The sequence below is a fragment of the Sphingobacterium sp. UBA865 genome (assembly GCF_002295765.1).
Taxonomy (GTDB): Bacteria; Bacteroidota; Bacteroidia; order Sphingobacteriales; family Sphingobacteriaceae; genus Sphingobacterium; species Sphingobacterium multivorum.
In genome coordinates, this window is the sequence record NZ_DBGB01000009.1 from 57,672 (window position 1) to 173,014 (window position 115,343).

The window sequence follows — 115,343 nt, forward strand, 5'->3', positions numbered from 1 at the left end:
GTGGAAATATATTGCAAAGATAGGCTTTTTTATGCACCTATAACACTTTGAAGATAGACTATTGAATTTTTCCAAATTAACTTTCTATTTTCAAGGTCTTCTTCTTTAGCATAATCTGTTATCTTAAGAGCAACATCATTCGTTAGCTCGTCTTGATCGATCTCCAGATCGAAATAATAGGGATCATCATCTAGCCATTTAAAGCGTACAGATTTATTTTCTTTTGATGCTACAATTTTTGCTCGGTGAGGTTCATCATCCCAAATGAAAGTATAAACGGTGTCTTTATAGTTTACATCATCTGCAAACCATTGCGCCAATTCGTTTGGTTCTTGCAAATACGGAAATAAAATTCTAGGTGAAGAGTTGATGATATATTCTAGTTGGAATTTTATTTTATCTGCCATAAAAATGTTTTTTTAAATTTTAGTTTGTTTAAATCAAAAATAAGCTATATTTGCATTCCCAAAAATGGCGGGGTAGCTCAGATGGTTAGAGCGTTGGATTCATAACCCAAAGGTCGGCAGTTCGATTCTGCTCCCCGCTACAAATCTCTTCCAAAATTGCTTTTTATTGCATCAACTTATTATTTGTAATAATACATATTTATTTTGTTATTGCAAGTTTTTTTGTAAAAAGTTGCTCCCGTTTTTTAATAAACATGTTGTTTTTTGGGCTGTCAATTTTTTTAAGTTCATTTTCTATTTTTCAATGCTAAATTTATTGAGTTAAAAATGAGTTTGTTGTGTTTAATACAAGTTTTAAATAGGCCAGAATCAGTAAAAAAATAAAAAAATCTTTTGAATTGACATACGAAGTGGTATATTTGCATACCGAAACGGCGGGGTAGCTCAGATGGTTAGAGCGTTGGATTCATAACCCAAAGGTCGGCAGTTCGATTCTGCTCCCCGCTACTAAAAGCATCAATCTTAACAAGATTGATGCTTTTTTTATGATTGCATGTATTTCCTTTTTATCGCATTTCCTTTTTTTCGCTGCTGGCAAGATTACATCTATCTTTGTATTGTTTTATGGATAATATTTAAATAATGAATATAAGACCTATACTAACCCTATTTTGCTTTTTTATCTGCCATCATGTTTTTGCACAACAAGGCACAAAAAGCCACGTCGTTACACATCAACGGAAAACCATTCTATGTGATGCACAGAAAGGCGAGAATTCTTACCCGGCTTGGGGAGTATTTCCAAAAGAAAATTATCCTATACGAAAGGTTACTATGTTTGTTACGCTGGGGAGCCCGGATAGTTTGCGCACGGCGCATTGGGACTATTTGGATCACATCGTATTACGTCGTAAAGGAGGGAAAAATGGACCAGCACTAAATTATGAATTAGGAAGAATGCTTACGCCATATGGTAGTATTTACAATAAGGGATGGAGTTGGAAGTGGCAGGTCGATGTAACTGATTTTGCTCCTTTCTTAAGGGATAGCGTGGAAATTGTCTATACTCATTCTGGTTTTGAGGACAAGACTGTGGGATGGGCACTTACCGTAGATTTTGAAATTTTATCAGGTCCACCAGTTGTTACCCCATTGGGAATAACAACGCTGTGGAATAAAGCCTATAAATATGGGGATGTCAACGAAAAGATAGCAGAAAATCTACTGCCAATAACATATACCTCGAGTGCGGGAGCAGCATTGAGCCGAATACGCATTCAGCATACAGGGCATGGTATGGATAAACCACGTGGCTGTAGCGAATTCTGTAGCCGGTGGCGCGAACTAACCTTCGATGGAAAGACTGTGGACAAACGTGATATGTGGAAGAAATGTGGGGGTAATCCACTTTATCCACAAGGCGGGACCTGGGTACATGACCGCGCATATTGGTGTCCTGGAGATTTACAGCAGCCTGATTTTATTGATGTATTTACTAAAGTTGGTACCCATCAAATTGCCTTACAGATGGAACATTATACAGCGACTGATAATGTGCAGGCTGTCGAAAATATATCCGCTTACTTGTTTCAATATTCTGCCCCTAAGCAAAAAGTTGATGTTGCCGTTGAGTCAATAATGGTTCCAAGTGATGAACAGCGTTTTTCTCGATTAAATCCGGCGAGTGTTGGCCCAAGGATCTCTTTCAGAAATTTAGGTGCTGAGCCGATTCGTACCCTAGAAATTGTTTATGGCACGAAGGGATTCCCTGCCAGAACTTTTCATTGGAAAGGTAATCTTTCTTTTAATCAGGTTGCAGAAGTTATACTGCCTGGAGAAATACAAGAAAGAGATCAGGAGAATGTATTTACGGTATCACTTCTAAAACCGAATGGCAAGTCGGATGCGTGGCCTATAGACAATAAGGCGGAAAGCGTCTTTACCGCGCTGCAGCTATTTCCCACTGATTTTGTTTTGGAGTTTATGACCAATAATAAACCGGCGGATAATCGTATATTTCTAATTAATGCAAAGCAGGATACGGTCTTTCGCAAAAATGGCGCCCAACTGGCTGCGGCAACGATGTATAGAGATACTTTACACCTTAATGATGGAAACCACTCACTCTCTTTGGCCGATACCGCAGGTAACGGACTGCAGTTTTGGGCACAACCTGAAAATGGTGATGGCCATTTACGAATCTTCGATTTGAAAGGAAACCTTATTCATGCTTTTGAAAGCGATTGTGGAAATGGCGAAATGTTTAGTTTCCATGCTAAACGTGGATTTGAGACGGGTCTAAGTTCAACGCAATATGCCTTCTCGCTTTATCCAAGGTCGGTTGTGGATAAGACTCAACTAAGCGTAGTCTCCAATGAACCGAGTGAGATGACTGTGCTTTTTATGGTTGATGGCGTTTTGTGGCAAAAACACGAATACAAATCCATTCAACAGGCTGTGCTGAATTATGATGTGAGTCATTTACCATCAGGAAGAATAATCGTAGAAGTTTTGATGGATGGTATTAGCCAGTTTAAAGGACGAATAAATAAAAGATAACCGGATAAAGAAAAGCGTGAAGATATTTTGTGCTTAGATTTTGAAGAATTTGATAAAAAAAGCTCCATTATGGAGCTTTTTTTCATCTGTTTAATCAATTGTCGTCGTAAGCTAAGCCTTTCCAGTCTTCTCGCTGTAAGTACTTCAGCATTAAAAAGAAGATGAACCATGCAAGTCCAGCTAAGATCCAAATTAGTGTTTCATAGTGGAAAATGGTTTTATGTAAGTATCCCAAAATACCCAATAGACCTAATATCAGTAGATTAGTTATTGCTTTTGAATTGGATTGACTAGCCTTCGAAAACGGATAGCTTTTGACAATAAAAAGCATAATCAGAATACTTTCGATACCGCCAATAGCGGAAGATAATAGCAGATCATTAATAGAACTGAGACCAAATAGTGGTACACAGATAGAAAGAAACAGAATGTTGAACGGTAAAACATATTTGATAAGACATGCTTTAAGAACTCCAGTCATCAGTTGTCCTGGTTTTTGTATGGGAGTCACATGGTAGACCCAGGCCGCTTTATATTTATTACTTTGCGTAATAAGCTGGAAAACGGTTAGTATGGTTAATAACGAAAGATAAAACATAATTATATACAAGCCTGAATCACGAAGCTTCGCTATTTTGCCAGCTATTGGGAGATCATCTCCTGTACGTAGAAATAAAAAAACGAAATAAATAGGTAGATAAGCCAACGAAGGGTATAGCTGTTGCTTAAATTCTCTCGTTTTAGAACTTATCAGCCATACAATGCTAAATCCTGCCTCTTCAACCGGGGATGAGCAAACCTTCGAGGAAATTCTTTTATATAAAGGTAATTGGGATGGATTATTTCGAGTTAATTGTGAAGCTTCATCAGGAAGGCTATCGGCGGTTGCAAGTGCAGCTATTTTCGCATTAAATCCACGTGAAAATAGCTTAGTACAAGCGTAAATACCAGCAAGAGGAGTTAGTATTCCTAATGTTGATAAGACGACCATATGTACACTGTGGCTGCCAAAGAGTAATGGTTGAAATGATGCAATCCAGGTACTTGGGAATATCCAAAGAAATCTGAGCTGTTCCATCGTTAAATGAGATTCTACAATAGATTGAATCAAATTAGGGCCAACATAATAGGATAGGAAAAGAACTAGCGAGAGACCGATCTGTATATAAGTAATTACATCTTTAAACTTTTGTATGGGGAGATATTTGATGCTAATCAGATAAAATCCGTTGACAAATATCAGCGCGATCAATGTGCTTAGTATAAGCTGCAGACATAGAAGAAGGACGGAGACGATATCCCAATTGAAAGATACATAAATAAGCACAGGTAAGGTTAACGCAATTACTTGATTAAAAAGCTTGATTGCAATAAAAGTTATTCGGGAAATAGCTAAAGTCTTATCATTAACTGGTCTGGGCATAATGATATACTGATCCCGAGTATCTAATAGTATGGGCGAAAAATCGGACACCAGTGTAATACTTAACATGCTAATGAAACTGAGTAGCATGATCGAAATGGCTAAGTACCTATCTGGAATCGACAAAATAATGACCATGAATATCAGGCCAAAGATGAGATACAATAAGAATTGTAAAATCGATGACGACGAAGATGATTTTCCCGAGCTACGTTTGCGAAAGCTAATAGGCTTTCGATTATCTAGGATTATTTTGGTTTCTAAGATGATTTTAAACTGTTCATAATTGATACCTAAGCCTTTCCAAACCCCACGAAAAAGAAGGATAAATTTTAAGATAAATTTTTCCATGTTATTGAATTGCTGTAATGATATTGGAAGCGTCCAATGCGCTGCTGCCCGTATTGGTTAATTTAGCAAATATATGCTCCAATGATTCGTTAGGATCTGTTTTTAGTTCCTCAATCGTACCATCCGCAATGATGCTCCCCTGGTTTATCAGTAAGATCCGATCAGATACTTTTTCAACAACGTCCATCATATGTGAACAATAGAAAATTGTTTTCCCTTCTTTTGCAAGTAATGAGATAAGTTCTTTAACAAAGATAACAGCATTAGCATCGAGTCCAGATAATGGTTCATCCAGCACGATAATTTGTGGGTTATGAATAATTCCTGAAATTAAAAGTACTTTTTGACGCATTCCTTTGGAGAAGGTATCCATCCTATTATTTACATTAGATTCAAGGCCAAACGCCGCTAACAGTTTTAAGGAACGTTCCTGAATGACCTTATCTTCCATTCCATAGAGTTTACCTACAAAATCCAGGTATTCCATGGGAGTCAGTACATCATATAATTCTGCGTTTTCGGGAACATATCCCAATAATGCTTTTACTGCAAGTGGATCTTTTTGAATATTGATGCCATTAATTTCTACAGTGCCTGTGAAGTCCTCGATAAGTCCTGTTAATATTTTAACAGTTGTGGATTTGCCGGCACCATTTGGGCCAATATATCCGATAACTTGACCTGGGAATATGTCGAGGTTGATTCCTTTCAATATTTCTTTTTCTCCGTATGACTTTTTTAGGTCAACAATCCGGATGAGAGGTAATATACTTTCCATATCATTATAATCTTCAAAGTAAACTTACATAAAAAATTGGAGTTATAGTTTCCAATTGAAAAGTATATGATACCTAATTTTGAGAAGAAAGTCTTTATTTTAATCAATGGAAAAGGGACCTTCCGGTCCCTTCAAAAATTATGTTATTTTCGGAAAAACTACCTATCGTTTTTAGGATATCCCTCTTCATCGAGATCATCTCTCAAATCTTCTTCGTTCTCGGCTAATTTCTTGTCCAAAGGGGATAAACGTTCATGATCAAAAGTCTCGATTCGCATGTTAGCATTATCTAGATCTTCCTCTTTGAGTTCATCTTGTGTTGCATACTCATCTCCGACAAAAGGATTAGAGTCATCGTATGTTGAATCATCATCAATTGCACCTTCAGCTACTGTATCGTAGTCAGCCGGGTGATCGTAGTCTGGATCGTTGTCATCGACATCCATTTCATAACTGTCAAGTTCTTCATTAAAAGCAAGGTCCTGCTCTTTATCTGGATAATCTTCTTCGACTTTCCCATTTTTACTTTCTTTTTTCGACATAATCCTGCTAATTTTTATTTATCTGTAAAACAGTTCCCGTAAAAAAAAGTTTTTGATTTATCTGTGAAAGCGAATGTTCCAGTGCCACTAGGAGGTCAGGAATGTGAAGATTCTTTTGGAAAGATAAAATCCAAAAAATGGTTAAAGCAGTAAAACAATATAATTATATGTTTGTTTTATTCTAAAATAGGAATTATGATCTTCAAGCGTTTAAATTATCAGACTTTACAGAGTTTACGCCTACAAGGCTACAATATTTTATTGACCATTGGTCGGGCTGAAGATGAGAACCCAATTTATTTCCCAATGAAATTGGAATCTTTTAATTCCAGTAGCTCAAATTTTGACAGTCATGATGCAGCGACCTTTCAAGGAAAGAAGATTCTTATTTTGGATGAAGCCATTCAACGCTCTTTAAATCACGATCTTAATGGTGTAATCCAACTCGATAACTAAGCACTATTTTTAGCTCTTTTATAAGAGCTGGGTGTAATATTTCTTTTCTTCTTATAGAAATTGGTTAGGTGACTTTCATCATTAAATCCGAGTTCTTCTACAATTTGTTTCATCGTGTATCTATTGGATGCTAGTCGCTCCTCAATTAGTTTAATACGAATATCGTCTATATACACTTTGTAGCTTTTTGAATATCTTTTTTTAAAAAAGGCCCCAAAATAATTTGCTGAAATTTGGAACTGATCTGCAATCGACTTGATTTGTAATTTATCCGGGAAATAGATATTTTGCTGTATGTATTGCTCGATCTCTTGAGACAATTCATAAGACTCGTTAATAGGTAGCTCCAGATCTTTCAATATATTTTCTACTAAAGCGAAAAGGGACATTGTCTGGTGGAATATAAAAATTGATGCCGCTTCATGTTCACTCTCATATTGTTGAATTAGCGAAATTACCCGCTCGATCAGTTTTTTATTTTCCTTTTTAAGGGATAGGCTCTTATTTAACAATGTCTTCGAGTTAAAGATATCAACCGGGTTGTGAGTAAGTCTAAAATTTTGTTGTATAAAGTGCAGATCTTTAAAGTAGGAGTTGGAGAAATAGAGTACAAATGCAGTTGTATCTTTTTTTGTCTCAAGTGTTTCGAAATCTTTATTCAAAAAAAGTAAATTCTCTTTGGAAAATTTTAAATTATTCCCTTTCGATACGAGTGTGCCTTCGGTTATATAAACTAACGCAAAATCAAAACCCGTTTTATTGAGTTCTAATTTTTCTTTATGCTTGATTTTTTGAGATTCGAAAGATAAATTCATCATATGTACAGAGTCTATTGGAATAATCGCTACAAACCTAAGAAAAATGGATTAAAGACCTTGCTATTTCCTCTTTTAAACCGGCATGTAATACAGTTGCGTATTCACCATAAAATAAATCATTCGTTATTTTAAACGATTATCAGGTGCTTTTTGCATTTCTGGTCATCTGTTCAATAGCATCCCATTGATCTTCAGGAATAATATCCAATCCATTGAACTCACCTGCTCCCTTAAGCCACTCGCCGCCATCTATCGTGATAACATCACCGTTGATATAACTGGCGTAATCGGATACCAGATAGGCCGCGAGGTTGGCCAATTCCTCCAGTTTGCCCAAGCGGCCCAAGGGGATACGTTTGGTAGGCGAGAGAAGTTCGCCTAATTCACCTGGAAGTAGCCGTTCCATGGCACCTGAAGTTTGGAATGGACCCGGAGCTATAGCATTGAGTCTTATCCCTTTTTTTCCCCATTCAACGGCTAACGATCGAGTTAATGCAAGAACTCCGGCTTTAGCTGTTGCAGAAGGAACAACGTAGCCAGAACCCGTCCAAGCATAGGTTGTGACGATACTTAGTATAGCTTTATTATGTTCGTTGGCCTCAATCCAACGCTTGCCCAGTGCTAGGGTATAGTTTATACTACCTTGGAGAACGATACCAATAACAGATTCGAAGGCGCGGTGGCTTAAACGTTCGGTAGGGGAGATAAAATTTCCGGCAGCATTGTTTATGAGTATATCTATCCCGCCAAAATGTTCATATCCACAGGAAACGACGCGCTCGACATCCTCATAATTTCGGACATCTCCAGCTACTGCAAGACATTTCGCCTGATATTTTTCCGACAATTCGTTCGCTGTAAGCTGTATAACATCATCTTTACGGCTCGTGATCAGGCAAGAGGCGCCAAGCTCGAGAAAGTAATCTGTCATGGCTTTTCCGAGGCCTGTACCACCACCCGTAATCAAAATTCGTTTTCCTTTTAACGCGTTTTCCTTTAAAATACCCATATGCTGTCCAGTTTTTATGTATCCTTAAGTTACACAAATTTGAGATAAAATAAAAGTCAAGGCCAGCGGTGAAAAGTAGTTCGGGAATAAATGAAGGAAGAGATATAAACAAAAACAGGAGCCATTCGAAGAATAGCTCCTGTTTTAAAAATTTCCAATTCTGGTAATAGAATGGATTATGCTTATGCGCCCAATTGTACGCGTTTGAAAGCAGTTACAGTTAATCCTTTGGAAACTGAATCCAAGAATTGAGCGATGTTTTTAGAAGAATCTTTTACGAATTCTTGGTTTAACAAAGTTGTGTCTTTGAAGAATTTATTCAATTTACCTTGAGCGATTTTCTCAGCCATTTCAGCAGGTTTACCTTCAGCAATGATTTGCTCTTTAGCAATAGCGATTTCACGCTCGATTGTGTTTTGATCAACACCATCTTTGTCAATTGCGATAGGGTTCATTGCGGCAATTTGCATTGCTACATCTTTACCTGCTTCTTCAGCACCAGCAGCATCAGCAGAAAGACCTACTAATACACCTAAACGGTAGTTACCGTGAATATAAGCGATAACCTTTTCAGCAGTGATAGTTTCGTATTTAGAAACGTCAATTTTCTCGCCAATTACACCAGTTTGCTCGATTAATAAATCAGCGATGTTTTTGCCATCAAGTTCCAAACCTTTTAATTCTTCCAAAGAAGCAGGTTTACTGTTTAATGCAACGTCTGCAATTTTTTCAGCGAAAGCAACGAAGTCTGCGTTTTTAGCTACGAAGTCAGTTTCACAATTAACTTCAACTACGATACCTGATTTACCATCAGCAGTAGCTTTAGCGATGATAACACCTTCGTTAGAGTCGCGATCTTGACGGCTAGCAGCTACTTTAGCGCCTTTTTTACGCAAGTAATCTACAGCAGCTTCAAAGTCACCATTAGACTCAACTAAAGCTTTTTTACAATCCATCATACCAGCGCCAGTTTGTTGACGCAATTTGTTCACATCTGATGCAGAAATTTGTACTGACATGTTTATTTCTTTTTATTATTATTTACGACTGAAATTTGTACAATATTAACTTAAAACATGTTAAGCTAATATGAAGTTTAACATTTCTTGATAAACGAGTATTGTTAAACCAAAAAACCGGACAGAGAGGCTAGTTCAAGAAAAGTAAACTTTTCCAGAAACTAACGCTACGCCATCCGGTTTGGAATAAAAATATTATTCTCCGTCTTTCGCTTTGCGAGGACGTTTAGCTTCTGAAGCATCACTATTATCAACTTTTGCTTTAGCAGCAGCAGCATCTTTTTCAGCTTCTTCTTCTTTGTCGCGTTTGCGCTCGTCCAAACCTTCTTGGATTGCTTGACCAATGATACCGGCGATTAAACTAATAGATTTACTAGCGTCATCATTTGCTGGGATTGGGAAATCAATGTTTGAAGGATCAGAGTTTGTATCTACCATTGCAAAAGTAGGGATGTTCAATTTCATTGCTTCAGAAACAGCGATGTGTTCTTTTTTCACATCGATGATGAATAAAGCAGCTGGTAAACGGTTCAAATCAGCGATACCTCCTAAAAGGTTTTCTAATTTGATACGCTCACGTTGAATCATCAACTTCTCTTTTTTAGACAATACATCATATGTACCATCTTTTTGCATTTTGTCAATGTTAGACATTTTTTTGATAGACTTACGAACTGTAGCGAAGTTTGTAAGCATACCACCTAACCAACGCTCAGTTACAAAAGGCATATTAACCTCTTTTGCTTGTTGTGCGATGATCTCTTTTGCTTGTTTTTTCGTAGCGACGAATAAAACTTTGCGACCTGATTTTACGATTTGTTTGATAGCTGAAGCAGCTTCTTCTAATTTCGTAAGAGTTTTGTTCAAGTCAATGATGTGGATACCGTTGCGTTCCATGAAAATGTACTTAGCCATTTTCGGATCCCATTTACGTGTAAGGTGACCAAAGTGCACACCTGCATCCAATAAATCTTGATAAGTAGTTCTTGCCATTTTTTGATCCTCCTTTGATTAACGTTTACTGAATTGGAATCTTCTACGAGCTTTACGACGTCCTGGTTTCTTACGTTCAACCATGCGGTCATCACGTGTTACTAAACCTTTAGCGCGTAATGCAGGTTTAACTTCTGGGTTAAGCTCAACCAAAGCTTTTGCGATCGCTAAGCGAACAGCTTCTGCTTGACCTTTAACACCACCTCCGTTAACGTTTACTTTTACATCAAAGTTTGCTAATTCACCAGCTACGTTCAATGACTGTGTAGCGATGTATTGCAAAGGTAATGTTGGGAAATACTCTTTGTAGTCTTTACCGTTTATGATAATGTTTCCGCTACCAGCAGTTAAGTAAATGCGGGCAACAGCAGTTTTTCTTCTTCCTGAAGTGTTAGTTGTTGACATGACGATTCTCCTTAAAATTTAACTGGTTTTGGATTTTGTGCTTCATGCTTGTGCTCAGTACCAGCATAAACGTAAAGGTTTTTAAACAATTGACGACCTAAACGGTTTTTAGGAAGCATACCACGAACAGCTTTTTCAATAATGCGTTCAGGAAATTTAGCCATTAACTCTTTAGGAGAAACGAAACGTTGACCACCTGGGTATCCAGTGTAGCGTACGTAAACTTTGTCGCCTAATTTGTTTCCTGTCAATTTAATTTTGTCTGCATTGATAACAATCACGTTATCTCCACAGTCTACGTGTGGGGTGAATGTAGGCTTATGCTTACCACGAATTACTTTCGCGATGTTGCTCGCCAAACGCCCCAAAATCTCTCCTTCAGCGTCAACAACGATCCACTCTTTGTTAACGGTGTTCTTGTTGGCAGAGACAGTTTTGTAACTTAACGTATTCACTTGCTTTTGTTTAAATAATTTATTAAAAAATTTTTCTTCCCCTTATCTCAAGGGTCTGCAAAGGTACATCTATTATTCTATATTTTAAAATCTATTTTGCTTATTTTGTTGAAAACGAGTTGAATTTCAAGCGAGCCCCACTAATCTCAATATTTTTACAACTTCCTCGAATGAATATTGTTACATTAGTTAGTATATTGCAGGAAGAATTTTTAAATTATTATAGCGGAAGTAGATGAGATTGAATTTTTTAGATAAGCGATTTTTTTTAAGTTTTATTGGTTTACTCCTAGTAGCACTGGGCTCATTAAAGGCACAATCTCCGGATAATAAGCCTAAACCTTACGATGCACGACTCAAAAACGTACAGGAAATATTGAAGCAAGGAAAAATTGGCCCGGGGATGGATTCTTTGGATGCTATAATCGCAGATTACCCACAAGCCGATGACATCTATTTTACAAAGGCAATTCTTCTTGCGCAGATGAGAAATCAAGATGGAGCGATCGAAGCTATAAAAGAAGCGCTGAATATTCAGTCGAAGCCGGAATATCTAAGTTTTGCTGTAGATGCATTTAAAAGTAAAAACGACGCGGATAGTGCTTTAATCTATCTCGATAAGTTGATAGATCGAGATGACAATAATACTGCCTCACTAAAACGGGAGCGTATCATGCTCCTTTTCAATGGTGGGTACAAGGATGTGGCTTTGGAGTATTTCTATAAAACCAAAGAGATCGCTGTCGCTTCTGATACATTGGACATGGTTGGCAGTGTGTTGTTAAATGATGCCGGTAATTATAAAGCTGTCATTGATCTTTTGAAGCCCTGGGCAGACAAAGGGACTTCGCTGGCTCAAGTGTATGGACAATTAGCGCAAGCCTATAATCTTTCCAAAAATTCGAAGCTTGCATTGGACTACATTAATAAAGGAATTCAGACCACAAAAGAGGATTTTCTTTATTTCGATTTGGCTGATCTCTATCGATTTGATAAAAAGCTGAAATTATCTTTTGATGCACTTAAGCAAGGATTTCAATCTAAGAAAGTTGATTTTGCAGATAAGAATCGGATTATAATGACCTTGTTGAATCCGAAAGGTCCCTATACAAAAGACCAACTTTTGGAATTGGTGAATATCTTGGTTGAAGTTCATCCACGTATTGCCGAAAGCCATATGGCAAAGGGACAAGTGTTATGGTTGAGAGACGATAAGTCCGCTGCTCAAAGTTCACTAGCGGTAGCCGTGAGTATGAACCCCTACCAGATCGATGCTTGGCGGATGCTGATGAGTTTGGATATGGACAAAGGTGAATTTGATCAAGCCATTGCACATGGTGGGGAAGCGCTGCACTATGTGTCCAATAATGCGACCATACTCTATTTTACGAGTATGGCCTATTTGATGAAAAAAGACATGGAAAATAGCCGAAAGTTTATGGAGGCTGCACTTAATAATGCACAGGATGAATCGCCTTTTCTACAAGCAAATATTTATGGGGGATTAGGTGATATTTATAATTCACTTCAGATGTATAAAGCCTCTGACGCGGCTTATATCGAAGCTATTCGATTGGATAGTACAAATGTGACGGCGATGAACAATTTAGCATACTATTTGTCGTTAAGAAAAGAACGACTTGATGAAGCTATAAAGTATGCCGCAATGGCGACGAAATTGCAGCCCAATAATGGAACTTTTGAAGATACCTATGCTTGGGTACTTTTTGCAAATGGAAAATATGATGACGCACTAGTATGGATTCAAAAAGCGTTAAAAAATACAAATCCGCAAACGGCGGTATTACTGGAACATTATGGCGACATTTTGATTAAGTTAGGGAAAACAACGGATGCCGTTAAGCAGTGGAACCTCGCTTTAGAAAAGGGAGCTGATACGGAGGAGGGTAAGCTGAAATTGAAAAAGAAGATTGAGACTAAGAGCTATGTGGAATAAAATTGTTTGGGTTAGTGCTGTTGTGTTGCTGCTTTCTTCTTGTAGTTCTAAGAAGAAACTACTAAAAGGTGCTGACCTTAAAGCTGAAAACGAGTTGACCATAAAAGATAATACAAGGGAGGCGAAAAAGAATAGCTTACGTGATCTTTTTTTGACCAATTTGAATTATTCTACTTTTTCTGGAAAAGCGAAGATGCGTCTCGATCTTGGGAAGGACAATTATGATGTCACTTCTACTATTCGAATAGAGAAAGATAAAAGGATCTGGATTTCCATTTCTGCTACACTGGGTATAGAGGTTGCCCGGGTATTGATCACTCCAGACAGTGTACAAATTTTAAATAAGTTTCAGAGCGAATATATGGTTAAGCCATTTGACTACCTATATCGTTTTGCCAGTCCGGATTTAACTTTCGGAAATCTACAGGATTTGTTGCTAGCCAATCTTTCGGTGAATCTATTGTCCGATATTGATCAGGTTAATTTTAAACAGGACTCGATGTCTGTCCAGTTGGATGGCAAACTGAATGAACTAGATTTTTTATATAAGTTAAATAATAACAATAGGCCTTATCAGTTTAGATTAGCGCAACTTTCAAAAAAACAATTGCTGGAGGCCAATTACGGTGAATATGCCATGGCCTCTGGACAAGAATTTCCGATGCTTTTAAAAATGATCATTTCTGATGGTCGTCAAGAGATAAAAACAGAGATAAATTTTAACAAAGTGACTTTTAATGAACCAGTCGAAATGCCTTTTTCAGTATCGTCACGTTACAAAGTAATCCGATGAGAAGCTGTCTATTTCCTTTAGATTTATTACTTTCGCAATTAGTTTGCTAAAGTATGGGGTGAATTAATAGGATAGAAAGATGGCAAACACAAAAAAATAGTACTGTAAATGAACTTTAAAAAGACAATACTTGGTATAGCTGCTTTCCTATTCATGATTGGGATTTCATCGGCGCAGACTAGGGCTGAACTTGAAAAACAGCGTGAGAAACTCAATCGTGAAATTGCTGAATTACAGAATACGGTCAAAGAGATTGCAAAGGAAAAATCACTTACTCAACAACAAGTGACAGCATTGAGTAAGCAGATTAATTTGCGCGAGCAGAAGATAAATACCATTACTTCGGAAGTAGCTGTAATTAACAAACATATCAATGCCAATACCGCTGCCGTAAATAAGTTAAAGGCCGAATTGGAGAAGATGAAACGTGACTATGAGAAGATGGTGATGTTTGCGTTCAGAAACCGGAATGCCTATAATAAATTGATGTTTATTTTTGCATCCAAGGATTTTAATCAGGGGTTCCGACGGGTTAAGTACTTACAACAGTTTAACGATTCTAGAAAGCTGAAAGCTGCCGATATCGAAAATACCAAGAAACAGATTGAACAAAAAATTGCTCAATTGCAGGCGGACCGAAACAAACAGGTTGCCTTGATGAAAGAGCAGGAAAATGAGAAAAAAACCATATCTCAACAGCGATCTGTTTATTCTGGACAATTGAGTGAATTGATTGTTACAGAGCGCGGCGTGAAGAAAGATATTACCCAAAAGCAAAAAGAGGAGCGTCGTATTAATGCGGCCATCAAGGAGATCATTAGAAGAGAAATTGAGGCTGAACGTCGACGAGCTGAGGCGGCGCGTCGTGCTGCGGAAGCTGCTGCTGAACGGAATCGCAAAGCGAATGAGTCCACATCAAATACAAAGGGTAAAAATAATACAAGTTCGAAAGGCAGTAATACTGCGCGAAAATCAGATTCTGAAGTCTTACGTAGTACTCCGGAAGCAGTCAAACTTTCAAATGACTTCAGATCGAACCGAGGTAGTTTGCCTTGGCCTGTTTCTAATGCGAAGATTATGCAAGAGTTTGGTTCAGAAAGTGTCGGTAGAAATGTCAATTGGGATCATGAAACTGTCAAAATACAAACATCAAGCGGTTCGGCCGTGAAAGCAGTATTTAATGGAGAAGTTTTGAGTATAGTATCGATGATGGGGCAGCGTATTGTCATGATTAAACATGGTGAATACTTTACTGTTTATATGAATTTGGCTGGTGTAAGTGTTTCAAAAGGACAAAAAGTAAGTACGGGACAGACGATAGGGACGGCCGATGTAGATTCCGATACGGGAGTTCCGATGGTAGAATTTTCTGTACTACAAGGAACAACACCACTGAATCCGATGTCATGGTTGGCGAGATAAGAAATAATTACTATATTTAATAATTATCATTACATTTGTAAATAGAGAGAGAAGTTTTAGTTTAAAAGAATTGAAAAACAAGAAATTATAGTTATGTCAACATCATTATTAATCATGGGAATCGGGGGGCAAGAGTTAATTGTCATTGTAGTAATATTGTTACTATTATTTGGTGGCAAGAAGATTCCTGAATTGATGCGCGGATTGGGTAAAGGAGTAAAGGAATTTAAAGAAGGCCAAAAAGATGAGTCTTCACCTGAAAAAAAATCTGAAGTAGAAGATAACAAATAAGGGAGGTTTTGATCCCATATAGCATGGATACGATTTTGTGATGAACAAAATCGTATTTTGTTTTATACGCGACCTATAGCGAAATAGGACGAAAACCATTTTATACTAAAATCCATTTCTAATCGTTTAGATTATTGTTGATTTTTCAGCAGATGAATCAAACTCGGATTTAACAGTAAATTTATGATCGGAAAACAGACGTTAATTTCAATACTAGGAGGGGTATGCTATGTACTACCACTCATGGCCCAAGAAAGCGCTGTAGAAGGTATGAAAGAAGCTGCCCATACCTTCTTTCAAAAAAGCATCGAAAAAGAAAAACAAGACATTTACCAGTACCTGGACAGTATAAAATCTTCCGGAAGTAACCGACAGCATGATGCTGAAATTACAGATGAAGATATACAGCTTGTACGGAAATTAAAGGCAATAGAACGTGAGGTTCCATTAGACTACTCACCACGAGTGAAAGATCTGATTGCCAAATACACGTCGGATAATTATAATCCCTATATGTGTAGGATGATGGGACTAGGACAATACTATTTCCCATTGTTTGATAAAATCATGGATGAAGTAGGAGTGCCGCGGGAACTCAAATATCTAAGTGTAGTCGAATCATCATTAAATCCACGTGATATCTCTAGTGCCGGAGCAACAGGCTTATGGCAATTGATGTATTATGAAGCCAAAACTTATCATCTTACGGTGGACAGTTATACCGACCAACGTATGGATCCGATCGCTTCGAGCTATGCTATTGCAAAAATCCTAAAAGAAGCTTATGATGAATATGGCGATTGGTTGTTAGCGATAGCATCCTATAATGGCGGTAAAGGAGCGGTTAGCCGTGCGATCCAACGTTCGGGAAAGGAGAATGCTACTTTTTGGGATATCGCTCCATATCTAACGCAACAGACCCAAAACTATATCCCTAAGTTCATCGCAATGACCTATGCGATGAAATATGCGGACGAAAATGATATCAATGCTGCGGATACCGAACTTTCACTGAGAACTCAAGCATTAGATATCAATAAGCGTATTTCATTGAACCAAATAGCGGATGCTTTACAGGTGTCAAAAGAGACATTACGTGCATTGAATCCTAGTTTTAAAAAAAATGTATTAAATGGCACTGAAGGGTCCCCATTGCGATTAGTTTTACCTGTATTGGATAAAAAGATTGCCGCAGAGGAATTGTATGCAGCGCTCAATACGCCAATATCTTCGGTAAATCCTAGTCAGACAGAAAATCCAAGCGAGCCTTTACAGAATGGGAAATATAAAGTGAAAGTTGGTGAGACATTCGCTTCCATTGCTGACAAGTTTGAAGTAACCGTACAGGATATAAAATCTTGGAATAACCTGCGTGGAAATCAGATTGTCCCTGGACAAAACTTACTGATAAAAAAGGAGGATGATTTCGTCAATGCGAAATTAGCTCGTAACACAGAAAGGTCTTCAAAGAAAAACCAACAACGTGCCGCTAGCGCCACGCGTACAGCTTACTATGTCGTTAAGAAAGGTGATACATTATCTGAGATCGCAGATAAAAATGGCACATCAGTCGGTCGACTTAAAAGTGAAAATGATTTAAATGGAAGCCGGATAAAACCGGGGATGAAATTGAAAGTCTCAAAAAAATAACAGCATGGTTTAAATTAACCATGCTGCATCTTCTTCTTTGTCAAATTCTTCAAGAGTAACGGTAACATGTTCTCTTAATATCGTTGAAAGCTTCGTACCATAGTAGTCACTAAATATAGGGAACTTATGGTGGCTTCTATCAATTAATACAGCCGTTCTCATTTTCTTCAATGGAACGTTTAAGAATACACCCAGTCCATAGGCTAAGGCTCTACCACTATTCAGTACATCATCGACTAAGATGATGGTCTTATCTTTTGCAATATCAACAGGTATGTCTGTGCTTGCACTCAACGATCTACTCGTTTTCTTCATAGTAACTTTAATCAGCAGGATTTCCTTCGTTGAAATCTCCTGTAAAATCGCCTGAAGGCGTTGTGCAAATACATAACCCCGGTCAGCAATTCCTACCAATACAAGTGTTTCATCTTCAAAATTGTCTTCCAAAATTTGATAGGCAATCCGAATAGATTTTTGTTTTATTTGTTCTTTATTTAAGATGAGCGTTTTCTTTGAAGACATAATAGTATTCCAATGATTATGGGGTAAAAATAGGATATTATATTGTATAAAAAAAGTCCAAAACGAGTTAAACGCTTTGGACTTTTCGAGACTGAATCAATCTTATTAATTCAATTTATTATCTTTTTCCGCTTTTAATATTTCTGCTGTAAGCGATCTATTATCTTCTGGTAAACGACCACCATTGTAATAATAACGTCGCCAGTATGGCTCATCTAAATTGCTAATCATAACTCCTTTACTGGACGAGGCATGTGCAAACTTATTATCGCCGATATAAACACCTACATGGGTAATACTTTTACTTCTAATTTTGAAGAATACCAAATCACCTGCTTTTAGCTCATTTTTTTCGACAGTTTTGACTTGAGAATATTGATTTCTGCTATTATATCCTAACGAAGTGTTAAATACTTTGTCGTATAATTCATAAGAAAATTTAGAACAATCAATGCCTCTTTTTGAATCTCCTCCTAAGCGGTATGGAGTTCCCAACCATTCGTAAACAAATTGATAAAGTTTGGTATTTGTTGTTGCTGAGACTGCAACTCCCATGATTTGTGAAAAGTATTCTTTCGCTAGATTATCAGGATCTGATTCTGGTTTGGAGTTTCTGTTGGTTTGTGCCTGCGACACTAGACATAAGCCGATAAATAGCATTGACGCTATAAATTTCTTTGTTTTCATTAAATCGCTTTTTTGTACAACATTTAACTTTTAAAAATTTAACACTGTCATCTATTTTGGACAGCACTGTTGCGAATATAATACAATATCAGTTTAGGGTCAAATTTATTTTAAGGTATTTAACGAAATTTTAACAATTTTAACATCTTCATAACGCCCATTTGGGCATATTGTACTTTAATAATTCTGTCAACGATCAACGACAGTGCCTCGACTACCTGTTCGAGTAAAAAACGCTCCCCTAATGTCAGAATGCCACTTGATTATATGTCTCATTGTGAATCTTAAAAAAAATATTAATTTTCTTTGGTAAAGTGATAATATTTGTTCTATATTTACAAAACATAAGCAAAAGCAATGAACACAAATACAATTATTACATCGATTATTATTACCACCGGGATAAAACTCAGGAGGAAGTAGTTTCGTTGTATATAATTGTAGACACAATATTTAGAAGCGCTTTCCTCGACAAAGGAAAGCGCTTCTTTTTTTAGCATAAAAATCATCAATCTAAACAAACAGTATAAAACAGTATGAAAGTTTTAAAATTTGGAGGCACATCGGTCGGGACGGTAGAAAGTCTAAAGGCGGTCTTAAGCATTGTAAAAAAATCTTACGATGCAAAGGAAAAACCATTGGTTGTGTTGTCAGCTATGTCAGGTGTAACAAACTTACTTACCCAACTGGCGGAGGACGCTGCCGAAGGAAAGTCCTTTTCGGATGGTCTAAAGTCCTTGGAAGATAAGCATTTTACGGTTGTCAAAGAGCTCTTGGCTGTGAAATATCAAAATCCTGTATTTACAAAGCTAAAGTTGTTTTTTAATGAGATAGAAGATCTCCTGCAAGGAATTTCTGCACTAAAGGAGCTGAGTAATCAAAGTAAAGATTTGATCCTTAGCTACGGTGAGCGTTGCTCAAATTATATGGTATCTAAGGTGATGGAACAATATATTCCCGAGTCTCTATTTGTAGATGCATCCCATTATGTGAAAACTGATTCAAATTTTGGTAATGCACATTTAAATGAAATGCTAACGGAGCAATTGGTGAAATCATTGTATATCACGCATGGTGATAAACTACTGTTTGTCACCGGTTTTATCGGAAGTAATGAAAATGGACGTATTACCACCTTGGGAAGAGGTGGATCAGATTATACCGCAGCGATCTTCGGGTCGATACTGGACGCAACAGCCATTGAAATTTGGACAGATGTGAATGGGATGTTAACTGCCGATCCACGTATTGTGAAGAAAGCGTTTTCCTTGCCTGTATTATCATACACAGAGGCAATGGAGTTATCTTACTTCGGTGCTAAGGTGATTTATCCTCCAACGATGATTCCGGCTTTCTTAAAGAAAATACCGATAGTTATTCGAAATACTTTTGAGCCTGATTTTTCAGGGACAGTGATTCAGTTTGATAGTGGAAAAACTGCGCTGCCAATCAAGGGGATTTCTTCGATCTCGGATATTTCTGTCATCAACCTGAGTGGATCAGGGATGATCGGTAAATCGGGTTTTAGCGGGCGGCTTTTTACGCTATTGGCTCGAGAGCAGATCAATGTTGTGCTAATCACGCAATCATCTTCCGAACACAGCATCACATTTGCTGTCAATCCATCGGATGCCAAACGCGCTATACAATTGATCGAAGTGGAGTTTGAGCTTGAAATCCAGGCAAATAAACTGGTCGTTCCTGCGATCGAAGAAAACCTGTCGGTCTTAGCTATCGTTGGTGAAAATATGAAAAAAACTCCCGGCATGGCCGGTCGGTTATTTGCAGCATTAGGACGCAACGGTATCAACGTCCGTGCTATTGCACAGGGATCATCCGAATACAATATATCTGTAATTATTGGTAAAGAAGATTTAGCGAAGGCACTTAATGCCGTACATGATGCGTTTTTTGCAGAGCTAAAGAAAACGCTGCATGTATTTAATATCGGTACCGGTAACATTGGTGCAACTTTATTTAAACAATTGGAAAATCAGCATGACTTCCTATTGGATAAAAATGATATTGAAATTAAAGTTGTTGGAATTTCCAATAGCCGTAAAATGCTTTTCAATACCGAAGGTGTTGATTTAAATAATTGGTCGGATGAACTTGCTAAAAATGGAACTGAATCAGACCTGGCATTGTTTATAGATCGAATGAAAGCGCTGAATTTGCCGAACTGTGTATTTATCGATAATACTGCAAGCAAATTACCTGCAACCTACTACGAAGATATCTTTAAATCCAATATTTCAATCGTCACCTGCAATAAAATTGCGAATTCAGGTAAATTCGAGCAATATAAAACATTACGCGATACTGCTCATCGACACGGTGTAGATTTCTTTTATGAAACAAATGTAGGTGCAGGATTGCCTATCGTCAGGGTGCTCAAAGACTTGATGCTGAGCGGTGACCGTATTCTGAAGATAGAGGCTATTCTTTCAGGGACAATCTCGTATATTTTCAACAATTTTAAAGCAGATGCTTCTTTTTATGATATCGTCAAACAGGCTCAGGAGCTGGGATACACCGAGCCAGATCCAAGGGATGATTTAGGTGGTGTAGATTTTATGCGTAAAATGCTCATCCTGGCGAGAGATGCGGGGTATGCTGTTGAGGCCGAAGATGTAGACCTCGGTGCAATATTACCTCCAGCATGTTTGAAAGCAGATACAGTAGATTCTTTTTATACAGAATTGCAACAGGAAAATGAATATTTCGAAGCAATGAAGAAGAAAGCAGCCAATGAAAATAAAGTAATCCGCTACATCGGGAAATTGGAAAATGGAAAGGTATCCATTGCGATTCAGTTTGTTGATGAAAATCATCCTTTTTATGCTTTATCAGGCAGCGATAACATTATATCGTTTACAACAGAGCGTTATAAAGAACGTCCCCTTGTCGTAAAAGGTCCTGGTGCGGGAGCTGAGGTGACAGCTGCCGGTGTATTTGCAGATTTGGTAAATGTCGGAGCATAAAAACTATTCAAGGAAAATAAAAATTACGTGATGGCCAATAATTTAAATGTGGAGTATCTGAAAGATAAGGTGATAAATTTAGACAGCATGCTGTCGGAAGTTCGTGTTTTTGCACCTGCAACTGTCGCAAATATGATCTGCGGTTTTGATATATTGGGTTTTGCTGTTGAGCAACCCGGTGATGAGGTGGTGATGCGACGTACGCAACAACCTGGAGTAACGATTCGGGAAATAACTGGTGACGATGGAAGACTACCACTCGACCCTGGCAAGAATACCGTATCTGCCTGTGTGCAATATCTATTACAAGCCCTGAATATCTCATCAAAGGTAGGCGTCGAAATCGAATTGCATAAACATATGCCAATTGGATCTGGACTAGGTTCCAGTGCAGCAAGCACCGTAGCTGGGCTTTTTGCCATCAATACCATGCTCGGAAACCCTTTGACAAAAGAAGAATTATTACCATTTTGTGTTGAAGGTGAGCGTTTGGCTTGCGGTACAGGCCACGCTGATAATGTTGCCCCAGCGCTTTATGGAGGCATCACATTAATCCGGGGAAATGAACCTTTGGATGTTATTTCCATCCCTTCGCCAAAAGAACTCGTAGCAGCAGTGGTTTTTCCACAGGTCGATGTTCCCACACGTGACGCAAGACAACTCATAAAGGATAAAGTGCTGTTGAAAGACGCCGTGACACAATGGGGAAATATCGCGGGATTGGTCGCTGCATTGTTCAAAGAAGATTACGATCTCATTGCACGAAGCATGAAAGATATCCTCATTGAACCAACACGTGCAATTTTAATTCCCCAGTTTTATGAAATGAAGGAGATTGCTTTGAAAAATGGTGCCTTGAGTTTTGGTATTTCTGGCTCAGGCCCCTCTGTCGTTGCAATAACACGGGACGAAAAAATAGCAAAGGATATCGCCGACAAAATTCAAACTCATCTCAAAGAAAATGAAATTGACAGTTTTGGCTATGTTTCCCGTGTCAATGTCGAAGGACCCAGGGTTTTAGATTAAAAATTATTTACGGACAGAAACGAGGTTTATAAATCTCAGGTCAATTGATAATTGGCTCAGAAAAGATAATAAAATGAAATATCCGCATTCTAAAGTGAATACGAATCAAAATAACAGGATATTTTATATGGCCTTGACAAAATTATTTACATATGAAATTTTATAGTACAAATAATAAAACATTAGAAGTCTCCTTTAAAGATGCGGTCTTCAATTCTCTCCCTGCAGACAAAGGATTGTATATGCCTGAAGAGATTCCACAATTGGACCCGCTATTCATTAAGAATATTCAACAGTATTCCTTGCAGGAGATTGCTTTCGAAGTAGCTTCTACCCTATTGGGAAAAGATATTCCCAAAGGCGATTTAAAACAGATTGTGAACGATGCCATCAATTTTGATGCTCCTGTAAGATTCTTGACCGACAGCACGGCTGTGCTCGAACTATTTCATGGGCCGTCTTATGCTTTTAAAGATTTCGGAGCTCGGTTTATGAGCAGGGTTATGGGCTATTTTTCAAAGACTGACGATAAATTACTGGACGTGCTTGTTGCGACGTCAGGCGATACAGGAGGAGCTGTTGCATTGGGCTTTTTGGGCGTAGAAGGAACACGTGTGACGATCTTATATCCTAAAGGTAAAGTCTCGGAAGTTCAGGAACTACAATTGACCACCAATGGACAAAATATTCGTGCTATTGAAGTTGAAGGAACTTTTGACGATTGTCAGGCATTAGTAAAGCAAGCTTTTAGTGATGCAGAACTCAATGCTGTATTGCGTTTGACCTCCGCTAATTCAATCAATATAGCACGGCTGATCCCACAGACATTTTATTATTTTTATGCGTATGCACAATTGAAGTCACAAGGAATCAATGAGGTCGTGTTTACAGTGCCGAGTGGTAATTTTGGTAATATCGGGGCTGGTTTATTGGCCTATAAAATGGGACTTCCAGTGAAGCATTTTGTAGCTGCAACAAACGTCAATGATACCGTTCCTCGATTCCTTTCTTCCGGCAAATATGAACCATTGCCTTCTGTTCAAACCTTAAGCAATGCCATGGATGTTGGGAATCCCAGCAACTGGGTGCGTATACAGGATCTTTTTGGCGGAAATGTGGAGGAATTAAAAAATATGCTCTCTTCTTATACATTTACAGATGAAGAAACAAAAGAAGGAATGCAAAAATTATATGAAGAATCGAACTATATCGCCTGTCCGCATACAGCAATCGCCTGGCTTGGCGCTCGTGCTTATGCAAAGGAGCATCCAGGTCATTACGCTTCGGTTTTCTTATCGACAGCACATCCCTGCAAATTCCCCGACGCAATAGCAGCAGATGTATTTGGAAAAATAGTGTTGCCTGCCGGTGCAGAAACATTGCAAGGAAAAGAAAAATTAGCGGAACTTTTAAAAGTTGATTTCGAAGCCTTCAAAAAATATTTAATCAACCATAACTAAACGTTGAGGGCTCCTTTAGGAGCCCTTTTTTATACCAAGATAAGTATCAATATAATTCTTTAATTCAAGTTTTTTATCCTTATCTAAGATTAAGTCATAGATGGGGATAGGTTGCTCTCGCCCAAATCTTATGAAATCTCCATTTTCTTCCGTCAATGAACTTAACCATGCACTGACATCAATGGTATTTTTTATCGGGTGCATATCAAATAATCGGAGATTGGCACCTGAAACAAACGCTACAATTTTCCAATCTTTTATGACTTTGTCATCAAGCACAGTTTTTTTGTCCAGGTATTTTATAAGATTTACGGACGCCCCCTTGGTGCAACTCAAAATGAGATGTGTGCCATACTTTTTTACAATAAGTTCTGGACTGTTGTTCTGAACAAAATTAATGAAGTCTTGATTTTGAAATTTCGGATCTTTTACTGCAAAGAAAAGCATGCTGTATTGAAATCCTTCAGAATAATAGTTGGTTAGTTGCATTTTCTGGTCCGAGGGAATGCGTGCCAATGCATCTGTTTCCGTTGTAACGAGTTGCTCCCCGTAATGATCAAATTGTATTCTCAGACTTCTCAATAGTCCCTCCTTATTAATATCTTCGCTAAATGCACCACCACTTGAAAAGCCCGTTGTTCTAGAAATATAGGAAGACTCCTTTAATTTTTCGGTATCAATGATTTTTGCACGTAGCCCCTTATTGACAAAAAGTAGGTTTTCTTTTGCATCATATCCATAGCCTACCATAAAATATGGTTCAGCTTTAATTGCTTGGCTGACTTTCATTTCTGTTTTTTCAAATCTAGACAACTCGACAAGCTCAAGATCCTCCTCATTTTTAATTGTGAGTTCAGAATCTGATTTTTTACACGAAAAAAGCGAACAAATAAATGTTGTGGTTAATAATAAGTGTTTTAAATTCATTTTGTAAATATACAAGAATAATTGTTTCATTTATTTTTTGACAAATAAAGAAGCAGGGTTTTACAATTAATACGTTAATTTTGCAACAATGAAATCAGTTTATTTGAATAAGGGTAAGGATAAAGCTGCCTGGCAATTGCATCCTTGGGTATTTTCTGGAGCAATTAAATCATTGTCCGATAAGATTGAAGATGGCGAAGTTGTTGGCGTTTACAATGCTGAACGTGAATTTATTGCCTATGGTCTATTTCACAATAGCTCGCGTGTAGCCATTCGTTTATTGGAATGGAACCCTCAAGCACAGATTGATGCAGATTGGTGGCGTGCACGCGTTCAGAAGGCTGTAGCAGCAAGACAGCATCTGTTGCAAGAAGGTGTCACCAATACGGTTCGTTTAATCTTTGCTGAAGCAGATTTTCTTCCTGGACTTATTGCAGACAAATACGCGGATTTTATATCCATTCAGGTTCATTCAGTTGGGGTGGAAAAAGTCAAATCAGTTATTATCGATGAATTGAATGCTTTGCTGCAACCCAAAGGAATTTATGAGCGTAGTGATCTGAAATCTCGCGAACATGAAGGTTTACCTGATACCAATGGGCTTTTGTTTGGAGAACTTCCATCTGAATTTGTCGACGTTATCGAAAATGGCATTCATTATAAGGTGAACATTATTGATGGACAAAAATCGGGATTTTATTGCGACCAACGTGAAAATCGCCAGCTGACGGCCAATTACGTTTCAAATAAACGCGTCCTAGATTGTTTTTGCTATTCCGGTGGTTTTACGTTAAATAGCTTGAAAAGTGGGGCGGCAGAAGTTATATCTGTAGATAGTTCTGCACTGGCTATTGAAACCCTGGAAAAGAATATTATTGAAAATGGTTTTGAACTTAGTCGACATAGCGCAATATTGTCTGATGTAAACAAGCAATTGCGTAAATTCATTGATGAAGGGGAAAAATTTGATCTTATTGTCTTGGATCCACCGAAATATGCGCCCTCTCGATCTGCATTGGAAAGAGCATCAAGGGCGTATAAAGACCTCAATCGCCGCGGATTGATGTTGTTAAATAGTGGTGGTTTATTAGCGACATTTTCTTGCTCAGGTGCGATGGACATGGATACCTTCAAACAGGTGCTCGCTTGGGCTGCACTGGATGCCGGTAAGGAAATTCAGTTTATCAGACAATTTCATCAGCCTGAAGATCATCCTGTCCGGGCTTCGTTCCCAGAAGGCGAGTATCTGAAAGGATTGTTGGTGCGCGTATTGTAATTATTATATGAAGATAGTTTAGGTTGATTTTAACAAATCAACCTTTTTAATTTTTGAACAACGTCATGATACAAGAGAAGACGAGTAGACCTATTTTTTCTATTTTGTTTGCCGTGAGCATGGTGCATCTTTTGAACGATATGATTCAGGGAGTGATACCGGCGACCTATCCCTTGCTCAAAGAAGAGCATCATCTAAGCTTTTCTCAGGTTGGGATGATTACAATGGTTTATCAGATAGCAGCTTCAATATTCCAGCCCGTTGTAGGCTCATTTACGGACAAACATCCTGTACCATACTCTCAGATCATTGGGATGTCTTTTTCCCTTCTCGGTATGCTTTTGTTTTCGAAAGCACATAGTTATGAATGGATCTTATTTTCTGTTTTTCTGGTCGGGATTGGTTCTTCAATCTTTCACCCTGAATCTTCTCGTGTAGCTTATATGGCATCGGGAGGGAGAAGAAGTATGGCACAATCTATTTTTCAGATTGGAGGAAATGGAGGGACCGCAATGGCCCCAATCATTGTCGCTTTTTTGGTATTACCGAGAGGGCAGCAGGCGATCGCCTGGATGTGCTTATTTACGATTCTTGGCCAATTTATATCTTATTATATTGGTAGTTGGTATAAAAAGAGACTTCAAAGCTTTGCCAAATCAACGAAGAAAACAATACGCGTGCCTGATCTACCCAATAGCCGAATCGTCGTGACCGTTGTTATACTCCTCTTACTGATTGTTTCAAAATACTTCTATATAGCAAGTATTACAAACTATTTCCAGTTTTATACCATCAAGAAATTTGGGATTAATGAAGTGGAAGCACAAGTCTATCTATTTTATTTTCTGATAGCTGTTGCGGTGGGAACATTACTGGGCGGAGTATTCGGGGACCGATTTGGTCGCAAATATGTCATTTGGTTCTCCGTCTTGGGCGTTGCACCATTTGCATTAGCATTACCCTATGTCGGACTTACGATGACGGGAATACTAATCGTGATTATTGGATTGATTTTATCATCAGCTTTTCCAGCAATTATTGTTTATGCACAAGAACTATTGCCTAAGAAGTTGGGCATGGTTTCAGGTTTATTTTACGGCTTTGCATTTGGAATGGGAGGGATTGGATCCGCTGTACTTGGCTGGCAGGCAGATCATACGTCCATCGAGTTTATTTATCACCTATGTTCCTACCTGCCATTGATGGGTATTGTGGCTTATTTTCTTCCCAATCTACAAAAAACACCTTACAAAGAAATCTAGATTTGGCATATAGGCGCATGTTAAACACGAAAGAGCGGATTTCAATAAAATATCCGCTCTTTTTTGTTATTATTTGATGCAGTCCATCCAGGCTGAGGCCATCATCTGTGCGCCGGCAAGGGTAGGGTGTACACCATCTGCTGCCCAGTAGGCACCAGGAGCATTCTTTTGGGCATTGTCGAATATTTTTTGATAGGGAATTAGAATTGCGCCAAATTCTTTGGCGACCTCACGAGCGGATTCTTGGTAGGCCAAAAATTTTGGATACCACGCTTCAGTAATGTGACCTACGCCCTTTACTGCAAAAGGTTCTCCAATGATCAATTTGACGTTTGGAAGCTTTTGTAATGTCTCCTGTAGTAACTGTTGGTATTGGGATTTATACTCCTCAACCGTTGTCTGTGCTCCGCGGTCGATTGTTCGCCAGAAATCGTTCACACCGATCAAAATACTCAATACAGTGGGTTTTATTTCCAGTGTATCCTCCTGCCAGCGCTTTTGAAGATCGGGCACACGATTTCCACTAATACCTGTATTATATACCTTTAGTTTTTTTGCCGAATATTTATTTAAGAGCTGGCTGGCAGCCAATAGAGCATAACCATGTCCAAGTGCTGCGGTATCATTGGCATTTCTATTGTTTCTATCTCGGCCCACATCCGTAATGGAATCGCCCTGAAATAAAATGATGTCGTCGTTATTTAAACTGATTTTTGAGGAACTGGCGGTGGATTCGTGAGCGAATACATCGTTTCCCAGTATATTGGCACCAGTCAATAGACCGGAACCAATAATGCTTTTTTTGATAAATGATCTGCGGTTTGTGTTCATTATTAGGTTTTTGTTATGTTTAAAGTTACATACTTTAAGCATACTTTTCCAAACCTTTTATAATGATGTTACACGCTTTTTCAATTTCCAGATCTGTAATAGTCAATGGAGGAGCGACACGCAGTGCTGTTTCACAATGCAGATACCAATCGATCATAACCCCGTTTTCAGCACAATACTTACTCACGTTGTAAACCTGATCAAAGGAATCCAATTGCAGACACATCATAAGACCTAATCCTCGAATTTCTTTAATTGCAGGGTGTCGGAGTTTTTCTTTAAATAAAAGCGATTTTCGCTCGACCTGTTCTACCAATTTTTCTTCCTTGATAACAGCCAGTGAAGCCCGTGCTGCGGCACAACTTACGGGGTGGCCCCCAAAAGTCGTGATATGTCCAAGCATGGGATTATCCTTAATAACATCCATCACTTCTTTGGCTGCAACAAATGCGCCTAGGGGCATGCCACCACCGATTCCTTTGGCAAGCATCAGGACATCTGGGACGATAGCAAAATGCTCAAAAGCAAAGAGACGGCCTGTGCGGCCAAAACCAGTTTGGATTTCATCAAAGATCAGTAGGGTACCTGTTTCATTACAGCGTTTTCTGACGGCTTGCATGTAAGCGATATCCGGGACTCGGACACCCGCTTCCCCCTGAATAGCTTCGAGGATGACAGCAGCAGTTTGTTCCGTAATCTTTGTTAGATCGTCCAGATCATTAAACTTGATAAAATCTATTTCGGGAAGGAGGGGGGCATACGCTTTACGGTACGCATCGTTTCCGATAAGACTGAGCGCGCCTTGTGTACTGCCGTGGTACGCCTTTTTTGCAGCGATAATCTGCCTGCGACCGGTATATTTCTTTGCTATTTTCATTGATCCCTCTACGGCTTCCGTTCCACTGTTGGTGAGGTAAACCGATTGAAAATTAGGAGGAAGTTCTGCTAATAATTCTGTAGCAAATTGCACCTGTGGGGCCTGCACAAATTCACCATAAACGGTGACATGTAGGTACTGGTCCAATTGTGATTTTATAGCTTCCAAAACCTTCGGGTGACGATGGCCTATATTGCTGACATTGAAGCCAGAGACCAAATCCATGTATTCTTCTCCATTTGGGCCATAAAGGTAGACACCTTCAGCCTTAACTACTTCAACCAATCTAGGTGAGCTAGATGTTTGAGCGGTATTCATTAAAAATAATTCTCTGTTGCTTAACATGATCTTACAAATGTCCGAAAATAAAAAAGAAGTCTTCAAGACTTCTTTTTTATTTTCGAGATTATTTTCTTCTATTCTGCAGGGATTTGTATAGATGTTCCCTGAATTCCTGTTCTACTTCAAAAAATTGCGATGCTCGCGCATTGCCAATAACTTTGGCAAATTTGGCCCGATATTCTTTTTTGATCTCCACTTCCTTAGCATCATACTGTAAGACGTCTCTGGAGCCACCTCTAAAACTATTTTTTGGAGCACCATTCAATTTTTCTTTCCTGATATCCCAAAGCGTTTGGCTGTATTCATTATAGAGCGGGAAGAATTGCTGAGCCTCTCTCGGAGTTAAATCCAGTTCTTTAGTAATGTAAGCTATTTTTTCATTTTCTATAGCTTGAAATCGATTTTTGTCTTGCGCAAAGCCCAAGGCAATAGAAAATATACTAAAGAACAATGTTATCCATATGTATTTTTTATTGAACATCATTATAAGGTATAATTTAGATAATCTTCTATTTCTTGTTTAGATATATTACTTCCAAATCCCTTAGTAGGGAGATTTGCTTCGTCAGTATACTGGGCCATATAGATCATATCGTCACCAGAAGCCGACTCCGCAAGGTAATTAATGATTTCCTGCTTAGGAATTTCTGACAAATGCTGGCTTAACTGCTCTTCTGCAACAGCTTCTACAGGAGTCGTATTTTGCTGTTGATATTGATAACCCCAATATCCGCCTATACTCAACATAGCCGCAAAGGATGCCGCAACCGCATAACGAGCGTACCATTTTTTAGGTTTCCCAATCTGACGGATCGGTGTATTATCCTTTTCAAGCATTTGAACACGATCAATGATGCTGTCCGAAAGAATCTCAAAATAATGTTGTGGTACATCAAAACCTGCAGTCACAATCGTTTCTTTTAGTTTTTCTTCAGCAATACGAGCAAAAATTGTCGATTCAACTATTTCTTCGTAGCCAACAGGAGCTGTAAAACCATCTGTCGGAACTGTTTCCTTCAATTTCTCCGCCGCTAAACGGGCGAAGATGGAGTCTTCAAGGGTTTGATTATAAGCAGAAGGCATGGTAAAGCCATCCGATGCAATCGTTTCTTTTAATTTGTCTTCTAAAATTCGGTTGAAGATAGTTGAAGATAGTTCAGAAGCATAATTTTCAGGAATTTCAAAGCCGTCTGTAGTAACCTGCTTTTTTAAACTATCTTCCGCAACCTTACACATTATGGCGTCAGATAAGCTATTAAAATATCCTTCTGGAACCTCAAAGATGGATTCTTCCTTGCATTCAACCAATTTGACTTGCGTAATTATTTTTGATTCTAAATCACTGAAATAATTTTCAGGTAAGCCAAATGGATTTTCACGCAACGATGCTGGAAGATTTGTAGGCTCCAGCCCATCATGATATGTGCCATTTTCCTTCATAGTATCTGTTAGAACCTAATTTCGCTAAAAGGTTTAATCGTTGTTGTTAAAAAATGCCTCTATTTTTTTGACAGCTAAATGATAAGAGGCTTTAAGCGCTCCGACACTTGTTCCGAGTACTTCTGAAATTTCTTCGTATTTCATATCTTCAAAATATTTCATATTGAAGACCAATTTTTGCTTTTCTGGCAAAGTCAACAAAGCCTGTTGTAATTTCATTTGAGCTTTATCACCGTTAAAATAATTGCCATCAGCAAGCGTTTTTGCCAAATAAGCAGTCGTGTCGTCATCCAACGACACGTTCTGCTTTTGCTTTTTCTTATTTAAGAAGGTAATACATTCATTTGTTGCGATACGATAAAGCCAAGTGTATAATTGTGAGTCTTCACGGAAATTCCCAAGGTTTTTCCATACTTTGACAAAGATATCTTGAACAACATCGTCCGCATCGTCATGATCGATGACCATTCTTCGCACATGCCAATAAATCTTCTGTTGATATTTCTTCAACAATAAACGGAAAGCTTCTTCTCGCGTACTCTCTTCGGCGAATTTTGCTATAATTAAAGCGTCATCCATATATTGACTTGCGTAGTTTTGTTATTTTCTTTTGATTACTTTTTGAACCGCAGCCACAATAGCCGCAGCATTCAAACCGTATTTTTCCATCAATTGAGCAGGAGTACCTGATTCTCCAAAACTATCATTTACGGCAACGTACTCTTGTGGAGTAGGTAACTCTCTTGTTAACACTTGAGCAACGCTATCACCCAAACCGCCAAGACGATTATGCTCTTCTGCCGTTACGACACATTTGGTTTTCGCAACAGATTTTAAAATAGCTTCTTCATCCAAAGGTTTGATGGTATGGATATTGATAATCTCAGCGTTGATACCCAACTCAGCTAATTTCTCGCCAGCTTGGATAGCTTCCCATACTAAATGACCTGTAGCAATGATCGTAACATCCGTTCCTTCATTTAATAATACCGCCTTACCAATCACAAATTCTTGATCAGCAGGAGTGAAGTTAGGAACTACGGGACGGCCAAAACGCAAATAAACTGGTCCCTCATATTTTGCTGCTGCAATCGTAGCGGCTTTTGTTTGATTGAAATCACAAGGATTGATCACTGTCATTCCTGGCAACATTTTCATCAAGCCGATATCTTCTAAGATTTGGTGAGTTGCACCATCTTCACCTAAGGTTAGGCCGGCATGCGACGCTGCAATTTTTACATTTTTGTCCGAGTATGCAATCGATTGGCGAATCTGATCATAAACACGTCCTGTTGAGAAATTTGCGAATGTACCAGTGAATGGTATTTTACCACCGATCGTAAGTCCGGCAGCAATTCCCATCATATTAGCTTCCGCGATACCGATTTGGAAAAAACGTTCTGGAAATTCTTTGATAAAATCGTTCATTTTTAACGAACCAATTAAATCAGCACATAATGCAACTACATTCTCATCTTGCTTTCCTGCTTCTAGTAATCCCGCACCAAATCCTGAACGTGTATCTTTTGACTCTGTATAAGTATATTTTTTCATTCTAGTAATCTCCTAAAGTTTCTGTAAGCTGATTCAATGCCGACGCCAATTGTTCGTCATTTGGAGCAACACCATGCCATTTATGAGAACCCATCATAAAATCAACACCGTTACCCATTTCAGTATGCATCAGAATAATGACTGGTTTACCTTTTCCTGTGCGTGACTTAGCTTCTGCTAAACCTGCAACAACAGCATTCATATCATTGCCTTTAGCAATTTCCATCACATCCCAGCCAAATGCTTCCCATTTTGCACGAAGATCCCCAAGAGATAATACTTGATCTGTAGATCCGTCAATTTGTGCTTTGTTATAGTCAACAGTAGCAATTAAATTGTCAATCTTGTTGTGTGGCGCGTACATTGCAGCTTCCCAAACTTGGCCCTCCTGCAATTCTCCATCACCCATTAATACATAAACTAGATTATTGTCTTTATTCAATTTTTTTGCCTGTGCGGCTCCAATTGCAACAGATAATCCTTGTCCCAATGATCCCGAAGCAATACGAATACCTGGAAGGCCTTCGTGTGTTGTTGGGTGACCTTGAAGTCTGGAATTGATTTTTCTGAACGTTGCTAATTCGCTCACTTCAAAATATCCCGCACGTGCCAATGTACTGTAAAATACAGGAGAGATATGTCCGTTTGACAGGAAGAATAAATCTTCTCCTTTTCCATCCATGTCAAAGGAAGGATTGCGTTTCATTGCATTGAAATAAAGCGCCACAAAGTAATCTGTACAACCTAACGAACCACCTGGGTGTCCTGATTGACAAGCGTGTACCATACGTACGATATCACGTCTTACCTGTGATGCAATTTGTTCTAGTTTGTTAATATCTGCACTCATTTTTTTTGTTGGTTTCACAATTGGTCGTAAAGTTAACTATTTTTAAGCTAGATGCTTGTTAAAAAATGAATTTATATTGACTTATTCCAGACTGACAATGTATTTGGCCTGCAGATTTTTATTTTTTTTGTACCTTGCTTCACTTTATAAAACCAACAATTTTCAGCATAATGCTTAATCAACTCAAAAGCTGCGTTTTTTTTCAGCGCTCTCAGTCCTATATTTGCATTCTTCTGCCCAGCACAGCAACATTTATCATAAGGATTGGATCGATTTTAACAAAAATGGAAAAAAGGATATTTATGAAGACCCCAATCAGAAAATAGCCAGTCGCGTGGAAGATTTGTTGCGCCAAATGACTGTTCAAGAAAAGGCCAATCAGACTGTCACACTTTACGGTTATGGGCGGGTTTTGAAGGATGAACAGCCCACTGCCGCTTGGGACAAAGAGATTTGGAAATACGGCTTGGCCAATATTGACGAAATGTTGAATAGCTTAGCTTATAATAAGTCGGCAAAAAGTTCATTTTCGTATCCCTTCAGCCGCCACGCTCAAGCCTTAAATAATGTTCAACGATGGTTTGTGGAAAATACACGACTTGGTATTCCGGTTGATTTTACCAATGAAGGAATTCATGGACTCAACCATGATCGGGCTACCTCCTTGCCGGCACCAATCAATATTGGAAGTACATGGAATACTGCGCTGGTACGTAAAGCTGGTGATATAATTGGTAGGGAAGCCAAGTATCTTGGCTATACAAATGTTTATACGCCTATTCTTGACGTTTCTAGAGATCCACGATGGGGAAGAGTGGTTGAAACCTATGGAGAAGATCCGTTTCATATTGCCGAAATGGGAAAACAAGTTGTTTTGGGGATTCAAAAAAATGGCGTCGCATCCACATTGAAACATTATGCGGTCTATTCTGTGCCCAAAGGGGGGAGAGATGGCAATGCATGAACGGATCCGCATGTTGGCTTTCGTGAGATGCATTCGCTTCACCTCTATCCATTTAAAAGGGTCATAAAGGAAGCCAAACCTTTAGGAGTCATGAGTAGTTATAATGATTATGATGGCGTGCCGGTATCTGCCAGTAGTTATTTTTTGCAGGACTTACTCCGCAAAGAATATGGGTTTGAAGGATATGTAGTTTCTGATAGCGAGGCCCTAGAGTTTATTTACAACAAACACCATGTTGCTGCAAACTATAAAGAGGCTATTAAACAGGCATTGGAGGCGGGTTTGAATGTGCGGACAAATTTTGATCCACCGAGTACCTATCTAACACCGTTAATGGAACTAATAGAGGAAGGGGGGCTGGATACCAAAATATTGGATCAGCGGGTTCGCGAAGTCCTGACGGTGAAATTTAAATTGGGATTATTTGATCATCCATTGAGAGAAGATATAGCGATAGCCGATAAAAAGGTGCATACCCCCGCAGATGAAGAAGTATCACTTCAAATGAATAAGGAGTCTATTGTTCTGTTGAAAAATGAACAGAATCTTCTTCCAATAGACGTGAATAAATACAAACGAATTTTGGTTACGGGACCAATGGCAGAAGCAACAAATTATACGACAAGTCGATACGGGCCATCCAATAACCCAATCACAACCATCAAAGATGGGATTATAAACTATGGAAAAACAAAGGCACTTCGGGTTGATTATGCAAAAGGGGTAGATGTCGTGGATAAAAACTGGCCTGAGAGTGAGATTATTCCAACAGACTTGTCAAGTGAGGAGCTGGAAAAGATGGCCGAAGGTGTCCGTCTCGGTAAAGAATCAGACCTAATCATAGCAGTAATGGGCGAGTCGGAACGGGAAGTCGGTGAAAGTCGATCGAGGTCAGATCTAAATTTGCCAGGCAAGCAACGCGACTATTTAATGAAATTGAAAGAAACAGGTAAACCTATTGTGCTGGTACTTGTCAATGGTCGTCCACTTACTGTCAATTGGGAAAATAAGTATCTACCTGCAATTGTGGAGAGTTGGTTTCTTAGTAATCAGTCGGGAAATGTTCTTGCCGAAATGCTGTTTGGAGGGTATAGCCCTAGTGGAAAATTGCCCATTTCATTTCCAAAGTCTGTAGGACAGGTTGAGATGAATTTTCCGACCAAGCCCGCTGCACAGGCGGGGCAACCCGGGGTCGGACCCAATGGGTGGGGAAATAGTCGGGTTGTTGGCTTTTTATACCCTTTTGGATATGGATTAAGCTACACAGATTTTAGTTTTTCAAATTTACAACTCACGAAGAAACAGATCAGACCAACGGATTCCCTTACAGTTACGGTTGATATTGAAAACATAGGGAAGAGGAAAGGCGCCGAAGTTGTTCAGCTTTATATCAAAGATGTGCTGTCTTCGGTAACGACATATGAGATGGATTTGCGTGGGTTTGAAAAAATTGAACTTAATCCAGGAGAGAAAAGGACCATACGGTTTACAATACTACCTGCCCACCTGGAACTTTTGGATCAGCACAATAACTGGACAGTTGAACCTGGCAAATTTGAACTATTTATCGGTAATTCTTCTGTTAATCTTCCGCTTAAGGATTCATTTGAAGTGGTCAATTAGGTTTAAAATTGCCAGACCAAATAGATGACGGATGGCAATCATTCCTTAGGACTTAGGGGATAAAAAAAAGGATTCAGCAAAATTAACTACTGAATCCTTTTTTTATTGTATCGAATAGCTGTGATTACATGGCCTCTGCCACTACTTCAGTCACTTCTGGAACCATGCGTTTCAACAATCCCTCAATTCCTGCTTTTAATGTGATTGTCGAGGATGGACAACCACTGCAAGAACCTTTTAGTTCAACTGTCACAATACCTTCGTTGAAGGATTTATAATGGATTGCTCCACCATCTTGTTCAACAGCAGGTCTCACATAATCATGTAATACTTGTTGTATCTTCACTTCAGTTTCAGTACCTTCAAAATTAACCTCTGTATCGTGGTGTACCGTTTTTACAGCAAGTTCAGACTCTACAGCACCTTTTACAAAGTCTTTTAGCAAAGCTTCAATGTCTTCCCATTCCGCATCTTCAGTTTTGGTAATGGTCACGAAGTTACTTGCAAAAAATACCCCATTGACAAAGTTAAATTTGAATAATTCAAGTGCAAACGGTGAATCTTGTGCTGCTTCTTTATTTGGATAATCTACACTACCGTTGATCAACAATTTGTTGACCAAGAACTTCATTGTAGAAGGATTGGGTGTAGACTCTGTATATACGTTAATCGTAGCCATGTATTATCTATTTTTATTCCAAGCAAATATAGGTCAAAAGAAGCTTTCTTAAGGTCATCTATAAGTAAAAGCTTATAAAGTAATACCTGTGTAGTTCGAAGGACTGATTGCTTTTAGTTCCGCCTTAACTTCCGCTGACACATTTAGATTATCAACAAATGTCGCTATCGTTTCTTTCGTAACATGTGTGTTGGTACGTGTTAGGTCTTTTAAAGCTTCATACGGCTTAGGATAACCTTCCCTTCTTAGTATAGTTTGTAGTGCCTCCGCAACAACAGCCCAATTATTTTCAAGATCATTGGCTAATGCCTGTTCGTTTAAGATCAATTTGCGTAACCCTCTCAAAGTTGATTTAATAGCAATTAGGGTATGTGCAAATGGAACACCAATATTACGTAATACCGTAGAATCTGTTAAATCCCGTTGAAGACGGGAAACAGGTAACTTCGCTGCAAGGTGCTCGAAAATTGCATTTGCAATACCTAAATTTCCTTCTGCATTTTCAAAGTCTATCGGGTTGACTTTATGTGGCATAGCCGAAGAACCGATTTGACCGGCAGTAATTTTTTGTTTAAAATATTCCATCGAAATATATGTCCAAATGTCACGGCATAAATCGATGACAATATTGTTGATCCGTTTTAAGGCGTCACAACTTGCCGCAAAGTTATCGTAGTGCTCAATTTGCGTGGTCGTTTGTGAACGGTCTAAACCCAAGATATTGTTGACGAAATTATTTCCAAAATCGATCCAATTTGTCGCTGGATATGCAACGTGATGCGCATTAAAATTACCAGTCGCTCCACCAAATTTAGCTGAATACGGTACTTGATGTAATAGTTGCAATTGACGTTCAATACGTTCAATGAAAACATAGAACTCTTTGCCCAAACGAGTTGGAGATGCTGGCTGTCCATGGGTACGTGCCAACATCGGGATCTCTGACCACGAAGTTGCCAAAGATTTCAATTCATGAAGCAATTCTTCGATTGCAGGTGTATAGCTCTCTTTAATTGCTTCTTTCCAGGAAAGTGGAATGGCTGTGTTATTGATATCTTGTGAAGTCAAACCAAAATGAATAAATTCAAGGTAGTCCTGTAATCCTAATTTTTCAAATTGATCTTTTAGAAAATACTCAACAGCTTTAACATCATGGTTCGTAACTTTCTCCGTGTTTTTGATCCAAATGGCATCTTCTTCAGAAAAATTCCTATAGATATCCCTTAATTTTTCATTTAGTGTTTTGTCAAACTGTTGCAATTGAGCGATACCAGACTCGCTTAATGCAATAAAATATTCGACTTCTACGCGTACACGATATTTTATTAAGGCAAATTCGGAAAAAAATGCTGAAAGTTCATTAGTATTATTGTAATAGCGTCCGTCAATAGGCGTAACTGCTGTTAAAGATGATAAAGCCATAGATTGAATGATTTTTGGCAAAGGTAAAAAAATGCTTGGAGCTTAGCAATTTAATTGGTGTAGATATAAAAAAAGCCTCCTTGCTGAAGGAAGCTTTCTATACGGTGTAAATTCTTTTCAGAGAATTAGTGAGCAGCTTTAGTTGAATCAACTTTAGCAGCAGCTGAATCTACAGCAGATTTTGCTGAATCCAATTGAGTGTTAGCTGAATCTAAAGCAACGTTAGCTGAATCAGTAGCAGCGTCAGTTTTTTTAGCAGTTTCACCACATGATGCGAAAGCCAATGTTAAAGCTAAACCTAAGAAACCGAATTTGAATGCGTTTTTCATTTTATTAAAATTAAAATATTTTTAAATCTTGTTATTTAGGAGTTAATACCATTAAACAAAAAAGGTAACCCCTGTATTTCTTTTTTTGAAAAAAAAAGAAAGGCCTTTCGTAAAAAAGGCCTTCCAAAAGCTCTATTCAGTCCTAAATTATTTTTTAGTAGCAGCTGAATCAACTTTAGCAGCAGCCGAATCAACTTTAGCAGCAGCTGAATCAACTTTAGTAGCAGCTGAATCTAATGTGTTAGCAGCTGAATCAACTAAAGCAGAAGCTGAATCTGCAGCACCTTCAGCTTTTTTCTCTGAATTGTTACAAGATGCGAAAGCTACAGTTAAAGCTAAACCTAAGAAACCGAATTTTAATGCGTTTTTCATTTTCTAATTTTCTAATTTAAATTGAAATAATTTTCTTTTTCATCTCTTAATACACGTAACCAAAAAAGGTAACCCAAAAAATATGTTTTTTTTAAAATAATATATAAATGACTGAATTTAAGTTGTTTAATTTGTTTAGAATAAGATGGTATCCCACAAGTCTCGGCTTGTGTCATCCTTTAGCTTAACAAGGGCTAAGGAAGGGTGATCGTTGTGTCGTTCTTGTGTGTTTGTTGTGCTGAGCTTGTGTGAATGTATTTTAGCCAATCTGGGGATAAGATGGTACTGATAACAAACAATTTTCGATTATTTTTCTTATTTTAAAAAGTAAACACTTAAAAAGAAATTGCAATTATGTTTGATAAAGTAAAGAATATAATGGATTTGGCAAAATCAATAGACTTTGGCAAATTGGAAGAAATATCGAAGAAAGTGGACTTGGGAGCAGTAATGGATGCCGTATCAAAAATGGATGATAAGCAGCTTCATGGCTTAATGAAAATGCTGAGTGCAGGAAAAGAAAAAAAGGAATTACCTCCTATCAATGGTGATTTCTATGCTATGGATAGCAAATTAAACGATTCAGATCGTGCATTGCAATTGAAGGTGCGGGAATTTATGGAGACTGAAGTCAAGCCAATTGTCAATAAATATTGGTTAAGAGATGAATTTCCTTTTGAAATTATACCGAAACTAGCCGCTTTAAATATTTGTGGCTATACCTACGATGGGTATGGCTGTATGGGGGGGAGTTCTTTAATGGAAGGGATCATAGCAGCTGAGATAGCACGTGTTGATGCTTCTGTAGCGACTTTTTTTGGCGTACAGAGTGGTTTGGCTATGGGATCAATCTATATATGCGGATCCGAAGAACAAAAACAGGAGTGGTTGCCTAGAATGCAGAAAATGCAAGTGATTGGTGCTTTTGGTCTAACCGAGCCCGAAGTAGGGTCGGGAGCAGCGGGCGGATTGACAACAACCTGTAAGAAGACCGCCGAAGGTTGGGTGTTAAATGGTCAGAAAAAATGGATCGGGAACTCCACCTTTTCGGATATAACCATTGTTTGGGCTAGGGATCTTGATGATGATGAAGTTAAAGGTTTTATCGTACGAAAAGATAACCCAGGTTTTTCAGTTGAGAAAATTAAAGATAAGATGGCTTTGCGTATTGTACAGAATGGTCTTATTACTTTAGCGAATTGCATCGTTCCAGAAAGTGATCGCCTGCAAAATGCAAATTCCTTTAAAGATACAGGAAAGGTTCTTCAGATGACGCGAGCAGGTGTTGCTTGGATGGCCGTTGGATGTGCGAGAGGTGCCTATGAAAATGCCTTGGATTATACACGTAAAAGGAAGCAATTTGGTAAACCAATCGCCTCTTTTCAGCTTATTCAAAATCACCTGGTCGAAATGTTGTCCAATTTAACGGCCATGCAAACGCTTGTCTTCAGATTATCTGAATTACAGGATAAGGGTGAGCTAAGAGATGAACATGCCTCGCTGGCCAAAGTCTTCTGTTCTTTACGTACGAGGGATATTGTTTCCAAGGCTCGAGAGGTCATGGGCGGAAACGGTATTCTGTTGGAATATAATGTCGCACGCTTTTTGGCCGATGCTGAAGCCATTTATTCCTATGAGGGGACAAAAGAAATCAATTCACTTATTGTTGGTAGAAGTATAACTGGATTTAGTGCCTTTGTTTAGGGATTATCAGGCTGGTCTTTGGCATTCTGTTGCCAAATATCGCTTAATATATAAAACTGGCGTTGTTCCGTAACAACGCCAGTTTTACTTCATTTGGAGCAAAAATCTAATTTTCTATTTCCGTTTGAATCGCATAATAGCAATATCTCCCATGATAAATGTCAATGTATTCTCGCTTATGCTAAAGGTATTTACCTTTTCTAAGGTCGAAAAGAAGGTTGCTTCACCATTACCTTCACAGGCCATTTTTGTCGACATAATGGGGCCAAAATTGATGGTGTTTCCATTCGTTTTAAAAGTCATATTGTAGTTATTGCAGCTGCTATTTCCGTTTACTTTACCACTGGAAGCATCAAAGATCATGGTTGGTTTACGATTGGGATATAGGCCGTCGAAAGCAATCCGTGGGCCGGATATATAATCAAGTTCCCAAGTTCCACTAAGTTGTTGCTTATTGTCCTGAATCAGTTTAAATTTTGCCAGGGGAGCCATTTTCGCTTTGTTTAAGCTAAGAATACCATCCTTAACCGTATAATTATCTGCAGCAATAAGGTTTTTGGATAAGGCTTGTTCAATAGACATATCCGGACAGGCCATCATCGTAGACATACCCTGAGCAAATTTAACCTTTCCATTCTTTGATAAAGTCAATTCTCCACCGATGCCATTACATCCCCCACTTGCACTGTAACTTTTTTCGTCCAGCTGGAGGTAAGGCATTTTGCCGTTGATCTGAGCCGCTACTGGCTGTCCATTGATTTCAATCAATTGCCATTTTTTTCCAATTACTGACGACAGGCTACTGTCTGTGTTCTGCTCATTCGCGTTTTTCTTGATCACAGAGCAACTTCCAAGACTAACGATTAAGATGGCCAGTATGGCGATGTTTTTAAAGTTCATATTCTAAATTTTAACCTATTAACACCCTTTTTAACGTTTGGTTTGACAAAATGCTACAAAAGTTCACAAACAAAAAAAGGCTTCCAATTAGAAGCCTTCTTTATCAGTAGGATAAATCTTACGATTTGTTTTTATTTTGTTGTGCCTGTTGTTGTGCACGCATCATTTCTTCCATTTTCGTTTGGAAGCTCGATTTTTTATCTGCTTTTGGATTCTTTTTATTTTCCTCCAATTTAGCTAAGATTTTCTCATCATTCACCATAGTGCGAATAACCAACTGCGTTAAGAACGTAAATAATGCACTTAAGAAATAGTAGTAATTCAAACCCGCTGGGAAGCTATTCAAAACAAAGAAGAAAATCAACGGCATGATATAGCCCATGTATTTCATTTGTCCTGTAGCACCAGATGTAGCGTTGTTATACCAGGTCGTTAACAGTGTTGTCAATGTCATCAAGATACACATCAAAGAGATGTGATTGAATGATCCAAAAATAGGTGCAAATGTGAATAGCGTATCATAAGTTGACATGTCCTTCATAAACAAGAAGCTTTGTCCTCTCAATTCAAATAAATTTGGAAAGAAGTAGAAGAACGCAATGGTAAATGGCATTTGTAAGACAAGAGGAAGACATCCGCCAAGTGGATTCACACCAACCTGTTTGTACAATTTCATTTGCTCCTGCTGCATCAACATTTGATTGTCTTCACCCACTTTTGCTTTGATCTCATCCAGCTGCGGTTTTAAAACACGCATTTTGGCCATAGAGACATAAGACTTGTAGGTCATTGGGGAAAGAATCAACTTCAACATCAATGTCAATAAAAGGATAACGATACCGTAGCTCATATGGAAACCATCCAGGAAGTTGAATACAGGTACTGTAATCCATTGGTTGATCCAACGCATAGGGCCCCAACCCATATTGATAATCGATTGATAATCATTTCCTTCAGCCTTCAATACATTGTATTGATTTGGCCCAAAGAAGAAGTTTAAGGAATAGTTGTTGTCTTTGTGGTTATCAAATGCTAATTCCGCGTTTGTGTTGTAGAATTTAACGATATCGGTTTCTGACGCATGTTTTACATCCACTTTTGCGTTGACAAAGCCATCTTTAGTGCTGAGGATACTAGAGAAGTAATGCTGCTTGAATGCAATCCATTGTACTTTTTTCTCCAATGCTTCATCAGCATCTTTTGATTCGGAAAGGTGATCTACTTTATTATCTTCTTTATAATACAGGGTAGATTTCTGTCTTTCCGATTCTATGTTTTGCTCTTTCTGTCTCAACGTGGTGTTCCAGTTCAGGGTCAACGTTTTTTGACTCTGCGGAATTAAATTCTGTATCCCTTTTGTGTTAATGTCCAGTCCTACATTATAACCTTTGCCAGCAATCGAGTATACATATTCAATATATTGATCGGCACTGTAATTTAGTCGGAATTTCACAGATTGTTTACCTTCAGCAGAAACTTGGATATCCGAAGACTCTGTACTGAAGTATAAATCATTTGTTGACACATTTTGACCAGCTGCGTTAAATTGAAAACCAAACTTGTTGTCGTCGCCATCAAAAAGCATCAACGGTTTTCCATTGAAATTCTTTTCGCCTTTTAGTTCTACGGATTTAACCTTACCACCTTTTGTACTGATTTTGGCAATGATTTTCTCGTTTTCAATCGTAATGACTTTCTCCGTTCCAAATTTTGTCGCGCCAAAAGGTTTTTTCAATTCCGCCGAATCAGCAATCACTGCTGTTTGTGCTGCTTTGGCTTTAGCGGTAGAGTCACTTTCGGCAGGCAGTCCTTTTTCTGTACGCGCTTTAGCCTCTTGTCTCGCTTGTTCTTGTTTGATTTCTGATTCTGAAGGCTTCATCAGGTAAAATGAACCAGTGATGATAGCAAACATCAGGACCAAACCAATTAGGGTATTTCTATCCATTTTTAATAATTAAACTTAATTAATTGTATCCTTCTATTACTACTTTGATTTTTTGTTGGCCAAAGCAGCGGCTACAAAGCTAACAAAAAGTGGGTGAGGATTTGCAACAGTTGACTTTAATTCTGGATGAAATTGTCCGGCAACGAAAAATGGATGGTTTTTCAATTCGACAATTTCAACTAATCCAGTCTCCGGGTTGAATCCTGAAGCAATCATTCCAGCTGCTTCATATTGTTTTAAATAGTCATTGTTAAATTCATAACGGTGACGGTGTCTTTCAGAAATTTTTGTTTTACCATAGATGGCAAAGGCTTTAGTTCCTTTTTTAATTTCGCAGTCGTAAGCACCTAAACGCATTGTACCGCCCATATTGGTGATATTCTTCTGTTCTTCCATCAAATTGATGACCGGATTGCTGGTGTTGGCATCCATTTCAAAACTGTTGGCATCTTTTAACCCCAACACGTTTCTTCCGAATTCGATAACCGAACATTGCATACCTAAACAGATACCAAAGAACGGAATATTATTTTCACGAACATACTGAATAGCATTTAGCTTGCCGTCCAAACCGCGTTCGCCGAATCCTGGAGCAACCAAAACTCCATCCATACCTTTTAGCTTTTCAGCAACATTTTCTTTTGTAACACTTTCAGCAGCAATATAGCTTACTTTTACTTTACATTCGTTTGTTGCTCCTGCATGGATAAATCCTTCGATAATGGACTTGTAAGCATCTGGAAGTTCTACATATTTTCCAACCAAAGCAATATTCACTTCACTAGTTGGGTTTTTGAGTTTGCCAAGGAAGTTCTTCCAATTTTCTAAATCAGGCTCATTTTTGTTGGAAAGTTTTAGCTTTGTTAATGCTGTTTTATCAAGATTCTCCTTTAGCATCAGTAATGGAACGTCATAAATCGTCGACGCATCGATAGATTCTACGACGGCGTTGATGTTGACATTACAGAATTGCGCTAATTTTTTACGGATTTCTTGTGATAATTTATGTTCAGTACGACACACTAGAATATCTGGTTGTACACCATATTCCAATAATGTTTTTACTGAATGTTGCGTAGGTTTAGTTTTAAGCTCACCTGCAGCAGCTAGGTAAGGGACTAAAGTCAAATGGATAACCAGCGAATTATTGGCTCCTAATTCCCAGCGAAGTTGTCTTACGGCCTCCACAAAAGGTAAGGACTCAATATCGCCCACGGTTCCGCCCAATTCAGTGATGATAATGTCATATTCACCAGACTCACCCAACAGTTGCATTCTGCGTTTTATCTCATCTGTGATATGGGGAATCACTTGAACAGTTTTTCCTAAATATGCACCTTCACGTTCTTGTTGGATAACGTGTTGATAGATGCGGCCTGTCGTGACGTTATTTGCTTGTGAAGTAGGGACGTTCAGGAAGCGCTCGTAATGACCTAAGTCAAGGTCTGTTTCAGCACCATCTTCCGTAACATAGCATTCTCCATGCTCATATGGATTTAATGTTCCTGGGTCGATGTTAATGTAAGGGTCGAATTTTTGAATGGTAACTTTATAGCCACGCGCCTGGAGAAGTTTAGCAAGGGAGGCAGCAATAATACCTTTCCCCAACGACGAAGTAACGCCGCCCGTAACAAAAATATATTTAGTCATAACAATTAAAGGATTTTCAATTTTATGTGGTCAAAATGACCAATAATAGTTGCTTTATGTACGGGATACAAAGATAGCAATTTTTATTCAAAATCAGAATTGAAGATCGCTCGAATAATTAAATTAAAAATAGATGTTACCTTGGCTATCGATTGTCGTCTTTAATGTAGGCTGTGCTTTTGACTTGATTTCAATGCGATAGAAATTAATACTGTTTGAAAATACAATCTCATAATTTTTTTGCTCATTTATAATTTCAGGATATAATTTGCTTAACTCCTGAATTGACGTTGCATAACGTTTTTTATCGTTTCTATAGATCTGTTGCAGGTAAAAGATATTCCAGGTAACTTTTTCGAGCGCGAGGAATTGCTGGTCGATAGGTTGATGGTTTGCATCATCAACAAATTTTATATGTCCCCATCGCTCGGGGTAATGCATATTAACGAGGCCGATTGGAGACCATACCCAGTTCTCTTCAGCGAGCGTCTTACCCGTATTGTCTTTTCTCTTGCTGTAGGTGGTTTCGGTGTTGTCATAATGCCACTGAACGCGTGAGAAGTTTATCTTCCAGGTTTCATTTACTTTGATCTGATTTCCTTCGCCAAAGTATTTTAGACTTTTTACAGGTATTTTCATTTCCACAGTCCAAAATTCATCCTTGTCTTGTGGATTGTTGATGGACCCGGCATGATAGACTGCAGTTTCAATATCTTTTGTGTCCCAATTTAGATTAGCCCTACCGCCAAAGCGATAAGGTTTAGTCATCAAAAGATCCATAACTGTATTTAATGCATTTATTTCAATCTCTATATATTCCGGAGAGAATAGATTTGGCTTGAGAAAGATCTCAAAATCATTGTCATGATAGATGATTGTATCTTTCTGTCTTAAATATCCTTTGATATGAGGTTCTTGAAGCTTGGCAAAAAGATAAAGGTTTTCTTTATCCCAAAGCATCTTGACTTGCGTCTTAAAAGTAGGAACAGGCTTATTTAATCCCTCAATATCCTTAAAAGAGTCTGTCCATGGCGCTTTTGACCAGGAAGCCTCATCGTCCTTTCCGTCAATCGTGATTGCATCTGTTGCTGGGTGTACATAATAGGTTTCAGGGCGCGACTGTAACTGAAGAAATTCATTCAGATTCCGTTGTGCAAAAGTAAAGGTCGGATAGCTTATAAAAGCAAGGATAAAAGCTATAATTCTCATCAAGATACAGTTTGATTTTTAACGGCAGCAAAGTGAAGATGGAACAAAATTAGGATGTTTTTAACTATTGTGATCATCTACGATTCTACCTTTCAGATACGAAGCTAAAAGTAAGTAAAATGTTTTAGCGCGGCAAAGAGGAGGGTGTGATTTTAGGAAACAATATATAATTGTCCTAAATTTATTACAGAAGCAGTGGTTTGTATGACCTGCGTTTTGGAAGCTACGGGTGGTAGGGTATAAAAAAAGGCTTTGAATGATTTCAAAGCCTTTTTTTATGCCGTGGTAGTCGTAATTAGATTCTTTTCGATTTAATACGAGCAGCTTTACCAGTAAGGCCGCGTAAATAGAATAATTTCGCGCGACGAACTTTACCGTAGCTGTTTACTTCAATTTTTTCAATGTTTGGTGAGTTTACAGGGAAAATACGTTCAACACCTACACCGTTTGAGATTTTACGAACGGTAAAAGTAGCGTTAGCACCTTCGCTGTTTAATTGAATTACTACACCTTGGTACACCTGTACACGCTCCTTATTTCCTTCGCGAATTTTATAATGAACGCTGATGGTATCTCCAGCTTTGAAAGCGGGAATTTCATTCTTTACTACCGCTTGTTCTTCTACAAATTTTACTAAATCCATGATTTCGAGTAATTATTAACGATTTATATCCTGTAAAAATCGGAATGCAATATTACGACTTATTTTCTGAATATAAAAATACTTTTTTAAAAAACTATTGACTGATATTCAAATCGGATGCAAAGATATGAAAATGAAATGGATAATCTAAAGATATTTTGAATATTCCTTTGTAGGCTATATGGAAAGGGTTTTTGATTGCTAAATTCAATAGAATATATTCTTTTGATAAAAATATTATGCAATCAATCAGCTGTTTAGTGATTAATTTTCTATAGGGTGTTGACAAAGTCAAAAAATGATTCGATATTTGTGCCACACAAAACAANNTTCGAATCCTGCCACCCCGACTTAAAAGCTCTAACGAAAGTTAGAGCTTTTTTTGTATCCTCTTTTTATTCGTCCCGTAAGCTGTTTATAGGATTAGCTATGGCTGTTCGGATAGCCTGCCAACTTACTGTAATTAATGCGATGCCTATTGTTACTAGTCCCGCCAGCACAAACATCCACCATTGGATCTCGATGCGGTAAGCAAAGTCTTCCAGCCATTTGTTCATGGTTAGCCAGGCGATCGGCGAGGCGATTATCAAGGCAATTAATACGGGTTTTATAAAATCTCTGGACAGTAATGTAGTGACACCCGATACCGAAGCGCCAAGCACCTTGCGAATTCCGATCTCTTTGTTTCGTTTGGCAGCCGTAAATGAGGCTAAACCATAGAGGCCTAGGCACGCGATAAATATGGCCAATCCAGAAAAAAGACTGAGTATACGTTGTTGCCTAAGATCAGTTTTGTACAGCATATCGAATTTCTGGTCCAAAAAACTGTATTCAAACGGATATAATGGGGCTACTTTCCCAAATGCGGTTCTAATAGTTTTTAGGGCTGCAGGGAAATCTTTTGTGTTTAAGCGGATAAGGGCTACCCTTAGATCATCAGAAGGGGCAACAACTAATGCATCCATGTTTTCTTTTAGGGATAGGAAGTTAAAATCATCAATTACACCAATGATTGTCCGGGGGGATTGATCGCGGATCGTATTTTTTATCCATTTGCCAATGGCCTGTTCGGGAGTAAATCCAAGCATCGATGCTGCAGTACGATTGACTAATACAGCCCTAGTGGAGTCGGTCGGGTGTTGTATTGAAAAGTTTCGGCCTGCTATTATTTTGAGTTTCAACGTACTTACATAGTCAAAATCAGTGAACTCTGTCCTTGACTTCCACTTCTCACCGTTCTTTCCTTCGACCTCGAATGTGTGGCTATCGAAGAAGCCGCCCGGTTCACCGGACATAAAGGAGACCGATGCAATATCACTGCTCACAGATAATTCGTTTTTGAATGTACGAAGGTTGTTGTACAGTTCTTCATTGTCTATTGGAATAACCACAGTCTGTTGGTTGTCGTAGCCGAGCCCTAGTTCTTTTACATATTTCATCTGCTTGGAGATAATCAGTGTACCGATGATAAGTAAAATGGATATGCTGAATTGGAATACAACCAGCGTATGTCGGAACAGTGTGCCGCCCTTGCCGAAGCGCAATTTGCCTTTTAATGCCTGTATAGGGGAGAAGGTCGAAAGGTATAATGCGGGGTAACTTCCCGCTAATAGACCTACTATAATGATAACTGCAATCAAAAAAATATAGATCGGCCATGAATTCCATGGGACTGTTAGGCTGTATCCCAATAGTTGATTATATACAGGCATGAGTAGTTGCAACAGACACATGGCGAGTGCGCAGGATATGCTGGTTAATAAAATGGATTCTCCGATAAACTGTCCCATTAATTGAAGACGTCGAGCGCCAAGTACCTTTCTTAAACCAACTTCTTTTGATCGGTCAACTGCACGTATTGTTGAGAGATTCATGAAATTGATGCAGGCGATAATCAATATAAGTATGGCGATGGAAAGAAAAATGTAAATAACCTTTTTGTCGCCATGTTTTGCGCTGTCAAATGCGCTGTGGGATTCAAGATAGACGTCTCGTAGCGGTGTAAGCGCAAGATCAAAATGAATGCCCATATTGGTAGAAACTGCTTTCATATGCCTATTCATGAAATCAGGAAACTGCTTTTCCAATTGCCTAGCATCCTTATGTTCGTCAAGTAAGATGTAAGTGAATAAATTGTTGTTTTGCCAGGCTTTAAAGGGTTCGGTATCGAGATAATTGGATAAGGGGATAATGAGATCAAAATCCAGATGCGAATTGACCGGAAGATCTTTAGCGATCCCAGTAACGGTTAATTGTTTATTTTTATCAAGCTGTAGTATTTTACCGATGGGATTCTCATCTCCAAAATATTTTTTCGCAGTTTTTTCCGTTAATACAACACTTGTTGGATTTTTTAAAACAGTCATTGGATTTCCCTTGATGAGCGGAAAACTAAATAGTTCAAAGAAATCGTCATCTGCAATAAAGAGTTTCTTTTCATTGAATGCGATATTGCCAAAAGAGAATAACCCATTGGCAGGCATTACCCGTACAGCTTTTTTGATATCATCCGGATAATCGGTTATTAAGGCGGTGGCATAGGGTGCAGATAAATAAGGAGCGCGGTCTTTGGTGTTGTCAAAGCCACGCATGACCCGATAGATCCGGTCACCTTGGCTGTGAAACTTGTCGAAGCTAAACTGATTGGCGATAAACAGGAATATCATTGCGCAGACGGTGATGCCTATTGTTAAGCCAAGGATATTGATAAAGGAAAAAACCTTGTTCTTAATAAGGTTTCTCCAGGCGATTTGGAAATAGGTCTTTATCATACTTTTTGTTATAAGTGTTCATTCTGAACTTATGGTAATCAATCCCGTTGAAGGATAGGTTGATTTCTATTTTGAAAAAAATGTTCAATGGATCAATTTCAAAAAAGCGGCCAAAGGGCTAAAGTATTTTTAGTCAATAGATTGTATTCTTTCTTTTTGTGGTTAAAGTGTTTGGATTCGAACACTTCATGTTCATATTCGAACAGGCTACAGTGGGGAGGTCAAAAAGATTTTAATTGACAGGTGAGCGCTTGATCGAAGTGACAAATATTCGAAATAGCATTAGATTTGATGTATAAAGGAGAGCTATGTATCGTCAGGGCAAAGAGTATGTCGCAATATAACAACTTGTTAGTTTTATTTTATGTTTTTCATTTGCAAATAATTTGTAAGAAGCGTATATTTGTGCCACACAAAACAAAGGTGATACCTTTTCGGGGTGTAGCGTAGCCCGGTATCGCGCCACATTTGGGATGTGGAGGTCGTAGGTTCGAATCCTGCCACCCCGACTAGAAAAGCTCTAACGAAAGTTAGGGCTTTTTTTTGTTTCAGGGTAGGAAGGCGAACCTACGGCCTTTAGGGTGTTATTTAGATTGATCCGGAGGAAACTCAGTCAGGGCCAGCCAATCCCGCTATTTTAGCTAGCCAAGTGTTAACTTCGCTATTCAGGGCAGTCATGCTGGTTTTTAAAATTATTATGGATCGAAATCGATATGTGTTTTATATGTTTTGTAAATTATTTTACAATAAGTCAGCTTGTTAGGTGTTATGTAGAGAATATTTTTGAAAAAAACATATTTTTAATTTACTTTTGTGCCACACAAAACAAAGGNNGTTCGAATCCTGCCACCCCGACCAAGAAGCCTACAAAGGCGGTCAAAACCCCTCTAATCGTATGATTTGAGGGGTTTTTCTTTTTTTCTTACCCCAATTTGTTCAAGTAAAACCAAAGAAAATGAGACCTATTCGGTTACCCATTTTCTATACCTAATTTTGGGTCACCGAAATGGGTCCAAATATCTAAAAATCAGCTTTTTGTGCTTGTTTGTTTTGTTGCTTTTTGTAGTCGTTTGATACAGGGTTTTAACCGATTGAAGACCCTTTTCATATCAAACCCAAGCAAATAGCACCAAAACACTGATATGCAACCATTAAAGTTAGTTGATATGAAAACACAAAATTGCACATTCGGGGTTATCTTTTACCTCAAGAAGCAGAAAACAACAGCACAGGGAACAGCACCTATCTACGCAAGGGTAACGGTGAACGGCAAACGCACGGAAATATCCGTCAAACGTTCCATAGCCGTATCGGGATGGGATGCCAAAAAAGGATTGGCAAGGGGTAGCCGTGAGGAAACGGCGGAACTTAACCGATTCCTTGCACGTTTCAAGGCGAAAATCATTGATACCTATCAAGAGACGGTACTATCGGGAAGTATAGTAGACGGTGCTGTCATCCGTGAACGGGTAACGGGGTCTGCACAGTCGGGGCGGACACTCGGCAGTCTGATTGAGTACCATAACAAGGAACAGGAAAGCAAACTTGCCTACGGTACAATGAAGAACTACTATACCACACAAAGCTATATCAAACGCTTTCTAAAAGAGAAGTACCGCCGTACAGATATAGCCATTTTAGAACTGAATTATTCGTTTATATCCGATTTTGAATATTACCTGCGGAATTACAAACCGAAAGACCACCATAGACCGCTGAACAACAACGGCATCATGAAACACATCGAGCGTTTACGTAAAATGGTCAATATGGCGGTTACAATGGACTGGCTTGCAAAAGACCCCTTTGCCAAGTTTAGGAAACACTTTGACAAAGTGGAACGCAAAAGCTTAACAAAACAGGAACTTGACAAACTCGAAAACAAAAGGTTTAGGGTCGAGCGTTTGCAACAAGTATTGGATATGTTCCTTTTTAGCTGTTATACAGGGCTTGCGTATATAGACCTTGCGGAACTCACGCCCGACAATATAATCACGGGCATAGATGGTGACCTATGGATATATACAAGCAGGGCAAAGACGGACACAAGTGTCCGCATTCCCTTATTGCCAAAAGCAAGGGCACTGATGGAAAAATACCGAGAAGACCCGAGGTCAATAAGCAACGGTACGGTATTCCCTATTATCTCCAATCAGCGGATGAACGGCTACCTAAAGGAAATAGCAGAGCTATGCGAAATAAGTACAGACCTTACGTTCCATATCGCACGGCATACCTTTGCCACTACGGTCACATTGAGCAACGGCGTACCTATTGAATCGGTGAGCAAGATGCTCGGGCACACGAGCATCCGAACCACACAGATTTATGCCAAAGTGGTCGAACACAAGTTAAGTGAGGATATGCAGAACCTAAGGGAGCGCATGGCATCGGGAAGCTGAAAGACCAGTGTTTCCCCAAGAACCCCTCAAATTCAGTATATTTGTTAGAGACAGTGCTTTTTGTACTGTCTCTTTTATTGTTTCAAACGTCCAAAAATTGATAGCTATGCGAGATACCTATTTTAAGACACGCCGACCGTTCAGCAGAAGAAAACACCGATATGACATCGGTAGCCCTATCGGCTTTTGGAATTACTACGATGACAACCATTTTCTTACACGGCTGTATGTCATTGGCAACGAGGAACAGGAGCAGTATTATAATTATCACATGGAGTATGCCGTAAGCACGGGCAAATGTACCGAAGCCGAGTTTTACGCACACGTAAGGGAGATAGTTGCCGACCATATCGAAGCTATCAGAAAGGAATCCCCTTTTTCACGTAAGCACGGACGTAACCGTGTCAATCTCAAATGCCTGCGCATATTCCGAGACTATCTTATATCCATAAATACCTATGGATACCGTGACCCCGTAGACATTACCATTACACGTTATGATATGGAGATTGCCTTGCTGAAAAAGGAACTTGCAAAGAAGAACAAAGAGCTTGAAGAGTTAAAGATTTATGAAAGCGAATATAAAGTGAAGATAACAAACGGATATTTGAGTGCTTTTATCGACCTCATGCACCAATTTCCCGAAATCAGAATCCCGACCAAAGACGGCACACGTCTTTTGAGTGCATCTACCGATACCGTATGGGCGAAGATGATATGTAAATATTTCCAACACGGAGACAAAGCACTCAACATTGAAACCATAAGGAGCAGGTTTACTTCCGATAAAGAAAAACCAAACACTAAATACCGTCCTATAAGGGATAAGGATAAGATTTTCAAGATTGTATCTAACGAAGATTAACACCTATTATACACATCCAAAGTTGACCAAATGCCTATAATGGTCATCCTTTGAACAGCTTTCTCCCATTCCTTTGTACCAAAAGCGGACTGAAACATACCGTTTGTTTCCGTCCGCATGGTAACAGATTTTTTAACGATAACACAAAGGAGGAAAGATGAACGTAGAGCTTATCACGAGGAACGACCTCGAAAAATTCAAAAAGGAACTGTTCGAGGAAATCAGAAAGCACAGTCCCCACCCACGTAAACACGTACATGAGCCGAGGGCATGGCTCAAAAGCTATGAGGTACGTAAGTTGCTCGGCATATCCGCAGGCACGCTCCAAAATTTACGGGTAAACGGTACATTGCCGTACAAGAAAATCGGCGGACTGATGTACTACAAGTACGAGGACATCCAAAGGCTGATGGAGGGAGGGGAAGATGGGGAATAACATCTGCAAAACAGCATTACGGGTGCAAGCACCCGACCAAAAGCAGGGTGTCCGTCGGAAAGAACAGCGGAAAGATTGCAGGCAAGACCGACCATTCGCAGTCAGTTCTCCAAAGGTAAACCTTTGTCGCCCTGTAGGGAGCAAGTTTATTTTTTTGCAATGCAAAAAACCGTTCCCCCACGCTCTGCGGAGTGGGGAACGGCGGATGCTCCCGATGGTCGCAGTCCGTAAACTTGGGGAGGTTTGCCAATGAAAAAATTGGCAAAAGAAAAAGAAACGGACGGAAAAAAACGCACACGGGGACGACCTAAAAAAGCCATCACCCGTAGCGTTTCTCTGGTCGTCCGCTTGACCCCTACCGAACGGCTCGCCATTGTGGGCAGGGCAAAGAGTGCAGGAATGGTCGTAAGCGAATGGTTCAGAAAGACCGCCAGGACGGCGGTCATAATACCGAGACTTTCAAGGGAGGAAGCCAGCTACCTGCGTACCCTGTCGGGCATGGCAAACAATCTCAACCAATTGACCAAGTTGGCGCATACGGACGGACTTGTGTCAATCCTAACGGATCTGCGCAGGTTACTTGGCGAAGTGGAACGTTTAATGGAAAGGATTGGTAAAGATGATAGCTAAACTAATCGTAGGCAAGAGTTTCGGCGGATGTGTCCGCTACCTATTGGAGCGTGAACAATCAAAGGTTTTGGACTCGGCAGGCGTAAGGGATTACGGCACCAAGACCATCATTGCTGACCTCAATGCCCAACGCAAGATGCGCCCACAGCTTGGCAATGCCGTAGGGCATACCGTGCTAAGTTGGAGCAACGAGGACAGGGAAAAGCTCACGGTGGAGAAAATGGAACAGCACGCAAGGGAGTACATGGAAAAGATGGGTATCAAGAATACCCAATATGTGACCGTACTGCATTCGGACAAGGAACATCCGCACCTGCATATCGTCTATAACCGAGTGGACAACGATGGAAAGACGATGGGCAATTTCAACCATTGGCACAAGAGCCGAAAGATATGCAGGGAGATGACCGAGTGTTACGGTTACCATCTCGGTAAGGGCAAGGCAAAGGTAAACAGGCAGGCATTGCGTGGCAACGACAAATTACGCTATGCCATACATGATGCCCTTAAATCCGTCATGGCAAAAGCCACATCATGGAAGCAGGTCGAAACGATGCTTGCAAAACATGGTGTCGGCATCCATTACAAGTACCGTAGCGGAACAAATGAAGTGCAGGGCATTTCGTTTGAAAAGGACGGGGTGAAATTCAAAGGTTCGGCGATTGACCACAAGTTCAGTTTTGCAAACATGGAGAAACAGCTAAATGAAAACCGAGCAATGGAAGCCACCCAACCGATTACGGACAGCAGTCCGCTTGCCGAACAGATTAGGGAGATACTGCAACAGCCACAGCGGTCGCAGACATACGAACCGCAGGGATTGGGATTGCTCGGAGACTTATTGAACATTCCCGCTTCGATAGAACCCGAACCCGAAAGCATGAGCGATGCGGAAAGGCGCAGGAGAAAAAGGAAAAAACAGGAAGTACAGTCAAGGGGAATATCACGATAAACAAAAAAGAAAATGAACGAACAGGAATTATTGGTCATACTGAAAGACACACAGGAAGCATTGGTGCAAGTGGGTAAACGCTTGAAAAAAATGGAAGAAGATAAACCCGAAAGCAAGGATTATTCGGCAGAATTGGCGGATATAGGCAAGAAGTTGGACAATAAAATAACAGAGGAAACGCTTGTCGGTATGAAAGCATCCATCCTAAAGCACGCTAAGGCAACCGATAGCCTTGTCACCGCTTTGGAGGAACAGAGGAAAGCAATAAGTGAAATGCCAAACCGTATAAAGGTAAATGTGGAGCATCGTATTACAGGGCGACAACGACCATATATCATTACGGGGGCAATTGTTGTGGTTGTATCTGTTTTTTCTCTTTTCGTCAGCTTTCAGCTTTGGCGGTCAAACTCGGAATTGCAGGACAGCGATATTAAAACCCGCATGGTAAGGTTGTTTTATCCCGATGTATCGTTGGATGTTGATTCTATCTACAATAGCAATCCCAAAGAACTTAAGCTATGGGTGAAGCAGGAGGAAGAAAGATTACTTGCGATTAGGAAAGCCGAAGAAAATGCAAAGCAGTCCACCGAGCAGGCAGAACGGGCGAATGAAATGATAAAAAGACTAAAAAAGCAGGGCGATAATGATTTAAAATGAATACTTTTGCAAAATATCATTTGCAACAAATCAACACAGTGGCACTAATTGAAACAAACGACCTAACCTTCGCTTTTAACAATGGAGACGATGTTTTAAAGAATATAAACCTTAACGTTGAGAAAGGTTCTATTTATGGATTCTTGGGGCCAAACGGCTCAGGAAAAACTACAACTATTCGGTTACTTTTGGGACTTTTACCAAACCTAAAAAATAATATTCAGTTATTCGGACAAAATCTCAAAGACAATAGAATTGAAATCCTATCAAAAATTGGGGCATTAATTGAGCAACCTTCACTATATGACCATCTTTCTGGTTTTGATAATTTGGAAATTACACGGAAGGTCAGGAGCATAAGCAAAAGTCGAGTTGATGAGACACTTAAAATAGTGGGTTTAAAATCAGCAGCTCAAAAAAAAGTAAAGGAATATTCTTTGGGAATGAAACAACGGTTAGGGCTTGCCGTAGCGTTGCTTTCCGAACCTGAATTACTGATTTTAGATGAACCGGTAAATGGTTTAGATCCAAATGGAATCATTGAAATCAGGGAATTACTTCTAAAACTAAACAAAGAAAATGGAACCACCATTTTTCTGTCAAGCCATTTACTATCTGAAATTGAAAAAATAGTTACACATTTAGGCGTTCTGAGTAAAGGAAAGTTAGTTTTCCAAGGCAAGTACAATGATGTTAAAGAACTTCAAAAAAAATCGGCGATTATCCATATCCAGACGAGTAATAATGAAAAATCCTTTGATGTCCTTTCTAATCTTTATGTCCCTGTATTTTCGGAAAATTTGCAAATACAGCTTCCATATCAAAGCAAAGAGCAAATTGCTGATGTATGCAGATTGTTGGTTGGAAACAACATTGATATTTTTAGGATGCAGATAGAAAATAGTAACCTCGAAGAAATCTTTCTAAAAATAACTGGAAATTAAATGAAGAACGTATTAAAGGGAATAAGTACTGAATTTATAAAATCGAAAAATACATTTGTTTCTTGGTTGGTAATTCTCGGGGCAGCATTTATACCGCTTTTTGTCTCATTTGGTTTTTTAATCAAATGGGAGCAGTTGATACCCGAACAAGGGAAGAATCCATGGGATGATTTTACTGAAATGTCATGGAGAGGAATGGGGTTTTTGTATACACCATTTTTTGTTGTACTATTAATAAGCCTGTTTCTTAATATTGAACACAAAAGCAATACATGGAAACACATTTTCACATTGCCTATTTCTAAGGGCACTATTTATTTCAATAAACTCATAACGCTGCTTATTTTTATTGTTTTCTTCTATATGCTGTACGTTCCATTTTGGGTGGGGTGTGGTTTTTTTGTCGGAATGATAAAACCAGCATTACAGTTGACAAAAAATACACCTGACTATGTGTCGATGATAAACTTATGTTTCCATTCATTTATTGCATCACTTGGAATAGTCGGTATACATTTTTGGTTGAGCTTACGCTTTAAAAACATGATAATCCCAATAGCTATTGCGGTTTTAGGTGGAATAATATGGGTAGCATTGTATCAGGGAAGAGCTGAACAAATAATTTATTTCCCATATGCATATAATTACTCAACGATAAACCCACCAAATTGGGTGTCATCTAAAATGTTTGGCATCTTTCCCCAACACGAAATATTCAGCATTGCATATTTTGTCATATTTACCATTTTAAGTTATCGTTATTTTAAAACGGACTTTAAAGATAATTGAGCGTCTAAAAAAGAAAAGATATAAAACAAAAAATTGTAAGGCTTAGAAGAATTAACCGGAATAATTACCCAACTCTTATTTTCGGACTGCGAAACCCCACCGCTTATGGCCGTGGCTGTTCTCGCTTTGGCTGTTTACGGTGAATAACTGATGTGCCATACAAGGTTTTCCTTTCTTTCGCCAGCTGATAAAGTTTGTAGCTGATTGTTGTCGCTTGTGATTTGCAGAACGTTTGGATTAGCGGTAAGCCACAACAAAAAACTGTATCTCATAGAATAGTTAGCCATTGAAAATAAATATGGTTATTTTTGGTGTAATTTTAAACAGCAGTATATATGCCGGAGCAGCAGAACATAGAGTATAAAGAGAGTTGGCACGATGAATATCTTAAGTGGGTTTGCGGTTTTGCAAATGCACAAGGTGGGGTGATTTATATCGGGAAAGACGATAACGGGAATGTTGTGGGATTGAAAGACTATAAAAAGCTGATGGACGATATTCCCAACAAGATACGTAATGCAATGGGGATAACCGTTGAGGTTAATTTACACGAGCAAACGGGGAATCATTTTATTGAGATTATTACGCACCCTTATTCCGTTCCTATCTCATGGCGTGGTCGGTATTATTACCGTAGCGGAAGCACCAAACAAGAATTGACGGGCAACGCCCTAAATGAATTTCTGTTGAAGAAATCCGGCAAAACGTGGGATGATGTGATTGAACCACGAGCAACATTTGACGATATTGATGAAAATACCTTTTTTGCATTTTTGCGAATGTCGAACGAAAAAGGACGAATGCCCGAAACTGACGGCTTAACAATAGAACAGGCATTTGATAAATTATTGCTAACCGAAAATGGACAACTGAAACGTGCTTCAATCATTTTGTTCGGAAAAAATCCTGCAAGATTTTATCCAAATACATTTGTAAAAGTCGGCTATTTCAAAGGGAATGATATTTTGTTTCACGATGTAGTCGAGGGGAATTTGGTTACGTTGTTGCGTGAAGTTTCTAATTTGTTAAATTTCAAATATTTTACCAAGAAAATTCATTTTGAGGGTTTGTACCGCATAGAAACAGGCGAATATCCTGCACCTGCCATTCGTGAAATGCTGTTGAACGCCTTGATACATCGCAACTATATGGGTTCAATGACTCAAATTCGTATTTATGACGACAGTATCAATATTTGGAATGACGGAACTTTGCCCGTAGGAATAAATTCCGAAATTTTAAAAAAGCCACACCGTTCAAATCCCCGTAATCCGCTAATTGCCGATGTTTGTTTCAAAGGCGGGCTGATTGACAGTTGGGGAAGTGGAACAATTCGCATTATTGAAACCTGTAAACAGGCAAATTTACCCGAACCTGAACTTATTGAACAAGAGGGCGGATTTTCGGTAACGCTTTTCAAAAATAGTTTGACAGCAGAACAACTTGCTAAACTTGGCTTGAATGACCGTCAATTAAAAGCCGTTGAGTATGTGAAAGAGAAAGGGAAGATTACGAATAAAGAGTATCAAGAATTGAATGATACTACCGACAGAACGGCATTACGAGATATAGAAACTCTTATTACATTGGGAGTGCTTAGACGGGTTGGGGAGAAAAAAGGAGCTTATTACGAATTGGTTATTTGACGATTATGTCGTGAATCTAGCGGATAAATGTCGGAAATGTCGGAAATATGTCGGATAACTCCGCTGTATTAACAATATGTTAAATCAGGGTCTCCATTAATAACGCCAATAGCGTCATGATAAAGCCAGAATGAAGCCAAGTGTTTTCCCCTCGCTCATTAGTGGCTTGCGAAACCCCTCCGCTCTTGTCCTGCACTGTTCTCGCTTTTGGCTGTTTACGGGATTGGTTTGGCGACCTAATTCTATAGAAAAAGGATTGTTATTATCGGGGGAGTTTCGTATCTTTATGGTAACAAAGTAAATTGACTGATTGGAAAAGGTTCTGTCAAGAGAACTCAAAAGCCTACAAAGTAGGATACATTAAATGAGACCTATTCGGTTACCTCTCTTGACAGGTCACTTGCTAACAATAATATAATCAACGATTTAGGAGAGTGGTGGAAAATCCTGCCACCCCGACTAGAAAAGCTCTAACGAAAGTTAGGGCTTTTTTTGTTTCAGGGCAGGGTGCGAACGTACGACCTTTTAAGATATTAGTAGGTTCGATCCGTAGGAGGCTCAGGGGGGGTGTTTGGGGAAAGTGCGGCTGAGTCAATCCTGCCACCCCGATAAAATCCACTGGTAATCAGTGGCTTTTTCTATTTTTGGATATATTTCGGACAAATTTCCCTTGTTTTTTAAAGCTTGTAAAGTTAAGAAAAGTGGGATTCATGATACACGTACTTAAATATCCACCAATAGCACACGGTGCTGACCTAAACCTTAAACTTATTTTTCTCAGCGAAGGGTTTCTTCCAAAAATGCTTTCCAGAGGATAAAACCTCTTTCTGGATCGCTGTAGTCATGAAGGATGCGATTAAATCTTTCGGGAGTATGGTTTTCTAAGAAAGCCTGTCTACCTTTTTCACGAATAATCTGCAGATCTTTATCTATCATCGCAACAGCGTCTTTCAAGACGGTTTTATTTTTATCTGTGTGCCAGATATAAGTCGCCTCCTCCGTATCTAAGGTTTCAAGGATGATGTGGTACTGGCTCTCTCCGGATAGAAGAAATACAAATGCAAAGGGACTAAGCACGAATCTAATCTTCATAATACTGCTCTGGTGGTGATCGGCTAAGAATTGAACTTGACGAGAGTGTTTGTATTTTCGTAAATTAAGGATTTCAGAAAGTAACTCTTCGGCGTTTTGATATACAGTATCGCCATTCTGTAACTGATCTGAAGTCAAAATATTTTGTTTTTGCAAAGGTAGCTTGCCTAATAGTCCCTTGTTCAGAAACTGGAATTTCACACCTTCTACAATTTCTTTATTTATTCGTTCTATATCATCGGAAGTAGCGATTTGCGCGACCAGTTTTCCGTATTCAAATTCAGCGTTTAACTGAACGTTGATGTTTTTAGATTTCAGTATCTTGATAAAGTAAGGTTTTAATACCTCAAACTCAGGCCTAATCTCCAAATTTTCGATTTGAAATTCCAAAACCGTATGCATCTCTTCTACTTTATAAGTGAAGACCACATGGCCATAATGAAACGATAGATCCTCAATGGGTATCTTGGTACTTTTTTCTAAGGTAAATAAATGACCTATTTGAGACTGGTAATCCATCGTTGGTTCATCAAAAAGTGTAGCTTGTTTGGTGATTTTACGATAATAGATATTCCGTTTTAGAAACATCTTGTCTAGATAATCGATCTGTACATCCCGATAGTCGTATATAGTTGGATTGATCTCGGATCGCTGCACCCGACCGATGTATTGAATCAATTTTCCATGGAAAGCAAAGGGATAGGCCAAAAGTAGTGTGCTGATATGCTGAATATCCGAACCTTCGCCAAAATACTGACCTGTCGTAATTAGTACTTGAAAATTCCCTTCTGATAATGTTTTCCATTTCGCTTTCTTACTGCTGTCTGAATCATCTCCGCTGAGCGTTATGGTTTCATAATTTGATTTTAGCAATAGATTCAGCGTCTCGATATGTTCTTTTCTTTCGGTAATTATAACTGCCTTTTTTCCTTGGTTTAGCTCGGCGGATACATCGTTTACTATTAATCGGTTTCTTGCTGTATCATGAATTAGAATTTGGGAAAGTGTTTCGAAACTGTCGGTTTTAGAATTATAGGGAACATGGAGTGTGGTATTCCGTACGATGATATTTGCCCTTTTGTAATCTTCAATTTCCTCTGGTCGGATTTCTGTAATGATATCACCGAGATAGGTGAAGATCAATTTATCATCATTATATTTCCGAAAAGGAGTCGCTGTGAGACCGTAGCAATAAACACTGTTTAGTTTTCCGACGGTGGTACGATAAGATTCCGCCGGAATATGATGACACTCGTCGATTAAGATCGCGCCAAATTTGTCCTGAATTGTTTCAATATGTTTTGGAAGACTTTGTATCGTTGCAACGGTTATTTTATCAGCACCCAATTTTGCTTTTCCCTGGCCTATAATCCCAATTTCTTTCTTCGGTATCCCTAGGAATGATTCGATACGTTCTATCCATTGATCTAACAGCTGTTTACGATGCACGACAATAAGTGCAGGTTGTTGTTTGTCTGCAATAATCTTCAAGCCAATAACAGTTTTTCCTGTTCCTGGTGGAGCAACGATCACACCGAAATCCTTTTTTTCTACTGCGGCGACAGCATTGGTCTGATGCTTTCGCAATGCGGCATTAAAAGAGAATTGGATTGCCGGGAGTTCGTGTCTATTATCAACAAAGTCATGTGCTACCTGTGTTTCTCTGCAGAATCGCAGTATTTTCCCAATAAACCCTCTTGGGATGAGGATTTCATTTTCCGTTTCTTCAATTAATTTAAAAAATCTTGGCGTGTCGAAAGTGCTTCTCCCTGACTTTTTCTTGATGATAAAGGCTGAATTAGCAAAATTAAGTTGCTCCTTCAAAAAATTGATGAGTACAAATGGTATAGCGTGACTATTTATACGGATCGAATTGCTCAGGGCGATTTTAAGTTTTCCATCAACAACGGGTACATAGCTTTCTTTACTTCCTCTTGTTTGATTGAACAGCTCCTCTAGGTAATCCAAACTCACTCTTTTAATTTCTTTTAAATATGCAATTTGATCAGGAAATGGATCTATCGTTTTGGGATCGATAAAGGAACTGTTGCCATTCTGTACAGCAGGTGAAAATAAGGGCATTGCAATTAGATTTCCTAAACCTTTGCCAGACAGGTAATCTTGATTTGGAAACAAACGGTCAAAGCTGGAGCTTTTATCAAATGGCGAGAATGCACCGCATCCTTCTAAGATATGTATAAATAACTTACGACTTTTGGCTGCTGGATAAGGGCTTTCAAAGAAAATCCAGACATGTGCGCCATTGCCGGAACGGGACCGTTCAAGATAAGCAGGGATATTTTTAGCGGTACATGATTCGAGAAATTTCAAAGCCTGTTGTTGCCAATCGGATTTATCGAAATCAGCTACTAAAAACCAAGAAGTGTTATCTTGCAACAGTGGGTAAATTCCGATCTGCTGAAGGCCGTTAAGATGTTTCGTAATTTCTATTTCTGACAATGGCAGGTAGCTTTTGTGGGCATAGCTTTGAAAAGTACCGCCATTAGCTTTATGTAGTCGATAATGGTATGGGTCATAGCTATAGGCCGGCATGTACCCGCCTTTACTTCCCTTCTCCCAGCGTAAAGCAAATACGTCTTCGCGACCTCTAAAAAGGTTGAGAAGATAGATTATGTCCTCGTTAGTGAATTCCACTTGTTTTTATTTTGGTATTAAGATAAGTGAATTAGAATATACATCTTAAAAATATTAATAATCTGGAACACTTTCGTTTATTCAAAGTGACTATTGAGATTTGATATCAAGCGTTGTTTTTTGAATAATTGTTACTTATCTTTACCAATCGTGTTACGATAAGACCCATTTTTTAGGTCTTATCGTAACACAAAAGGTAATATGGCAGACAGCGTTTATATATCAGAACATCTTACGAAGCCCCAACTTGGGTTCTTAAAGTTGCTGGATGACTATGAAGTACAGTTGTTCAAATTCTCAGAAATTGAACAGTTGCTAGAACAAAAGTTTGACAACTTAAGTGAAATCTTAGAGAATCTAGTCGACAAGGAACTACTTGTGCGAATGGAAAAAGGTAAATTTTGCAAACAAGGTTTTCGGGACGAATATGTCATCGGTACTTTCGTCGCTGAAAATAGTGCTGTCGCGTATTGGTCTGCATTAAATTTGCACGGATTGACCGAACAATTTTCTAATACCGTTTTTATTCAGACGACTAATCAGAAAAACGACAAGTCAATCTTAGGTACTTCTTATAAATTCGTTAGGATAGCACCTAATAAAAAAACAGGAATAATAGACAATGGTTACGGTAACCTTCATTATCCGATAACCGATGTAGAGAAAACAATAGTCGATTGCTTTGACCTACCTCAACATTCTGGTGGCTATGCGGAACTGATTCGAGCAGTTAGTCAAGCGCAAATGCAACCCACTAAATTAGTCGAGTATTGCAAGGCTGTGAATAATATAGCGGTTACCAAACGAATTGGCTATTTGGTTGAACTTCTACAAATTACAGGCATGGATCCTTTTATAGATTTTGCCAAGATGCAGGTAAAAAATAAATATAATTTGTTTGATCCCCAGGGATTGGAAGAAGGTGAATTTGTCGCAGAATGGCGATTGCGATTGAATATCAGCCGGGAGGAATTGTTAGACATATCCAATAAACAATACTAGATGATACTGAAAAAGGAAATAGCAGAAAAAGCTTTGGAAAATGAAGTGTCCAGAAGTACCATCGAAAAGTTACTGAATCAGAAAGAGCTATTGACTAAGGAGTCAATTTCATAAAGGCATTATGGCAGAATCTCAAAATATTGAATACAAGCAGAGCTGGAGGGATGAATATCTCAAATGGATATGTGGCTTCGCAAATGCAAATGGTGGTACTATTTTCATTGGTAAGGATGATGGCGGCAAGACTGTTGGTGTAGCTGATGCTAAGAAATTGTTGGAGGATATTCCGAACAAGGTGCGTGATGTATTGGGTATTTTGGTTGATGTAAATCTGCATGAGACTGTTGAAGGGGATTTCTTAGAGATTATTGTGGAGCCTTATCCTAATGCTGTAAATTATAAAGGTCAATATCACTATCGAAGCGGTAGCACAAAACAGGAAATGAAAGGTGCTACGTTGGATAAGTTTTTATTACAAAAGAAAGGTGTTCGTTGGGATGGAGCTGCTGTTCCTCGAGTATCCGTTGATGATCTAAAGAAAGAAACGTTTGTTTTTTTTCGTCAACGTGGTTTTAAGAATAAGCGTTTGTCTGAAGACAGTTTGATTGACCGTGACGAGCATTTACTTGAAAACTTGAAGTTGATTGAGAATGGTTATTTGAAACGAGCTGCTATTTTGTTGTTTCATCCTGATCCGGAAAAGTATATGACGGGAGCTTATGTGAAGATTGGTTATTTTGAAGGGGAAACGGATTTGATATTTCAGGATGAGGTTCATGGGAACTTATTTGAACAGGTTGAAAGGACCATCGATCTTTTATTTACGAAGTATATCAAAGCGCTAATTAGCTATGATGGGATCCATCGTAATGAAACTTATGAATATCCTAAAGAAGCTGTACGTGAGGCTTTATTAAACGCCATCGCTCATAAAGATTATTCGGGATTAACTCCTATTCAGATTCGTGTATACCCTGATAAGCTTATGATCTGGAATGAGGGACATCTTCCGGAAAATTGGACCGTGAGTAACTTATTAAAGAGTCATTCTTCGAGGCCCTATAATCCTGATATAGCAAATGCATTTTTTCGTAGTGGCTATGTGGAATCCTGGGGCCGTGGCATTAGTAAGATGACAGAGCAGTGTTTGGCTGAAGGATTGCCTGAGCCAAGTTACTTGGTTGAGGGATCAGATTTCTGGGTTGTATTTAAGAAGGATATTTATAATACGGAGTATCTTGAATCGCTTGGTTTGAATAGCCGACAGGTGAAGGCTGTTTTATTTACAAAGAACAAAGGAAAGATTACGAATAGTGATTATCAGAAATTGGCAGGTGTTTCTAGAGAAACATCTACTCGAGATATCAAGGAGTTGATTGATAAAAAATTATTTAAATCTAGTGGAATTAAAGGTGCAGGAGCTTATTATACCTTAAATTGAATTGCGTCATGAATTGCGTCAATTGCGTCAAACTGGGGCTTTTGAGAATAGTAAAGTAAAAGCAATATAGAGAAAATTTTCACTAGTTTGTACCAGCATTACTGTTGAACCCATGGTTTGCCGATAAAACAATAGTGTAATGATTGCACCTAAAACCTCAGAAAATGTTAGATGTCCGCTACGGCTACGCTTCGCAGTTTAAACAAGAACGCGGAATCAAATCCGGATCTAAAAGATTGGAGAAAAAGACTAAAAGCTTACTATCAAAGAGTTAATCTTTCTTCCTAACATCAAATACTATCTTCGCTCGTTCAGGATCTTCATGTGGATTGGAAATCTCGATCTTGCCCATATCTGCCAATTCTTTCAATCGATAAAAGAGAAAAAGATCGCCTACGGAACTATCATAGAATTCATCCCATATATCACAAAGTGTATAGCCAACAATCAATGCCGACCTTTGAGGTGTCTCGTTGCACCTTTTCAAAAGATATGCATCAAAAAATGTCTCATCGCCAGCTAAATGTTTCCCTGAATCATCAAATAGATTAACTACTGCATCATTCGAACGAATATGCGACCAAAGTGATGAATAGGATTGAATATCATCTTCACTTAACTTTTCAAAGTGTTTAGCAGCCTCCACAATATTGTCTTCTCGCATCACCTGTAAGGAACGGAGATTTAGCTTTTCTCCTTTCTCGTTCCTAAAATTCATATGATGGAAATTGAGTTTATGAATAGGTGTCGAAGATTCTTTCAAGTGGGAGAGTAAACGTGCTATAATGATCTTTTCGTTGGCATCGTCACCAAGCCATAAGTAAATATGGCGATACCGATCGGAAGAAGAGATTACCTTTTTCAAAAGCGCTAGATTGTCATCTACAAAATTATTGCTCCCCTCAGACTGGATAGAACCAAAAACGTTAGTCCACCATGCCTTCCTGCTCTCAATAGCTTCCGCATCGCCCAAATCACATAGAGGTCCGAGACTAAGTGCTTCGGTAAAACCTAAAATTTCACCTTTCTCTACATCGATTAATTTGCTCTGAATGAGTGTAGCATTTCCGGAGAAACCAAAAGTGATGTGCAGATCCTTTTTAGACATGAATACCTACTTATCCTTCAACAACCTCTCCAAATACTCCACCTTAGATTTTTCGGCTTCCAAAAGGCGCTCGTAAAGCTTTTTGTTTTCCTCGTAAGCTTCGATCAGTTTGTCAGCAGGGTTAAAGGTAAATGTTGGACTGGTGCTATATGCGCCAGCACCACTATTATCATGGAAATTATTGAAATAGTTGAACACAGCCTCTTCACTAAAATTCTCAATAGCTTGTGGAGTAACCCCTAATGCTTCAGCAACTTGAATCAATAGATTTGCTTCAATCTCGGCATTGCGCTCCATATTTGATACAGCTTGTTGGCTTATACCCAATTCGAATGCTAAAGCTTCCTGCTTCATACCACGCAGTTCACGAATGCGGCTGATTTTTCTTCCTATATGGTTTGTCGTGTTGGTTGTACTCATAAATCCAAAGTTAACAAATTATTCATCGTTCAAGATACGAAATATCTTCATATGGTACAAAACAAGGATAGCGTTGTACGATACAAGGGCTATTGGTTTTATACAAGCTGTTTTGGTTCGGTACGTGGATGATGCTGTGTTCATTTGTGTAAACCCAAATAAATTGATGAAGAAGAAAAAGAATCCCAAGGTTGTAACCGTGGACATGTATCACAAGTATGCTGAAATCGATGAAATGTATTCCAGTAAAGTCAGAGAGATAAAATTGGATATTCCATCAAATCTCAGAATGTTGTGTGCCATACTGGATGTCAAGGTCGAGAAACTGTTAACCGATTTTATGTGGATGTTAAGTTATTCCCATCATAATTCAGCTACACCTAAACAACGAAAAGCAGCAAATAAGTTCTTTATCAACTGCAAGTATGGCCAGCCTCTGTATGCTAAAAATCAGGTCAAGCAGATGTTTGATGAATTAAAGGCTGAACGAGAAATTTATGAAACCATAGACGGGATGGATCACGAGGATAAGAAGCTATTTTGGAAAAATAATCATATGTATAAGCAGCACTGGTTTAAACGCTGGTTTGAAAAGAATAGACACACGGGTGATATTTCTGTACTTCAAGAATACTAACTAAAAAATCATGAATGATTTTAACGCCTTAATTATACAAACCCGTTGTAAGGTTATACTTGCACATGGCGAACAACCATCTTTCTCTATCAACGAAAGCGGAGAAAAGGCGAATTGGGTAAATACAGCTATCCTCAACGATCAATTAGTCGTATACACAAAGCCTGAATATTACGGTTACCTGCTGCTACATGATTATTATCCGCAGATAACAATTACCTATAAAACATTGACAGGATTGCAGATGCTGGATAGGTGTTTTGTAGAGTCTGATGGAACGCTCAAATTACAGAAGTTAGGCATGATCGTCAGAGAAGGGTGCATAAATATATCTGTAGATGCTTTTTTAATCGACTGTACCGTGATAAAAAATGGGTATGCAAAAATCTCCGGCGAAACAATCATCTCGTATGTTTTGGTGCATCAAATAAGTGTCTATGATGGATCAGAACTGGAAGCTTCGGGAGGAAATGTGCATGCCCACGACGCGGCCAACGTATCGATATGGTTTGAAGATGAGCTTGAATTTGGACTGTACGGACAAAGCAGTATGGAGTACAGGGGTAATCCGAGAATGAAAATATTGCAGTTAGATGAAGGCTGTGCATTAAGACAAATCAATGTCGGTGATAAAATAAAAATTAAAAATTGTCGGTTATGAATAATGCTTATATAAAAATCCGGAAGATGAGTGGGACATTCGATGGTATCTAATTGAAGGAGGAATACTTGAATCCATTCAATATGGCACTTATGAATCTTTCAAGAAAAAGCTATGGGACATCCTTGTTATTCTCACATCTCAAAACAATACAGAAGAAACAAAAAAAGAATATATAATTGATCGTTTAGATAACATCGTCTTAATGGTTAAGGGATGTCATTATTTTTTGCATCATAAAAAGCGATTAAAGTATGAAGAGGATTGGATAGATATCCAATAGCTACCAAATCCTTATCGCTGTTTAGAAAAATATCGACCTCGCGAAGACGAAAAGCTCAATCATCATGTAGCGCATTTCGATTATAATTTCACTCAGCTAACACGAGAAGAGATTCAAAATTTTGTGATCGCATTTGAGAATTTTTTCTCCGAAATGGATCTGTCTTCTTGGCTGAACTTATTAGATGATTGGAAAAGATGTATAAATGAGAAGGAATCCATCTTCGAAAGTTGTGGCGAATACGCATCTTTAAAAACTTACGAACAACTCTTAAAACTACGTGAAGCTTGTTATGTCGCTTACCACTGGGCAGCGATTAGTTATCCACCACCAAACAAACACTTAATAGTTGATTATTTAGGATCGGATTATATAAATGGCTATCAAAGTGCAAACCCTTTCGAAATGACTGGTGAGGTTTTCTATGAACAAAGTTACAGTAACATTAGACAAAGTATTTTGTATTTATATCCCACATGTTCTTGTGAAAGAGGTGCCATAGTATTGACTTCTCGTGACCTGCGATATGTTTTAAGGTGGTTGCTCCAAGCCGGATGGATGTTTTTACAAACAGATTATTTTCCTGAAAACTGGCTTGACCCTGACAAAATAGACTTTTTGCGCTGTCCTATTCCAGAAGCCGATATAGCAACTTGGAAGCCGAAGAGCTTAAGCAAGAAAGGAAAAAGAAACATTCCAAAGACTTTGTCGAAATTATTTTATGGCGTTGATGTACGTGACGAAATATACAGGGTTGAATGTAGGATGATGACTTATCTAGAGGATAAATATTCCGAAAAATATACAGATTTGAACAAAGAGCAAATTATCACAAGAGAACGGCTACTGAAAGTTTTGGATGTGCTAACCCTCATCGTTTTGGATCTGCGAAAACGTAGAACCAAGAAGGAAGGTATATGCAATCCGCCAATATTCGATCATGACAAGTAGACAGAATTACTAAAAGTTGAAAATGAAACCGAACCTTTATAAGTTATGGGAATTACAAATAAAAATGATCAGACTGATTTAAATAGCATCATTCTGATTCTAGCGAGCAAATACAATATCGATCGGATATTCCTGAACACTTACTATGCGGTTGATGTTCCTTTCTACGAGTTGGTTATTCTATTATCTAACAAGGAGCATAAATCTGTCGGCGAACTAGATCCACAGATTAGAATGTCCTTAAAGGATTTCCCGAAGTTTCATCATGTCACTTTGATAGCGTTTCAGGTAAAAAGTAAGCTTATTGATGGGAACTTATATTTACATATGACCTGTCACCCAGACAAACTTATTTATCAAAATCCATCGTCAAGATTCGAGCTATACCCTGAAGGGCATTCCATCGAAAATACTCTGGAGTCGGTAAACGAATTATTTGCGCGTGAAAATCATAAAATTAATGAGTTTAAAGAAGGATACTATTATTTCAAGGAACGAGATTCGCTGTCGCATGCAGGATTTATGCTGCATCAGGTATTTGAGTTGCGGTATAGATGCATGGAGATTATGGTCATGGGAAAGGAGCGCGCAACGCACTCCATCAGGTCTCACCATCGTTATCTTGTTAGAATAGCACCGTCACTAGCCACTATATTTAAAGAAGGCAAGCCAGAAGATGAAATTATGCTTCAATTTTTAGAGGGGGTATATCGGGCGGCACGCTATGAAGATGATTTTGACGTGGATCTTGATATTCTACTGAAGCTGGAAGAACGGATGGAAAACTTCATGCAGATCACAGACACGATGTTTGAGGATTCCGTGACGAATTTTAAAAACTACTCTTTTGAGGTCGATAATCCGAAAGAGAAATTAGAAGATCGTGTTGAAAGTCAAGAAAAGTCGCTACGAAGCATTTCTAATAACGATACTATGATGCCAGAATATGATGTCTACAAAAGCGCTGCTGATAAGAAGTTGGAATTGATTATTACTTGTTTGAAGAATACAATTGACATACAAGGCATTTATCTAGTTGGTCAGCGAACTAGATCATTTGTCATCAATGGCATTAATAAACCTTCAAATACTGACATTTATGATTACTACTTCGATTTGTTAATTGTTAGCGAAAACGATATTCGTGAAACAATAGGTAATATTCAAGCATCGATAAATAAAGAATTGGAAGTTTCCGTTTTATTCCTTTCTTTCACTCGAGATCAAATACAGAAACAGTTGGACAAAAATAGTCCATTCTTTCATCGGTCTTTGCAATATGTGGATCCGCTTTATGGTATGGAGATCAATTTATTGAAGTGGGAATTTCATGAACACAATGGAAAGCGTACTCAAGACGAAATGAAAGAGGCGAAGACAAAATGGTACCAAAGAGAAAATAACGCAAGTGGTTTCTACAATGGAGGTAAAGCGATAGATCAATCCGAAGAGGTTGAAATTAAAGTGCTTCTTTATAATCAAGCTATTGAACAAGCATGTCTGGGGCTACTAGAATATTTTTATGACTATACGCCATACCAATACAATCTAAAACATTTGTTCAGTTTGTGTGCTAGTTTATGGCAATTTCCAAACGATATCTTTCCTCGTAATACCGAAGAAGAAAAATCGCTATTCGATGAATTTGCGCAAACTGTAAAAGATACGCGATATCAGGGTTGGTCCATGGTCGGTAGGGATGAAGCTTATCGTTACGACGAACGATGTGAGCGGTTTCTTAAAGAATGTATAAAGCTTGTTCGAAGTCTTTTGTTTCTCGCTTTCTTTCTGTTTTTTAACATTATATCCTTGTAAACCCGCTGTTAAACAGTTAAATTGCTTGAAATTTATTGTCAATTAGAATATAAACATAAATAATATGAACAGAAAAGCGGCATTTCTTTTAGGAATTTTGGCCTCTTGTGCATTACCGCAAGTAACCTTTGCTAAACATTCAATCGGAGAATCCATCCATTATCAACAAGACGTAGAAGGCAAAGAGCTGATTGGTCGATGGGACATCGAAGTTGATATTAATGGTACCCCTGCACCATCTTGGTTGGAGGTAAAATTGTCGGGCTATAGAACTTTAGTCGGTCATTATGTGAGTACTTCCGGAAGTGCTCGGCCAGTTTCGCAGGTGTTTTATGAGAAAGGAAAGTTTAGATTTGCTATCCCACCTCAATGGGAAGGCGGAAAGATGAATCTAAGTGTTGAAGGCGAGGTTGTAAACGGTGTATTGCAAGGGACAATAACAGAGCCTGATGGGAAAACATATCGCTTTAAAGGTGTTCGTGCTCCGGAGCTGAAGCGAACAGCTGCAGTAAAATGGGGGAAGCCCAATCAGCTGTTCAACGGCAAGGATCTGTCAGGATGGAAAGCTACCGGTAAAACGAATCAGTGGGTGGTGAAAAACGGAATTTTGACTAGCCCGCAATCTGGTTCTAATTTGGTCTCTGAGCAAAAATTTGAAGATTTTAAATTACATGTTGAATTTAAAATTCCAGCAGGAAGTAATAGTGGTGTCTATTTAAGAGGCCGTTATGAGGTTCAGATAGAAGATAGTCCAAAAGACGCACATCCTAATGCCGTACTTTTTGCGGGCGTCTATGGTTTCCTTGCAGCAAATGAGATGGTGAACAAAGGGGCCGGAGAATGGCAGACCTATGATATTACATTGGTAGGGCGTCTAGTGACGGTTGTGGCAAACGGAAAGACTGTTATCAGTAACCAAGAAATCCCTGGTATAACGGGCGGTGCTTTGGATAGTAAAGAGGCAGAGCCGGGACCAATTTATTTCCAAGGGGATCATGGTCCCGTGGAATTCCGAAAAGTGATTATTACTCCAGCTATTAAATAGCATAACATGATACAAAGGCTATCTGAAAAGGTAGCCTTTTTAAATCCCTATGACAACGACTACAATATCTTCATTCTGGTAGGAGGTGTAATAGCGCTCAATGGAGCCATGAGCCTTGTACTCTTGCAACTCTTCAAAAACCATTTTTTTTAACATTCCTTTTCCCTTGCCATGAATAAATTTTATTTCGTTCATTTCCCAATAAATAGCTGCGTCTAGATTAGATCGCATAAAATCCATGGATTCTTGTAAGAGCTCCTCTGGCGAATAATCTTCCCAATCTTCAAGGAAAGTATCGGTGTGTAAGTCTACGATAGCTGGTGGTTTGCGCATTTCTCAATATTTTACAATGCTGCAAAAGTATAATAAAACGGCGACTTAATAGGTTAAGTCACCAACAAAATCAATCGCTTGGGCAAATTTTTCATACCATTTTTTGATAATAGCTGCAATTTCATACTCTTCCTCATCGGCATGGTTGAGCATGAGTAACTCGATCGATTGGAGTAGCTGTTTGAGATCTAGAAAATAACCGTCGAAATCCCGGAACGCAGACACAGTATCCCGAATTAGCAGCATGGAATCATGTCGAAGTGTAATCATATCATGACGTGAAGATATTCGGTCCAGCAACCATTCCTTTTGGAAATTGGAGTCAATATGTCTGTTGCAAGCCTGATTAAAAAGCAATTCAAATTCAACAATTTGATGTTTCAGGTCATATATAGCTTTTTGGAGCTCTTCAAAAGTACTGATGATCTTTTCTTGGGTCTCCATGTTTTTTGATATAATTGCCATGATATTTTACTTAAAAATGTATGCGCTTGGTTTTTAGTTATTTAAATAAAAGCATGTAAGGTATATACAAATAGTTCAGCCGAATGTTTTACATTTCTAAAATTCGGTTATGATTTTTGTATATAAAAGAAGAGACTGAGCTTAAAACGGAACTGAGTTTTTTTGGTTTTTGGTCCCGTTTTCAAATCGTAGATTTTTTTTGAAACCTAATTTATTTAATACTATTTAATTTTAAGTATATTTAATATGCTGTATTGCAGCCAATGCAGTGTAAATGTATTAACTATGTTAGCATCTAGTTTTGTTGATTTCTTTAAGAAGAGGATGTCCTATGTCCTTTTTTTAGCATTGCTATTGGTATGCAGCTTGCCCATGTGTCATGGCCAATATAAGCTGAAAGATTCTACAAAATTTATAAACGATCAGTTGCCCAGGTATCTCGGAAGAATGGGGAAGATTAAGTCTAGAAATTATCCCCTAGGTGGTCGTGAAGCAATCTTGCGAATATTACTGAAAGACTATTACGTGTATAGATTGGTGTCAGGAGAGGATAGTATGGATAGGGAACGTTATCCTGCTTTATGGAATTCTCTTTCGATACAAACATTTAAAACGCTAAATACGCGTGATATGTTTAGTTACTGTATGCTTGCACCTGAGTTTGAGATGCAAAATTGTGGTTCCTTGGGGCGCTTGAAAGGTCAATACATATTTGGAGTCTATTATCGAGGGGACATACCGCTGGAATATTGGAGCAATAGACAGTTGGTTACTTTGCATGGAAGTAGAGATTCTGTTGTACGATATATGGACCAGATGTGGCCTACACTCGATTTCATTGGTGAGAATACCAAAGATTTAGCGGTTGAATTGATGATGTGGGAGTTGATACCAAAGGTGTTGGATAAGTTGGTTCTGGCGCCAACGGACAATGATCTGTATGCTCTATTGGTACAAATAATGATGCGTCTGAAATTCAAACCTTTTGAAGATTCTGCTATTTATGAGCAATTGTATGGTCCGACATCTTATATAGGAAGTCGAATTGAAAGCAATGCAGAAAATCGGAATGACATCATGAAACTCGCGCGGGAATGTTTTGAAACGCTAAATACATCGCCTGGCTTCCAATTGCCAACTTATATTAAACGGGAGCGTTTCTTAGACCCTCCTTCTTCAAGGGAGCTGTCAGGTGGCATGAGTACCTCAAAAGGACCAGATTGGAAGTGGAAAAAAGTAGAGTTACATCATTATAAGCTAAAGTTGTAGATCTTTGTCTAGAAGCAAAATTTACCATGAAGGTAAAGTATCTTTTTAACTGTAGTCTTTTCTAAAGCTTATACTAGTTTGACCATAAGTAGGGGAGTAGGTTATTTCCTTTTTTTTTACGTTATTCGCGTAAACGAAAAATAGCTTAAGATATAATATAATGAAGGAAAAGGCAATTGGAAATTACCAACTAGAAATCTGTTCAAATTCCGTAGCATCTGCAATTGAAGCCGAACAAGGAGGTGCGAGCAGGGTAGAGTTTTGTCAAAATTTGGAAAACGGAGGGACTACACCTTCGTTTGGTCAGTTGCAATTAGTGCGGAAACTGGTAAATATTGGTATTCATGTGCTTATCAGGCCACGTGGAGGTGATTTTCTTTATACAGAGACCGAGATCTTAGAAATGATAGCAGATATTCAGTTGTGCAAGGAATTGGGGATAGATGGTGTTGTAATAGGTATGCTGAACGCAGATGGTACGGTGGATAAAGTGAATACTTTGCGATTGGTGGAAGCAGCGCGTCCGATGCATGTTACCTTTCATCGTGCTTTTGATCGCGTGGAAGATCCTTTTCAGGCATTGGAAGATGTCATTGAACTGGGGATAGATCGTATTTTGACATCTGGTCTGCAAAATTCTGCTTTAGCTGGAGCTCCATTACTCAAACAGTTGGTTCAACAAGCAAATGGCCGTGTTGTAATTATGCCTGGTGCAGGTGTCGATGCAGCTAATATAGTTCATATTTTAGAGCAAACTGGTGCAGTTGCAATACATAGCTCAGCGAAAGAATTGCATGTGTCGAAGATGAGGTTTAACCAGAGTCAGGTCAATGGAATGGATGAGGCACAGTGGATTAGCTCAAAAGAAAAAGTCCACCAAATGGTGGACCTATTAAAAAGCCTTTAAAGTAGTACTTTAAAGGCTATTAAATTCTTCTTACTACTTAGCTTCTGAAGCTAATTGATTTAAGATAGCATCGTTTTTAACGATTTGGTTGCTAGCTTTCATTTTTGATCTAGAACCTAACTCTACGTTAGTTCCTAATTTCAAAAACTGAACTTCAACACGTGAAACAGTTTTATTTCTTCTATCTTTTCTTTTTAAACGTGTAACTCCCATTTTGATAATATTTTTATTGTTTAAAATAAAACGAGGTCGGAAGCGGATTCGAACCGCTGTAGGAGGTTTTGCAGACCTCAGCCTAGCCACTCGGCCATCCGACCCTATTTTTTTCCTTTTGAAGGTCTGCAAAAATAAAACTTATAATTGGAATTAAAAAATCTTTATGATAAAACTTTTATGTTTTTAAGCATTGGTCTGAAAACCAAGCTGGTATTTTGCTGTGTGATCCTTTGAGCGATAGTCAGCAGCAACATACCGGAGGGTTTTCAGCTTGGGATAACCAAGACGTTTTTGATAAAGCACTTTCCTCGGTAAAATCAAACACCGAATCCCTTGCAGCTCGCCATCAGATTGAAATAATACGCCAATCACTGTATCTTTTAAAGGACAATGCTAAATCGTGAAAAGATACTTTTTTGTGATGTTTTACTTTGTAAATTAAAGGCTTATGGATTTTGGAATAGATATTGCAAATGGGAATGTAATAAATCTCATACAGGAAATTATGAGATTAAGTGATAAAAGAAGAAAGTAAATTAAATTAGGAAACATGAAAAAACTATTATTATCTGCAGCAATTTTATTTGGTTCATTAGGAGCCTTTGCACAAGGTGGATTGGGATATGGACTACGTGCGGGGGTAAATATTCCTAAATATTCATTTGAAAATGGAAGTTCTGAATCTAACACGGGTTTTTTTGTAACGGGTTATTTAGATGCACCTATTTCTCCAAACTTTTCCATCCAACCGGGGTTGTCTTTGCAAAATAAAGGTGGTAAATATACAGCAACTTCTGATAACGCTACAGGTGAGTTAAAACAAAGTATAATGTCTTTGGATATCCCTGTAAATGCGGTTGCTAAATTTCCTACGGGAGGATCTGGTAATTTCTTTATTGGAGCTGGCCCTTACGTGGGATTTGCACTTAGTGGTAAAAATAAATTTGAGGCAAGTTCAAATAATGCTAGTGTAAAAAGAGAATGGGATGTAAAATTTGGTAGTGGAGATGGTGATGAATTAAAACGTACCGATTTCGGTATAAACTTCTTGGCAGGCTATCAATTATCAAACGGTTTTCAGATTAATGCTGGTTACGGACTTGGTTTAACTAATTTATCTCCAGTATCTAACCTTTCAACGAAAAACCGTGTTTGGTCTGTGGGTATCGGTTTCGGACTATAAGAAATATAAGTACTTAAACTTATTATGAGGAAAGAGTCCCTGCATTTGTGGGGACTTTTTTATTGGATTAAACTTAAGTCAACCGAAATTGTTATTTTTATTCAAAAGATTGCTGCATGAAAAGATTTCTTCCTTTACCCTTTTATGTTAAACTTGTCAGTGTATTGATCAGTATACTTTTATTGGGATATTTGGCAAAGATCGGAGATACCATACTTATTCCCATGATTTTGGGCTTGTTGTTTTCGCTGCTGCTGATTCCGTTAAGTAATTTTTTGGAGCGAAAGCTGCGGTTCCCAAGGACATTGGCTGGCATATTGAGCGTTATTTTATTTTTCGGTGTGTTAGGTTACGGACTTTTTCTATTAGCTTCTCAGCTTACACTCCTTAAAGAAGATTTCCCGGCTTTTAAGCAACAGATTATGGATGGTGTGGGCAATTTACAGACTTGGGTGAGCCAGCAGTTTGGAATACAGCATAAAGATCAGATTGATTTTATTAATAAAACAGCATCAAAATCCGTTGATTCGGGAACTTTATTTTTAGGTACTGCATTGGTTTCCCTGTCGTCGATGTTTATTCTGTTTGTCTTTACCTTTCTTTACACATTCTTCTTACTGATATATAGGGGACATATTGTCAAGTTTCTTTTATTTGTCAACCGTATAGAGGACCGACCTATTGTCCTGGACGTCGTTCAACAGGTTCAGTATGTCGTCAAAAAATATCTTATTGGCCTACTGATCCAAATGAGCTTGGTTTCCCTTTTGGTCTTTATTGTCCTTTCTTTAATTGGGGTAAAATACAGTCTGCTTTTGGCATTGATTACTGGCGTATTCAATGTGTTGCCTTATGTTGGTATTTTCTCCTCAATGCTCATCATTGCCATTCTGACGTTTGCAACATCTTCTTTTACCCATGTCGTCCTGGTCATCATCGCCCTCATTATTATACATATGATCGACAGCAACTTTATTGTCCCTAAGATTGTGGGTTCTAAGGTGAAAGTTAATTCGCTGTTTGCTATGCTCTCCATTATTATTGGCGAAATGGTATGGGGTATTTCCGGTATGTTTTTGGCGATTCCTATTTTGGCGATTGTCAAAATTATAATGGACCGCATTAAGGAGTTAAAACCTTGGGGATTTCTTTTAGGGGAAGAAGATAGTAAGGATGACGTTTACAATGATATGTACGCGACCTTGCACCATGAACTTCCCCCTTCGACTGAAATTGATAAAGAAGCCGAATAGTTTTTTTATTACTTTTGCCCGCTATCTCAAGCATAGCGAATAAAAGTAATTATATGAAGAGAATATTATTAACCACATTTGCCATTGTGGGAATGACAACCGGGCTTCAGGCTCAAATGTCTTTCGGCCTTCGTACGGCAGCCAATTTTGCAAAGGAAGTGAGATATTCAAGCTATGGAAGCTCGGCCTATCCTGCCATTACAAGATTACATGTAGAAGCATATGTAGAGCTTGCATTGCGTAATAATTTTGCTTTGCAACCTGGTGTGGCTCTTCAACAGACAGGATCCAAAATGAGTACAGGTTCGCAAAATGGTGAAATTTTGATGGATGGCTGGCGTAAGGTACAATATCTTGAAGTCCCTTTAAACTTAATGTATTACTTTCCTCAAAATAATTTTGGACAATTTTTTCTAGCTGGGGGACCATATACAAGTGTTGCAATCTCTGGGAAAGAGAAATTTTCTAGGACTGTAGAAGAAATTCAGTTTGGGACTAGAAAAAATAGCAATGAGATGAAGAAATATGATGCTGGATTAAATTTTTTAGCGGGATTTAAATTAACAAATGGCTTTTCGGTGCATGGCGGATATGGGTTAGGTCTTTTAGATATCAAGCTAGATGATAAGATTAGTACCTATAATCGTGTATTTTCAATCGGACTTGGTTATCAGCTATAATTTTAATTGGTCGAAAAATGTCTTTCACCTCATGTTTTGGATTTATTAGTTTCATGAGGAATATTTGCGCAAACAAAACCTTCATCATTCCGCGGACAGCAACAGCAATGGAAGCCGACTGAAGGTTTCTTTCTGGCTAATAATATCAGACACATTCACAAAAAAAGGGCTTTTCTTCCGAAAGGCCCTTTCTTTTTCAGTGATTGAAATCTATCACACTTTGATTTCTACTTCAACACCTGAAGGTAATTCAAGTTTCATCAATGCGTCAACAGTTTTAGCGTTTGATGAATAGATATCCAACAATCTTTTGTAAGCACATAATTGGAATTGCTCACGTGCTTTTTTGTTAACGTGTGGTGAACGTAATACCGTGTAGATTTTTTTCTCAGTAGGCAATGGAATAGGACCACTAACAACTGCACCTGTAGGTTTTACTGTTTTTACGATTTTTTCAGCTGATTTGTCAACCAAATTGTAATCGTAAGATTTCAATTTAATTCTGATTCTTTGGCTCATAGTATATGATATTATTTAAAAATGACCGCTGATTAGAGCTATTAACAACCAGCGGTCGGTTTATTTTTGAGTTCTATATTATTCTACAGAACCTTTGATTTTACCTTTTGATTTTGCAATCACCTCATCAGCAACGTTACGAGGAGCTTCTTCGAAGTGATCAAATTCCATCGTAGATGTTGCACGACCTGAAGTGATTGTACGTAATTGCGTTACGTAACCGAACATCTCAGAAAGTGGAACCAATGCTCTGATTACCTGTACACCGTTACGTGAATCCAAACCTTGCATTTGACCACGACGACGGTTTAAGTCACCCATTACATCACCCATGTTTTCTTCTGGTGTTAAAACCTCTATTTTCATAATTGGTTCCATTAACACTGGAGAACATTTAGGCAAGCCTTCACGGTATGCTTGACGAGCAGCTAATTCGAAAGACAATGAATCTGAATCGACAGCGTGGAATGAACCATCAATCAAACGAACTTTCATTCCTGATAATGGGAATCCTGCTAATACACCATTTTTCATTGAAGTTTCAAATCCTTTTTGAACTGAAGGGATAAATTCTTTAGGGATTTTACCACCAACGATTTCATTAACGAATTGAAGCGGTGATTTTGTTAAATCGAAATCTTCGTCCGCTGGAGAAATAACAACTTTGATATCCGCGAATTTACCACGACCACCGGATTGTTTTTTGAATACCTCACGGTGCTCAGTAGTACCGTTGATAGACTCTTTGTATGATACTTGAGGAGCACCTTGGTTAACCTCTACTTTAAATTCACGTTTCAAACGGTCGATCAAGATCTCTAAGTGAAGCTCACCCATACCAGAGATAACTGTTTGACCAGTTTCTTCGTCAGTTTTTACAACGAATGTAGGATCCTCTTCAGCCAATTTACCAAGACCAATACCTAATCTATCAACGTCAGCTTGAGTTTTAGGCTCGATCGCCAAACCAATTACTGGTTCAGGGAAAGTCATAGATTCAAGAACGATAGGTGCTTTTTCGTCACAAAGAGTGTCTCCAGTTTTGATGTCTTTGAAACCTACAACAGCACCGATATCACCAGCCTCGATGAAAGGGATCGGGTTTTGTTTGTTTGCGTGCATTTGGAAGATACGAGAGATACGCTCTTTGTTTCCTGAACGTGTGTTCAATACATAAGAACCTGCATCTAACTTACCAGAGTAAGCACGGATAAAACATAAACGACCTACGAATGGGTCAGTCGCAATTTTGAAACCTAAAGCTGCGAAAGGTTCGTTTACAGATGGTTTACGGAAAATCTCTTCACCTGTATCCGGGTTAGTACCTTTTACAGCTTCTACATCAAGCGGTGAAGGCAATAATTCCATGACCAAATCCAACATAGTTTGAACACCTTTGTTTTTGAAAGATGAACCACAAACCATAGGAACGATAGAGTTATCCAATACAGCTGCGCGTAATGCATTTAAGATCTCGCGCTCAGTCAATGAATCTGGATCTTCGAAGAATTTCTCCATCAAAGTCTCATCATAACCAGCTACTGCTTCCAATAATTTCTCACGGTATTCAGCAACTTCGTCCAACATATCATCAGGAATAGGAACTTCAGTGAAAGTCATTCCTTTGTCGTGTTCGTTCCAAACGATACCACGGTTGTTGATCAAGTCAACTACACCTTTAAAACTATCTTCAGCACCGATAGGCAATTGCAAAGCAACTGCATCAGAACCTAACATATCTTTAACTTGTTTTACAACTTTCAAGAAGTCAGCTCCTGAACGGTCCATTTTGTTAACGAAACCGATACGAGGTACTTTATACCCATCAGCTAAACGCCAGTTTGTTTCAGATTGAGGCTCAACACCATCAACAGCTGAAAACAAGAATACTAATCCGTCTAGTACACGTAATGAACGGTTTACCTCAACCGTGAAATCCACGTGTCCAGGAGTATCGATTACGTTTACTTGGTATTTGTTGTTACGGTAGTTCCAGAATACTGTTGTAGCAGCAGAAGTAATCGTGATACCACGCTCAGCTTCTTGCTCCATCCAGTCCATTGTAGAAGCACCTTCGTGAACTTCACCAATTTTGTGGTTTACACCTGAGTAGTAAAGGATACGCTCAGTTGTTGTAGTTTTACCAGCATCAATGTGGGCAGCGATACCGATATTTCTAGTGAATTTTAAATCTCTTGCCATAATATTTTTAAGCAGCGGACCTTAATGGTCTTATGTGTTTAAATGTAATGTTAAATAAGTACACCGACCTTGATAAAAGATTGTTTTTATCGGAGGTCGGTGTAATCATATTTTTTTGAATGTCTTCAAAATTAGAATCTGAAGTGTGAGAACGCTTTGTTAGCTTCCGCCATTTTGTGCGTATCTTCTTTCTTCTTAACAGCAGCACCTTCACCTTTAGAAGCTGAAATGATTTCTCCTGCTAATTTTTCGAACATTGTTTTTTCACCACGTTTACGAGCGTATGAAATTAACCATTTCATACCCAAAGCGATTTTACGATCTGGACGAACTTCCATAGGAACTTGGAAGTTAGCACCACCAACACGGCGTGATTTAACTTCAACAGCAGGCATAACGTTGTTCAAAGCTTTTTTCCAAGCTTCTAAACCGCTTTCTTGTGTTTTTTGTTCTACTAATTCTACTGCATCGTAAAAAATAGAATAAGCGATAGATTTTTTACCATCCACCATCATATTGTTTACGAAACGTGTTACCTGAACGTCATTAAACTTTGGATCAGGTAAAATGATTCTCTTTTTCGGTTTTGACTTTCTCATTTTTCTTTCCTCCGTTTAATTATTTCTTTTTACCTTTTGCTGGAGCTGCAGCTGCTTGTCCTGGTTTAGGACGCTTAGTTCCGTATTTAGAACGACGTTGGTTACGACCTGCTACACCTGAAGTATCTAATGCACCACGGATGATGTGGTAACGTACACCTGGTAAATCCTTAACACGACCACCACGAATCAATACGATCGAGTGCTCTTGTAAGTTGTGACCTTCTCCAGGGATGTAAGCGTTGACCTCTTTTCCGTTTGTTAAACGTACACGAGCTACTTTACGCATTGCTGAGTTTGGTTTTTTAGGGGTAGTAGTATATACACGTGTACATACACCTCTTCGCTGTGGACATGAGTCCAACGCTGGTGACTTACTCTTATCAACCAGAGCTACTCTACCTTTTCTAACTAATTGTTGAATAGTAGGCATTTACCTGTTTTTGTTTATAAATTTTGTACCTTAAATATTTTAAGTTCGCAAAGATACTGATTCTCTTTTGAATATGAAATAGTTAGTGTATAAAATTTAGATTATTTTTTGAATTGGCGCTGCTCTTTTCTGGAATATACCCATGCCCTTCTTTATTACCTCTTCATGCTTCTTTATTATCTCACTATCCTAATGACCTGGTCGCCCTCTCCGGGATGTTTAGCCTGTAGTCCAACATCTTCATCATTTGTACGCTTCCACTATCAAACTAATTTGTCAGCCACTTATGCTGTCATATGTTGCCAAAATCGAAGAGATAACTCCTTATGCTTGGTTGTACAAAAATATAGACGATTTTAGGGGGGGCGAATAGCCACTCAATGGGGTGAATAGGTTTTTTCTTATATCTGCCGTAAGCTGTTCTTTCTCTGTGGAATATTCTTTAAAAACAGCCTTTTTTCAAAATTTCTCTTCTACTGGTTTCTGAGTATATTGCCTGCTTTGCCTGTTTTTGCGTTCTGTTTGGCAAAGCGTTTGATAAAAACGTATAAATATTTAGTAGAAACAAATTAATGTATTCAAGTTATGAAAATCAAAATGAAATTAATGTATGCAGTGGTATTGGCCTTGGTCACTTTCGCTTTTGTTGGATGTTCAAAGGACAAAGATGAACCTATCCAAACAGGTGGTAGCATCGATGCAGCTGTAGGTACGTATAAAGGTAAATTGGATCTATCAAACACAACTGGTCCTATGTTTGATAAAATCGTGACGGTTACAAAAGTATCTGACAACACACTCAAAGTTGAGATCGGGGACAAAGCATTAAAAATACCAACGAAAGAATTTAAGGTTATTAATAATATGAATGTATCGATTCAAACAGCAGGTGTTTCTCCCGAAGGAACATTCTTGTTTGATGTAAAAAATAAGACCCTTCTTTGCCAGGGAGAGAAAACAAGTGCAACAGAAGTCTTTTATACTTTCGAAGGAACGAAACAATAACTTTTTGTTTCTTATTCCAATGAAAAAGCGGTATTGACTAAATTCAATACCGCTTTTTCATGTCTTAAATCCGATTGGGTACGTTTAATAAGCTCGTTGGACCAGTTATGGTGGTTTTATATTAAGACAATAACGTAAAATCAATCTGCCGTTTATCCAGATCTACTTTCTTTACCCGGATTTGCACCTCATCACCCAACTGGAATTTCTTTTTCTTCCGTTGACCAATAATGGCATAGTTCTTTTCATCAAGTACGTAAAAGTCATCGGTGATATCCCGCAGCCTGACCATACCCTCACATTTATTCTCTTCAATCTCCACATACATACCCCATTCTGTAACACCTGAGACAATACCTGTATATTCAGTGCCAATCTGATCCTGCAAGTATTCGGCCTGTTTGTATTTGATCGATGCACGTTCGGCTTCAGCTGCTTTTTTCTCCATTTGGGAAGAATGCTCGGCCATCTTCTCATAATGTTCCGCATTGATTTTGGTACCTCCCTCCAGATAGAATTGCAAAAGACGGTGTACCATCACATCGGGATAACGACGGATAGGGGAGGTGAAATGGGTATAATAATCGAATGCCAATCCATAGTGGCTTGTCTTCTTTGTCGTATAGATCGCCTTGGCCATCGAACGTACAGCAAGCGAAGTCAGCATATTTTGCTCTTTGCTGCCTTCTATTTTGGTCATCAAAGCATTTAAAGATTTTGCTGTTTCCTTATCGGTTTTGATGGTTAATTTATGGCCAAAACGCGCTGCAAATTGAGAGAACGTCGTCAGCGTCTCCGGATTAGGTACATCGTGAAACCGGTATACAAACGTTAGCTTGTTTTTTCCGCGCCCTTGTTTACCGATAAACTCGGCAACTTTACGATTCGCCAATAGCATAAAATCTTCAATCAGCTTGTGTGCATCCTTACGGACCTTGGTATATACCCCGGTAGGTTTGCCATTTTCATCCAAGGTGAATTTTACTTCTTCACTTTCAAAGGCTATTGCACCATTTTTAAATTTACGTTCCCGAAGAATATAGGCCAGTTCATTTAATTTCAGAATCTCTTCACTGAAATCGCCCGATTTCGTTTCAATCACCTCCTGTGCTTCTTCATAACTGAAACGGCGGTCCGAATGAATGATGGTGCGGCCGAACCATTGATGGTGTACATTGGCTTTTTCGTCTAATTCGAAAACAGCCGAAAAGCATAACTTATCTTCATGTGGGCGTAAGGAACAAACGCCATTAGAAAGACGCTCCGGAAGCATCGGGATAACACGGTCCACCAAATAGACCGATGTACCACGGTTAAATGCTTCTTTGTCCAATTCTGTATCGGGTATCACAAAATGCGAAACATCCGCAATGTGAACACCGATTTCATAGTTGCCATTCTCTAATTTTTGAAAAGAGATGGCATCATCGAAATCTTTTGCATCCGCGGGATCAATGGTAAAGGTTGTAATGTTTCTAAAATCACGCCGCTTGGCAATTTCCTCCTTGCTTATTTCTTCTGGAATTTTATTCGCTTCATCCTCTACTTTTTTAGGGAACTCCAATGGGAAACCATAGTCGGCCAAAATAGCGTTCATCTCGGTGTTATTTTCCCCTTTGGTGCCCAAGACATGTTTAACCGTTCCAACAGGATTCTTGCTCCCGCTTGGCCAGTCGATAATCGACACGACCACTTTTTCTTTGTCCTTGGCTCCATTCAGATTGTCCAAAGGAATAAAAATGTCGTGTAGCATCTTGCGGTCATCCGCAATAAAAAAAGCAAAATTGTTGGAGATGCTGATTGTTCCCGTGAAATCAGTCTTGGCCCTTTGCAGAATTTCAACGACTTCACCCTCTTTTTTGCGGCCACCTTTTCTTTTTTCGAAGGTATGGACCTTGACAATATCGCCATGGAGTGCCTGTCTAAGTTTCCGTGGAGCGATATAAATATCATTTTCAAATTCGTCATCCGGAATTACATAGGCAGAACCATCGGCGGTCATATCTACTTTCCCTGTGACATACACTTTGAGTTGCTTCAAATTAAATTTGCCTCGATCCACCTCAATAAAAAGCCCATTCCTTACATTGTCATGTAAAATATCGGCGATAGCGACTTTCGAGTCGTTATCGTTGAGGTTCAATTTTGACGAAACTTGTTTATAGTTGAGGGGCTTATTACCCGATTTTTCGAAAATATCGATAATCAGTTGTGTTAACACCTCTTTATATGGATTTTCTTTTCTTGTTTTCATTCACTTATTATTTATTATTATTCATTTACATTGGTCTTTTACAGCCCAATGGATCCTTTGACTGGCTACGATAATGGATTTCAAAAAAACAGCCTTTACCACAGATTACGAGCGCTGTACATCAAGATCGATGCCAATACAATATACGAAAAAAACTGCATTTGACAGGACAATAAGGAGCTAAACGGAGCACCTTCCGATAGCCAATGTAAAGACAGTTCAGCAGAAAAATAGTTTTGGATTGGTACAGCCTGATTTACTTTTTGCAATGATTACACACTCCAAGTGCATTTACTGCGATCGCTTCAAGACTAAAACCTGCTGGGATCGACACCTTTGGTAAGGTCATATCTTCCAGACAGTATACAGAATTGCATACCCGGCAAATAAAATGCACGTGTTGATCATGATGATCATGTTCTGAACAGTTTGTCGAACACATGGCATAAGTCGCTGTACCATGTAGATCAAAGATTTTATGGATAATCCCTTTCTCTTCAAAACTGGCCAATACCCGGTATAATGTGACACGGTCAATATCCTTGCCCAGTAATTTCTCTAGCTCTGGCTGCGAAATTGCCGAGTCTTTCCTCGAAATAATTTCAAGTACCTTCAACCGGGGTTGGGTAACTTTTAAACTATTTCGTTTGAGAATTTCTGGATATACAGTGTTGGAATCTTCCATGGATTTCTTCGTTAAGCCTTAGATCAAATACAAACTAAGAGAAATTTAAACTTATTTGCAAGTTTAAAAACTATCCGACGGATTTATTCATCGTATTTTTTCCCTTTAAATAGATCTGTAAGAAACAGAAACTGAATGTTTCATTTCTCAGAGATCATTTTTACAGTACAAAAATACGGAATCTCTTAAAAATAAGAAAACCGATAAGTTTAAGATTAGTGTCATCTTACCTATCGGTTTTCGTTATTATATGAAATATAGGAATCTTATTTGCCTTCAGCTTTCGCGTGATCAGCTAAGAATGTCGCTAGACCGCTATCTGTCAATGGGTGTTTTAATAAAGCTACAATCGCTGATAATGGACCTGTCATGACATCAGCACCGATTTTAGCACAGCCTAAAATGTGTGCGCTGTGACGTACAGAAGCTGCTAAAATTTGTGTAGGGTAGTTGTAGTTATCATAGATTAAACGAATATCTTCGATCAACGCTAATCCATCTGTAGAGATATCATCCAAACGACCGATAAAAGGAGATACATAAGTTGCCCCAGCTTTAGCAGCCAATAGTGCTTGACCAGCTGTAAATACCAATGTACAATTTGTTTTAATACCTTTTTTGCTGAAATATTTAATTGCTTTTACGCCATCTTTGATCATAGGGACTTTTACAACAATCTTGCTGTCAAGAGCTGCTAAAGCTTCTCCTTCTTTGATCATTTCTTCATAAGTTGTAGAAATAACTTCAGCACTGACATCGCCATCAACGATTGCACAGATCGCTTTATAATGGTTGATTACGTTTTCATCACCGCTAATACCCTCTTTAGCCATTAAACTTGGATTGGTTGTTACCCCGTCTAATACGCCTAAGTCTTGGGCTTCTTTGATTTGCTCTAGGTTCGCTGTGTCAATAAAAAATTTCATTGTATATGTTATTGAATGATAATTGTTTGATTATTCTAATGTTCAAAATAATGACGCAAAGTTATTGATTATATTCCAGTATTGAAGCATTGATTTTCACCTATTGTATCTTTATTTTAGCAAAAAGGAATCTCTTCTCCTAATTTTTTGTTATACTTTTAATATACTATTATCTTTACGTATGCAGGTTTTTCGTTCTCTCCATTATAGAAATTTCCGTTTACATGTTATAGGACAAGCAATTTCCCTTATGGGGACCTGGATGCAGCGAATAGCCATCAGTTGGTTGGTCTATGAATTGACAGGATCAGTGTTTTGGCTTGGTTTTGTTCAGTTTATCTCCCTATTGCCCTCTTTGGTCCTGTCTCCATTTATCGGCAGTTTTGTCGATAAGCACAAAAAGTATAAATTGGTTCTGATGACCCAAATTGGTTTGATGATACAGGCTGGAATCTTGACCTTGGTCGTTTATCTGAAATGGGAGAGTGTCTTATGGCTTTCCATCTTGGGTCTTATACAAGGGGTTATTAATTCCTTCGATGTTTTGGGTCGTCAATCGCTGATGATGTATCTGGTTGGTGACCGTAAAGATCTGCCGAATGCCATTGCCCTGAATTCAACAATTTTCAATGGTGCCCGAATGTTGGGACCTGCAATAGGAGGTATTTTACTGAGTACATACGGTGAACTCGTCTGTTTTGCCCTAAATTTTATCAGTTTTGTTCCGGTCATTATTACATTGTTGATGATGCAGGTCGATGAAACCCATGTTCAACTGAGCAAGGGAAGCAATTGGGAAGGCTTGGTCGAAGGCTTTCGTTACCTCAAACGCTCACCGCATATTGCTTCACTGATTATTATCATGACATTCTCCAGCTTGATCGTTATTCCGTATACCTCGTTGCTACCTGCCATAGCGAAAGAAATGTTTCATGGCGATGAGCGTACGTTTTCCTGGTTTGAAAGTGCCGCCGGCTTGGGTGCAATGATTGGTGCATTTAATATGGCCCGTTTAAAATCGGGCACCAATTTGCGCTATCAGGTGATGGGTGCTGCTGCACTTATGGGAATTGCGTTATTGTTTTTGGCGCATTCAAGTATGCTGCAGATGGCACTCGTCTATGTGATGTTGGTGTCCTTTGCCATGATGATGCAAAACTCAAGTATCAATACCTATATTCATACGCATGCCATACCAATCTATCGCGCCCGGGCAATCTCGTATTACGTTATGGCTTTTCAGGGAATATTTCCCATTGGGACGTTGATGATCGGTTCCTTAGCGAGTTACAGTGGGCTTCGAATGACATTATACGTCATGGGTGGATTGGGGATATTGATCGCAATCGTATACTATGGCTATCTCCGGCTCCATATCCACAAACGCCTATTTAAGTTTTAATTTCCGGTTTCTTAATTTTAAGCTGCGTTTGGCATAATCAATGACAGCGCCATAGTCTGCAAAAATATCTCCACCCAATACGCCGATCACGGGTTCCAGATCCATCTGCTGATAGGCATAGTTGATCGAGCTTAAATCCAATACCGCCGTATTTAAGTTTTTTATCCGCCATTCACCTATGGTCAGACTCGGAATTTTCATGTTGAAACTCTCCATCGAATTGGTGCCAAGTCCTGTTGATAATGTTTCTGAAGGCTCAAGCTGTAATTGGTCTTCCAAAAGATGGACTAACTGTGTTTTGTCAAATACAGTTTTAGAGGCACCTGTATCAATCACCATCTTGAATGAACGGCTATATAATTCCACATCGACTAAAATATGTGTGCCCTGGCCCTGCAGATCCAGTAATTGAAATGGTACTGTTGTCATATAACCAAACATACCCAAAAAATCCCTTAAAAAAGAAATTTAAGGCCTCTAGCGTATGTTTAAAATGCCCTGAAAACGTTTATGCGTTAAGCCGATCATAAAAAAAGCTGTTATTTGAAGAATAACAGCCTTTCACCTTTTTATAGTTTATGCGCTACAGCGCTTTTATTTCTTTTAATACATCATTCATTGTACGCACTGCTTCTGCACTTTTACTGAATTTTTCTTTGTCCTCTTCATCCAGCTGAAGGGGGACAATCCGATCCCATCCTTTTTTATTAATGATAACCGGTACGCCAAGATTAATATCTTCTTGGCCAAATTCACCTTCGAGGTAAACGGATGCAGTAAATAACTTGTTTTGATCACGCACGATACTTTCGACCACTGCGGCTGTTGCGGCTCCTGGAGCATACCAGGCTGAGGTCCCGATTAGACTGGTTAGGGTTGCGCCACCAACCATCGTTTTGTGTACAATTTCGTCCTGCTCTTCCGGGGTAAGGAAATCAGTGACTGGAATACTGTTCCACGTGGAGTGCTTGATAAGTGGAATCATCGTTGTATCTCCGTGGCCGCCAATGACAATGGCATTGAGATCGGCCGCAGAAGCATTCAGTTTTTTGCTCAGTTGATATTTGAATCGGGCTGAATCCAATGTGCCCCCCATTCCAATGATTCTATTTTTTGGTAATCCACTTGATTTAAGTGCCAGGTAAGTCATGGTGTCCATGGGATTGGAAACGATGACAATGATAATATCCGGAGAATATTTTACCAGGTTCTCCACCACAGACTTGACAATATTCGCATTTGTGCCAATTAGTTCTTCGCGCGTCATTCCGGGTTTACGTGGAATTCCCGACGTAATGACGGCAACGGTAGAACCTGCAGTGGACAGATAGTCATTGGTTACTCCCTTGATTTTTGATTCAAAACCCAACAAGGCGGCAGTTTGTGCCATATCTTGCGCTTTACCTTCCGCAAATCCTTCTTTAATATCCAATAATACAATCTCTTCGGCGACATTTCGACGGATTAAATTGTCCGCTGTAGTTGCTCCTACAGCACCGGCACCAACAATAGTTACTTTCATATGTAAATTATTTGTTTATTCATGAGCTAATTTCCGCTTAAGAATTCATGCTGCCTTCGGCGGTTTTCTATGCCGTATAAAATATCCAGTCTCTCTTCACGAATGCGCGTATTCTTTACATGGATATTTCATGTGCATTGATGTGGATTAATAAATAATTCTTGAATTTAATCAATTATTGTTAGTAAATCAATGTATTTCGTGGGAATAACTTGTTTTTTGACATAATCGATAAGAAGGCAAATGCCATTGAACGAATAATGCATAATGATAGTGTCCAAAGGGTATGATTCTGATGGAATACCCCCCAAGAAAACAGGCCTGAAATTCGTTCAAGCCTGTTTTTTTTATCGTGTAAATCAAATTTTAAATCCTAGAATGGATAACCGATGGCTAAATTAAACATCAAATTATCCTTTCTCCATCTTGAACTTCCAAAGTCGATATCCTTAAATACCCAACGTTCTCCTTTGGGAAGATACGGGATGCGGAAAGGTATTGACATATCCGTACGTATGATCAGAAAAGTAAAGTCGAAGCGTAATCCAGCGCCACCGCCAACAGCTAATTCATTCAAAAAGTTCTTGCTGAATTTACCGCCGGGCTTGTTGACGTCATCCCGTTGCAACCACACATTCCCCGCATCAATGAACGCTGCCCAATGAACAAAGCCCGCTAATTTGGCTCTATATTCGGTATTCAGCTCTAATTTGATGTCACCGGTTTGGTCTGCATAGAAAAGCCCATTGCTTAATTTTTCAGGGGCAACTGTTCCGGGACCAATTGCACGAGCACCAAAAGCACGGATACTGTTAGGTCCACCCACATAATATTGTTTTAAATAGGGGAGTGACCGCGAGTTGCCATACGAATAACTTAAGCCCAGACTGACCCGCGAGGCAAGCTGCGAATTCTCCGACAATTTGAGATAATGTCTTCCATCGCCACTGATCTTGATGTATTGGGAAAAATACGCATCGAACAATTTGAAGGTTTTCCCTTTATTGAAATCTGCTCCCTTTATTAATCCGAGTATATTCCCCGAGAGGTCCAAGTTGCCTTTGAAATAAAAGGTATTTTTCAAATGCTGCTTCATCGTATTTTGAAACGTAAAGTTGTAATTTGGGCCAATCGTAAATTGTGGATCTATTGCATGCCTTAACGCCGGAATGGTATCCATTTGTTTTTGATAGTTTTCTGAGATCCCTTTAGGCTGGACATAGGTAATCTCCATTAAAGCAAGATCGTGCTGCTTCTCCTCAGACTCCTGCCAGATATAACCGTAATCCAATGCGATGGAATTTAAGGTATATGCTTTGCGGCGATTTAAAAATTCATACCGTCCTTTGACGTAAGTCTTCGGGATAAAACGCCGTGTCGGTGAAATCCGTCCAAAAGGGGACAATATCCGTGGAAAAGTCAGTGTAGCCTCCATCCCGTAACGGTAATAACTCGAATTGAGGTCAGCCGACCCACCGGTCTGGGTTTCATAACCACCGAATACATTAAAACTCAACTGCTCCGCGCCTTTAAATGCGTTGCGTAAAGTCCAGTTGACATTGACCTCGGTACCATTGTATACTGAGGCCATTTTTCCTAAAAGTTCCACACGGAGTGATTTCTTGGGCAATGGAGTTAAGTAGTAGTAGACGTCCAGTGCGTTGGGGACTTCTTTGCTGTCGACAAAGTTATTTTTGACAAACTTCCAGCTATTGAGATTCACCAGGTGGCTGATGGTTTGATTGTGGGCATTACGGTTATAGACGTCGCCTGGATGGAAGAAGATATGATTCGCGATCACAGGCTTTCTATACAGATGCTGGCGGTCTATAAAATAGTAACTGCTATCATATAGTTCCGCATTGCGGGTGGATCGCTGATAACCGGAGCTTGTTTCCGTGTAGTTCGGGAAAATGTAGATTTTATTGATCTTGGACGGTACCCTTGCCTGTGCCGGTGTCTCCTTTTTCACCGTAACATACATATCGACTTTGTTGTTCCGATGCGAACTGTCTACCTGAACTAGGATGTAATCGGGACTGAAATAATAATACCCTCTATTTTTGAGGTCATTGTCGATGCGGTCGCGCTCATTGAGGATAACATCTAAACTGTAATTCTTACCCACTTGCAAGAGGCTTTTATCCGAGCTCGAACGGATATCTTTACCCAACTGTGTTGTGCTGTCGATGTCGAATTGAACAGATCTGATTCGGTAGATCAGATTAGGCTTGGCTGTATAATTAATGGTTGCTTTTTTGTCTTCAACTAAGGTGTCCGATTTCACTTCCGCATTGAAGAATCCAAAATTCTCCAGACGATTGCGCAATAGGTTTTCATTATATTCGCGATTGACGTCGCTCAATAGTACTGGTTCTTCACCGATCTTCTTGAGGAATTTTTTAATGATGTTATTCCCCGCAGAGTCCCCGGCCATATTGTTGAAATAGAGCTTGAATGGCACGCCGGCCAAACGTTTGTTGGGCTTTGGCATCAGTGCAGCTTCTAAATGAGTCGCAATCTTTTCCTTATTTTCTTTGGATATCGTGTCCGAATCGACTATTACATTGCCCTTGACATATAAGCTTTCCCCTTCTTTTAGATTCTTGGTGGAAGAGCAGGATGCTATGAATGCAGCGCATGAAACTATTCCCACAATATACTTCAGTTTAGTTTGCATGGTAATTCCTTTCCTCATCTTCATTTTTTATAGCTGTCGTTCTGATGGTATCTATAGTTGATTTTGGACTATCGCTTTTCGGCGTACGTTTCGTTGAGTCCAGCTGTTGCTTACGTCTCTCTTTTTCTCTTTCCTCCATACGCTTTCTGTATTCAGGACTATGGGTCATCAAACTATCTCGGATAACGGTGCGTACACTGTCGCGATAGACTGAATCGGTTTCCATACGTTCTACATCGAAACGTTTTCTGAAACCCTTGCTATTGGTGTCGTAATACTCTTTGAGTTTTTTCGAACTCATCCAGATCTCCTTAAATCGGTTGTAATCCATATTGATGATAAATCCGATACCCGTTTCTACATATTGACCTTGGAGTGTAACCTGATATTGATTTTTACGATATACCCGCGCAAAATAGCGGCCATCTTGCGAAAGTTGGTAATCCAATTGGATATCTCCAGCAATGTTGTTGGCTGTTTCTCCCGGACGTGTATTTCCTTCAACTTCAAAATTAGAGCCAACGGTAATTTTTAAACGGTCATTTAAAAGCATTTTAGACACGCCGATATTCAGATCTGTTCGGGTCTGGCCAGCTCCAGTAGCGTAATCTTCTTCCGAAGTTAGGTTGAAGTCCAGCTCTACTCCGGTGATAAGCTCGGAGGCAAGGCGGTTCAATTGACCGCTCAGGAACGAACTGATGCTATTTCTGACAATGGCTTCCGTACCGCCGCCACCGGATAAACTCTCAAATGGATTGGTCGACATAAAGCGCCCCAAAACAATCAGTGAAAAGACCTGTTTGTTCAGCTCAGACGGATTTTCACGTAAGGTGGTCAAAGCATTATTAACCTTGCTAATCACATCTTGCGAAACAACCGAGTTGTTTTCGTCCAAGTCGATATCAAAATTTAGTTGCGGTTGGAACAGTTTGTCTGTAATCTTCAGTAAGACATTGAAAGGAATCCGCTGCTTGTACAAATTAGCGTTTTCCGACCCCAGCTGCGTCGCTACAAGTTCGAGGGTTGGTGCTTTGGTTGTGTATGCTGCCGTGATATTTAGCTGCGCATCCAAGGGATCTCCATTCCAAGTGATGGTACTTCCTTTTCGGAATGTAAAATCCTTTTTCACGGGGCCAAAACTGAAGGAATAACTTCCTTTGTCTACTGTAAATGTACCTGACAAGGTAATTTTGCTACTTGCATCAATACCGGCGTTCAGTTCCGCTTCACCCTGGATATTCAGTGCATCCTGTGAACCAGCATCCAAGAGGATCTTAAATTTGGCGTCCTTATCGGTTTGAAGATTTAGATCTACGTCGATTCCCGTCAATCGGGTAACAGTCATAGAATCTAATTTTGCAAATACATTGGCTCTTGTTGTATCACTCTTATCAACAAATTCGACAACACCTTTACGATCGGCCATCCCAGGATCCTCGTTTGGCATAACAAAGGTAAAGTCCGTATCATCTAACACCTTGATTGTCCCATCAACGATAGGCTTATCCAGATTCCCCCGAATGCGCAGGTTCGACGTAAGGTACATTTTACCATAAAACATGTCGTTGTCGCTTTGTGTTGAATTGAGTACCTCAAAATTGTCGGTATTGACATTGAGATTGAAATCAAAATCAGTATATGTTTTGGTTTCTATGGATCCCGTTACCTTGGCAATATTTCCTTTTTTGTCTTCCAATGCAAATTTTGGGAAAGTAATGCCTCTTTCATCCAAATGAATGGTTTCATCTTTCGCTTTGAATAGTGCATTCAACATAGCAATATTGAACTGAGCATCTTTAAACTTAACATCGCCGTTAATGCGGGGTTTGGATGGCGATCCTGTTATTTTTAACTGGCCTTCCAAGTTTCCCTTCGAGTCTTTTAGATAGCCCAGACTAAATGCCTGAACCGTCTGCATAGAAAGCGGTGCAATATCTAAAGTGAAATCCAGGCTTGCCTCTCCCTGGGGAGGACTGATAAAATCACCACTTAATACGACATTATTGCCATTTTCACTGATACTGATATTCGCATTATAGGTGTTTTCTTTTTGATTATTCACTTTTATATTGACATTACCAACGGTATCTTTTCCAATATAAAATTTATCGATCACAAGATCAGAAACAAATACAGGGCTGCTTTCTAGGCGTGATATCGTTGCCTGGCCATTAATGCCGCCGCCAAGATCGACTGTTTCACTTTCAAGCATTTTACTTAATGTCTCAATGCGGAAATTCTTAAATGCAATGTTGAGCGGCGAATTGAGCACACTATCCTGCGATGATATGCTCAGCTCCTGTCCTTTATTACTTAAGATAAAATCACTGGCCTGAATACCTGTGCTTCCAAATTTGAGTACATTGTTTGGATTTATCGTCCACTTGTCGTAGTTCAGCATAAGGCCGTCCTGAAGTAGGCTAAAAACGAATGCGCCATTATCAACGCGCATATTGGCACCCAAATGATACTGCTCTTTCTCTTTCTTGTCTTTTATCCAGAGACCGAAATCCAAATTGTTTTGGATGACTTTACCACTGAATACGGTATTCACCAGTTCAATATTGCTTACCTTGATTTTATTGATCAATGCCGAGTAATACAGTGTACTGTCGAGGGTATTGATATCCAAAGTAACGTTATTGATTTCAGTGCCATTATAGATTATTTTCGGTGCATCCAACTTGGCGAGAATCGTTTTTGATTGACTGTTAAACATACCATCCAATGTGATATCCGACATCTCTGTCAGTTCTGGCAAGAAATCTTTGATAAACTTAGTTCGCGTCAATTGGGCCGAAAACTCGATGTTCTGTGGGTCGTATTTGGGCACTTTAACAGCTTTGCCTGGTTGGTAATATACCTGTAAGATGTCTTGAACGGCATTCTGCAATTCTAGAATTTTGTATTTTCCGACCAAATGGGCGTTTAAAAAGTCCGATTTTAAAAGTAGCAAGTTGCGGCTAGTATCCGCTTTTGCAATTAGTGATATACTGTCTAGCGAGTAATAAGCATCATTGTAAACAATGGATGAATTGGTAATGTGTGCTTCTCCGTTCAAAAAATTTGGATCGGCTGAACTGAAATTTCCAACGAGTTTACCATGGTATTTGAACTCGTCATCCATCAATTTTAACTTTTTAAGATTGATAGTGTCTACCATAAGCTCAAAATCCACCTGTGGATACTTGGATTTCATATTGGCTGTCGCATTTAACTTCAATTGGATATTTGGATCAGGGCTGACGACAGCGGCTTTTATGTCCCCTTTGTCTGCTGTAAGATTCATATCGATATTCTGGTAGCGATAGCCCATGGCATCCATCCGATTTACTTTGCCATCAAAGTTGGCGACAAGCTTCTTGGGATCTGTTCCATGACCCTTAATTTTCCCTTCAAAGGAAAGTATGCCTAACGTACTGTCCATTTTCATGATCTTACCAATGTCAAAATCACGAATACTGACGAAAGCATCATAGGTTGTATCGCGGCCTATCATGCCTACTTTACCATTAAATTTGGCCGTCCCTTTCTCTGTTACCAACGAAAGATTGGTGTTAAACGCATTCATTCCGCCTTTAAAAGTTCCGGTAAGTCCGATTGTATTGGGTAATTCTATTCCGCTCGGCAACATTTTCTTTGAAACCAGCTTTTCGATATCCGAACGTCCTGTAGTCAATTTTTTTAAATTAAGATCCATGGACATTTTATCGACATTGGGTAGCCCCTTTAAATGTAGACTTGCAATAACACGTGTGTTGGACAGGGTTTGAAAATCAATTGCCGGAATATTGAGGTCATTTAACTTCCCGACAACGCGACCATCAATATTAAATTTTTTGTCCATCAACGGTTTCATCACCTGCATGGTGTCCAAAAAAGGAGCGAAATAGTAGATATCGCGCATATCAACACGGCTCTTTTTGATGGTTGCATTGACGTAGATCAGTTCTGGTTTTTTAGCGATAACATCCAAAGAAGGATAAGTTATTTTTAAGTAATCACGCAGCAGAGTGCGTGGCGTCTCTGCATATAGATTTTTGATCTCCGCACCGGTATTTGTATACTTAAAATCCCCCTTCAATTGCTTGATCACAAACCCCGATTGATCGGAGGCTACAAGTTCTTTGAGTGATCCACTGATGGAATCGGCACTGTAGTAAAGATCATTTAAACTGGTTTTCATCCCAGGGATCTTAATGTTGAAGTAATCAAAGCCTTTCATACGGGCCTGATTATCGTCTCTATAAGCTAAGCTTGTTTTATTGATCTGGATTTCTTTGGCAGAAACAACCCAGTTTATTTTGGTTGTATCCGCGGTGTTTTTCGCTGCTGCGTTTACTTTTTTCTGGATCTTTCCAAAGAGCACAGTATTGTCTGAACCGTCAAGATTGATCGTCTGAATATCGACAAGTTCTTTGTTAAGGTCGATCTTGTTAATGTCCGCATGGAGGTTCTTAATATAAAATTTGGTGTTCAACAGGCTAGACTGATCCTCGTAGCGTACTAAGATATTCGTCAGGTATGCGATCTGTATACCGACATCGGGAAGCAAGGCGGTTGTTTGTGCGGTTTTATCCGTAATGCCAAAGTCTTCGACCGAGGGAGCTGTACCGTCCTTAATCGGCCGCCATTGTTTCACTGTGGCGCTCAGACCATCTATTTTCACTTTTGGAAGATTGAAGGCCATGTTTTTTGTGAGGTCGAACTTTTTGATATTGGTATTTAGGCTGTTCAGGTAAACATCGGCACTTGTTCCAATGACGTCATCGGCATAAACAATATGAAATTTGTCAAATTTGACTTTATCGAGGTTAAATAGGAGGGCTGAACTGCTGTCTGCAGTTGCTGTGCTTTCTTTTTGGGAAGCGAAAGCTTTAACAATATAATCAAAGTTGAACGAACTGTCCGGCAATGTACGTCGAATTTTTGCAGTGATTCCTTCTGCTTCGAGACGCTGTATTTCAACTGTGTTTTTCAACAGCTTGAGCATATTGATATCAACAGCAATGCTTTTTCCTGCTACTAAGGTATCTTTACTTTGGTCGGCTAAATAGATATCCTCCAATACCAGTTTTTTAGGAAAATCAATATTAATGTAGCCAATTTTAACAGGGGTACCAATTTTGCCTTCTACATATTGCGTTACTTTTCCGGCAATATAATTCTGAACGGCAGGTATTCTGATTAAAAATACAATAAGAATAGCCAGCGCAATGATGACTCCAATAATCCACAATATTGTTTTAAAAGCAATTCGGGTAAATCTGTTCAACGTATTATTTGATTAAGTATCTATTAATAAAAATTAAAACGGAAAAAAGTTTGCTAAGTTTACAGATATTAACATATATCGCCACTATTTCAGCAAACTAAGATAAATTTGCCTGTAAATGCAAGTTTAATTTCTGTTTTATACCTGCTAGCAGATATTAGACAGTTTCTAATTTCCCTTATATAAAGTCATTATATCTTCGGGGCTGTTCTAAAAACACATCAAATAATTGACCAAACCATTCTAGCCGTACAAAGTTTTTTGTTTTTTAATTTTATGTTAATAAAAGCATTAAATACCTATTAATTTGTCAAAAAAATAGGTAATTAATACATGTAGTATTCTGTCGAATAGTTGTTTTGGGGAAGATAAGGCAATTATTCCATCAATTTTTTATACTTGCCCCAGTTTTCAAATACCACCCATAGCCATATAATGAAAAGTACGGCCCAAATAATTAATCCCAGTTGGCTGTAAAAAATCATATTGTGGGTAAAAATGCCAATGAGTATTGGAAAGATGACTAATGCACCTAAAGTTCTTGTCTTTGGAAAAATAAACAGTAAACCACTCAGGAGTTCGATAATTCCGACTAGTGGCATTAACCATTTTATCGTAGCAAAAGCCTCAAATACCTTTTTCATGTCCATATCCATAGGTGGCGTAGGCATATAATGAAAAAGCTTATCTAGCCCCGCATTGATGAAAAGCAAGGCAAATAAAATGCAAAGTATATTTTTAAAAATCTTCATAACGGTCAATTTTAGTTCATTATTTTACTGTTATCGTTGTTGGCGGATCAGTACTGTTATCCTCGTCATTTTTTTCTTCCTTGTTTGTATTTCGTTCTACAGTGATGGTACATTCTGTAAGCAATGCTGCGACAGCACCAATTGCTGCAAAAACAGGTGCTAAGATCAAGCCTATTGCGCCGATAGTCACCGGAAAACTCATGATTTCTTTACCATGTTTGTCCGCAATGCTGATTTTGCTCACATTGCCCTCGGCAATGATTTCCTTGATTTTCTGTAAAAGGTTTTCACCGTTAATCTGAAATGTTTCTTTGAATCCCATAATGCTATAATTTAAGTTCGCTCTTATAAAGTTATTCATTTTTTTACAGGAATCCGTATAAAGTTAATTGCATTGTTTGTTGCTGAGCAATTATAAAGTGCACTGTTTAAACGGGAGAACTTCATGTTGCATTTTTACTTTACAAGTTTATATCGTGCATCCTTAACATATATATTACCTGTGAATGGCCAACCGAAATTCTCTTGAACCGCCTGTTTAGCATTTTGCAGAAACCGGATTTTCGGTGTGTAAAAGCTAGGAACCGACTTCATCATTTACACGATTATTTAACGTAAATGATACGGATATAGGACGGAGCTTATTCGGTTGCGACCGAATAAGCTCCGAAGAAGTACCGAACAAGCACCGAAGAAGCACCGAAGGATCTCCGAATTTGATTATCTTGAAATATAAAAAAAGTCCCGCGCAGCGCACGGGACTTTTTACAAAATTTATTAGCTCTATTGCATAGGTCTTAGCCCAATGCTATTAAGCTTTCTTCAAGAATTTTAATCTTTGCTTCGGCATCTGCCTTTTTACTTTTTTCGTTTTCAACAATTTCAGGTTTAGCATTTTGCACAAACCGCTCATTGGAAAGCTTTTTGTCTACAGATACAAGGAAACCTTTTAGGTATTCCAATTCTTTGGCAATACGTTCACGTTCAGCATCCGCATCAATATTGTTCTCCAAAGTAACATAACATTCGTCTTTGCCAGCAAGGAAACTTGCGGCTCCGGCTACTTTCTCAGAAACAAAAGTTACGCCTTCCAAGTTTGCAATTTTGGTAATGATGTCAATATATTGTGCTAAATTGATATCTGATTGTTGATTGATAGCCAATGGCAATGCTACTTTAGGGGAGATACCTTTAGAATTGCGGATATTGCGAACTTCCGAAATAATTTGCTGAGCGACAGCGAAATCTTTGATAAGCTGCTCATCAAAATCAGTTGCTGTCGGATAAGCGGCGACGATAATGCAATCTTTCTCGTCTTTCACACCGAACAGTTCGTCGTGCCACAATTCTTCTGTCAAGAAAGGCATGAAAGGGTGTACTAAAGTGAGTATACGTTGGAAAAAAGATTTTACTGTCTCTAAGGTTTCACTAGAAATAGGGGAGCCATAAGCCGGTTTCACTAATTCAAGGTACCAAGCACAGAAGTCATCCCATACCAATTTGTAGGTTGTCATCAATGCATCTGATAAACGATAGTGTTTGAAGTTTTCTTCGATATCGACCAAGGCTTGATTTAACCTTGCCTCAAACCAAGATGCTGAAATCTTATCTGAATCTGAAGCCGGAGTAGCAGTAATTTCCCAACCTTTAACCAAGCGGAAGGCATTCCAGATTTTATTGGCAAAATTACGGCCCTGTACACAAAGTTCTACATCAAAAGGAAGGTCGTTACCTGCTGGAGCAGTCAATAACATGCCCATCCGCGTTGCATCTGCACCATATTCGTTCATCAAATCTATCGGATCGGGAGAGTTGCCCAGTGATTTAGACATTTTGCGGCCCAGTTTGTCCCGTACAATACCTGTGAAATAAACATTTTCAAAAGGCAATTGTCCACGGAACTCATAGCCCGAAACGATCATACGTGCTACCCAAAAGAAGATAATATCCGGAGCAGTGACTAAATCTTGCGTAGGGTAATAGTAATTAATTTCTGCATTTTCTGGTTCGTTGATGCCATTGAAAACTGAAATTGGCCATAGCCAAGCTGAAAACCAAGTATCAAGCACATCCTCATCTTGACGTAGATCGGTCAATTGAAGCGCTGTATTACCTGATTTTTCTTGCGCTAGAACAAGGGCCTCTTCAACCGTTTGTGCAACCACAAAGTCTTCGTTTCCGTCGCCATAGAAATACGCCGGTATCTGATGTCCCCACCACAATTGTCTTGAAATGTTCCAATCGGTAACATTCTCCATCCAGTTGCGGTAGATATTTTTGAATTTTGTCGGATGAAATTTAATGGTATCATTCATCACATTATCCAATGCCGGTTTTGCAAGATCTTCCATCTTTAGGAACCATTGATTGGAGATTTTTGGCTCTATAACAGCACCTGTTCGCTCTGAAGTTCCAACATTATTGGTATAGTTTTCAACTTGCTCCAATAACCCTTTTTCCTCAAGCTCTTTCTCGATTTCTTTACGTACTTTAAAACGATCCATACCTGCGTAATGCAGGCCATTGTCGTTTAGTTTTGCTTCGTCGGTAAAGATGTCGACAAATTCCAGGTTGTGCTTTTTACCTAGTGCATAGTCGTTCACATCGTGTGCTGGAGTAACTTTAAGGCATCCAGTACCAAACTCCAAATCGACATATTCATCTTCGATGATGTTCACCTTTCTGCCAACGATCGGCACAATGACTTGCTTTCCTTTTAACCAGGTATAGCGTTCATCATTGGGATTGATACACACGGCTGTGTCACCAAAGATGGTTTCAGGACGGGTAGTCGCCACAACAATGTATTGATCTGTTCCCTCAACCTGATATTTCAAGTGGTATAATTTGCCGTTTTTCTCTTTATAAATAACCTCTTCGTCTGAGATATTTGTTTTTGCTTCAGGATCCCAGTTGACCATGCGGTAACCACGATAGATTAATCCTTTATGATATAGATCGACGAATACACGGATAACAGATTGGTATAATTCTGGATCCATGGTAAAACGTGTACGATCCCAGTCACAGGAAGCGCCAAGTTTTTCGAGCTGTTTTAGAATAATACCACCGTATTTTTCCTTCCATTCCCAAGCATGTTTTAAGAAATCTTCACGAGATAAAGATCGTTTATCAATTCCTTGTTCTTTCAACATAGCGACGACCTTAGCTTCAGTGGCAATGGAGGCGTGATCGGTCCCCGGTACCCAACAAGCGTTTTTCCCCTGCATACGTGCCCGGCGAATCAAAACGTCTTGAATGGTATTATTCAGCATATGCCCCATGTGCAATACTCCCGTGACATTCGGAGGGGGCATCACAATCGTGTAAGGTTCACGTTCGTCCGGGGTGGAACGGAAAAATCCATTCGCTTTCCAATAGCTGTACCATTTTTCTTCAGCTTCTTTTGGATTGTAAGTTTTCGCTATGCTCATTTTAAATTTTTGTATTCAAACTTTTAAGGAACACAAAAGTAAGGAATTCTATGTTATTTTCCTTAGTAATCCATTGATCTTGTTCTCAAACAAAAAGAAGTTATGAATAATGGCTAAGCAATACGTTTAATGAGGATCCTCCTAAGCAGAAGAGGCGTTTATTGCAGTGAGGTAAAGCATAACGTAAGATTTATACTTTTTTAATCTTTTCTTCATATTACTAAGTAATTAGCCCGTATTTCATGTAAATTAATGTAAATTTGCCTGTTTTATTTTTACACGAAGGGATGCAACGATTTGCTAATGAGCTTAGAGCTTTAACACAGTATTTTCTGTTCTGGTTAATTATCTGTTTTATAGATAGATTGATTTTTGTTATTGCTTTTTTTGAGAAGATAGGTTTTTCTAATTTCACAGAAATTTTCAGGATTTATTACCATGGTCTGAATCTGGATTTTTCTGCAGTCTCCTATATCTGTGCATTACCATTTCTGGTGTATTGCCTATTAAGTTTCTTTCCAAAACTGAAACCCAAAAGACTGATCCTCGATATTTATACCATTATCGTCCTGGTATTGTTCTTTGTGACAAGTTTTATCAATGTCAATATTTATCGGGAGTGGGGCGACAAGATTTCTAAACGTGCCATAGATGCATTTTTTGCTTCGCCTTCGGGTGCCGTCGCTTCGGCTGAATCCACGCCGGTGTTTCTCCCCATCGTTGGGATGTTGATCGGTATATTCTGTGGTTATTTTCTGTACCGTTGGATGTTTAAAAAAGTCTCTTTTTTCAATATCAAATCTCCTGTAGGTAATTTTTTCAAACTGGCAATCGGAGTCTTTGTACTTTTCACGTTTATCCGCGGTGGTTATGGGAGAGCGACACTAAACCCTAGTAAAGCCTATTATTCCGAGGAAACGTTTTATAATCATGCAGCGGTTAATACCCAATGGTCTTTTTTACGGGATTTCTTTGCCGAAAGTACCAAACTGAAAAACCCCTATAATTATTACGCGGATCAGAAGGATTTTCAGGACAAGCTACGACCCGCCTTTCAAAGCCAACCTGATTCTGCCGTTGAGGTATTGTCAACGACTCGTCCGAATGTCGTTATTATTTTGTTGGAAAGTTTTGTCGGCGATCTCATTCAGTCTCTTGGCGGGGAAAAGGGAATTACGCCACACATGGAAGAATTGATTAAAGGCGGTATTTTGTTTGACCATATTTATTCTGCTGCTGATCGATCCGATAAGGGCATGGTAGCGGTGTTGAGCGGTTTTCCGGCACAAGGACCCGAGAGTATTATCAAGTATATCGACAAACATGAAAATATGCCTGCCATTGGACAGGAGTTCGATCATGCCGGCTATGAAACATCATTTTATCATGGTGGTCAGAGCGAGTTTTACAATTTTAAATCGTATATGCTGACGCATGGGATGTCTAGGGTGGTGGATAATGCCAATTTTGGATTGGATGCAGAACGTGCCTCATGGGGTGTATATGACCATGTGGTCTTTAATCAGATGATCAAGGATTTTAAAAAAGAAAAACAACCTTTCTTTTCGACGATCTTTACCTTAATTAATCACGAACCATTTGAGTTAAAACACGGCTATAAATTTGGCAATGCTACCAATGCGGATAAATTCCGAAGTACGGCAAACTATACGGATTCAGCTGTTTTTGATTTTATCAATAAAGCTAAAAAGGAAGCTTGGTATAAAAATACCCTTTTCGTAATTGTGGCTGATCATGGACATCGCCTTCCTTCAGAAAAATGGGAGCTATTTCACCCCAATCGCTTTCATATTCCGCTGATCTTTTTCGGTGATGTGATCAAACCTGAATATCGTGGGAAAATATTCAATAGAATCGGCAATCAAACGGATTTGGCGACTACCTTATTGACACAACTGAAACTCCCTACAGATCGTTATCATTGGAGCCGGGATCTTTTTAATCCGACGACACCTCAAATAGCGTTCTATAATTCCAAAGATGCCTTTGGAGTGATCACACCTCAACAGGCTGTTTCTTTTGATAATGTAGGACGGATTATTAATTATAGGTCCCATAAGGAATATCCCGCTGGCAAAACAGACAGCTTATTGAATATCGGTAAAGCGTATTATCAAGACGTATATCGTGAATTTTTAAAATATTAGAGCTATGAAATTAAGAGGAGTATTTGCACCTTATTTTGCTGTCGCAATTCGTTTTATCTTTCTTTTGGTCATCTATGCGTTATTGCGATTGGGGTTTTATGGCGTCAATGCTTCCTTATTTCCCCATGTCGATGCAGGTAAGCTCTTGGTGATGTTTGCGGGTGGTGTACGATTCGACATTGTAGCCCTGCTGTATTTTAATATTCTTTATATTGTGATGCTGACTGTTCCAGGTCCGTTTAAATCGAATAAAATCTATCAAAAAGTTGCAAAATGGATCTTTGTCGTGACCAATTCAATTGGTATAGCGTTAAATCTGATTGATTTTGCCTACTATCCATTTACCCTAAAAAGGACGACAGGAACGGTAATTGACCAATTTTCCAATGAATCCAACCTGTTGAAGCTGGCTTTTGATTTCTGTTTGGATTATTGGTATCTCATTATAGTGTTGGTACTGGTTGTGTATGGTTTGATTAAATCGTATAAGCTTATTCAGATTGAAAGGACTACGAAATATAGCTGGAAGTCATTTTTGATCCAATTGCCTTTATTTTTACTGACTGCTTTTCTTTTCATAGGTGGTGTGCGTGGCGGTTGGGCCCATAGTACCCGTCCCATTACATTGAGCAATGCGGGTGATTATGTGGAGACACCGGAAGAAATGAATATTGTGCTGAATACGCCATTTAGTATATTGAAAACATTGAAGGCTGTTAATCTTAAACCTGTCCATTATTATTCCGAACAAGAGCTTGAACAGTTATACAATCCTATTCATGTACCGCAATCAGACCAGCCCTTTGCGAAGAAAAATGTCGTCGTTCTGATTTTAGAGAGTTTTGCAAAAGAACATTTTGGTGAGTTGAATAAAGATATCCAAGATGGAAAATACAAAGGTTATACGCCTTTTTTGGATTCATTAATCCGCAATGCTTACACATTTACAGATACTTATGCCAATGGCCGTAAATCAATTGATGCTTTACCATCAGTCATTACCGGCATTCCTTCCATTGGTGAGCCTTTTGTGCTTTCGATATATTCTGGAAATGAAACCACAAGCTTAGCGAAGCTTTTAGGGAAAAAGGGATATGAGACTGCTTTTTTCCACGGAGCACCCAATGGCAGCATGGGCTTCTCCGCTTATATGAAACTGGCGGGTATCCAGCATTATTTTGGTAAAAACGAATATAACAATGACGCTGACTTTGATGGTATATGGGGAATCTGGGATGAACCGTTTTTGCAATTTGTAGCGAACAAGATCAACACGTTTCATCAGCCATTTTTCGCTAGTTTCTTCTCTTTATCTTCGCATCACCCATTTAAGGTACCTGAAAAGTATCAGGGGAAATTTCCTAAAGGACCTTTGCCCGTACAGGAACCCATTGGATATACCGATAATGCGCTGCGTGAATTTTTTGCAACAGCATCGAAAATGCCCTGGTACAAGAATACCGTATTTGTTATCTGTGCAGACCACGGTACTGTAAGCTACCTGCCGGAATATCAAACGGCAGCAGGGGGCTTCCAAATCCCTATTATATTTTATGCACCCGGTGATAATCTAGTTGGCAAAGCGGATAAACTGGTACAGCAAATAGATATTATGCCTACTATTTTGAATTATCTGCACTATGATGAGCCTTATTTCGCATTTGGTTCAGATGCCTTCAAACCGGGTAAGGATAATTTTGTGCTTAATAATAACTCAGGAAGCTATAATCTCTACTATAAAGATTATATGATGTCTTATGATGGACTGAAAGTGACTTCATTTTATGATCTTAAGAAGGACCGCTTGATGAAACAGGATCTGTTAAAACAACATCCGACGGTATTGGATACGATGGAGACCAAGATGAAAGCTTTTATCCAGCAATATAACAATCGTATGATTGAAAACAAGCTGACCTATAAAAAATAACAGCCGGTTTTCTACCTGTTCAATTTAGCGCGAATGCTTCTATCGATAATAAACAAAATCAAATCATAGACGAGGTAGATCAGGGGTAAGGTGAAGATGACCAACAGGATAAAACCGCGGGACTTTTCGTCAAAGACTCCATTGACAAGATAGTTGGCCAGACTGGACCAAAACCAGATGAAGAAGTAGAAAGAGCTTGGAATGATTAGATTTCCAAGTAGGAGTGCATAGCGGTATCGGCCAGTTTTGTATTTTAGATAAATACAGCGGATATGCAGGCAGAGCAGGCATATTGACCCGATCAGGGCGAGCAGCTCGGGATGTACCCAAAGAATTGCTTGTGCTAACATGGAGGTTTTTAAGCCAACTTCAATATGAAAACTCTCTTTCTTTTCTACCTGATCAATTCTCCAGTGAACAATGGAATCTGTTTGTAATTTGGCTGTTCCCAGATCCTGTGTAAGTACATCCATCTTCCCGTCGAGGTGCAGATACAGTTCAATCGGGCCAAAAGACGACCAGTACCTGGAAGGGAATAGGAGGTAGTCAATTTGGTATCTGGTCCGAATATCCCGTCGGTCATAGCCCATATAAGCGCTGTATTGAACCTGAATGCTGTTATCACCTTTGTGAAGCTTAGCGGTAAAATGAAATGCATCATTCAGCGAAATACTTTTCCATTCATCGCTGTCGTAGCTGATTTCATAATAGCCATCCTTTAAACGTAAAAAGGGAAATTTTGAACCGGGCTGATCCATTTTTTTTCCTTCAATTTCGTTCTGATTGACAAGGATGCGATCCAATCCGTCCATATTTAAAGCGAGAAATACCAGTGGTAATTCGATAGCCTCTTCTGCATGGATGTTATAGTCAATGCTGAAGTGACTGCGATAGTCCGAATTATAATCAGCAGTGTCTGCCAAAAGATGAATGTCAATACGCTCATTGGTAACTTTCAGCTTTGCGGCAGGAACAAGCTGTCCTGTTATGCTATGGGGGCTCATTGGATTTGCCATGTTGGCAAACAATGTCATTACAGCGAGTAATAGATATACAGTTGTTAGTAGAATTTTATACTTCATTTGCTTGATATTGTTTGCTTAACATCAAGTTTCATATTCGTATGCCGGCCTTTAAATGACAGTGTCGGTTGTATATTAGGATATGCTTGATCTTTAACAAGATGAAAGTAAAAATTAAAAAGGAGAAATTAAAAAGGCGATTTATATTCGTCTATCTCCGATTCATATTTGTCAAGTATATTGCTTCTATTCCGATGTCAATAAAAAACTTCATGATTTCGCAGGCACCCACAGCAATGGAAGCGAACTGAAGGTTATTTCTGGCCAATAATAGGAGACTCTTTCAGAAAAAAAAGACCCATGCCGCAAAGCATAGGTCTTTTATATTTCCAATTTTATTGAGGTTTAAACACCCAACAATAAACGAGCTGGATCTTCTAATAATTGTTTTACACGAACCAAGAAGCTTACTGATTCACGGCCATCGATGATGCGGTGATCATAAGAAAGTGCGATATACATCATTGGACGGATTACCACCTGACCATTTTCAGCAATAGGACGTTGGATAATGTTGTGCATACCCAAGATTGCGGATTGTGGAGCATTGATGATTGGCGTAGACATCATTGATCCGAATACACCACCGTTGGTAATTGTAAATGTACCACCGGTCATCTCGTCAATCGTTAATTTGTTGTCACGTGCTTTAACGGCAAGTGCAGCGATTGCTTTCTCGATTTGTTCCAATGACATTGCATCAGCGTTACGGATAATCGGAACAACTAAACCTTTAGGGGCAGAAACCGCGATTGAAATATCTGCGAAATCAGAATATACAATCTCGTTATCTTCGATACGTGCATTTACGGCAGGCCATTCAGCTAATGCAGTTGTTACAGCTTTTGTAAAGAATGACATGAAGCCAAGACCGATTCCAAATTTCTCTTTAAAGGTATCTTTATATTTAGCACGAAGATCCATGATCGGCTGCATATTGACTTCATTGAATGTTGTCAACATAGCCGTTTCGTTTTTAACGGCAACTAAGCGTTTCGCGATTGTTTTACGTAATGAAGATAATTTCTCACGACGTTCGTTTCTTGCACCCGCTACCGGAGCAACTGTCGCAGCAGGAGCAGCGGCAGGTTTTGCTGCTGGTGCAGCAGCTTTAGCGACAGGTTGAGCTTTTTCGGCATCTTCTTTTGTGATGCGACCTTCTTTACCTGTTCCTTTTATTGTAGAAGGATCAATTCCTTTTTCTCTTAAGATTTTTGCAGCAGCAGGAGAAGCTGTACCAGCAGCATAGCTATCTGGATCTTCATCTTTTGCAGCGGCAGCCGCAACTGGAGCTGCATTTGACGCTTCTGCAGCAGGGGCAGCAGCTGGAGCTGAACCACCGGCAGGAGCAGCGCCTTCTTCAATTGTACAAACAACGGCACCGATTTCTAAAGTATCACCTTCTTGTGCAATGATTCTTAAGATACCCGCTTTCTCAGCTGGTAATTCAAACGTTGCTTTGTCTGATTCCAGTTCGGCGATGTTTTCATCCATCTCCACATAATCGCCATCTTGTTTCAACCATTGTGATAAGGTTACCTCCGTGATTGATTCACCTACGGTTGGTACTTTAATTTCTAAGCTCATATATAATGTTCTTTATTGACAATTGCGTCCTATAGATAAGACGCAATTGATTTTAAATTGTTTTTATTCGAATGATTTATTTAAGATTTCTGCTTGTTGTGCAACATGTTGTTTCATGTAACCCGTAGCTGTACTTCCACTTTCTTTACGGGCAACAAAACCTGTAAATGCAATCTCAGTACCCATTAGTTTACGGCAGTAGTAAGACCATGCTCCCATGTTCTCATTTTCTTCCTGAACCCAAACAAATTCTTTTGCCTTGTTGTATTTTTTACGGATCGCTTTCAATTGCTCTGTAGGAATTGGGAATAATTGTTCCAATCTCACGATAGCGATATCTTTGCGTTTGTCCGTTTCTTGTTTTTCTAATAAGTCGTAGTAAACTTTACCCGAACAGAATAACACGCGTTTAACGTCTTTCGCCGCAACATTTGCATCATCAATTACCTCTTGGAAAGCAGCTTCTGTAAAATCTTTCAACGGTGATACCACTTTAGGGTGGCGCAACAATGATTTTGGCGTAAATACAACCAATGGTTTACGGAACTCACGTACAAGTTGACGACGCAACAAGTGGAAATAGTTAGCCGGAGTAGTACAGTTTGCTAAGATCATATTCTCATCTGCACATAACTCTAAGAATCTTTCGATACGTGCTGAAGAGTGCTCAGGACCTTGACCTTCCATACCATGAGGAAGCATCATAACTAAACCGTTAGAACGTTTCCATTTTGTCTCTGCACTCGATAAATATTGATCAACGATAATTTGAGCACCGTTATAGAAATCTCCGAATTGAGCTTCCCAGATTGTCAACGAATTTGGATTAGAAGATGCATAACCATATTCAAAACCCAAAACAGCATATTCTGAAAGTAACGAATTGTAGATAGAGAATTTATCGCCACCTTTAATATTGGCTAAAGGAACATATTTCTCTTCCGAATCTTCAAGCGTCAATACCGCATGACGGTGTGAGAATGTTCCACGTTGTACATCCTGACCCGAGATACGTACACGGTTACCTTGATCCAATAATGTCGCGTAGGCCATCAATTCGCCCATTGCCCAATCGTATGAATCAGCAGTGATCATTTTGGCACGATCTTCAAACAAACGTGTAATCTTACGGAAGAATTTTTTGTCCGAAGGTAAGGTTGTGATTTCTTTCGCTAATTTTAAGAATAGATCTTTTGCAACTTTCGTTTTATCTGAAGTTGTTAATACTTCACCTTTTTTAGCAGGACGCAATCCTTCCCATGCACCTTTAAACATCGGGATCTCTTCAGTCAATACCTCAACTGTTTTAGATTCCTCAAATTTAGTTTGCAATTCAGCTTTAAATTCTTTCTCGATATTTTTAGAATACGCCTCGTCAATACTTCCTTCAGTAATTAATTTTTTAGCGTAAACTTCTTTCGGGTTCGGATGTTTTTCGATGATTTTATACAACAATGGTTGCGTGAATTTTGGTTCATCAGCCTCATTGTGTCCAAATCTTCTATAACATAACAGATCGATAAATACGTCTGTTTTATATTTTTGACGGTATTCAACCGCTAAATTAATCGCATAAACTACCGCTTCAGCATCATCACCGTTCACATGGAACACAGGTGAAGAAGTGATTTTTGCTACGTCTGTACAGTATGTTCCAGAACGCGCATCCTTGTAGTTCGTTGTAAATCCAATCTGGTTGTTGATGACAATATGTACCGTACCGCCAGTTTTGTAACCATCGAGTTTGGACATTTGGGTTACTTCGTAGACTACACCTTGTCCAGCAATTGCTGCGTCACCGTGAATGATGATCGGTGCAATTTTAGAAGAGTCGCCTTCGTATTTGAAATCAATCTTAGAACGGACCATACCTTCAACGATTGGATCTACAGTTTCCAAATGCGAAGGGTTCGGAGCCAAACTTAAGTGGACAGATTTGCCATCGTTTGTTTTGACCTCAGATGAAAAGCCCAAATGGTATTTTACGTCACCACCAAAGTTTACTTCAGGATCATCAGCGTAAGTCTTACCTTCAAATTCAGAGAATACTGATTTGTAAGATTTACCCATGATATTAGTCAATACATTCAGACGGCCACGGTGAGCCATACCGATAACAAATTCCTGGATACCGATTTCTGCACCTTTTTCAATGACTGAATCTAATGCTGGGATTAAACTTTCTGCGCCTTCCAATGAGAAACGTTTTTGACCTAAAAACTTAGTGCCTAAAAAGTTTTCGAATACAACGGCGTGGTTTAATTTGTTTAAAATTCTCTTTTTTGTGTCCAACGAGAATTTTGGCATGTTACGGTCCGCTTCCATACGGTCCTGTAACCATTTAATTTTTTCTGGGTTACGGATATATTTGAATTCTGCACCAATAGAACGGCAGTAAGTATCCTCCACCAATTGACGGATGTCTTTTAATGTTGCTGGACCTAAACCGACTTCAACACCTGCATTAAAAACGGTGTTCATGTCTGCTTCAGCAAGACCAAACGTTTCTAATTCCTTGCCAGGATAGTATTTACGTCTCTCACGAACAGGGTTAGTGTGTGTGAATAGGTGGCCACGGTCGCGGTAGCCATTGATCATGTTCAGCACATTGATTTCTTTCAATACGTGCTCGGGAGTAGCCTCGCCTACTGAACTTGTTGTTCCGCCAGCATTTTGACCGAAATCAAAACCTTCAAAGAATTTTTGCCATCCGAAATCTACCGATTGGGGATCTTGCTTGTACGATTGATATAAGCCATCGACATAAGCCGAATCAGCATTACTCAAATATGTCAGATTGTCCATTTACAATTAAAACTATGAAATTTGTCAAAGTTATGAATAAAAAAAGAGTTTCTAATACTGAAATTGAATAATTTAATCAATAAACCTATCCAATTCTTAACATTTTTAGCATGATTTAAAAAGGGCTTCCAGCGTCCTACAAATTTATTTTCTATTGGAATTATTTATTTCTGCCGAAGATTTATTTAACAAGTATTTCGTCCAATTTTGGAAGTCCATTTGGGAAATGAGTTTTGATCAATTTTTGCCAGTCCAGCGCTTTATTGTCTTTTTCGCTTGTCCCAACTCCGGCAATATGAGACCACTGTCCGTAAACAGTTGCCGGAGAATAGTCTAATAGGTGCTCCTCGTACCAGGAAGCGCCACGAAGCCAGTTGACCTGGTACTCATGAACTAAATAGCTGGCTGCGATTAAGCGTGCTTGATAAGGGATATAGCCGGTCTTCTGTAACTGGATCATCACACTGTTTATAAAATCATGTTCCGTGTGGCCCGATTTCCATTTTTCAAATAATTCTTCATTCCCGTCTAAGGTCGGATGATCCTGAGGGGAGCTGTTTTTAGTGCCTTGTGGCTTAAAGAATATATTCGGATATTTTTTAAGCATAAACCTAAAATAATCGCGCCAGAGCAGAATGTCGACAATCTTTTCAAATCGTTTGTCTTTCTTACCTTCACCAAGTTTTTTGATATTGTTATAGAGTAAAATAGGCGACAAGGCCCCTGACGCTATAAAAGGCCCTAGAATCAAAGGGTCCTGTTCTGTCTCCGGAAAGGTTGACAATAGCGCATGCATAATACTAAGCGCAGTGTCTTCGCCACCGAGAATATAGATGTCATCAACAGATTTGATCTCCTCTTCTGAATAGCCCAAATCTTTTAATGAAGGAATTTTGGTGTCCTCAAGATGGGGCGGCGTAAGGAAATTGGTCGGAAATGGGATGGGTTGCCTCACCAGACTTTCCCGCTCTACTTTTTTCTTGAAAATGGAAAAACCATTGGGTATGTCTTTAATAGGGAAAGGAAGATCTTCCTTATGGTAGAGGGTGTGACCGATGAAATGGCGCAAATTTATTTTGCTGCTCCAAAGCTCACTTTCTACTTTTTCCGAAATAGAAGTTTCCCGAAGTGCCACCTCGCGGTGATGATAAACTTCGTTGACTTGGTATTTTTGTGCTATTCTTGGGATAATATCTTCAGGTTTGCCAATATAAGTCAACAAGTCGCTACCATGACTCTTTAATTTTTCTTTTAAAGCGGTCACGGCTTCAATGACAAAGGCCGCTCGCAGAACACCTGTGTTTAAAGTGCCAAATTGATTGCGGTCGAAATATCGGGGGTCAAAACAGTATACCGGGATGATGAATGAACTTTTTTCAGAAGCTTGATAAAATACTTCATTGTCATGAAGTCTTAAATCATTTCGAAACCAGATCATTGTAGCCCTTTTGTCCATAGAGGTGAAGATAAATACTTTTTAGTGCAGCCTATTTTCAGAAGATTTACAAATATATAAGGATATTGTGTTCTTGAAAGTATTTATGCGCGAATTGACAAAAAAAGGACAATGGCGGTACTTGTTTGGATGGTTTACGCTATTTTGGTTAGGAAAAAATAAAAATAGTGTTAAACTTATTTGATGTTTCTCTGTTCTAAAATCAGGGAATTATGATATTTGTAAGTTATTTCCGTTACTCTTGAAACAATCCGAGTAACATACTAAAAGCGTAAGAAAAACATGGAAAAGATTGCTGCATCACCAATGGAACCGTCCTAGGGATTTTATTCGTTTTAGCGAATAAAAGGGTAATATATAAATTCAGCGTACTAGGAAGGAACGATCCTATTTAATGGCTCACGATCGTAAGAACGAATCATTAAATCGTGGTAGTTTCAAAGCCAAAAATATAGAGAATTCGAATGAAAAAGGTTTTAATCAGCGGGCTAAATACCTATTTGGGACGACGGGCATCCTGTTATTTGCAATCCAAAGATTTTGATGTGACTGGATTAGTGCGCAACTTATCCCTTTTTAATAAAATAGTAAAGGAAAAGGTGACGGCAAAGCTTTTTGAATTGGACCTGTTGCGAAAAGGGGAAGCTTTTGAGAATTTTCAGATTGCTGAACTCAATTTTGGAATTTATTTTACGCAGGTTCCCTCACTTGACAATGATATACAGCTTCAGCTTGAATTGCTTGGTCTGCGCAATTTCGTGGAAATTTGTAGACGTGCCGGAAATAACCGCGTCATTTATGTCGCGAGGCTAATGGATGAACATTTTTTGGAGCCTGTGCGCGATCTGCTGGAAAATTTACGCGTCCAATATACCATTGTGATTAAAAGTAGCGTCATCGGGAAGGAGAGTGTCTTGAACCGCATATTTGCGAAACTTGCCAAACGGCAGACCATATTTTATTGGAACTGGGTGGCTTCCCTGAAGTTTCGCCCCCTGCCTTTGCTCGATGTTTACCGCTGGCTACGAGAAATGCCTTGGGAAAATAATTTTATATCAGAAGTTATTTACTTCGGTGGCAATGAGGAAATGACATTTAGAGGCTTATTTTACCATTTCCTGAAGTGCACTTCCGAAGGCCAAAAGAGAGAAATAGGCGTCAATAAATTCTTTGCTAAGCTCTTGTTGACAAGGTTGAATGATATCAATAAAGAAGATATTGATGAATTTAGGCGAGTACTTTATTATGAGAAAAATGTAGATAATTCAACTTGGCAGCGCGTACAGGCATTTGAATTTACGCCCTTGAAATCCTATGTCTGCATGGATACCTAGGTAATGGTTGAGGTTGTTATACTGATGATAAGAGAGCGGGATCCAAGATCGCTAAAGGTTTTTTCTTTATATCCTGTTTAATAAATTATTCTGTTAAATTTGTGGATTAACATGTTGAAGCAGATTTAATATATGGGATACAATAGTTTAGAAGCATGTGTTGCGGATCTTGAAAAACATGGTCATTTAATCCGGATCAAAGAAGAGGTCGATCCCTATTTGGAAATGGCCGCCATCCATATGCGGGTGTTTGATGTTGAAGGGCCCGCCTTATTTTTTGAAAATATCAAAGGTTCGGAATTTCCGGCTGTATCTAATTTGTTTGGAACGCTGGAACGCTCGAAGTTTATGTTCCGGGATTCGTTAGACCACCTGAAGAAATTGGTGGATGTTAAGATGAATCCTGCTGCAGTACTTAAAAATCCTTTTCAATATATTGGTTCCTCGATGACAGCCCTTGGGGCTTTACCCTGGAAAAAAAAATCGGGGGCTCCCATACTTCATGGTAAAACATCAATTAGTAAACTTCCGCAGATCGTCAACTGGCCAATGGACGGCGGTGCTTTTGTGACGATGCCGCAGGTATATACAGAAGATGTTGCCAAACCCGGTATTATGCAGGCCAATCTGGGGATGTATCGGATTCAGCTTTCTGGGAATGATTATCTGCCTGATCAGGAGATTGGTTTACATTATCAGTTGCATCGTGGTATCGGAATCCATCAAACTAAGGCAAATGCGCTCGGTAAACCTTTAAAGGTGAGTATTTTTGTCGGCGGACCGCCAGCACATCCCTTGTCTGCTGTAATGCCGCTACCGGAAGGACTCTCTGAGATGATCTTTGCCGGAGCATTGGGAAATAGAAGATTTCGCTATTTTTATGATGATGAAGGCTTTTGTATCTCTGCGGATGCGGACTTTGTTATTACAGGTACCATTTATCCCAACGAAAATAAACCGGAAGGTCCTTTTGGGGACC

At 39.0% G+C, this 115,343-nt stretch carries 96 protein-coding genes, 4 tRNA genes and 1 pseudogene (1 of these 101 only partly in view); 45 read left to right on the forward strand and 56 right to left on the reverse strand.

Translation table 11 applies throughout. The features are described from left to right. Window positions 1-29: 29 nt before the first annotated feature. Window positions 30-407 (reverse strand): START-like domain-containing protein, encoded by a 378-nt coding sequence (locus B2O97_RS03070; RefSeq protein WP_070563117.1) that lies wholly within the window; start codon window positions 405-407, stop codon window positions 30-32. Window positions 408-473: 66 nt separating this feature from the next. On the opposite strand from B2O97_RS03070, the gene B2O97_RS03075 reads away from it, so the two are divergent. From B2O97_RS03075 to B2O97_RS03085, 3 genes are all read left to right on the forward strand, one after another. After that, window positions 474-547, forward strand: a tRNA-Met gene (locus B2O97_RS03075). 293 nt (window positions 548-840) lie between these two features. Continuing rightward, a tRNA-Met gene (locus B2O97_RS03080) sits at window positions 841-914 on the forward strand. A 135-nt stretch (window positions 915-1,049) separates the two neighbouring features. Then, window positions 1,050-2,966, forward strand: coding sequence for a peptide-N-glycosidase F-related protein (locus tag B2O97_RS03085; RefSeq protein ID WP_159333396.1), 1,917 nt, complete (start codon window positions 1,050-1,052; stop codon window positions 2,964-2,966). Between the two features lie 94 nt (window positions 2,967-3,060). Here the strand turns inward: B2O97_RS03085 and B2O97_RS03090 are convergent, their stop codons facing one another. From B2O97_RS03090 to B2O97_RS03100, 3 genes are all read right to left on the reverse strand, one after another. Further along, window positions 3,061-4,740, reverse strand: coding sequence for a hypothetical protein (locus B2O97_RS03090; RefSeq protein ID WP_159333395.1), 1,680 nt, complete (start codon window positions 4,738-4,740; stop codon window positions 3,061-3,063). 1 nt (window position 4,741) lies between these two features. Then, window positions 4,742-5,518, reverse strand: a complete 777-nt coding sequence (locus B2O97_RS03095; protein ID WP_070563110.1) for an ABC transporter ATP-binding protein — start codon at window positions 5,516-5,518, stop codon at window positions 4,742-4,744. Between the two features lie 158 nt (window positions 5,519-5,676). Next, a complete protein-coding gene (locus B2O97_RS03100; RefSeq protein ID WP_070563107.1) occupies window positions 5,677-6,060 on the reverse strand; it encodes a hypothetical protein in 384 nt (127 codons plus the stop codon). Window positions 6,061-6,255: 195 nt separating this feature from the next. On the opposite strand from B2O97_RS03100, the gene B2O97_RS03105 reads away from it, so the two are divergent. Continuing rightward, entirely contained in the window at window positions 6,256-6,516 is a 261-nt protein-coding gene (locus B2O97_RS03105) for a hypothetical protein (RefSeq protein ID WP_070563105.1), read from the forward strand. On the opposite strand, the gene B2O97_RS03110 is transcribed toward B2O97_RS03105, so the two are convergent. The 6 genes from B2O97_RS03110 to rplM form a co-directional block, all read right to left on the reverse strand. Then, window positions 6,513-7,334, reverse strand: a complete 822-nt coding sequence (locus tag B2O97_RS03110; protein WP_286709741.1) for a helix-turn-helix domain-containing protein — start codon at window positions 7,332-7,334, stop codon at window positions 6,513-6,515. The genes B2O97_RS03105 and B2O97_RS03110 overlap by 4 nt on opposite strands. Window positions 7,335-7,473: 139 nt before the next feature. Then, on the reverse strand, window positions 7,474-8,343 hold the full coding sequence (locus tag B2O97_RS03115) for an SDR family oxidoreductase (protein ID WP_286766925.1): 870 nt from the start codon (window positions 8,341-8,343) through the stop codon (window positions 7,474-7,476). Between the two features lie 182 nt (window positions 8,344-8,525). Then, window positions 8,526-9,362 (reverse strand): translation elongation factor Ts, encoded by an 837-nt coding sequence (gene tsf / locus B2O97_RS03120; protein ID WP_070563096.1) that lies wholly within the window; start codon window positions 9,360-9,362, stop codon window positions 8,526-8,528. A 195-nt stretch (window positions 9,363-9,557) separates the two neighbouring features. Beyond that, window positions 9,558-10,355: a 30S ribosomal protein S2 gene (gene rpsB / locus B2O97_RS03125; RefSeq protein ID WP_070563093.1), complete on the reverse strand. Its 798-nt coding sequence runs from the start codon at window positions 10,353-10,355 to the stop codon at window positions 9,558-9,560. 18 nt (window positions 10,356-10,373) lie between these two features. After that, window positions 10,374-10,760 carry a 30S ribosomal protein S9 gene (gene rpsI, locus B2O97_RS03130; RefSeq protein ID WP_070563091.1) on the reverse strand — a complete coding sequence of 129 codons (387 nt, stop codon included), beginning with the start codon at window positions 10,758-10,760 and terminating at the stop codon, window positions 10,374-10,376. A gap of 11 nt (window positions 10,761-10,771) precedes the next feature. Then, entirely contained in the window at window positions 10,772-11,215 is a 444-nt protein-coding gene (gene rplM / locus B2O97_RS03135) for a 50S ribosomal protein L13 (RefSeq protein ID WP_046671993.1), read from the reverse strand. Window positions 11,216-11,450: 235 nt separating this feature from the next. Here rplM and B2O97_RS03140 point away from each other — a divergent pair, with 235 nt between their 5' ends. The 5 genes from B2O97_RS03140 to B2O97_RS03160 all read left to right on the forward strand — a co-directional run bounded on the left by B2O97_RS03140 (window position 11,451) and on the right by B2O97_RS03160 (window position 17,328). Then, window positions 11,451-13,172, forward strand: a complete 1,722-nt coding sequence (locus B2O97_RS03140) for a tetratricopeptide repeat protein (protein WP_286766926.1) — start codon at window positions 11,451-11,453, stop codon at window positions 13,170-13,172. Beyond that, on the forward strand, window positions 13,162-13,965 hold the full coding sequence (locus tag B2O97_RS03145; RefSeq protein WP_070563085.1) for a DUF4292 domain-containing protein: 804 nt from the start codon (window positions 13,162-13,164) through the stop codon (window positions 13,963-13,965). The genes B2O97_RS03140 and B2O97_RS03145 overlap by 11 nt, the downstream gene beginning before the upstream one ends. Window positions 13,966-14,073: 108 nt before the next feature. Next, window positions 14,074-15,387: a murein hydrolase activator EnvC family protein gene (locus B2O97_RS03150; RefSeq protein ID WP_112375502.1), complete on the forward strand. Its 1,314-nt coding sequence runs from the start codon at window positions 14,074-14,076 to the stop codon at window positions 15,385-15,387. 93 nt (window positions 15,388-15,480) lie between these two features. Beyond that, window positions 15,481-15,678: a twin-arginine translocase TatA/TatE family subunit gene (tatA, locus tag B2O97_RS03155; RefSeq protein ID WP_046671996.1), complete on the forward strand. Its 198-nt coding sequence runs from the start codon at window positions 15,481-15,483 to the stop codon at window positions 15,676-15,678. 183 nt (window positions 15,679-15,861) lie between these two features. Further along, window positions 15,862-17,328, forward strand: a complete 1,467-nt coding sequence (locus B2O97_RS03160) for a LysM peptidoglycan-binding domain-containing protein (protein WP_083295828.1) — start codon at window positions 15,862-15,864, stop codon at window positions 17,326-17,328. Between the two features lie 9 nt (window positions 17,329-17,337). Here B2O97_RS03160 and B2O97_RS03165 read toward each other — a convergent pair whose 3' ends face one another. Both B2O97_RS03165 and B2O97_RS03170 read right to left on the reverse strand, forming a co-directional pair. Then, on the reverse strand, window positions 17,338-17,850 hold the full coding sequence (locus B2O97_RS03165) for a phosphoribosyltransferase family protein (protein WP_070563077.1): 513 nt from the start codon (window positions 17,848-17,850) through the stop codon (window positions 17,338-17,340). Between the two features lie 105 nt (window positions 17,851-17,955). Further along, a complete protein-coding gene (locus B2O97_RS03170; RefSeq protein WP_046671999.1) occupies window positions 17,956-18,537 on the reverse strand; it encodes a C40 family peptidase in 582 nt (193 codons plus the stop codon). Window positions 18,538-19,073: 536 nt separating this feature from the next. Here B2O97_RS03170 and thrA point away from each other — a divergent pair. The 3 genes from thrA (at window position 19,074) to thrC (ending at window position 24,007) form a co-directional block, all read left to right on the forward strand. Continuing rightward, the gene (thrA, locus tag B2O97_RS03175; RefSeq protein WP_070563074.1) at window positions 19,074-21,521 is read left to right on the forward strand and encodes a bifunctional aspartate kinase/homoserine dehydrogenase I; all 2,448 of its coding nucleotides are present in this window, start codon (window positions 19,074-19,076) and stop codon (window positions 21,519-21,521) included. An 87-nt stretch (window positions 21,522-21,608) separates the two neighbouring features. Beyond that, on the forward strand, window positions 21,609-22,547 hold the full coding sequence (locus B2O97_RS03180; RefSeq protein ID WP_046672011.1) for a homoserine kinase: 939 nt from the start codon (window positions 21,609-21,611) through the stop codon (window positions 22,545-22,547). A gap of 152 nt (window positions 22,548-22,699) precedes the next feature. Next, window positions 22,700-24,007 carry a threonine synthase gene (gene thrC / locus B2O97_RS03185; protein WP_115046666.1) on the forward strand — a complete coding sequence of 436 codons (1,308 nt, stop codon included), beginning with the start codon at window positions 22,700-22,702 and terminating at the stop codon, window positions 24,005-24,007. Window positions 24,008-24,022: 15 nt separating this feature from the next. Here thrC and B2O97_RS03190 read toward each other — a convergent pair whose 3' ends face one another. Further along, the gene (locus tag B2O97_RS03190; protein ID WP_139144922.1) at window positions 24,023-24,796 is read right to left on the reverse strand and encodes a hypothetical protein; all 774 of its coding nucleotides are present in this window, start codon (window positions 24,794-24,796) and stop codon (window positions 24,023-24,025) included. A 226-nt stretch (window positions 24,797-25,022) separates the two neighbouring features. Between B2O97_RS03190 and B2O97_RS03195 the strand changes: the two genes are divergently transcribed. Together B2O97_RS03195 and B2O97_RS03200 are read left to right on the forward strand one after the other, a co-directional pair. After that, window positions 25,023-26,210 carry a class I SAM-dependent rRNA methyltransferase gene (locus B2O97_RS03195; protein ID WP_070563065.1) on the forward strand — a complete coding sequence of 396 codons (1,188 nt, stop codon included), beginning with the start codon at window positions 25,023-25,025 and terminating at the stop codon, window positions 26,208-26,210. A gap of 65 nt (window positions 26,211-26,275) precedes the next feature. After that, complete coding sequence (locus B2O97_RS03200; protein WP_070563062.1) at window positions 26,276-27,472, forward strand: MFS transporter; 1,197 nt, start codon at window positions 26,276-26,278, stop codon at window positions 27,470-27,472. 69 nt (window positions 27,473-27,541) lie between these two features. Here B2O97_RS03200 and B2O97_RS03205 read toward each other — a convergent pair whose 3' ends face one another. The 7 genes from B2O97_RS03205 to B2O97_RS03235 form a co-directional block, all read right to left on the reverse strand. Beyond that, the gene (locus tag B2O97_RS03205; RefSeq protein WP_070563238.1) at window positions 27,542-28,303 is read right to left on the reverse strand and encodes an SGNH/GDSL hydrolase family protein; all 762 of its coding nucleotides are present in this window, start codon (window positions 28,301-28,303) and stop codon (window positions 27,542-27,544) included. 34 nt (window positions 28,304-28,337) lie between these two features. Then, on the reverse strand, window positions 28,338-29,525 hold the full coding sequence (locus B2O97_RS03210; protein WP_070563059.1) for an aspartate aminotransferase family protein: 1,188 nt from the start codon (window positions 29,523-29,525) through the stop codon (window positions 28,338-28,340). 61 nt (window positions 29,526-29,586) lie between these two features. Beyond that, a complete protein-coding gene (locus B2O97_RS03215; RefSeq protein ID WP_231585177.1) occupies window positions 29,587-30,006 on the reverse strand; it encodes a hypothetical protein in 420 nt (139 codons plus the stop codon). Then, window positions 30,006-30,962: a hypothetical protein gene (locus B2O97_RS03220; RefSeq protein ID WP_286766927.1), complete on the reverse strand. Its 957-nt coding sequence runs from the start codon at window positions 30,960-30,962 to the stop codon at window positions 30,006-30,008. Before B2O97_RS03220 ends, B2O97_RS03215 begins: the two co-directional genes overlap by 1 nt. Window positions 30,963-30,995: 33 nt before the next feature. Then, the gene (locus tag B2O97_RS03225; RefSeq protein ID WP_286766928.1) at window positions 30,996-31,541 is read right to left on the reverse strand and encodes an RNA polymerase sigma factor; all 546 of its coding nucleotides are present in this window, start codon (window positions 31,539-31,541) and stop codon (window positions 30,996-30,998) included. Window positions 31,542-31,562: 21 nt separating this feature from the next. Beyond that, window positions 31,563-32,516 (reverse strand): transketolase family protein, encoded by a 954-nt coding sequence (locus B2O97_RS03230; protein WP_046671842.1) that lies wholly within the window; start codon window positions 32,514-32,516, stop codon window positions 31,563-31,565. Window position 32,517: 1 nt separating this feature from the next. Continuing rightward, entirely contained in the window at window positions 32,518-33,366 is an 849-nt protein-coding gene (locus B2O97_RS03235) for a transketolase (protein WP_070563052.1), read from the reverse strand. A 484-nt stretch (window positions 33,367-33,850) separates the two neighbouring features. On the opposite strand from B2O97_RS03235, the pseudogene B2O97_RS03240 reads away from it, so the two are divergent. Next, window positions 33,851-34,723: pseudogene (locus tag B2O97_RS03240) on the forward strand (glycoside hydrolase family 3 protein); the annotation flags it as partial. 111 nt (window positions 34,724-34,834) lie between these two features. Continuing rightward, entirely contained in the window at window positions 34,835-35,953 is a 1,119-nt protein-coding gene (locus B2O97_RS03245) for a glycoside hydrolase family 3 C-terminal domain-containing protein (protein WP_286766975.1), read from the forward strand. A gap of 124 nt (window positions 35,954-36,077) precedes the next feature. Here the strand turns inward: B2O97_RS03245 and B2O97_RS03250 are convergent, their stop codons facing one another. From B2O97_RS03250 to B2O97_RS03265, 4 genes are all read right to left on the reverse strand, one after another. Further along, complete coding sequence (locus B2O97_RS03250; protein ID WP_070563046.1) at window positions 36,078-36,632, reverse strand: NifU family protein; 555 nt, start codon at window positions 36,630-36,632, stop codon at window positions 36,078-36,080. A 72-nt stretch (window positions 36,633-36,704) separates the two neighbouring features. Then, window positions 36,705-38,054 carry an adenylosuccinate lyase gene (gene purB, locus B2O97_RS03255; RefSeq protein WP_286766929.1) on the reverse strand — a complete coding sequence of 450 codons (1,350 nt, stop codon included), beginning with the start codon at window positions 38,052-38,054 and terminating at the stop codon, window positions 36,705-36,707. A 125-nt stretch (window positions 38,055-38,179) separates the two neighbouring features. Continuing rightward, window positions 38,180-38,383: a hypothetical protein gene (locus B2O97_RS03260; protein ID WP_070563040.1), complete on the reverse strand. Its 204-nt coding sequence runs from the start codon at window positions 38,381-38,383 to the stop codon at window positions 38,180-38,182. Between the two features lie 147 nt (window positions 38,384-38,530). After that, window positions 38,531-38,755 (reverse strand): hypothetical protein, encoded by a 225-nt coding sequence (locus B2O97_RS03265; RefSeq protein WP_046671848.1) that lies wholly within the window; start codon window positions 38,753-38,755, stop codon window positions 38,531-38,533. A gap of 354 nt (window positions 38,756-39,109) precedes the next feature. Here B2O97_RS03265 and B2O97_RS03270 point away from each other — a divergent pair, with 354 nt between their 5' ends. Further along, window positions 39,110-40,459 carry an acyl-CoA dehydrogenase family protein gene (locus tag B2O97_RS03270; protein ID WP_217493514.1) on the forward strand — a complete coding sequence of 450 codons (1,350 nt, stop codon included), beginning with the start codon at window positions 39,110-39,112 and terminating at the stop codon, window positions 40,457-40,459. Between the two features lie 114 nt (window positions 40,460-40,573). Here B2O97_RS03270 and B2O97_RS03275 read toward each other — a convergent pair whose 3' ends face one another. The 6 genes from B2O97_RS03275 to B2O97_RS03300 form a co-directional block, all read right to left on the reverse strand. Then, entirely contained in the window at window positions 40,574-41,359 is a 786-nt protein-coding gene (locus B2O97_RS03275; protein ID WP_115046679.1) for an META domain-containing protein, read from the reverse strand. Window positions 41,360-41,477: 118 nt separating this feature from the next. Continuing rightward, the gene (gene yidC / locus B2O97_RS03280) at window positions 41,478-43,304 is read right to left on the reverse strand and encodes a membrane protein insertase YidC (RefSeq protein ID WP_070563034.1); all 1,827 of its coding nucleotides are present in this window, start codon (window positions 43,302-43,304) and stop codon (window positions 41,478-41,480) included. Window positions 43,305-43,343: 39 nt separating this feature from the next. Further along, window positions 43,344-44,954 (reverse strand): CTP synthase, encoded by a 1,611-nt coding sequence (locus tag B2O97_RS03285; RefSeq protein WP_070563031.1) that lies wholly within the window; start codon window positions 44,952-44,954, stop codon window positions 43,344-43,346. Between the two features lie 123 nt (window positions 44,955-45,077). Beyond that, entirely contained in the window at window positions 45,078-46,163 is a 1,086-nt protein-coding gene (locus B2O97_RS03290; protein WP_070563028.1) for a carbohydrate-binding family 9-like protein, read from the reverse strand. A gap of 295 nt (window positions 46,164-46,458) precedes the next feature. Continuing rightward, window positions 46,459-46,806: a 50S ribosomal protein L19 gene (gene rplS / locus B2O97_RS03295; protein ID WP_046671854.1), complete on the reverse strand. Its 348-nt coding sequence runs from the start codon at window positions 46,804-46,806 to the stop codon at window positions 46,459-46,461. 395 nt (window positions 46,807-47,201) lie between these two features. Further along, window positions 47,202-49,577, reverse strand: coding sequence for an ABC transporter permease (locus B2O97_RS03300; protein ID WP_070563022.1), 2,376 nt, complete (start codon window positions 49,575-49,577; stop codon window positions 47,202-47,204). Window positions 49,578-50,012: 435 nt separating this feature from the next. Here B2O97_RS03300 and B2O97_RS03305 point away from each other — a divergent pair. The 4 genes from B2O97_RS03305 to B2O97_RS03320 all read left to right on the forward strand — a co-directional run bounded on the left by B2O97_RS03305 (window position 50,013) and on the right by B2O97_RS03320 (window position 53,280). Then, window positions 50,013-50,086 (forward strand) — tRNA-Pro (locus B2O97_RS03305). Between the two features lie 657 nt (window positions 50,087-50,743). Further along, the gene (locus B2O97_RS03310; protein ID WP_115047460.1) at window positions 50,744-51,979 is read left to right on the forward strand and encodes a site-specific integrase; all 1,236 of its coding nucleotides are present in this window, start codon (window positions 50,744-50,746) and stop codon (window positions 51,977-51,979) included. 106 nt (window positions 51,980-52,085) lie between these two features. Then, window positions 52,086-52,844, forward strand: a complete 759-nt coding sequence (locus tag B2O97_RS03315; protein ID WP_115047458.1) for a hypothetical protein — start codon at window positions 52,086-52,088, stop codon at window positions 52,842-52,844. Between the two features lie 157 nt (window positions 52,845-53,001). Further along, window positions 53,002-53,280 (forward strand): helix-turn-helix domain-containing protein, encoded by a 279-nt coding sequence (locus tag B2O97_RS03320; protein WP_115047457.1) that lies wholly within the window; start codon window positions 53,002-53,004, stop codon window positions 53,278-53,280. A gap of 146 nt (window positions 53,281-53,426) precedes the next feature. On the opposite strand, the gene B2O97_RS03325 is transcribed toward B2O97_RS03320, so the two are convergent. Continuing rightward, window positions 53,427-53,654 (reverse strand): hypothetical protein, encoded by a 228-nt coding sequence (locus B2O97_RS03325; RefSeq protein ID WP_286766930.1) that lies wholly within the window; start codon window positions 53,652-53,654, stop codon window positions 53,427-53,429. Between the two features lies 1 nt (window position 53,655). Between B2O97_RS03325 and B2O97_RS03330 the strand changes: the two genes are divergently transcribed. The 6 genes from B2O97_RS03330 (at window position 53,656) to B2O97_RS03355 (ending at window position 58,898) form a co-directional block, all read left to right on the forward strand. Next, window positions 53,656-53,910: a plasmid mobilization protein gene (locus tag B2O97_RS03330; RefSeq protein WP_286766931.1), complete on the forward strand. Its 255-nt coding sequence runs from the start codon at window positions 53,656-53,658 to the stop codon at window positions 53,908-53,910. Next, a complete protein-coding gene (locus B2O97_RS03335) occupies window positions 53,900-54,862 on the forward strand; it encodes a relaxase/mobilization nuclease domain-containing protein (RefSeq protein WP_286766932.1) in 963 nt (320 codons plus the stop codon). Before B2O97_RS03330 ends, B2O97_RS03335 begins: the two co-directional genes overlap by 11 nt. A 12-nt stretch (window positions 54,863-54,874) precedes the next feature. Then, entirely contained in the window at window positions 54,875-55,519 is a 645-nt protein-coding gene (locus tag B2O97_RS03340) for a hypothetical protein (protein WP_115047451.1), read from the forward strand. Next, on the forward strand, window positions 55,516-56,463 hold the full coding sequence (locus B2O97_RS03345; RefSeq protein ID WP_115047449.1) for an ATP-binding cassette domain-containing protein: 948 nt from the start codon (window positions 55,516-55,518) through the stop codon (window positions 56,461-56,463). The genes B2O97_RS03340 and B2O97_RS03345 overlap by 4 nt, the downstream gene beginning before the upstream one ends. Then, entirely contained in the window at window positions 56,464-57,252 is a 789-nt protein-coding gene (locus B2O97_RS03350) for an ABC transporter permease (RefSeq protein ID WP_115047447.1), read from the forward strand. 335 nt (window positions 57,253-57,587) lie between these two features. Then, the gene (locus tag B2O97_RS03355; RefSeq protein WP_115047445.1) at window positions 57,588-58,898 is read left to right on the forward strand and encodes an ATP-binding protein; all 1,311 of its coding nucleotides are present in this window, start codon (window positions 57,588-57,590) and stop codon (window positions 58,896-58,898) included. A 777-nt stretch (window positions 58,899-59,675) separates the two neighbouring features. On the opposite strand, the gene B2O97_RS03360 is transcribed toward B2O97_RS03355, so the two are convergent. Continuing rightward, complete coding sequence (locus B2O97_RS03360; RefSeq protein WP_070563020.1) at window positions 59,676-62,645, reverse strand: DEAD/DEAH box helicase; 2,970 nt, start codon at window positions 62,643-62,645, stop codon at window positions 59,676-59,678. Between the two features lie 201 nt (window positions 62,646-62,846). On the opposite strand from B2O97_RS03360, the gene B2O97_RS03365 reads away from it, so the two are divergent. Both B2O97_RS03365 and B2O97_RS03370 read left to right on the forward strand, forming a co-directional pair. Next, window positions 62,847-63,647 carry a type IV toxin-antitoxin system AbiEi family antitoxin domain-containing protein gene (locus tag B2O97_RS03365; RefSeq protein WP_070563017.1) on the forward strand — a complete coding sequence of 267 codons (801 nt, stop codon included), beginning with the start codon at window positions 62,847-62,849 and terminating at the stop codon, window positions 63,645-63,647. Window positions 63,648-63,768: 121 nt separating this feature from the next. Beyond that, window positions 63,769-65,088, forward strand: a complete 1,320-nt coding sequence (locus B2O97_RS03370) for an ATP-binding protein (protein WP_070563014.1) — start codon at window positions 63,769-63,771, stop codon at window positions 65,086-65,088. Window positions 65,089-65,359: 271 nt separating this feature from the next. Here the strand turns inward: B2O97_RS03370 and B2O97_RS03375 are convergent, their stop codons facing one another. Beyond that, window positions 65,360-66,196, reverse strand: a complete 837-nt coding sequence (locus B2O97_RS03375; RefSeq protein WP_070563009.1) for a DUF1835 domain-containing protein — start codon at window positions 66,194-66,196, stop codon at window positions 65,360-65,362. Between the two features lie 6 nt (window positions 66,197-66,202). Then, on the reverse strand, window positions 66,203-66,616 hold the full coding sequence (locus tag B2O97_RS03380; protein WP_070563006.1) for a helix-turn-helix domain-containing protein: 414 nt from the start codon (window positions 66,614-66,616) through the stop codon (window positions 66,203-66,205). Between the two features lie 166 nt (window positions 66,617-66,782). Between B2O97_RS03380 and B2O97_RS03385 the strand changes: the two genes are divergently transcribed. From B2O97_RS03385 to B2O97_RS03405, 5 genes are all read left to right on the forward strand, one after another. Beyond that, a complete protein-coding gene (locus B2O97_RS03385; protein ID WP_139144921.1) occupies window positions 66,783-67,253 on the forward strand; it encodes a hypothetical protein in 471 nt (156 codons plus the stop codon). A gap of 10 nt (window positions 67,254-67,263) precedes the next feature. Then, window positions 67,264-67,914, forward strand: a complete 651-nt coding sequence (locus B2O97_RS03390; protein ID WP_070563002.1) for a GIN domain-containing protein — start codon at window positions 67,264-67,266, stop codon at window positions 67,912-67,914. Window positions 67,915-68,320: 406 nt separating this feature from the next. Next, a complete protein-coding gene (locus tag B2O97_RS03395) occupies window positions 68,321-69,148 on the forward strand; it encodes a hypothetical protein (protein ID WP_139144920.1) in 828 nt (275 codons plus the stop codon). 45 nt (window positions 69,149-69,193) lie between these two features. After that, the gene (locus tag B2O97_RS03400) at window positions 69,194-70,963 is read left to right on the forward strand and encodes a hypothetical protein (RefSeq protein WP_070562996.1); all 1,770 of its coding nucleotides are present in this window, start codon (window positions 69,194-69,196) and stop codon (window positions 70,961-70,963) included. Window positions 70,964-71,027: 64 nt separating this feature from the next. Then, on the forward strand, window positions 71,028-72,008 hold the full coding sequence (locus B2O97_RS03405) for a 3-keto-disaccharide hydrolase (RefSeq protein WP_070562993.1): 981 nt from the start codon (window positions 71,028-71,030) through the stop codon (window positions 72,006-72,008). Window positions 72,009-72,047: 39 nt separating this feature from the next. Here B2O97_RS03405 and B2O97_RS03410 read toward each other — a convergent pair whose 3' ends face one another. Both B2O97_RS03410 and B2O97_RS03415 read right to left on the reverse strand, forming a co-directional pair. After that, on the reverse strand, window positions 72,048-72,341 hold the full coding sequence (locus B2O97_RS03410) for a Smr/MutS family protein (protein ID WP_070562992.1): 294 nt from the start codon (window positions 72,339-72,341) through the stop codon (window positions 72,048-72,050). A gap of 45 nt (window positions 72,342-72,386) precedes the next feature. Then, window positions 72,387-72,806 carry a hypothetical protein gene (locus tag B2O97_RS03415; RefSeq protein ID WP_070562989.1) on the reverse strand — a complete coding sequence of 140 codons (420 nt, stop codon included), beginning with the start codon at window positions 72,804-72,806 and terminating at the stop codon, window positions 72,387-72,389. Between the two features lie 285 nt (window positions 72,807-73,091). Here B2O97_RS03415 and B2O97_RS03420 point away from each other — a divergent pair, with 285 nt between their 5' ends. Together B2O97_RS03420 and B2O97_RS03425 are read left to right on the forward strand one after the other, a co-directional pair. Further along, on the forward strand, window positions 73,092-74,075 hold the full coding sequence (locus B2O97_RS03420) for a hypothetical protein (RefSeq protein WP_286766933.1): 984 nt from the start codon (window positions 73,092-73,094) through the stop codon (window positions 74,073-74,075). Window positions 74,076-74,235: 160 nt separating this feature from the next. Continuing rightward, the gene (locus B2O97_RS03425; RefSeq protein WP_070562983.1) at window positions 74,236-74,982 is read left to right on the forward strand and encodes a copper homeostasis protein CutC; all 747 of its coding nucleotides are present in this window, start codon (window positions 74,236-74,238) and stop codon (window positions 74,980-74,982) included. Window positions 74,983-75,015: 33 nt separating this feature from the next. On the opposite strand, the gene B2O97_RS03430 is transcribed toward B2O97_RS03425, so the two are convergent. Both B2O97_RS03430 and B2O97_RS03435 read right to left on the reverse strand, forming a co-directional pair. Next, window positions 75,016-75,195: a hypothetical protein gene (locus B2O97_RS03430; protein ID WP_046671880.1), complete on the reverse strand. Its 180-nt coding sequence runs from the start codon at window positions 75,193-75,195 to the stop codon at window positions 75,016-75,018. A gap of 33 nt (window positions 75,196-75,228) precedes the next feature. Beyond that, window positions 75,229-75,299 (reverse strand) — tRNA-Cys (locus tag B2O97_RS03435). A gap of 449 nt (window positions 75,300-75,748) precedes the next feature. On the opposite strand from B2O97_RS03435, the gene B2O97_RS03440 reads away from it, so the two are divergent. From B2O97_RS03440 to B2O97_RS03450, 3 genes are all read left to right on the forward strand, one after another. Beyond that, window positions 75,749-76,381, forward strand: coding sequence for a porin family protein (locus B2O97_RS03440; RefSeq protein ID WP_070562978.1), 633 nt, complete (start codon window positions 75,749-75,751; stop codon window positions 76,379-76,381). A gap of 116 nt (window positions 76,382-76,497) precedes the next feature. After that, a complete protein-coding gene (locus tag B2O97_RS03445; RefSeq protein ID WP_083295825.1) occupies window positions 76,498-77,634 on the forward strand; it encodes an AI-2E family transporter in 1,137 nt (378 codons plus the stop codon). A gap of 53 nt (window positions 77,635-77,687) precedes the next feature. Next, window positions 77,688-78,314, forward strand: coding sequence for an outer membrane beta-barrel protein (locus tag B2O97_RS03450; protein WP_070562975.1), 627 nt, complete (start codon window positions 77,688-77,690; stop codon window positions 78,312-78,314). 213 nt (window positions 78,315-78,527) lie between these two features. Here the strand turns inward: B2O97_RS03450 and rpsJ are convergent, their stop codons facing one another. From rpsJ to rpsL, 4 genes are all read right to left on the reverse strand, one after another. Further along, the gene (rpsJ, locus tag B2O97_RS03455; RefSeq protein WP_028070501.1) at window positions 78,528-78,833 is read right to left on the reverse strand and encodes a 30S ribosomal protein S10; all 306 of its coding nucleotides are present in this window, start codon (window positions 78,831-78,833) and stop codon (window positions 78,528-78,530) included. Window positions 78,834-78,911: 78 nt separating this feature from the next. Then, window positions 78,912-81,035: an elongation factor G gene (gene fusA / locus B2O97_RS03460; protein ID WP_070562972.1), complete on the reverse strand. Its 2,124-nt coding sequence runs from the start codon at window positions 81,033-81,035 to the stop codon at window positions 78,912-78,914. A 131-nt stretch (window positions 81,036-81,166) separates the two neighbouring features. Beyond that, window positions 81,167-81,634 carry a 30S ribosomal protein S7 gene (gene rpsG / locus B2O97_RS03465; protein WP_046671863.1) on the reverse strand — a complete coding sequence of 156 codons (468 nt, stop codon included), beginning with the start codon at window positions 81,632-81,634 and terminating at the stop codon, window positions 81,167-81,169. A 19-nt stretch (window positions 81,635-81,653) separates the two neighbouring features. Beyond that, window positions 81,654-82,067: a 30S ribosomal protein S12 gene (gene rpsL, locus B2O97_RS03470; protein ID WP_002993550.1), complete on the reverse strand. Its 414-nt coding sequence runs from the start codon at window positions 82,065-82,067 to the stop codon at window positions 81,654-81,656. Between the two features lie 585 nt (window positions 82,068-82,652). Here rpsL and B2O97_RS03475 point away from each other — a divergent pair. Beyond that, window positions 82,653-83,072 (forward strand): hypothetical protein, encoded by a 420-nt coding sequence (locus tag B2O97_RS03475; protein WP_083295824.1) that lies wholly within the window; start codon window positions 82,653-82,655, stop codon window positions 83,070-83,072. 121 nt (window positions 83,073-83,193) lie between these two features. On the opposite strand, the gene rnr is transcribed toward B2O97_RS03475, so the two are convergent. The 3 genes from rnr to fsa form a co-directional block, all read right to left on the reverse strand. Then, complete coding sequence (rnr, locus tag B2O97_RS03480; protein WP_201638564.1) at window positions 83,194-85,326, reverse strand: ribonuclease R; 2,133 nt, start codon at window positions 85,324-85,326, stop codon at window positions 83,194-83,196. A 256-nt stretch (window positions 85,327-85,582) separates the two neighbouring features. Beyond that, on the reverse strand, window positions 85,583-86,011 hold the full coding sequence (locus B2O97_RS03485) for a Fur family transcriptional regulator (RefSeq protein WP_046671865.1): 429 nt from the start codon (window positions 86,009-86,011) through the stop codon (window positions 85,583-85,585). A 266-nt stretch (window positions 86,012-86,277) separates the two neighbouring features. After that, entirely contained in the window at window positions 86,278-86,937 is a 660-nt protein-coding gene (fsa, locus tag B2O97_RS03490; RefSeq protein WP_286766934.1) for a fructose-6-phosphate aldolase, read from the reverse strand. Window positions 86,938-87,118: 181 nt separating this feature from the next. Here fsa and B2O97_RS03495 point away from each other — a divergent pair, with 181 nt between their 5' ends. Next, on the forward strand, window positions 87,119-88,339 hold the full coding sequence (locus B2O97_RS03495; protein WP_286766935.1) for an MFS transporter: 1,221 nt from the start codon (window positions 87,119-87,121) through the stop codon (window positions 88,337-88,339). Here the strand turns inward: B2O97_RS03495 and B2O97_RS03500 are convergent. From B2O97_RS03500 to B2O97_RS03530, 7 genes are all read right to left on the reverse strand, one after another. Further along, window positions 88,325-88,768 (reverse strand): retropepsin-like aspartic protease, encoded by a 444-nt coding sequence (locus tag B2O97_RS03500; protein ID WP_112376512.1) that lies wholly within the window; start codon window positions 88,766-88,768, stop codon window positions 88,325-88,327. The two genes, B2O97_RS03495 and B2O97_RS03500, sit on opposite strands and share 15 nt — an antisense overlap. A gap of 154 nt (window positions 88,769-88,922) precedes the next feature. After that, the gene (locus B2O97_RS03505; RefSeq protein WP_286766936.1) at window positions 88,923-89,861 is read right to left on the reverse strand and encodes a malate dehydrogenase; all 939 of its coding nucleotides are present in this window, start codon (window positions 89,859-89,861) and stop codon (window positions 88,923-88,925) included. Window positions 89,862-90,234: 373 nt separating this feature from the next. After that, window positions 90,235-92,559 carry a BamA/TamA family outer membrane protein gene (locus B2O97_RS03510; RefSeq protein ID WP_236560277.1) on the reverse strand — a complete coding sequence of 775 codons (2,325 nt, stop codon included), beginning with the start codon at window positions 92,557-92,559 and terminating at the stop codon, window positions 90,235-90,237. Then, window positions 92,531-97,816, reverse strand: a complete 5,286-nt coding sequence (locus tag B2O97_RS03515) for a translocation/assembly module TamB domain-containing protein (RefSeq protein WP_286766937.1) — start codon at window positions 97,814-97,816, stop codon at window positions 92,531-92,533. Before B2O97_RS03515 ends, B2O97_RS03510 begins: the two co-directional genes overlap by 29 nt. A 377-nt stretch (window positions 97,817-98,193) precedes the next feature. Continuing rightward, entirely contained in the window at window positions 98,194-98,568 is a 375-nt protein-coding gene (locus B2O97_RS03520) for a MauE/DoxX family redox-associated membrane protein (RefSeq protein ID WP_070562952.1), read from the reverse strand. A 19-nt stretch (window positions 98,569-98,587) separates the two neighbouring features. Beyond that, on the reverse strand, window positions 98,588-98,890 hold the full coding sequence (locus B2O97_RS03525; protein WP_070562949.1) for a DUF4342 domain-containing protein: 303 nt from the start codon (window positions 98,888-98,890) through the stop codon (window positions 98,588-98,590). 475 nt (window positions 98,891-99,365) lie between these two features. Next, the gene (locus B2O97_RS03530; RefSeq protein WP_112375522.1) at window positions 99,366-102,002 is read right to left on the reverse strand and encodes a valine--tRNA ligase; all 2,637 of its coding nucleotides are present in this window, start codon (window positions 102,000-102,002) and stop codon (window positions 99,366-99,368) included. Between the two features lie 287 nt (window positions 102,003-102,289). On the opposite strand from B2O97_RS03530, the gene B2O97_RS03535 reads away from it, so the two are divergent. Next, entirely contained in the window at window positions 102,290-104,170 is a 1,881-nt protein-coding gene (locus B2O97_RS03535) for an LTA synthase family protein (protein ID WP_286766938.1), read from the forward strand. A gap of 4 nt (window positions 104,171-104,174) precedes the next feature. Then, window positions 104,175-106,100, forward strand: a complete 1,926-nt coding sequence (locus tag B2O97_RS03540; RefSeq protein WP_286766939.1) for an LTA synthase family protein — start codon at window positions 104,175-104,177, stop codon at window positions 106,098-106,100. Between the two features lie 11 nt (window positions 106,101-106,111). Here B2O97_RS03540 and B2O97_RS03545 read toward each other — a convergent pair whose 3' ends face one another. The 4 genes from B2O97_RS03545 to B2O97_RS03560 form a co-directional block, all read right to left on the reverse strand. After that, a complete protein-coding gene (locus B2O97_RS03545) occupies window positions 106,112-107,182 on the reverse strand; it encodes a hypothetical protein (protein WP_286766940.1) in 1,071 nt (356 codons plus the stop codon). Window positions 107,183-107,527: 345 nt separating this feature from the next. Next, a complete protein-coding gene (odhB, locus tag B2O97_RS03550; protein WP_115046705.1) occupies window positions 107,528-108,769 on the reverse strand; it encodes a 2-oxoglutarate dehydrogenase complex dihydrolipoyllysine-residue succinyltransferase in 1,242 nt (413 codons plus the stop codon). Between the two features lie 63 nt (window positions 108,770-108,832). Then, the gene (locus B2O97_RS03555) at window positions 108,833-111,574 is read right to left on the reverse strand and encodes a 2-oxoglutarate dehydrogenase E1 component (RefSeq protein ID WP_070562932.1); all 2,742 of its coding nucleotides are present in this window, start codon (window positions 111,572-111,574) and stop codon (window positions 108,833-108,835) included. A 181-nt stretch (window positions 111,575-111,755) separates the two neighbouring features. Continuing rightward, complete coding sequence (locus B2O97_RS03560) at window positions 111,756-113,012, reverse strand: deoxyribodipyrimidine photo-lyase (RefSeq protein WP_236585989.1); 1,257 nt, start codon at window positions 113,010-113,012, stop codon at window positions 111,756-111,758. Between the two features lie 482 nt (window positions 113,013-113,494). Here B2O97_RS03560 and B2O97_RS03565 point away from each other — a divergent pair, with 482 nt between their 5' ends. Together B2O97_RS03565 and B2O97_RS03570 are read left to right on the forward strand one after the other, a co-directional pair. Next, window positions 113,495-114,364 carry a hypothetical protein gene (locus tag B2O97_RS03565; protein ID WP_286766941.1) on the forward strand — a complete coding sequence of 290 codons (870 nt, stop codon included), beginning with the start codon at window positions 113,495-113,497 and terminating at the stop codon, window positions 114,362-114,364. 132 nt (window positions 114,365-114,496) lie between these two features. Continuing rightward, window positions 114,497-115,343, forward strand: the beginning of a protein-coding gene (locus B2O97_RS03570; RefSeq protein ID WP_201638571.1) for a UbiD family decarboxylase. Its footprint extends 992 nt past the window's final position; the window shows 847 of its 1,839 coding nt (coding positions 1-847); its start codon is at window positions 114,497-114,499; its stop codon lies off the right edge, out of view.

Excerpts from the sequence above, each read along its gene's own strand:
- purB (WP_286766929.1), bottom strand. The coding sequence starts at position 38,054 with ATGGCTTTATCATCTTTAACAGCAGTTACGCCTATTGACGGACGCTAT.
- B2O97_RS03495 (WP_286766935.1), top strand. The coding sequence starts at position 87,119 with ATGCAGGTTTTTCGTTCTCTCCATTATAGAAATTTCCGTTTACATGTT.
- B2O97_RS03450 (WP_070562975.1), top strand. The coding sequence starts at position 77,688 with ATGAAGAGAATATTATTAACCACATTTGCCATTGTGGGAATGACAACC.
- B2O97_RS03195 (WP_070563065.1), top strand. The coding sequence starts at position 25,023 with ATGAAATCAGTTTATTTGAATAAGGGTAAGGATAAAGCTGCCTGGCAA.
- B2O97_RS03380 (WP_070563006.1), bottom strand. The coding sequence starts at position 66,616 with ATGAGTACAACCAACACGACAAACCATATAGGAAGAAAAATCAGCCGC.
- B2O97_RS03150 (WP_112375502.1), top strand. The coding sequence starts at position 14,074 with ATGAACTTTAAAAAGACAATACTTGGTATAGCTGCTTTCCTATTCATG.
- rplS (WP_046671854.1), bottom strand. The coding sequence starts at position 46,806 with ATGGATTTAGTAAAATTTGTAGAAGAACAAGCGGTAGTAAAGAATGAA.
- B2O97_RS03430 (WP_046671880.1), bottom strand. The coding sequence starts at position 75,195 with ATGGGAGTTACACGTTTAAAAAGAAAAGATAGAAGAAATAAAACTGTT.
- B2O97_RS03420 (WP_286766933.1), top strand. The coding sequence starts at position 73,092 with ATGTTAGCATCTAGTTTTGTTGATTTCTTTAAGAAGAGGATGTCCTAT.
- B2O97_RS03115 (WP_286766925.1), bottom strand. The coding sequence starts at position 8,343 with ATGGGTATTTTAAAGGAAAACGCGTTAAAAGGAAAACGAATTTTGATT.
- B2O97_RS03365 (WP_070563017.1), top strand. The coding sequence starts at position 62,847 with ATGGCAGACAGCGTTTATATATCAGAACATCTTACGAAGCCCCAACTT.
- B2O97_RS03335 (WP_286766932.1), top strand. The coding sequence starts at position 53,900 with ATGATAGCTAAACTAATCGTAGGCAAGAGTTTCGGCGGATGTGTCCGC.
- B2O97_RS03290 (WP_070563028.1), bottom strand. The coding sequence starts at position 46,163 with ATGAGAATTATAGCTTTTATCCTTGCTTTTATAAGCTATCCGACCTTT.
- B2O97_RS03090 (WP_159333395.1), bottom strand. The coding sequence starts at position 4,740 with ATGGAAAAATTTATCTTAAAATTTATCCTTCTTTTTCGTGGGGTTTGG.
- B2O97_RS03560 (WP_236585989.1), bottom strand. The coding sequence starts at position 113,012 with ATGATCTGGTTTCGAAATGATTTAAGACTTCATGACAATGAAGTATTT.
- rpsL (WP_002993550.1), bottom strand. The coding sequence starts at position 82,067 with ATGCCTACTATTCAACAATTAGTTAGAAAAGGTAGAGTAGCTCTGGTT.
- B2O97_RS03170 (WP_046671999.1), bottom strand. The coding sequence starts at position 18,537 with ATGAAAACAAAGAAATTTATAGCGTCAATGCTATTTATCGGCTTATGT.
- yidC (WP_070563034.1), bottom strand. The coding sequence starts at position 43,304 with ATGGATAGAAATACCCTAATTGGTTTGGTCCTGATGTTTGCTATCATC.
- B2O97_RS03505 (WP_286766936.1), bottom strand. The coding sequence starts at position 89,861 with ATGAAAGTAACTATTGTTGGTGCCGGTGCTGTAGGAGCAACTACAGCG.
- B2O97_RS03140 (WP_286766926.1), top strand. The coding sequence starts at position 11,451 with ATGAGATTGAATTTTTTAGATAAGCGATTTTTTTTAAGTTTTATTGGT.
- B2O97_RS03070 (WP_070563117.1), bottom strand. The coding sequence starts at position 407 with ATGGCAGATAAAATAAAATTCCAACTAGAATATATCATCAACTCTTCA.
- B2O97_RS03525 (WP_070562949.1), bottom strand. The coding sequence starts at position 98,890 with ATGGGATTCAAAGAAACATTTCAGATTAACGGTGAAAACCTTTTACAG.
- B2O97_RS03340 (WP_115047451.1), top strand. The coding sequence starts at position 54,875 with ATGAACGAACAGGAATTATTGGTCATACTGAAAGACACACAGGAAGCA.
- rpsG (WP_046671863.1), bottom strand. The coding sequence starts at position 81,634 with ATGAGAAAGTCAAAACCGAAAAAGAGAATCATTTTACCTGATCCAAAG.
- B2O97_RS03110 (WP_286709741.1), bottom strand. The coding sequence starts at position 7,334 with ATGATGAATTTATCTTTCGAATCTCAAAAAATCAAGCATAAAGAAAAA.
- B2O97_RS03400 (WP_070562996.1), top strand. The coding sequence starts at position 69,194 with ATGGGAATTACAAATAAAAATGATCAGACTGATTTAAATAGCATCATT.
- B2O97_RS03165 (WP_070563077.1), bottom strand. The coding sequence starts at position 17,850 with ATGTCTTCAAAGAAAACGCTCATCTTAAATAAAGAACAAATAAAACAA.
- B2O97_RS03320 (WP_115047457.1), top strand. The coding sequence starts at position 53,002 with ATGAACGTAGAGCTTATCACGAGGAACGACCTCGAAAAATTCAAAAAG.
- B2O97_RS03225 (WP_286766928.1), bottom strand. The coding sequence starts at position 31,541 with ATGGATGACGCTTTAATTATAGCAAAATTCGCCGAAGAGAGTACGCGA.
- B2O97_RS03410 (WP_070562992.1), bottom strand. The coding sequence starts at position 72,341 with ATGCGCAAACCACCAGCTATCGTAGACTTACACACCGATACTTTCCTT.
- rpsI (WP_070563091.1), bottom strand. The coding sequence starts at position 10,760 with ATGTCAACAACTAACACTTCAGGAAGAAGAAAAACTGCTGTTGCCCGC.
- B2O97_RS03500 (WP_112376512.1), bottom strand. The coding sequence starts at position 88,768 with ATGACAACAGTACCATTTCAATTACTGGATCTGCAGGGCCAGGGCACA.
- B2O97_RS03270 (WP_217493514.1), top strand. The coding sequence starts at position 39,110 with ATGTTTGATAAAGTAAAGAATATAATGGATTTGGCAAAATCAATAGAC.
- B2O97_RS03540 (WP_286766939.1), top strand. The coding sequence starts at position 104,175 with ATGAAATTAAGAGGAGTATTTGCACCTTATTTTGCTGTCGCAATTCGT.
- B2O97_RS03565 (WP_286766941.1), top strand. The coding sequence starts at position 113,495 with ATGAAAAAGGTTTTAATCAGCGGGCTAAATACCTATTTGGGACGACGG.
- B2O97_RS03315 (WP_115047458.1), top strand. The coding sequence starts at position 52,086 with ATGCGAGATACCTATTTTAAGACACGCCGACCGTTCAGCAGAAGAAAA.
- B2O97_RS03545 (WP_286766940.1), bottom strand. The coding sequence starts at position 107,182 with ATGAAGTATAAAATTCTACTAACAACTGTATATCTATTACTCGCTGTA.
- B2O97_RS03475 (WP_083295824.1), top strand. The coding sequence starts at position 82,653 with ATGAAAATCAAAATGAAATTAATGTATGCAGTGGTATTGGCCTTGGTC.
- B2O97_RS03190 (WP_139144922.1), bottom strand. The coding sequence starts at position 24,796 with ATGAAAGTCAGCCAAGCAATTAAAGCTGAACCATATTTTATGGTAGGC.
- B2O97_RS03085 (WP_159333396.1), top strand. The coding sequence starts at position 1,050 with ATGAATATAAGACCTATACTAACCCTATTTTGCTTTTTTATCTGCCAT.
- B2O97_RS03530 (WP_112375522.1), bottom strand. The coding sequence starts at position 102,002 with ATGAGCATAGCGAAAACTTACAATCCAAAAGAAGCTGAAGAAAAATGG.
- B2O97_RS03300 (WP_070563022.1), bottom strand. The coding sequence starts at position 49,577 with ATGATAAAGACCTATTTCCAAATCGCCTGGAGAAACCTTATTAAGAAC.
- B2O97_RS03145 (WP_070563085.1), top strand. The coding sequence starts at position 13,162 with ATGTGGAATAAAATTGTTTGGGTTAGTGCTGTTGTGTTGCTGCTTTCT.
- B2O97_RS03260 (WP_070563040.1), bottom strand. The coding sequence starts at position 38,383 with ATGAAAAACGCATTCAAATTCGGTTTCTTAGGTTTAGCTTTAACATTG.
- B2O97_RS03205 (WP_070563238.1), bottom strand. The coding sequence starts at position 28,303 with ATGAACACAAACCGCAGATCATTTATCAAAAAAAGCATTATTGGTTCC.
- B2O97_RS03245 (WP_286766975.1), top strand. The coding sequence starts at position 34,835 with ATGAATAAGGAGTCTATTGTTCTGTTGAAAAATGAACAGAATCTTCTT.
- B2O97_RS03220 (WP_286766927.1), bottom strand. The coding sequence starts at position 30,962 with ATGAAGGAAAATGGCACATATCATGATGGGCTGGAGCCTACAAATCTT.
- B2O97_RS03375 (WP_070563009.1), bottom strand. The coding sequence starts at position 66,196 with ATGTCTAAAAAGGATCTGCACATCACTTTTGGTTTCTCCGGAAATGCT.
- B2O97_RS03210 (WP_070563059.1), bottom strand. The coding sequence starts at position 29,525 with ATGTTAAGCAACAGAGAATTATTTTTAATGAATACCGCTCAAACATCT.
- B2O97_RS03285 (WP_070563031.1), bottom strand. The coding sequence starts at position 44,954 with ATGACTAAATATATTTTTGTTACGGGCGGCGTTACTTCGTCGTTGGGG.
- B2O97_RS03265 (WP_046671848.1), bottom strand. The coding sequence starts at position 38,755 with ATGAAAAACGCATTAAAATTCGGTTTCTTAGGTTTAGCTTTAACTGTA.
- B2O97_RS03555 (WP_070562932.1), bottom strand. The coding sequence starts at position 111,574 with ATGGACAATCTGACATATTTGAGTAATGCTGATTCGGCTTATGTCGAT.
- B2O97_RS03325 (WP_286766930.1), bottom strand. The coding sequence starts at position 53,654 with ATGGCGAGCCGTTCGGTAGGGGTCAAGCGGACGACCAGAGAAACGCTA.
- B2O97_RS03510 (WP_236560277.1), bottom strand. The coding sequence starts at position 92,559 with ATGAGGAAAGGAATTACCATGCAAACTAAACTGAAGTATATTGTGGGA.
- B2O97_RS03425 (WP_070562983.1), top strand. The coding sequence starts at position 74,236 with ATGAAGGAAAAGGCAATTGGAAATTACCAACTAGAAATCTGTTCAAAT.
- B2O97_RS03485 (WP_046671865.1), bottom strand. The coding sequence starts at position 86,011 with ATGGAAGATTCCAACACTGTATATCCAGAAATTCTCAAACGAAATAGT.
- fusA (WP_070562972.1), bottom strand. The coding sequence starts at position 81,035 with ATGGCAAGAGATTTAAAATTCACTAGAAATATCGGTATCGCTGCCCAC.
- B2O97_RS03200 (WP_070563062.1), top strand. The coding sequence starts at position 26,276 with ATGATACAAGAGAAGACGAGTAGACCTATTTTTTCTATTTTGTTTGCC.
- B2O97_RS03390 (WP_070563002.1), top strand. The coding sequence starts at position 67,264 with ATGAATGATTTTAACGCCTTAATTATACAAACCCGTTGTAAGGTTATA.
- B2O97_RS03275 (WP_115046679.1), bottom strand. The coding sequence starts at position 41,359 with ATGAACTTTAAAAACATCGCCATACTGGCCATCTTAATCGTTAGTCTT.
- B2O97_RS03160 (WP_083295828.1), top strand. The coding sequence starts at position 15,862 with ATGATCGGAAAACAGACGTTAATTTCAATACTAGGAGGGGTATGCTAT.
- B2O97_RS03385 (WP_139144921.1), top strand. The coding sequence starts at position 66,783 with ATGAAGAAGAAAAAGAATCCCAAGGTTGTAACCGTGGACATGTATCAC.
- B2O97_RS03440 (WP_070562978.1), top strand. The coding sequence starts at position 75,749 with ATGAAAAAACTATTATTATCTGCAGCAATTTTATTTGGTTCATTAGGA.
- B2O97_RS03405 (WP_070562993.1), top strand. The coding sequence starts at position 71,028 with ATGAACAGAAAAGCGGCATTTCTTTTAGGAATTTTGGCCTCTTGTGCA.
- B2O97_RS03230 (WP_046671842.1), bottom strand. The coding sequence starts at position 32,516 with ATGAAAAAATATACTTATACAGAGTCAAAAGATACACGTTCAGGATTT.
- B2O97_RS03445 (WP_083295825.1), top strand. The coding sequence starts at position 76,498 with ATGAAAAGATTTCTTCCTTTACCCTTTTATGTTAAACTTGTCAGTGTA.
- B2O97_RS03520 (WP_070562952.1), bottom strand. The coding sequence starts at position 98,568 with ATGAAGATTTTTAAAAATATACTTTGCATTTTATTTGCCTTGCTTTTC.
- B2O97_RS03250 (WP_070563046.1), bottom strand. The coding sequence starts at position 36,632 with ATGGCTACGATTAACGTATATACAGAGTCTACACCCAATCCTTCTACA.
- B2O97_RS03095 (WP_070563110.1), bottom strand. The coding sequence starts at position 5,518 with ATGGAAAGTATATTACCTCTCATCCGGATTGTTGACCTAAAAAAGTCA.
- B2O97_RS03105 (WP_070563105.1), top strand. The coding sequence starts at position 6,256 with ATGATCTTCAAGCGTTTAAATTATCAGACTTTACAGAGTTTACGCCTA.
- B2O97_RS03310 (WP_115047460.1), top strand. The coding sequence starts at position 50,744 with ATGAAAACACAAAATTGCACATTCGGGGTTATCTTTTACCTCAAGAAG.
- rpsJ (WP_028070501.1), bottom strand. The coding sequence starts at position 78,833 with ATGAGCCAAAGAATCAGAATTAAATTGAAATCTTACGATTACAATTTG.
- B2O97_RS03235 (WP_070563052.1), bottom strand. The coding sequence starts at position 33,366 with ATGAGTGCAGATATTAACAAACTAGAACAAATTGCATCACAGGTAAGA.
- tsf (WP_070563096.1), bottom strand. The coding sequence starts at position 9,362 with ATGTCAGTACAAATTTCTGCATCAGATGTGAACAAATTGCGTCAACAA.
- B2O97_RS03100 (WP_070563107.1), bottom strand. The coding sequence starts at position 6,060 with ATGTCGAAAAAAGAAAGTAAAAATGGGAAAGTCGAAGAAGATTATCCA.
- B2O97_RS03355 (WP_115047445.1), top strand. The coding sequence starts at position 57,588 with ATGCCGGAGCAGCAGAACATAGAGTATAAAGAGAGTTGGCACGATGAA.
- B2O97_RS03535 (WP_286766938.1), top strand. The coding sequence starts at position 102,290 with ATGCAACGATTTGCTAATGAGCTTAGAGCTTTAACACAGTATTTTCTG.
- B2O97_RS03180 (WP_046672011.1), top strand. The coding sequence starts at position 21,609 with ATGCTGTCGGAAGTTCGTGTTTTTGCACCTGCAACTGTCGCAAATATG.
- B2O97_RS03215 (WP_231585177.1), bottom strand. The coding sequence starts at position 30,006 with ATGATGTTCAATAAAAAATACATATGGATAACATTGTTCTTTAGTATA.
- B2O97_RS03345 (WP_115047449.1), top strand. The coding sequence starts at position 55,516 with ATGAATACTTTTGCAAAATATCATTTGCAACAAATCAACACAGTGGCA.
- B2O97_RS03370 (WP_070563014.1), top strand. The coding sequence starts at position 63,769 with ATGGCAGAATCTCAAAATATTGAATACAAGCAGAGCTGGAGGGATGAA.
- rnr (WP_201638564.1), bottom strand. The coding sequence starts at position 85,326 with ATGAAAACAAGAAAAGAAAATCCATATAAAGAGGTGTTAACACAACTG.
- tatA (WP_046671996.1), top strand. The coding sequence starts at position 15,481 with ATGTCAACATCATTATTAATCATGGGAATCGGGGGGCAAGAGTTAATT.
- odhB (WP_115046705.1), bottom strand. The coding sequence starts at position 108,769 with ATGAGCTTAGAAATTAAAGTACCAACCGTAGGTGAATCAATCACGGAG.
- B2O97_RS03415 (WP_070562989.1), bottom strand. The coding sequence starts at position 72,806 with ATGGCAATTATATCAAAAAACATGGAGACCCAAGAAAAGATCATCAGT.
- thrA (WP_070563074.1), top strand. The coding sequence starts at position 19,074 with ATGAAAGTTTTAAAATTTGGAGGCACATCGGTCGGGACGGTAGAAAGT.
- thrC (WP_115046666.1), top strand. The coding sequence starts at position 22,700 with ATGAAATTTTATAGTACAAATAATAAAACATTAGAAGTCTCCTTTAAA.
- rpsB (WP_070563093.1), bottom strand. The coding sequence starts at position 10,355 with ATGGCAAGAACTACTTATCAAGATTTATTGGATGCAGGTGTGCACTTT.
- B2O97_RS03350 (WP_115047447.1), top strand. The coding sequence starts at position 56,464 with ATGAAGAACGTATTAAAGGGAATAAGTACTGAATTTATAAAATCGAAA.
- fsa (WP_286766934.1), bottom strand. The coding sequence starts at position 86,937 with ATGAAATTTTTTATTGACACAGCGAACCTAGAGCAAATCAAAGAAGCC.